Origin of the sequence: Nonomuraea terrae (genome assembly GCF_044465245.1) — a bacterium.
GTDB classification, from domain to species: domain Bacteria; phylum Actinomycetota; class Actinomycetes; order Streptosporangiales; family Streptosporangiaceae; genus Nonomuraea; species Nonomuraea terrae.
In genome coordinates this window covers 1-111,658 of record NZ_JBITLL010000008.1, presented here as the reverse complement: position 1 = coordinate 111,658, position 111,658 = coordinate 1, and the positions used below count along the sequence as shown (strand labels likewise).

109 protein-coding genes, 2 tRNA genes and 3 pseudogenes are annotated in these 111,658 nt (G+C 69.6%); 71 read left to right on the top strand and 43 right to left on the bottom strand.

The annotated features are described in order from the left end of the window. Positions 1–847: 847 nt before the first annotated feature. The 3 genes and pseudogenes from ACIBP6_RS38750 to ACIBP6_RS38740 all read left to right on the top strand — a co-directional run. Positions 848–7,189, top strand: coding sequence for a LamG-like jellyroll fold domain-containing protein (locus ACIBP6_RS38750; RefSeq protein ID WP_397059143.1), 6,342 nt, complete (start codon positions 848–850; stop codon positions 7,187–7,189). A 74-nt stretch (positions 7,190–7,263) separates the two neighbouring features. After that, entirely contained in the window at positions 7,264–7,821 is a 558-nt protein-coding gene (locus ACIBP6_RS38745; RefSeq protein ID WP_397059141.1) for a DUF6461 domain-containing protein, read from the top strand. A 259-nt stretch (positions 7,822–8,080) separates the two neighbouring features. Next, a pseudogene (locus ACIBP6_RS38740) lies at positions 8,081–8,162 on the top strand (transposase); the annotation flags it as partial. A gap of 176 nt (positions 8,163–8,338) precedes the next feature. Here the strand turns inward: ACIBP6_RS38740 and ACIBP6_RS38735 are convergent. Next, a pseudogene (locus ACIBP6_RS38735) lies at positions 8,339–8,561 on the bottom strand (IS5/IS1182 family transposase); the annotation flags it as partial. A 653-nt stretch (positions 8,562–9,214) separates the two neighbouring features. Here ACIBP6_RS38735 and ACIBP6_RS38730 point away from each other — a divergent pair. Next, the gene (locus ACIBP6_RS38730) at positions 9,215–9,562 is read left to right on the top strand and encodes a hypothetical protein (protein WP_397059139.1); all 348 of its coding nucleotides are present in this window, start codon (positions 9,215–9,217) and stop codon (positions 9,560–9,562) included. Here the strand turns inward: ACIBP6_RS38730 and cutA are convergent. After that, positions 9,528–9,860, bottom strand: coding sequence for a divalent-cation tolerance protein CutA (cutA, locus tag ACIBP6_RS38725; protein ID WP_397059137.1), 333 nt, complete (start codon positions 9,858–9,860; stop codon positions 9,528–9,530). The genes ACIBP6_RS38730 and cutA overlap by 35 nt on opposite strands. An 804-nt stretch (positions 9,861–10,664) precedes the next feature. Further along, on the bottom strand, positions 10,665–11,207 hold the full coding sequence (locus ACIBP6_RS38720; protein ID WP_397059135.1) for a DinB family protein: 543 nt from the start codon (positions 11,205–11,207) through the stop codon (positions 10,665–10,667). Between the two features lie 637 nt (positions 11,208–11,844). On the opposite strand from ACIBP6_RS38720, the gene ACIBP6_RS38715 reads away from it, so the two are divergent. Together ACIBP6_RS38715 and ACIBP6_RS38710 are read left to right on the top strand one after the other, a co-directional pair. Next, positions 11,845–11,909: transfer RNA gene (locus ACIBP6_RS38715), tRNA-OTHER, on the top strand. A 185-nt stretch (positions 11,910–12,094) separates the two neighbouring features. Continuing rightward, on the top strand, positions 12,095–12,652 hold the full coding sequence (locus ACIBP6_RS38710) for a DUF6461 domain-containing protein (RefSeq protein WP_397059133.1): 558 nt from the start codon (positions 12,095–12,097) through the stop codon (positions 12,650–12,652). Between the two features lie 707 nt (positions 12,653–13,359). On the opposite strand, the gene ACIBP6_RS38705 is transcribed toward ACIBP6_RS38710, so the two are convergent. Further along, positions 13,360–14,058 (bottom strand): SDR family oxidoreductase, encoded by a 699-nt coding sequence (locus tag ACIBP6_RS38705; protein ID WP_397059131.1) that lies wholly within the window; start codon positions 14,056–14,058, stop codon positions 13,360–13,362. A 238-nt stretch (positions 14,059–14,296) separates the two neighbouring features. On the opposite strand from ACIBP6_RS38705, the gene ACIBP6_RS38700 reads away from it, so the two are divergent. Then, positions 14,297–15,193, top strand: a complete 897-nt coding sequence (locus ACIBP6_RS38700) for a helix-turn-helix transcriptional regulator (RefSeq protein WP_397059129.1) — start codon at positions 14,297–14,299, stop codon at positions 15,191–15,193. A 752-nt stretch (positions 15,194–15,945) separates the two neighbouring features. Here ACIBP6_RS38700 and ACIBP6_RS38695 read toward each other — a convergent pair. From ACIBP6_RS38695 to ACIBP6_RS38675, 5 genes are all read right to left on the bottom strand, one after another. Further along, complete coding sequence (locus ACIBP6_RS38695; protein ID WP_397059128.1) at positions 15,946–17,247, bottom strand: MFS transporter; 1,302 nt, start codon at positions 17,245–17,247, stop codon at positions 15,946–15,948. Between the two features lie 300 nt (positions 17,248–17,547). Next, positions 17,548–17,697, bottom strand: coding sequence for a hypothetical protein (locus ACIBP6_RS38690; RefSeq protein WP_397059126.1), 150 nt, complete (start codon positions 17,695–17,697; stop codon positions 17,548–17,550). 491 nt (positions 17,698–18,188) lie between these two features. Continuing rightward, positions 18,189–19,586, bottom strand: a complete 1,398-nt coding sequence (locus ACIBP6_RS38685; protein WP_397059124.1) for a PhoX family protein — start codon at positions 19,584–19,586, stop codon at positions 18,189–18,191. A gap of 568 nt (positions 19,587–20,154) precedes the next feature. Continuing rightward, a complete protein-coding gene (locus ACIBP6_RS38680; RefSeq protein WP_397059123.1) occupies positions 20,155–20,520 on the bottom strand; it encodes a VOC family protein in 366 nt (121 codons plus the stop codon). 700 nt (positions 20,521–21,220) lie between these two features. Then, positions 21,221–22,009 carry an LLM class flavin-dependent oxidoreductase gene (locus tag ACIBP6_RS38675; protein WP_397059121.1) on the bottom strand — a complete coding sequence of 263 codons (789 nt, stop codon included), beginning with the start codon at positions 22,007–22,009 and terminating at the stop codon, positions 21,221–21,223. A 280-nt stretch (positions 22,010–22,289) separates the two neighbouring features. On the opposite strand from ACIBP6_RS38675, the pseudogene ACIBP6_RS38670 reads away from it, so the two are divergent. Together ACIBP6_RS38670 and ACIBP6_RS38665 are read left to right on the top strand one after the other, a co-directional pair. Then, positions 22,290–22,421 (top strand): annotated as a pseudogene (locus tag ACIBP6_RS38670) (Ig-like domain-containing protein); the annotation flags it as partial. After that, positions 22,422–22,616, top strand: coding sequence for a hypothetical protein (locus ACIBP6_RS38665; RefSeq protein WP_397059119.1), 195 nt, complete (start codon positions 22,422–22,424; stop codon positions 22,614–22,616). Between the two features lie 90 nt (positions 22,617–22,706). Here the strand turns inward: ACIBP6_RS38665 and ACIBP6_RS38660 are convergent, their stop codons facing one another. Then, positions 22,707–23,210, bottom strand: coding sequence for a pyridoxamine 5'-phosphate oxidase family protein (locus tag ACIBP6_RS38660; protein WP_397059117.1), 504 nt, complete (start codon positions 23,208–23,210; stop codon positions 22,707–22,709). A gap of 108 nt (positions 23,211–23,318) precedes the next feature. Next, entirely contained in the window at positions 23,319–23,441 is a 123-nt protein-coding gene (locus ACIBP6_RS38655) for a hypothetical protein (RefSeq protein ID WP_397059115.1), read from the bottom strand. On the opposite strand from ACIBP6_RS38655, the gene ACIBP6_RS38650 reads away from it, so the two are divergent. Further along, a complete protein-coding gene (locus ACIBP6_RS38650) occupies positions 23,441–23,725 on the top strand; it encodes a hypothetical protein (RefSeq protein ID WP_397059114.1) in 285 nt (94 codons plus the stop codon). The genes ACIBP6_RS38655 and ACIBP6_RS38650 overlap by 1 nt on opposite strands. 424 nt (positions 23,726–24,149) lie before the next feature. Here the strand turns inward: ACIBP6_RS38650 and ACIBP6_RS38645 are convergent, their stop codons facing one another. Next, the gene (locus tag ACIBP6_RS38645) at positions 24,150–25,169 is read right to left on the bottom strand and encodes an SDR family NAD(P)-dependent oxidoreductase (RefSeq protein WP_397059112.1); all 1,020 of its coding nucleotides are present in this window, start codon (positions 25,167–25,169) and stop codon (positions 24,150–24,152) included. A gap of 73 nt (positions 25,170–25,242) precedes the next feature. Between ACIBP6_RS38645 and ACIBP6_RS38640 the strand changes: the two genes are divergently transcribed. The 3 genes from ACIBP6_RS38640 (at position 25,243) to ACIBP6_RS38630 (ending at position 28,698) form a co-directional block, all read left to right on the top strand. Next, a complete protein-coding gene (locus tag ACIBP6_RS38640) occupies positions 25,243–26,208 on the top strand; it encodes an AraC family transcriptional regulator (protein ID WP_397059110.1) in 966 nt (321 codons plus the stop codon). 157 nt (positions 26,209–26,365) lie between these two features. Further along, the gene (locus ACIBP6_RS38635) at positions 26,366–28,255 is read left to right on the top strand and encodes a S9 family peptidase (protein WP_397059108.1); all 1,890 of its coding nucleotides are present in this window, start codon (positions 26,366–26,368) and stop codon (positions 28,253–28,255) included. A gap of 146 nt (positions 28,256–28,401) precedes the next feature. Continuing rightward, complete coding sequence (locus ACIBP6_RS38630) at positions 28,402–28,698, top strand: DUF3817 domain-containing protein (protein WP_397059106.1); 297 nt, start codon at positions 28,402–28,404, stop codon at positions 28,696–28,698. A 78-nt stretch (positions 28,699–28,776) separates the two neighbouring features. Here the strand turns inward: ACIBP6_RS38630 and ACIBP6_RS38625 are convergent, their stop codons facing one another. Then, a complete protein-coding gene (locus tag ACIBP6_RS38625; protein WP_397059104.1) occupies positions 28,777–29,670 on the bottom strand; it encodes a hypothetical protein in 894 nt (297 codons plus the stop codon). 471 nt (positions 29,671–30,141) lie between these two features. Here ACIBP6_RS38625 and ACIBP6_RS38620 point away from each other — a divergent pair, with 471 nt between their 5' ends. Further along, positions 30,142–31,344: an erythromycin esterase family protein gene (locus ACIBP6_RS38620; protein WP_397059103.1), complete on the top strand. Its 1,203-nt coding sequence runs from the start codon at positions 30,142–30,144 to the stop codon at positions 31,342–31,344. 146 nt (positions 31,345–31,490) lie between these two features. After that, positions 31,491–32,021 (top strand): 2'-5' RNA ligase family protein, encoded by a 531-nt coding sequence (locus ACIBP6_RS38615; protein ID WP_397059101.1) that lies wholly within the window; start codon positions 31,491–31,493, stop codon positions 32,019–32,021. Positions 32,022–32,025: 4 nt separating this feature from the next. Here ACIBP6_RS38615 and ACIBP6_RS38610 read toward each other — a convergent pair whose 3' ends face one another. Both ACIBP6_RS38610 and ACIBP6_RS38605 read right to left on the bottom strand, forming a co-directional pair. Further along, positions 32,026–32,871, bottom strand: coding sequence for a response regulator (locus tag ACIBP6_RS38610; protein WP_397059099.1), 846 nt, complete (start codon positions 32,869–32,871; stop codon positions 32,026–32,028). Further along, the gene (locus ACIBP6_RS38605; protein WP_397059098.1) at positions 32,868–33,971 is read right to left on the bottom strand and encodes a sensor histidine kinase; all 1,104 of its coding nucleotides are present in this window, start codon (positions 33,969–33,971) and stop codon (positions 32,868–32,870) included. Before ACIBP6_RS38605 ends, ACIBP6_RS38610 begins: the two co-directional genes overlap by 4 nt. A gap of 141 nt (positions 33,972–34,112) precedes the next feature. Between ACIBP6_RS38605 and ACIBP6_RS38600 the strand changes: the two genes are divergently transcribed. Together ACIBP6_RS38600 and ACIBP6_RS38595 are read left to right on the top strand one after the other, a co-directional pair. After that, positions 34,113–35,060 (top strand): ABC transporter ATP-binding protein, encoded by a 948-nt coding sequence (locus ACIBP6_RS38600; RefSeq protein ID WP_397059096.1) that lies wholly within the window; start codon positions 34,113–34,115, stop codon positions 35,058–35,060. Continuing rightward, positions 35,057–35,836, top strand: coding sequence for an ABC transporter permease (locus ACIBP6_RS38595; RefSeq protein WP_397059094.1), 780 nt, complete (start codon positions 35,057–35,059; stop codon positions 35,834–35,836). Before ACIBP6_RS38600 ends, ACIBP6_RS38595 begins: the two co-directional genes overlap by 4 nt. Positions 35,837–35,840: 4 nt before the next feature. Here the strand turns inward: ACIBP6_RS38595 and ACIBP6_RS38590 are convergent, their stop codons facing one another. Further along, complete coding sequence (locus ACIBP6_RS38590) at positions 35,841–36,053, bottom strand: hypothetical protein (protein ID WP_397059092.1); 213 nt, start codon at positions 36,051–36,053, stop codon at positions 35,841–35,843. Between the two features lie 63 nt (positions 36,054–36,116). Here ACIBP6_RS38590 and ACIBP6_RS38585 point away from each other — a divergent pair, with 63 nt between their 5' ends. From ACIBP6_RS38585 to ACIBP6_RS38570, 4 genes are all read left to right on the top strand, one after another. Then, positions 36,117–36,560 carry a MarR family winged helix-turn-helix transcriptional regulator gene (locus ACIBP6_RS38585; protein ID WP_397059090.1) on the top strand — a complete coding sequence of 148 codons (444 nt, stop codon included), beginning with the start codon at positions 36,117–36,119 and terminating at the stop codon, positions 36,558–36,560. 11 nt (positions 36,561–36,571) lie between these two features. Then, entirely contained in the window at positions 36,572–37,219 is a 648-nt protein-coding gene (locus tag ACIBP6_RS38580) for a class I SAM-dependent methyltransferase (protein ID WP_397059088.1), read from the top strand. 40 nt (positions 37,220–37,259) lie between these two features. Beyond that, on the top strand, positions 37,260–39,758 hold the full coding sequence (locus ACIBP6_RS38575; protein WP_397059086.1) for a polysaccharide lyase family 8 super-sandwich domain-containing protein: 2,499 nt from the start codon (positions 37,260–37,262) through the stop codon (positions 39,756–39,758). 125 nt (positions 39,759–39,883) lie between these two features. Beyond that, the gene (locus ACIBP6_RS38570; RefSeq protein WP_397059084.1) at positions 39,884–41,068 is read left to right on the top strand and encodes a calcium:proton antiporter; all 1,185 of its coding nucleotides are present in this window, start codon (positions 39,884–39,886) and stop codon (positions 41,066–41,068) included. A 13-nt stretch (positions 41,069–41,081) separates the two neighbouring features. Here the strand turns inward: ACIBP6_RS38570 and ACIBP6_RS38565 are convergent, their stop codons facing one another. From ACIBP6_RS38565 to ACIBP6_RS38550, 4 genes are read right to left on the bottom strand one after another with little or no spacing between them, the layout of a single operon-like run. After that, positions 41,082–44,384 (bottom strand): ATP-binding protein, encoded by a 3,303-nt coding sequence (locus ACIBP6_RS38565; protein WP_397059082.1) that lies wholly within the window; start codon positions 44,382–44,384, stop codon positions 41,082–41,084. Next, the gene (locus ACIBP6_RS38560) at positions 44,381–45,013 is read right to left on the bottom strand and encodes a hypothetical protein (RefSeq protein ID WP_397059080.1); all 633 of its coding nucleotides are present in this window, start codon (positions 45,011–45,013) and stop codon (positions 44,381–44,383) included. The genes ACIBP6_RS38565 and ACIBP6_RS38560 overlap by 4 nt, the downstream gene beginning before the upstream one ends. A gap of 2 nt (positions 45,014–45,015) precedes the next feature. After that, the gene (locus tag ACIBP6_RS38555; RefSeq protein WP_397059078.1) at positions 45,016–46,116 is read right to left on the bottom strand and encodes a hypothetical protein; all 1,101 of its coding nucleotides are present in this window, start codon (positions 46,114–46,116) and stop codon (positions 45,016–45,018) included. Beyond that, positions 46,113–46,622, bottom strand: a complete 510-nt coding sequence (locus ACIBP6_RS38550) for a DUF4365 domain-containing protein (protein WP_132622659.1) — start codon at positions 46,620–46,622, stop codon at positions 46,113–46,115. The genes ACIBP6_RS38555 and ACIBP6_RS38550 overlap by 4 nt, the downstream gene beginning before the upstream one ends. Before the next feature lie 105 nt (positions 46,623–46,727). Here ACIBP6_RS38550 and ACIBP6_RS38545 point away from each other — a divergent pair, with 105 nt between their 5' ends. Beyond that, positions 46,728–47,069: a YciI family protein gene (locus ACIBP6_RS38545; protein WP_397059076.1), complete on the top strand. Its 342-nt coding sequence runs from the start codon at positions 46,728–46,730 to the stop codon at positions 47,067–47,069. 7 nt (positions 47,070–47,076) lie between these two features. On the opposite strand, the gene ACIBP6_RS38540 is transcribed toward ACIBP6_RS38545, so the two are convergent. Further along, complete coding sequence (locus tag ACIBP6_RS38540; RefSeq protein WP_397059074.1) at positions 47,077–47,991, bottom strand: SDR family oxidoreductase; 915 nt, start codon at positions 47,989–47,991, stop codon at positions 47,077–47,079. 134 nt (positions 47,992–48,125) lie between these two features. Between ACIBP6_RS38540 and ACIBP6_RS38535 the strand changes: the two genes are divergently transcribed. Together ACIBP6_RS38535 and ACIBP6_RS38530 are read left to right on the top strand one after the other, a co-directional pair. After that, positions 48,126–48,635, top strand: a complete 510-nt coding sequence (locus tag ACIBP6_RS38535) for a hypothetical protein (RefSeq protein WP_397059072.1) — start codon at positions 48,126–48,128, stop codon at positions 48,633–48,635. Positions 48,636–48,717: 82 nt separating this feature from the next. Further along, on the top strand, positions 48,718–49,734 hold the full coding sequence (locus ACIBP6_RS38530) for a DUF418 domain-containing protein (protein WP_397059071.1): 1,017 nt from the start codon (positions 48,718–48,720) through the stop codon (positions 49,732–49,734). Here ACIBP6_RS38530 and ACIBP6_RS38525 read toward each other — a convergent pair. Further along, positions 49,731–50,495, bottom strand: a complete 765-nt coding sequence (locus ACIBP6_RS38525; protein ID WP_397059069.1) for a class I SAM-dependent methyltransferase — start codon at positions 50,493–50,495, stop codon at positions 49,731–49,733. The two genes, ACIBP6_RS38530 and ACIBP6_RS38525, sit on opposite strands and share 4 nt — an antisense overlap. Before the next feature lie 74 nt (positions 50,496–50,569). Here ACIBP6_RS38525 and ACIBP6_RS38520 point away from each other — a divergent pair, with 74 nt between their 5' ends. Further along, on the top strand, positions 50,570–51,139 hold the full coding sequence (locus tag ACIBP6_RS38520) for a CGNR zinc finger domain-containing protein (RefSeq protein ID WP_132622649.1): 570 nt from the start codon (positions 50,570–50,572) through the stop codon (positions 51,137–51,139). A gap of 1 nt (position 51,140) precedes the next feature. Here ACIBP6_RS38520 and ACIBP6_RS38515 read toward each other — a convergent pair whose 3' ends face one another. From ACIBP6_RS38515 to ACIBP6_RS38505, 3 genes are all read right to left on the bottom strand, one after another. Beyond that, positions 51,141–52,082, bottom strand: coding sequence for a D-2-hydroxyacid dehydrogenase family protein (locus tag ACIBP6_RS38515; protein WP_397059067.1), 942 nt, complete (start codon positions 52,080–52,082; stop codon positions 51,141–51,143). A 229-nt stretch (positions 52,083–52,311) separates the two neighbouring features. Next, positions 52,312–52,686, bottom strand: coding sequence for a ClpX C4-type zinc finger protein (locus ACIBP6_RS38510; protein ID WP_397059065.1), 375 nt, complete (start codon positions 52,684–52,686; stop codon positions 52,312–52,314). Between the two features lie 18 nt (positions 52,687–52,704). Next, positions 52,705–53,064, bottom strand: coding sequence for a hypothetical protein (locus ACIBP6_RS38505; protein ID WP_397059063.1), 360 nt, complete (start codon positions 53,062–53,064; stop codon positions 52,705–52,707). Positions 53,065–53,368: 304 nt separating this feature from the next. Here ACIBP6_RS38505 and ACIBP6_RS38500 point away from each other — a divergent pair, with 304 nt between their 5' ends. From ACIBP6_RS38500 to ACIBP6_RS38465, 8 genes are all read left to right on the top strand, one after another. After that, a complete protein-coding gene (locus tag ACIBP6_RS38500; protein ID WP_397059061.1) occupies positions 53,369–55,216 on the top strand; it encodes a glycosyltransferase family 2 protein in 1,848 nt (615 codons plus the stop codon). 77 nt (positions 55,217–55,293) lie between these two features. Beyond that, on the top strand, positions 55,294–56,295 hold the full coding sequence (locus ACIBP6_RS38495; protein ID WP_397059059.1) for an energy-coupling factor ABC transporter permease: 1,002 nt from the start codon (positions 55,294–55,296) through the stop codon (positions 56,293–56,295). A gap of 3 nt (positions 56,296–56,298) precedes the next feature. Continuing rightward, positions 56,299–57,054 (top strand): cobalt ECF transporter T component CbiQ, encoded by a 756-nt coding sequence (gene cbiQ, locus ACIBP6_RS38490; protein WP_397059057.1) that lies wholly within the window; start codon positions 56,299–56,301, stop codon positions 57,052–57,054. Continuing rightward, a complete protein-coding gene (locus ACIBP6_RS38485) occupies positions 57,048–57,785 on the top strand; it encodes an energy-coupling factor ABC transporter ATP-binding protein (RefSeq protein WP_397059055.1) in 738 nt (245 codons plus the stop codon). Before cbiQ ends, ACIBP6_RS38485 begins: the two co-directional genes overlap by 7 nt. A 126-nt stretch (positions 57,786–57,911) precedes the next feature. Continuing rightward, the gene (locus tag ACIBP6_RS38480; protein ID WP_132613562.1) at positions 57,912–58,250 is read left to right on the top strand and encodes an STAS domain-containing protein; all 339 of its coding nucleotides are present in this window, start codon (positions 57,912–57,914) and stop codon (positions 58,248–58,250) included. Between the two features lie 48 nt (positions 58,251–58,298). Further along, a complete protein-coding gene (locus ACIBP6_RS38475; RefSeq protein ID WP_397059053.1) occupies positions 58,299–59,072 on the top strand; it encodes an SDR family NAD(P)-dependent oxidoreductase in 774 nt (257 codons plus the stop codon). Positions 59,073–59,078: 6 nt separating this feature from the next. Continuing rightward, positions 59,079–59,843 (top strand): crotonase/enoyl-CoA hydratase family protein, encoded by a 765-nt coding sequence (locus ACIBP6_RS38470; RefSeq protein ID WP_397059051.1) that lies wholly within the window; start codon positions 59,079–59,081, stop codon positions 59,841–59,843. Between the two features lie 110 nt (positions 59,844–59,953). Continuing rightward, a complete protein-coding gene (locus ACIBP6_RS38465; RefSeq protein WP_397059049.1) occupies positions 59,954–60,598 on the top strand; it encodes a rhomboid family intramembrane serine protease in 645 nt (214 codons plus the stop codon). Here the strand turns inward: ACIBP6_RS38465 and ACIBP6_RS38460 are convergent. The 4 genes from ACIBP6_RS38460 to ACIBP6_RS38445 form a co-directional block, all read right to left on the bottom strand. Continuing rightward, complete coding sequence (locus ACIBP6_RS38460) at positions 60,576–61,220, bottom strand: TetR/AcrR family transcriptional regulator (protein ID WP_397059047.1); 645 nt, start codon at positions 61,218–61,220, stop codon at positions 60,576–60,578. The two genes, ACIBP6_RS38465 and ACIBP6_RS38460, sit on opposite strands and share 23 nt — an antisense overlap. Positions 61,221–61,252: 32 nt before the next feature. After that, entirely contained in the window at positions 61,253–62,677 is a 1,425-nt protein-coding gene (locus ACIBP6_RS38455) for an aldehyde dehydrogenase family protein (RefSeq protein WP_397059045.1), read from the bottom strand. A gap of 160 nt (positions 62,678–62,837) precedes the next feature. After that, the gene (gene serC, locus ACIBP6_RS38450; protein WP_132613572.1) at positions 62,838–63,947 is read right to left on the bottom strand and encodes a phosphoserine transaminase; all 1,110 of its coding nucleotides are present in this window, start codon (positions 63,945–63,947) and stop codon (positions 62,838–62,840) included. Between the two features lie 130 nt (positions 63,948–64,077). Next, positions 64,078–65,184, bottom strand: a complete 1,107-nt coding sequence (locus ACIBP6_RS38445) for a citrate synthase 2 (RefSeq protein ID WP_397059043.1) — start codon at positions 65,182–65,184, stop codon at positions 64,078–64,080. Between the two features lie 231 nt (positions 65,185–65,415). Between ACIBP6_RS38445 and pdxH the strand changes: the two genes are divergently transcribed. Then, complete coding sequence (gene pdxH / locus ACIBP6_RS38440) at positions 65,416–66,069, top strand: pyridoxamine 5'-phosphate oxidase (RefSeq protein WP_132613576.1); 654 nt, start codon at positions 65,416–65,418, stop codon at positions 66,067–66,069. Between the two features lie 10 nt (positions 66,070–66,079). After that, the gene (locus ACIBP6_RS38435) at positions 66,080–67,333 is read left to right on the top strand and encodes an MFS transporter (protein WP_397059041.1); all 1,254 of its coding nucleotides are present in this window, start codon (positions 66,080–66,082) and stop codon (positions 67,331–67,333) included. Between the two features lie 80 nt (positions 67,334–67,413). On the opposite strand, the gene ACIBP6_RS38430 is transcribed toward ACIBP6_RS38435, so the two are convergent. Next, positions 67,414–68,031 (bottom strand): UdgX family uracil-DNA binding protein, encoded by a 618-nt coding sequence (locus tag ACIBP6_RS38430; protein WP_397059039.1) that lies wholly within the window; start codon positions 68,029–68,031, stop codon positions 67,414–67,416. A 102-nt stretch (positions 68,032–68,133) separates the two neighbouring features. On the opposite strand from ACIBP6_RS38430, the gene ACIBP6_RS38425 reads away from it, so the two are divergent. The 3 genes from ACIBP6_RS38425 to ACIBP6_RS38415 all read left to right on the top strand — a co-directional run bounded on the left by ACIBP6_RS38425 (position 68,134) and on the right by ACIBP6_RS38415 (position 71,950). Beyond that, positions 68,134–68,841 (top strand): metal-dependent transcriptional regulator, encoded by a 708-nt coding sequence (locus ACIBP6_RS38425; RefSeq protein ID WP_397059037.1) that lies wholly within the window; start codon positions 68,134–68,136, stop codon positions 68,839–68,841. A 123-nt stretch (positions 68,842–68,964) separates the two neighbouring features. Continuing rightward, on the top strand, positions 68,965–71,187 hold the full coding sequence (locus ACIBP6_RS38420) for an ATP-binding SpoIIE family protein phosphatase (RefSeq protein WP_132613582.1): 2,223 nt from the start codon (positions 68,965–68,967) through the stop codon (positions 71,185–71,187). Positions 71,188–71,203: 16 nt separating this feature from the next. After that, the gene (locus ACIBP6_RS38415) at positions 71,204–71,950 is read left to right on the top strand and encodes an alpha/beta fold hydrolase (protein ID WP_397059034.1); all 747 of its coding nucleotides are present in this window, start codon (positions 71,204–71,206) and stop codon (positions 71,948–71,950) included. 3 nt (positions 71,951–71,953) lie between these two features. Here ACIBP6_RS38415 and ACIBP6_RS38410 read toward each other — a convergent pair whose 3' ends face one another. Further along, positions 71,954–72,115: a hypothetical protein gene (locus ACIBP6_RS38410; RefSeq protein ID WP_165969767.1), complete on the bottom strand. Its 162-nt coding sequence runs from the start codon at positions 72,113–72,115 to the stop codon at positions 71,954–71,956. A gap of 10 nt (positions 72,116–72,125) precedes the next feature. Between ACIBP6_RS38410 and ACIBP6_RS38405 the strand changes: the two genes are divergently transcribed. The 3 genes from ACIBP6_RS38405 to ACIBP6_RS38395 all read left to right on the top strand — a co-directional run bounded on the left by ACIBP6_RS38405 (position 72,126) and on the right by ACIBP6_RS38395 (position 73,580). After that, a complete protein-coding gene (locus ACIBP6_RS38405) occupies positions 72,126–72,362 on the top strand; it encodes a hypothetical protein (RefSeq protein ID WP_397059032.1) in 237 nt (78 codons plus the stop codon). Positions 72,363–72,454: 92 nt separating this feature from the next. After that, entirely contained in the window at positions 72,455–72,691 is a 237-nt protein-coding gene (locus ACIBP6_RS38400) for a hypothetical protein (RefSeq protein WP_397059030.1), read from the top strand. 10 nt (positions 72,692–72,701) lie between these two features. After that, a complete protein-coding gene (locus tag ACIBP6_RS38395; RefSeq protein ID WP_397059028.1) occupies positions 72,702–73,580 on the top strand; it encodes a GNAT family N-acetyltransferase in 879 nt (292 codons plus the stop codon). Between the two features lie 315 nt (positions 73,581–73,895). Here ACIBP6_RS38395 and ACIBP6_RS38390 read toward each other — a convergent pair whose 3' ends face one another. Further along, positions 73,896–74,234 carry a winged helix-turn-helix transcriptional regulator gene (locus tag ACIBP6_RS38390; protein ID WP_397059026.1) on the bottom strand — a complete coding sequence of 113 codons (339 nt, stop codon included), beginning with the start codon at positions 74,232–74,234 and terminating at the stop codon, positions 73,896–73,898. 57 nt (positions 74,235–74,291) lie between these two features. Between ACIBP6_RS38390 and ACIBP6_RS38385 the strand changes: the two genes are divergently transcribed. Then, positions 74,292–75,155: an NAD(P)-dependent oxidoreductase gene (locus ACIBP6_RS38385; RefSeq protein WP_397059024.1), complete on the top strand. Its 864-nt coding sequence runs from the start codon at positions 74,292–74,294 to the stop codon at positions 75,153–75,155. Positions 75,156–75,379: 224 nt separating this feature from the next. Here ACIBP6_RS38385 and ACIBP6_RS38380 read toward each other — a convergent pair whose 3' ends face one another. Further along, positions 75,380–75,562 (bottom strand): hypothetical protein, encoded by a 183-nt coding sequence (locus ACIBP6_RS38380; protein ID WP_397059022.1) that lies wholly within the window; start codon positions 75,560–75,562, stop codon positions 75,380–75,382. A gap of 160 nt (positions 75,563–75,722) precedes the next feature. Between ACIBP6_RS38380 and ACIBP6_RS38375 the strand changes: the two genes are divergently transcribed. Next, on the top strand, positions 75,723–75,878 hold the full coding sequence (locus ACIBP6_RS38375) for a hypothetical protein (RefSeq protein WP_397059020.1): 156 nt from the start codon (positions 75,723–75,725) through the stop codon (positions 75,876–75,878). A 246-nt stretch (positions 75,879–76,124) separates the two neighbouring features. On the opposite strand, the gene ACIBP6_RS38370 is transcribed toward ACIBP6_RS38375, so the two are convergent. Next, on the bottom strand, positions 76,125–77,270 hold the full coding sequence (locus tag ACIBP6_RS38370) for an acyl-CoA dehydrogenase family protein (RefSeq protein WP_397059018.1): 1,146 nt from the start codon (positions 77,268–77,270) through the stop codon (positions 76,125–76,127). 241 nt (positions 77,271–77,511) lie between these two features. Between ACIBP6_RS38370 and ACIBP6_RS38365 the strand changes: the two genes are divergently transcribed. From ACIBP6_RS38365 to ACIBP6_RS38340, 6 genes are all read left to right on the top strand, one after another. Continuing rightward, positions 77,512–78,873 (top strand): hypothetical protein, encoded by a 1,362-nt coding sequence (locus ACIBP6_RS38365; protein WP_397059016.1) that lies wholly within the window; start codon positions 77,512–77,514, stop codon positions 78,871–78,873. After that, on the top strand, positions 78,873–79,670 hold the full coding sequence (locus tag ACIBP6_RS38360; RefSeq protein WP_397059014.1) for a class F sortase: 798 nt from the start codon (positions 78,873–78,875) through the stop codon (positions 79,668–79,670). Before ACIBP6_RS38365 ends, ACIBP6_RS38360 begins: the two co-directional genes overlap by 1 nt. A 133-nt stretch (positions 79,671–79,803) precedes the next feature. After that, the gene (locus ACIBP6_RS38355) at positions 79,804–81,126 is read left to right on the top strand and encodes a hypothetical protein (protein WP_397059012.1); all 1,323 of its coding nucleotides are present in this window, start codon (positions 79,804–79,806) and stop codon (positions 81,124–81,126) included. 6 nt (positions 81,127–81,132) lie between these two features. Next, positions 81,133–81,894 carry a class F sortase gene (locus tag ACIBP6_RS38350; protein ID WP_397059010.1) on the top strand — a complete coding sequence of 254 codons (762 nt, stop codon included), beginning with the start codon at positions 81,133–81,135 and terminating at the stop codon, positions 81,892–81,894. Between the two features lie 24 nt (positions 81,895–81,918). Next, positions 81,919–82,623, top strand: coding sequence for a hypothetical protein (locus ACIBP6_RS38345; RefSeq protein ID WP_397059008.1), 705 nt, complete (start codon positions 81,919–81,921; stop codon positions 82,621–82,623). 79 nt (positions 82,624–82,702) lie between these two features. Beyond that, positions 82,703–83,848 (top strand): acetyl-CoA C-acetyltransferase, encoded by a 1,146-nt coding sequence (locus ACIBP6_RS38340; protein ID WP_397059006.1) that lies wholly within the window; start codon positions 82,703–82,705, stop codon positions 83,846–83,848. A 384-nt stretch (positions 83,849–84,232) separates the two neighbouring features. Here ACIBP6_RS38340 and ACIBP6_RS38335 read toward each other — a convergent pair whose 3' ends face one another. Beyond that, a complete protein-coding gene (locus ACIBP6_RS38335) occupies positions 84,233–84,589 on the bottom strand; it encodes a MerR family transcriptional regulator (protein WP_397059004.1) in 357 nt (118 codons plus the stop codon). Positions 84,590–84,639: 50 nt separating this feature from the next. Between ACIBP6_RS38335 and ACIBP6_RS38330 the strand changes: the two genes are divergently transcribed. Beyond that, on the top strand, positions 84,640–85,794 hold the full coding sequence (locus tag ACIBP6_RS38330; RefSeq protein WP_397059002.1) for an MFS transporter: 1,155 nt from the start codon (positions 84,640–84,642) through the stop codon (positions 85,792–85,794). On the opposite strand, the gene ACIBP6_RS38325 is transcribed toward ACIBP6_RS38330, so the two are convergent. Both ACIBP6_RS38325 and ACIBP6_RS38320 read right to left on the bottom strand, forming a co-directional pair. After that, the gene (locus ACIBP6_RS38325) at positions 85,755–87,161 is read right to left on the bottom strand and encodes a serine hydrolase domain-containing protein (protein WP_397059000.1); all 1,407 of its coding nucleotides are present in this window, start codon (positions 87,159–87,161) and stop codon (positions 85,755–85,757) included. The two genes, ACIBP6_RS38330 and ACIBP6_RS38325, sit on opposite strands and share 40 nt — an antisense overlap. Positions 87,162–87,254: 93 nt before the next feature. Then, positions 87,255–87,716, bottom strand: a complete 462-nt coding sequence (locus ACIBP6_RS38320; RefSeq protein WP_397058998.1) for an Lrp/AsnC family transcriptional regulator — start codon at positions 87,714–87,716, stop codon at positions 87,255–87,257. A 47-nt stretch (positions 87,717–87,763) separates the two neighbouring features. Between ACIBP6_RS38320 and ACIBP6_RS38315 the strand changes: the two genes are divergently transcribed. From ACIBP6_RS38315 to ACIBP6_RS38295, 5 genes are all read left to right on the top strand, one after another. Next, complete coding sequence (locus ACIBP6_RS38315; protein WP_397060259.1) at positions 87,764–89,023, top strand: APC family permease; 1,260 nt, start codon at positions 87,764–87,766, stop codon at positions 89,021–89,023. A 67-nt stretch (positions 89,024–89,090) separates the two neighbouring features. After that, positions 89,091–91,001, top strand: coding sequence for an acyl-CoA dehydrogenase family protein (locus ACIBP6_RS38310; RefSeq protein WP_132613610.1), 1,911 nt, complete (start codon positions 89,091–89,093; stop codon positions 90,999–91,001). A gap of 210 nt (positions 91,002–91,211) precedes the next feature. Further along, positions 91,212–92,477: an extracellular solute-binding protein gene (locus ACIBP6_RS38305; RefSeq protein WP_397058996.1), complete on the top strand. Its 1,266-nt coding sequence runs from the start codon at positions 91,212–91,214 to the stop codon at positions 92,475–92,477. Between the two features lie 70 nt (positions 92,478–92,547). Next, positions 92,548–93,432 carry a carbohydrate ABC transporter permease gene (locus ACIBP6_RS38300; RefSeq protein ID WP_397058994.1) on the top strand — a complete coding sequence of 295 codons (885 nt, stop codon included), beginning with the start codon at positions 92,548–92,550 and terminating at the stop codon, positions 93,430–93,432. Beyond that, positions 93,432–94,319, top strand: coding sequence for a carbohydrate ABC transporter permease (locus tag ACIBP6_RS38295; protein WP_246074923.1), 888 nt, complete (start codon positions 93,432–93,434; stop codon positions 94,317–94,319). Before ACIBP6_RS38300 ends, ACIBP6_RS38295 begins: the two co-directional genes overlap by 1 nt. Positions 94,320–94,345: 26 nt before the next feature. Here ACIBP6_RS38295 and ACIBP6_RS38290 read toward each other — a convergent pair whose 3' ends face one another. After that, positions 94,346–95,086, bottom strand: coding sequence for a class I SAM-dependent methyltransferase (locus ACIBP6_RS38290; RefSeq protein ID WP_397058992.1), 741 nt, complete (start codon positions 95,084–95,086; stop codon positions 94,346–94,348). Between the two features lie 125 nt (positions 95,087–95,211). Here ACIBP6_RS38290 and ACIBP6_RS38285 point away from each other — a divergent pair, with 125 nt between their 5' ends. Both ACIBP6_RS38285 and ACIBP6_RS38280 read left to right on the top strand, forming a co-directional pair. Then, complete coding sequence (locus ACIBP6_RS38285; RefSeq protein ID WP_397058990.1) at positions 95,212–95,751, top strand: RNA polymerase sigma factor; 540 nt, start codon at positions 95,212–95,214, stop codon at positions 95,749–95,751. Beyond that, positions 95,738–96,628 carry a hypothetical protein gene (locus ACIBP6_RS38280; RefSeq protein ID WP_397058988.1) on the top strand — a complete coding sequence of 297 codons (891 nt, stop codon included), beginning with the start codon at positions 95,738–95,740 and terminating at the stop codon, positions 96,626–96,628. The genes ACIBP6_RS38285 and ACIBP6_RS38280 overlap by 14 nt, the downstream gene beginning before the upstream one ends. Here ACIBP6_RS38280 and ACIBP6_RS38275 read toward each other — a convergent pair. Beyond that, complete coding sequence (locus ACIBP6_RS38275; protein ID WP_132613616.1) at positions 96,617–97,636, bottom strand: adenosine deaminase; 1,020 nt, start codon at positions 97,634–97,636, stop codon at positions 96,617–96,619. The genes ACIBP6_RS38280 and ACIBP6_RS38275 overlap by 12 nt on opposite strands. 107 nt (positions 97,637–97,743) lie before the next feature. Between ACIBP6_RS38275 and ACIBP6_RS38270 the strand changes: the two genes are divergently transcribed. Both ACIBP6_RS38270 and ACIBP6_RS38265 read left to right on the top strand, forming a co-directional pair. Continuing rightward, positions 97,744–98,349, top strand: coding sequence for a hypothetical protein (locus ACIBP6_RS38270; protein WP_397058986.1), 606 nt, complete (start codon positions 97,744–97,746; stop codon positions 98,347–98,349). A gap of 65 nt (positions 98,350–98,414) precedes the next feature. Then, entirely contained in the window at positions 98,415–98,888 is a 474-nt protein-coding gene (locus ACIBP6_RS38265; RefSeq protein ID WP_397058984.1) for a hypothetical protein, read from the top strand. A 2-nt stretch (positions 98,889–98,890) separates the two neighbouring features. Here the strand turns inward: ACIBP6_RS38265 and ACIBP6_RS38260 are convergent, their stop codons facing one another. Continuing rightward, the gene (locus tag ACIBP6_RS38260) at positions 98,891–100,099 is read right to left on the bottom strand and encodes a pyridoxal phosphate-dependent aminotransferase (RefSeq protein WP_132613622.1); all 1,209 of its coding nucleotides are present in this window, start codon (positions 100,097–100,099) and stop codon (positions 98,891–98,893) included. A 168-nt stretch (positions 100,100–100,267) separates the two neighbouring features. On the opposite strand from ACIBP6_RS38260, the gene ACIBP6_RS38255 reads away from it, so the two are divergent. The 5 genes from ACIBP6_RS38255 (at position 100,268) to rplA (ending at position 102,826) form a co-directional block, all read left to right on the top strand. Further along, a tRNA-Trp gene (locus tag ACIBP6_RS38255) sits at positions 100,268–100,340 on the top strand. Positions 100,341–100,417: 77 nt separating this feature from the next. After that, positions 100,418–100,657: a preprotein translocase subunit SecE gene (secE, locus tag ACIBP6_RS38250; protein ID WP_165969768.1), complete on the top strand. Its 240-nt coding sequence runs from the start codon at positions 100,418–100,420 to the stop codon at positions 100,655–100,657. A 74-nt stretch (positions 100,658–100,731) separates the two neighbouring features. Then, a complete protein-coding gene (gene nusG, locus ACIBP6_RS38245) occupies positions 100,732–101,496 on the top strand; it encodes a transcription termination/antitermination protein NusG (protein ID WP_132613626.1) in 765 nt (254 codons plus the stop codon). 117 nt (positions 101,497–101,613) lie between these two features. Continuing rightward, positions 101,614–102,045 (top strand): 50S ribosomal protein L11, encoded by a 432-nt coding sequence (gene rplK / locus ACIBP6_RS38240; RefSeq protein ID WP_138719455.1) that lies wholly within the window; start codon positions 101,614–101,616, stop codon positions 102,043–102,045. A 61-nt stretch (positions 102,046–102,106) separates the two neighbouring features. Then, complete coding sequence (rplA, locus tag ACIBP6_RS38235) at positions 102,107–102,826, top strand: 50S ribosomal protein L1 (RefSeq protein WP_397058981.1); 720 nt, start codon at positions 102,107–102,109, stop codon at positions 102,824–102,826. Between the two features lie 1,205 nt (positions 102,827–104,031). On the opposite strand, the gene ACIBP6_RS38230 is transcribed toward rplA, so the two are convergent. Further along, positions 104,032–104,574, bottom strand: a complete 543-nt coding sequence (locus ACIBP6_RS38230) for a hypothetical protein (RefSeq protein ID WP_397058979.1) — start codon at positions 104,572–104,574, stop codon at positions 104,032–104,034. Positions 104,575–104,636: 62 nt separating this feature from the next. Beyond that, entirely contained in the window at positions 104,637–105,179 is a 543-nt protein-coding gene (locus ACIBP6_RS38225) for an RNA polymerase sigma factor (RefSeq protein WP_397058977.1), read from the bottom strand. 313 nt (positions 105,180–105,492) lie between these two features. Between ACIBP6_RS38225 and ACIBP6_RS38220 the strand changes: the two genes are divergently transcribed. The 4 genes from ACIBP6_RS38220 to rplL all read left to right on the top strand — a co-directional run bounded on the left by ACIBP6_RS38220 (position 105,493) and on the right by rplL (position 108,785). Next, entirely contained in the window at positions 105,493–106,287 is a 795-nt protein-coding gene (locus tag ACIBP6_RS38220; protein WP_397058975.1) for a hypothetical protein, read from the top strand. A 437-nt stretch (positions 106,288–106,724) separates the two neighbouring features. Further along, a complete protein-coding gene (locus ACIBP6_RS38215; RefSeq protein WP_397058973.1) occupies positions 106,725–107,546 on the top strand; it encodes an LppX_LprAFG lipoprotein in 822 nt (273 codons plus the stop codon). A 251-nt stretch (positions 107,547–107,797) separates the two neighbouring features. Further along, a complete protein-coding gene (gene rplJ / locus ACIBP6_RS38210; protein ID WP_132623506.1) occupies positions 107,798–108,322 on the top strand; it encodes a 50S ribosomal protein L10 in 525 nt (174 codons plus the stop codon). A 70-nt stretch (positions 108,323–108,392) separates the two neighbouring features. Next, positions 108,393–108,785 (top strand): 50S ribosomal protein L7/L12, encoded by a 393-nt coding sequence (gene rplL / locus ACIBP6_RS38205; protein WP_132623504.1) that lies wholly within the window; start codon positions 108,393–108,395, stop codon positions 108,783–108,785. Positions 108,786–108,879: 94 nt separating this feature from the next. Here rplL and ACIBP6_RS38200 read toward each other — a convergent pair whose 3' ends face one another. Beyond that, the gene (locus tag ACIBP6_RS38200) at positions 108,880–109,272 is read right to left on the bottom strand and encodes a nuclear transport factor 2 family protein (RefSeq protein ID WP_397058971.1); all 393 of its coding nucleotides are present in this window, start codon (positions 109,270–109,272) and stop codon (positions 108,880–108,882) included. Positions 109,273–109,357: 85 nt separating this feature from the next. Between ACIBP6_RS38200 and ACIBP6_RS38195 the strand changes: the two genes are divergently transcribed. The 3 genes from ACIBP6_RS38195 (at position 109,358) to ACIBP6_RS38185 (ending at position 111,131) form a co-directional block, all read left to right on the top strand. Next, a complete protein-coding gene (locus ACIBP6_RS38195) occupies positions 109,358–109,921 on the top strand; it encodes a TetR/AcrR family transcriptional regulator (RefSeq protein ID WP_397058969.1) in 564 nt (187 codons plus the stop codon). A gap of 215 nt (positions 109,922–110,136) precedes the next feature. After that, positions 110,137–110,637 carry a hypothetical protein gene (locus ACIBP6_RS38190; RefSeq protein ID WP_397058967.1) on the top strand — a complete coding sequence of 167 codons (501 nt, stop codon included), beginning with the start codon at positions 110,137–110,139 and terminating at the stop codon, positions 110,635–110,637. Between the two features lie 2 nt (positions 110,638–110,639). After that, positions 110,640–111,131 carry a hypothetical protein gene (locus tag ACIBP6_RS38185; protein WP_397058965.1) on the top strand — a complete coding sequence of 164 codons (492 nt, stop codon included), beginning with the start codon at positions 110,640–110,642 and terminating at the stop codon, positions 111,129–111,131. Positions 111,132–111,658: the final 527 nt, after the last annotated feature.

The following is a 111,658-nucleotide window of genomic DNA, read 5'->3' as shown; positions in this document are numbered from 1 at the left end:
AAGGAGATGACAGAGGTTCGCTGACCTGCGAGATCTCCGTTAATGCCGGATTCCGTTCCAAATCTCTCTGCCCTTCGACACGCGAGAGCCCGGAACCGCCTTGGCCCCGGGCTCTTCCATACTCGCGTCTACTGCAAGCGGTATAGCGTCCACTCGCCGTCGTCCGCATGGCCGCTTCCACGCGAGATCCGATCACCGTTTCGCGGATCTCGGCCTCGGCCGCGCCACCGGTGCGCATCGCGTCGATCAGTTCCTCGACCTGTTCCTCGATGTCGATTCCGTGTGGGTGAAGGCGTTGTCGGGCTCGCTCATGATCTCGTCTTCTCTTCGCGGGGTGTCTGCTGGGGCGGGTGTCAGGGCCTCCCGTATTCCCTCCGGGTGTTCGGCCTGGTCAGCTCTCGCCGTGCTCGGCGTTGTACCTGCGCAGCCAGTCACCGACCATCGCTCAGATGGCGTCTGGAGCCGGCGCGCTCCGGCGGGCCCGCCCTCGGCGTTCCTGGTGCGCAGCGCCGTCCGCGCTGGCACTCGTTGGGCTTCCATCTGCGACGAAGTATGAGGCGCCTACTTCATCTCTCCTGCGGTGGTCCTACTTGAGTGCTGGCAAGAAACATGTCATGAGCAACATCGCATATCCGACAATCAGGGATTAATCAAGCCTATTCGCCGCGATTTCCTGTCGTTATGATCACTGCGGCCGCCGAAGAGATTTTCGGTTAGGTCCTTGCGGGTTTGCTTTCCTGTCCGTGCTACCTGCACGGATATTTGGCATGCGCACAGAAGGAGCCGCGTGGCATACATAGTCACGGGAACAGATAGCTCGCCCCCACCGCCCGGTCTTAAATATCGGATGCGTGACACCGCGGCAGCCGGAGCTGCCGCACTGATGGTCCTGAGCCTGGTCGCAGTCCCTTCCCGGGCCGAAGGTTCCGTCGCTACACCGGCGCCTGTGCCGGCGGCCGCCACGCAAAAGGGCGGTAAGCCGGTAATTGATAAGGCGCTGGAGGCGGCCAGAAAGAAGGCCAAGGATACCGGCAAGCGCGTCGAACTGCCCTCGCACTACAGCGAAAACATCAAGGTCTGGGCCAACCCGGACGGCAAGACGCTGCAGGCCGAGGTGCACACCGGCCCCATTCACCTAAAGTCGCCCGGCGACAACGGCGCGTGGAAGCCGATCGACACGACGATCGTCCAGAAGGACGGCAAGATAACCGCTACACGAGTCAAGACGCCGCTGGAGTTCGGTCGGGCTGGCTCCAAGACCTTGGTCACGGCCACCGGTGAGGACGGCAAGGCGGGACTGCGCACGACCGGACAGCTGCCGGTCCCGCGGATCTCAGGCGACGCGGCCGTGTACACCGACGCCGTCACCAAGGGCGTCGACCTGGTCGTCCACGCTGAACCGAACGGCTTTACCCAGGATGTCGTGCTGCGCGAGCGACCCAAGGGCGCTCTGTCGATCAAGCTTGGTATGACCCTGCCCAAGGGAATGTCGTACGGCGCCACTTCCGACGGCAGGCCCCAGCTGAAGGCGGCGGACGGGAAGGCGGCAGCCACACCGCTCGCGGTTCAGGCCATGGACGCGCGAGCAGAGGAGTCGCCGGACACCGGCCGCGTCGGCACGGTGGAGGCGACCGTCGAGAACGACGCAGACGGGCCCACACTGACCCTGCGGCCCGACTCAGCCTTCCTGACCGACCCAACGGTCACGTACCCCGTGACCGTGACGCTCGCCAGCGAATGGATAGGCGCCGGGCTGGCTGACGACGCGTGGGTGAACAAAAACAATCCCACGCTGAACCACCTCACCGATGGCTGGCTGCGCGCAGGGACAACGGCGACCAGCGCCGATATCGCACGCATCTACATGCGGTTTGTCATCGGCGGCCCGCTGGCAGGGGCCCAGATCAACAATGCCGACCTGATGCTGTGGAATTACCGCTCCGGAGCACCAGCGGGGAGCGCCACGAACTGTGGACTTGAAGTCGGATCGGGGATCGTCGCCCGCAAGCTCAGCTCCTCGTGGAATCCTGCGCTGCTGTCGTGGAACAACCAGCCGGACTACACGACGGAAGGGCAGGTGGGCAACAAGGCCGCCTACAGCGACACGGCCGGGTGCAGCGGCGGCGGCGAGTTGGTGCACTCCATAGAGCAGATCGTCCAGTCGTGGGCAGACGGTTACCCAGACCACGGCCTCGTGCTGATGGCCGCCAGCGAGACCACCGTCATCAACTGGCGGCAGTACCGCTCGCAGGAGGGTGGCACGCACGACAGGGAGATGCCCGACCACGAACCGATCCTGTTTATCAACTACGAACCCGCGCAGCGCATCATGGTTGTGTCCGCCTACCAGGGCGATCCATGGACGACGGCGCCCTCGTACGAGCAGGCGATGCAGAACCAGGCGACAGCCTTTCGTGGTTTCCCCACGGTGACAGGGCTTACTCAGGCCCAGATCGCCGACCTCAAGCGCGACGAGACGGCCATCCCCTACGGGGTGGACTCCAGCCAGTTACAACCCTATCCAGGTGAGGAGTGGGACCCGACCGAGAACCCGTACGAGTTCCCCGAGCCGCCCATCCCGCCCACGGTGATCGAGACAAGTCCAGTGGACGGCGCCGCGGACGTTCCCGTTGATGCCCTTGTCAGCGCGACCTTCGGAGAGCCGGTGACCGGGGCGCAGATCACGGTCAAGGACACGGCGGGTGCCGCCGTGGCGGGCACACCCACAATGGATGCGGCGGGAACACTGCTGACCTTCGACCCGGCGCAGAATCTGGCGCAGGGCACCCGCTACACGGTCGAGGTGAGCGGAGCCCAGGATCCGGCAGGCAACACCATGCTTTCGCACACGTGGTCGTTCACCACGGGCGGCCCCGACGCCACCGCACCTTCAGTGACCGCGACGACCCCGGGGGACGGTGCCACCGGCGTGGCCGTCGGCACCACGGTGCAGGCCACGTTCAGCGAGCCAGTGACCGGGGCACAGATCACCCTCAAGGACCGTGACGGCGCGGCCGTCACTGGCACGGCCGCTCTAGACGTGGCGGGGCGCGTCCTCACCTATATCCCTGGCGTGGCGCTGGCCGCGAGCACACAGTACACAGCCACGGTGAGCGATGCGAAGGACGTGGCGGGCAACACCATGACTCCGCACACGTGGTCGTTCACAACGGCCGCGCCTGACACCACGCCACCGGCGGTCACCTCCAGCAGCCCGGCGAACGATGCCACGGATGTCCCTGCCGACACCCTTGTCAGCGCGACCTTCGGGGAGCCGGTGACCGGGGCGCAGATCGTCGTCAAGGACGCGGCGGGCGGCGCCGTAGCGGGCACACAGGCAATGGACACGGCCGGGACTGTGCTTACCTTCGACCCAGCACAGCCCCTCACGGCTGGCGCCCGGTACACCGTTGAGGTGTCCGGCGCCAAGGACTCCACGGGCAATCTCATGGCAGCGCCGTACACCTGGTCGTTCACCACTGGTGCGAAACCTCCGACGGGGCTCGTGGCGGCCTACGGCATGAACGAGGGATCGGGCACCGGTGTGGCCGACTCCTCCGGCAACAACAACGCCGGGTTGGCCACCGCCACCTCGTGGCAGAACGGCAAGTACGGCAAGGCCCTGTCGTTCAACGGCACCTCCAGCTGGGTCACCGTCCAAGATGCGGTATCGCTGCGCCTGACGACCGGGATGACGCTCTCGGCCTGGGTCAACCCTGCCTCAGTGGCCGGCTGGAGCCCAGTGGTCAGCAAGGAGCTGAGCGCCGACGGCGTCTCCTACACCATGTACGCCGCCAACGGCGGTTCGGCCCCATCCGGCTGGGTGCAAACCTCTCCCGAGGACTTCTCCACCGTCGATAGCTTCGAGCCCTTGCCGGTGAACACCTGGAGCCACCTCGCGCTCACCTACGACGGCACTGCGTTGCGGTTGTTCGCCAACGGCCAGCAGGTGGCCGAGATCGATCAAAGTGGCAGCCTCTACGACGACGGCAGCCCTCTGCGAATCGGCGGAAACGCCATCTGGGAGGGTGAGTTCTTCAACGGGCTGATCGACGAGGTGCGCATCTACAACCGCGCCCAAACAGCCGCCGAAATCCAGACCGACATGACCACCCCGATCGGCGTGACTGCGTCGCCGGACACCCAGGCTCCGACCGTGCCCGGCTCGCTTGCCGCGACGGGCGCCCCCGGCAACGCGCAACTCACCTGGACGGCCTCGACAGACAACGTGAGCGTGGACGGCTACACGATTCACCGCTCCACGACACCGGGATTCACCCCGTCGGCCGCGAACCAGGTCGGCTTGTCACCAACCACCACGTTCACCGACGCCGGCCTCGCTGCGGGGACGTACTACTACCGGGTCCGCGCCTTCGACGCGGCCGGTAACCTCAGCCCGCCCTCGAACGAGGTCTCGGCCACCGTCGTCACGGCCCCGCCGGCGACCCCAGGCCTGGTGGCCGCGTACGGCATGGAAGAAGGCACCGGCACCAGCGTCGGGGACTCCTCCGGGCAGAACAGCACTGGAGCCGCCACCGACACCGAGTGGGCCACTGGCAAGTACGGCAAGGCCCTGTCGTTCAACGGCACCTCCAGCTGGGTCACCGTCCAGCACGCCGCATCACTGCGTTTGACGAACGCGCTGACGCTCTCGGCATGGGTACGGCCCACAACATCTGACGACTGGCATACGGTGCTGATGAAGGAACACGCCGACACCTGGAGCGGTTCCTACAGCCTGTACTCCTCCGACGGCGATGTCGCGTTTGGCTGGTTAGAAACCACCAACGGTCCTCGGGCAGTGCCGGCTGACGGGCCGCTTCCGCCCAATCAGTGGAGTCACATGGCGGTCACCTATGACGGCAGCATGGGCACCCTGTACGTCAACGGTACTCAGGTCGATCAAACGCCGATCAGCGGCAACCTTATCGACGACGGCAGCCCGCTACGCCTTGGCGGCAACAGCCTCTGGGGTGAGTACTTCAGCGGCCTGATCGACGAGGTGCGCATCTACAACCGCGCCCAGACCGCAGCTCAGATCCAGGCCGACATGAACACTCCCGTCGGCGCCGCCGCAACAAGCGCGACAGCGCAGCAACAGCGCATGAACGCCGCCGCGGATCCTGCTCCCGCGATCGACAAACTGACGGTCGATGGCAGCCGCACCGTGGACGGCGTCACTGTCTCCCCCAGCCTCACCCCCCGCCTCACCGCCTGGTTGTCTGCCGGGCGGGACGGCGAGGCGAAGGTGGAAGTGGAAATCGCCGACAAGCCCACCAAGTCCGTCAAGACGGACAAGCTAAGTGTGGATAAGCAGCTGATCTGGTCAGGCCAGGCCAACGCCGAACCCGGCGATTCCCGGGTGACGCTGCAGGTCCCCAAGGGTCACCTGCGGGATGGCGAGAACATCAGATGGCGAGCCCGGGTCGTCACTGGCCAGCAGACCGGCCCCTGGTTGTCCTGGCGGCCGTTCAGCGTCGACCTTTCCACCAAATCTGTGACGACGGAGCCTGACAAGCCCGCGACGACCACGGCGGTTCAGCCCCTAGCCAGCGATCCCGGCGAGATCCGCGACATGTTGCCGGAGCAGAAGGCGAACGCCTCCCGGCTGACGGTCGGCGCAGCCGACACCGTCACGCCCTGGTTCGGTGCGGTCCTCACCGATCCCGCCGGGCGTGCGGCGAAGCTGACCGTGGAGGTTGAGCACGATCCCGCTGCCTCTGAGCAGGGCACCGGTGTGATCTGGACCAGGACTGCGGCAACGGCCACGGCATCTGGCTCGAAGGCGGCGATGGCGGTTCCGTCCGGCCATCTGCTCGACGGCTGGAAGATCCGCTGGCGCGTTCGCGCGGACGTCGAAGGCACCCCCGGGCCTTGGTCGGACTGGCAGACGTTCACAGTGGACGAGTCGGCCGAGCAGGAGCGGCTCCGGCTCGGCACAAAGCCCGCCGTGAAGTCGCCCAAGGTGGCGAAACCGTCCACCTCGCAGGCGACGGCCGACGACGACCCCACCACGGGGACTACGCCATTCCGGCGCCGCAACGTGGACTGGTGCAGAACCAACGCCATCCGGATCCACCCCGACGGCCAGTGGGGCGAACCCAACCCGTATGACTACTGCTACAGCACGTGGGTGGCGTACTCGCTCTACCGCGACAGCAAAGCGCCCAACATCCCGCTCCTGCACGAGGGCACGCTCAACTTCCAGCTCACGACCGTCGTGCAGGCCCACGTGGGCGACCGCGGCGGGCAGAGGTCGCTTGACAACGCTTACCGGCGCCCGCGCGACATCGACATGTGGGTCAGCATCGACATGATCGTAGCGCTCGACTGGGCGCTGGGAGTCGACCTGCTAGACGACATCACCTTGGAGCTCAACGCCCAGACCGCGTCTGAGTCGGGGCACGCGGCATCGACCTGCCAGCTCATTGAGGGCTCGCGGCACCGGCTCAAGAGCAGTCTCGACTATTGGGAGGACAACCCCACCGCCTACTTCCGCTTCTACTCCGACCCAGCGTCACTGTCCTCGGAGAACACCGACAAAGCGACCAGTTGCACATTGAAGCCGCATTTGAACGTCGTGGCACCGGACGCAGAACTCGGCGTCTTCCTGGAACACAACGACACCGTCCCCGCGTACGCCCCGTATGCGCGGCACGAAGGGCCGCTCAAGGGGATCGTGGCTGCTTGCGACACCTCGCCGTCGATCACCAAGTACCTGGGCGGCTGCCGGTTCCTCCTTCACCGTCCGATCTACATCGCCCGCCGGACAACGAACAACGTCGAGCATGGGATCGCTTCGCATATCTACACCGCCTTCAACACGCCCGGCGTCACTTGGCCGCTCAAAGCAGGCAAATGGGTGCCAGGCAACAGTGAGAAACCGATGAACTCCAACGAGGGAAGGGAACTGACACGTGAGCAGTTCGGGATCAACGACCGGAGCTTCATCCAGACCCCTTGCCATCAGCTACGCGTACGTGAGGGCAAGGTCGGCAATGACGACTTCGAGTGCGACGAATACCCCTTCAACTCCACCAAAGAGCGAGCCAGGTACGCTAGCGGCAACTACTCACTGAAACTGCTGCCAGCCGAGCAGAATTCCAGCACGGCGAGCAACCACCTGTGGGCGTTCTACGAGCGCTACCGTCTGCTGGAGCAGGACCCCTTCTGGGTAAAGATCGAATAGAATAGCGACTTGCGGACACGGGTGCCCGACTTCGGGCATCCGTGTCCGTCTCCCGGCATCGGAGGATCAGGCGGATGGACTCGACGGAGTTCGAGGAGAAGGTGCTGGAGCCGTACGGCCTGCTGCCTCGCTTTTGCGGAACCTGGTCCGACGAGCCCGACGTGGTAGAGGTGGCCCGCCGACTGGGTGCTGACCCAGCGTCGGCCGACACCACCACCTGGCCGATGGTGGAGGACGACACCGTCCTCATCGGCCGCTTTGGCGACTGGACGCTCGCCCTGGAGGAGTCGACCAGAAGAGGCAGCGACAAGCCTACCCTGGCGGCCCTGTCCAGCGGCGGCGGTCAAGCGGCCAATTACTGGTGGAACGTCAACGGCGTCAGCTCCCTGAAATACGCCGCCGACGGCCGGCTGCTGACCAGCTTCGAGCCGACTATGGACCGGCGCCCGCACTGGGCAGGCGAAGAACCCCAAGCCCTCGACCTTTTCCTAGACGGCCTTCCCCTAGGCAAAGGCACCGCGGCCGACAGCGAATGTCGGCTTGCCGCCTTTGTCCTCATCCGGCGCTTGACCGGCCGCCTCCTCGACGCAGCCTGGCTGGGCTCGGAACACCAGAGCTTCCGACTCACCTGACCACATGGCGGCGCCGTCATTCTGCCAGTCCACCACCGGCATCGCCACGGGGGCAGCCAACTCAGCCCGCCGCCCGAGCTGGCACTCGTGGGCTTCGACCTGCGACGAAGCATGAGGCGCCTACTTCATCTCTCCTGCGATTGATTTCTCGCGTGAGAGTGCGGTTCGCGAGTCTATGTCCGTGATGTCGTAGTGTAATCGGATGGATTTGTAGCAGTTACTACTGCTTGGCGGGCTCGGCTGTGCTTGGGATAACCGAGTGGCCGAGCGCAAGCCGTACCCAAGCGACTTAACCGACCCGCAATGGGCCTTGATCGAGCCGGTGCTCACGGCATGGAAGGCCTGCCCACCCATCCGTCAGTGGCCACCAGGGCGACTACGAACTGCGCGAAATCGTCAAGCCATCCGCTATCAGGGACGCACCGGCGTTTAATGGGGCTATCTCCCGCACGACCTGCCACCCAAGAGCGCGACGTACTACTACTTCAGCCGATGGCGCGATGACGGCACAGCAGCCTGGCAGACAGTTCCGATCGGCTATGAGGTGGATCTTCATCCCCTTCTTGTCGTGATCGACAAGAAGGGTTGCGAGCTCCCCTTTGGTCGCCTGCAAGCGACGGAGTCAGTTGCGGACCGTGACCAGTCCACTTCGCCGCGGGCGCCGAGCTTGTCCAGCACGATCCGATGCAGCTTGGCCCACACTCCGCAGCGCTGCACTCGGTGAAGCGGCGGTGCGCCGTCTTCCGAGGAGGCGCCGAAGACTGATTCGTGTCTGCAGTGCAGAGCGCTGAGCGACCGGCTCAGTGAAGCCGAGGTACGTGGTCGTCCCCGCAGGGTTCTATCAGATCTTGCTAACAGCGTCGCTAACAACGTCCCTGGACGCCCGTGTACGTCCTTGGAGGCCGATCAAGCTAAGAAAGCCCCTGAGCAGGCATTCATGACAGTCGTGGATGCACGTGGACAATCTCACAGTCCCTTGTAAACAGAAGGTCAGGGGTTCGATTCCCCTCGTCGGCTCTGCAGTAAAAGGCCCCTGAACAGGCGTTACGCCGTCAGGGGCCTTCCTCTTTTCGATCTTCAACGGGTGTCTTCGGCGTCTTTGGGAGCCACTGGGTTTCCCTCCCTAGAAGAGCGCTGGAGATGGCTTCGGTCGCGGTGCGGGGGTCACCCTCCAGGAGGCCCTGGACGCTGTGCGGCAAGCGCAGCAGTTCCTCCCCGACCAGGGCGACGACGCGACCCGCGCATGGCTGCTCTGTTTGGAAGCTGAGCAGCTCGCGAAACTGGGGGACCGGCAGGCGGTCGAGCGGTTGCGCCAGGCCGAGGAGGCATTCCACCGAGCCCGCCCGCACCGGGAACGCGCCACGCCTGGACCCGCTTCCTCGACGAGGGCCGTATGGCCGCCTTCCAGCTCTCCACCCACGTACGCCTCGGCGACGAGGCCCATGTGGTGAGCGCCACCCAACGCGCATTGGGCTCCATCGATCAGCACACCGACCAGAAGCGCACCGCCATCATCTACACCGACGTGGAACAGGCGCAGTTCCAGATCGGCGACAGCACAGCAGGCGTCATCTACGCACGCCGAGCCCTGGAATCAGCCCAGCGCACGGAATCGACGTGGGGCCTTCAGCACCTCGGCACCATCGAAAAGACCTTGGCCAGCCAGCTCAACCACGTCGCTCGCGAACTGCTCGGTGACCTGATCTCTAAGCGTCGCGCTCTGGGCTCGTCTCCCGCCTGATCCACTCCAGGTAGTCAGCGGTGCCGATCACCAGAGGTACGGCCACAATCTGCGGTACCTCGTAGGAGTGAAGCTCCCGAACGCACGCCGCCAACTCGTCGAACCGCTGGGCTGTGGTGATCATGTACAGCAGCCACTCATCAGCCCGGTTGATCTCCCCACGCCACCAGTACACAGACGTGATCGGAGCGACCACTTGCACCGCGGCTGCCAGGCGCCGAGCTATGACAGCCGAGCAGATCCGCTCAGCCTCGTCGCGAGCAGGCACGGTCACACGGACTTCAAGGAAGTCGGCCACGTCGCTTACATTGCCGAATTGTTCTCATGAGGATCAAGGGCGGCGCGCCGCGCCGCCGTACGCCCCGCGCCAGCGTCCCCCGGCCGCGCTGCGGCCCTGGGGGCCGGTCACGGCCAGGGCGCCGCGCGGGGCGTCGCCGTAGACGCGGCCCCGCCGTGTTAACCGCCCCACCGACCTGGCCGGCCCGCCGCCGCAGACTTCAGAATGATCGTCAGCTCAGGTCAGGAGGGGCGAGCCCGCCACGACACTCGTACCGACCGCCCATGCTGTCTCAATCCCAGCAACGACAACCAGTGAACCTCTCATGCGTCCTCCTCTCGCCTCACACGCAGCCGATACCTGTCGGGTCCTTCTCTCCAGGAGCGCCAAACAGACGAACCTCGCGAATACGAGCGCAAGAACGATCAGAGCGAGTGCCCCAATCTGAGTCGAACAGATACCTCCCCACCCTGACCTCAACTGACGATCATCATCATGATGATGATGCCACCTGCCCGACGCGGACGCGAGAACCCAGCCTGTGAGTTTCAGAGGTAAATGGCCGAGAATCTTGGGCACAATCTGACCCGGGATGGTCGCCCGAGGTGACCGCGTTTCGGCTGTGGATGAGCGCTCGGCGCATTGGCCCGGGTTTGACCGGCAGTCCTTTCTACGCCGCCGACCTGGGGCCACCATGAGGAAGACCGGACAGAATCTGCGCTCTCTGTCTGGTCAGACCCCCCGCCTGAAGATCATGGAGGAGCGCCAGGAAACGCCGAAGAATCGCGGCCATCTATCGCCGAAAGTCACACCGATGATGCCCTGTCAGACGCCTTGGCGTATGTACAGGTCGCGCAGCAGGCCGATCTCGCCGCCGTGATGCGAGACCTCGACCAGGGCGTGCAGCGCGAGCTTCAGGTAGGTGTAGGTCCTGTCGTTCTCGACGGGGCCCATGCCGATCGGGGCCAGCAGGCGCTCGTCGCCGAGGGCGGCGAGGCGGGAGATGAAGTGCTCCCAGTCCTCGGCGAGCGCCTCGATGCCCTCTTTCGCGGTGCCCGGCCACTCGTCGCGCTCGCCGAACTCGGGGGCGTCGTCAAAGAAGTAGATCACATAGCCGCGCAGGCACAGGTTGCCGATGTGCCAGATGCGCCAGGCGATCGTCGTGACGGGGCCCGGCACCCCTGGGCTCGTCTCCGGAAAGACCGCGTCGACGCGGAAGACGCCGTCGTCGCCGGGGCGGAGGCTGATGCAGTCGCCGACCGGCTCCCAGAGGTACTCGGCGTCGGTCAGGCCCTCAAGGCGCCCGAACAGCCGGGATCGCGCGTGCTCGAAGGTCAGAAGGATGTCCCGGCTGGCGGGGCTGGTCATATCAACTCCAAAGTGGAGGTTCATTCCGATGCAACCCTATAGTCCGGATCATGGAGCGCTATGCCGCAGATGTCGCATCGGTGATGTCGGGAGCGGGTGCCTTCCGGCCGAATAGCTCCGAAAATTCTCGGCCATTTACCTCTGAAACTCACAACCCAGCCTCCGGCGGGGGCGCTCCAACTCCGGGATGATCACCGCTCCGGGCATGGGGTCCATCGGTGGCTGAGGTGGAAGCCTGATCATCCCGCCCACCATCGACCCGGGACAAGCCGAGCAAGCCAGGGCCATGGGGTCAAGGTCGTTCGTCCAGTGGGGCGCTCCACCTTGACCCCATGGCCCTGGCCCGCTTCCCCTTCGGGCGGGTCGATGGCAGGCGGGATGATCAGGCAGGGCGAGGTGCGCGCGACGCGCGGTTTCGAAGATCCGGAACATGCGCGGAATGGTTCTGCGGTGACCCGAAGCCGAGGTGGCGAACACTGAGGTCAACGAGTCCGAGGGAACCAAAGGCAAGATCCACTTTTAATCCGCAGGCTGCGGGAGCCACCTTGGGAGCCACCGGGGGGAACGATCTCGAATCGAGGCGAACGCATGCGGACGACGAGAGCGCCGCCGAACTGCACGGCGAACGGGTCCGAACGCTGACGAAGATCGTTTGGGGACCTTGTAAACAGAAGGTCAGGGGTTCGATTCCCCTCGTCGGCTCTGCACTTCAAGGCCCTTCAGGATGATCCTGGAGGGCCTTGTTGATCTCTGTACAGCAGCTCCGTACAACAACCTCTCCGGCTTCTGTCGGCCCTTCCTGCGATGATCTTTCCCTCGCCATGGTCGATGGAGGGCAAACGTGGTTGATGATGACGTGGCGCGTGAGGCGTACCTGCACTCGGCAGTTGCTCGACGACAGCTGGATGGGGGTAGCCATCTGCTGGACGGTGCTCGTGCCCCGCAAGGCGTCTGCGTTGAGTCTCGCGGAGATCGGTCAACGGGTGAGCGGGGCGAGCCAGTACGAGGTCTACGAGACGAACGCCTTCGAGCATGAGGAGGTGTTCGCCGATCTGTCGGATGATGCGCCCTGGGCGATGCTCGTCGATCGTTCGGATCGGCACGTAGCACTCTTCGAGTACAACGGGTTTCAGTGCGTTGATTCGCCGGTGCTTCCTCGCCTGAGTGTGGGTGGGCGAGCCTACAGCGCCTACTGGAATGTCAACGCCACCAATCGCGTCAGCTTTGCCGTCGATGGCGAGATGGTGCTGTCCTTCAACGCCATGTACGCCGAAGAGGCGGTGGGGCTGCCAGGTTGGGGCCGGTGGCCGAATGTGCAGGCCGTCCTTCCCTATTTCGATTGGAGGAAGGGGGAGGACTGCTGGGCCGCCGCTCTGACCGCCATTGAGCTCGCCACAGGAGTGAGGCTGAGCGAGGAGTGGGTCAACGAAGCGCCGTCTTCCTGATGGGCTGCTAAAACGGGCAGGACCCTTCTACATACGGGAAGATCCTGCATCAAGCCGCCGCCCGCGGGCGGCCTCATGGCCGATGGGCGGGCAGTCCGGCCAATGCAACCGCCACTGGGCCGACAGCGAGGGTAGAGCCGGATCTGGCAGTTCACGCGCGGGCATGCGTCCAGGGTAGGCCCAGCAGACATACTCCATGATCTTGCTACGTGAGAGCCCAGGAAGATGTGGGCCTGACGGGCTCTGGAAACCTTCAAGGTTTGATGCTCGTTGGCCTGCGTAGATCCGTCCGTTGGTCGGTCGGGCAGGCTGTCGGTTCCATTCCGGCCGGATTGCAGCATGGGTCATCCTGTCACGCGGGCTCGACGTGACCGGAGGGATGCGTGCATCTCGGAACTGCGCCGCTGCCGCGCCTCTGTGGAGAACCGGGAATGCCCATCAGGTCGTGCTATGTCGCGATTAACAGACCTCGTCGGTACGGCGGCGTCGTAGATTTCCCTGCCAGGCTTGGTCACGGTCCCCCTCCGTGAGATGTGCTCGGTGTTCGCACAAGCCCGAAGCTCATTCCTCACGAGGGGGACCCCGCGTGTCTCACCGGCGGACTTGACCAGGAGATCTCTGGCCACCTGCCGGGGTGGCTGTCTCGCTTCCGAGAGGAACACCACGGCTCACGACCGGCTGCGACGCCACAGGGTGTCAGATCTGCCTCAGACGGGCTGGCCGACCGGCCGGATGGTCAGGGTGTTGAGGTCGACGTCGGCCGGTTGGCCGAGGGCGAAGCAGATGGCCTCGGCGACGGGCTCGGGGGACAGGGCGAAGGGCGGGGCGTCGCCTTGCCAGAAGGCGGTGTCGGTCATGCCGGGGTTGACGAGGGTGACGCCGATGCCGCGGCTGGTGGCGTACATCCGCAGGTTCTCGGCCATGCCGGTGACGGCCCACTTGGTGGCGGAGTAGAGGTTGGCGGGGCTGTTCTTCAGGCCGGCGACGCTGCCGATGAGCACCAGCCGCCCGCCCGTGGTCTCGAGGTGGGGCAGGGCGGCGTTGGCCAGCAGTGCGGGGCCGAGGACGTTGGTGAGGACCATGGGGGCCCACAGCTCCGGGTCGCCGTCGGCGATGGTGCGCGGGTGGTCGGCGGGGATGAAGCCGGCGTTGGCCACCGCGGCGTGCAGGGCGCCGAAGTGTGCCACGGTGCGGGTCACGGCGGCTTGGGTGGCCGGCCAGTCGGCGGCGTCGGCGATGATGCCGAGCAGCCGGTCGGGGTGGCCGGTCTCGTCGAGGAAGGACTTGAGTTTGGTCTCGTCGCGGCCGGTGACGGCCACGCGGTGGCCTCGGTCGAGGAGCAACCGTGCGGTGTGGGCGCCGATGCCGCTGGTCGCGCCGGTGATCAGTACGGTCTTGCCGGTCATGGTCATACTCCCGGGTGTTGGAGGTCCTGTTGGTGCATCACAGGAGGGCTTCGACGGTGACGGGCGGGCCGGTCACCACGACAAGAGCTGGTCCGTCTCCGTAGCGCAGGTCGCGTTCAACCTGCTGATCCCAGGAAATCCGCCTGGCCGCGCACGAGGCAGAGCGCGTTTATAGGGGGGACAAGCTCAACCCCTCAACCACCGCACCTGCGCGAACCCTGCGGTTACCGTGGAAGGCATGGAGCAGCGACCCGACCACCGCGACCAGATCCGGGATTTCCTCACCACCCGGCGCGCGAAGCTGACCCCGGAGCAGGTCGGGCTGCCCACCAGCGGCCGGCGCCGGGTCCCCGGGCTGCGCCGCGAGGAGGTCGCGGTGCTGGCCGGTGTGAGTACCGAGTGGTACACGCGGCTGGAGAAGGGCCACATCAGTGGCGTATCGGAAGAGGTACTCGACGCGGTGGCCCAGGCCCTGCGCCTGAACCAGGACGAACGCACCTATCTGTTCGATCTGGCCCACGCCGCCCGCCGGGCACCTTCGCGCCGCAAGGACGTCCAGGTCCCGCCGCCGGTCCAGTGGTTGCTGGACTCCATGACGATGTCGGCGGCGTTCGTGCGCAACGGCCGTACGGACCTCGTCGCCGTCAACGCGCTGGCCCGGAGCGTGCTCGCCCCGGTCTTCGACAGTCCCACCACCGCCCAGCACGGCCGTGCCAACCTCGCCCGCTATGTCTTCCTCGACCCGGGCTCCCGGCAGTTCTTCGTCGACTGGGACGCGGCCGCCGTCGTCGCCGCCGCGCTGCTGCGCGCCGAAGCCGGACGTGAGGCCCACGACCGCGCCCTGCGCGAACTCATCGGCGAACTGTCCACCCTCAGCACCGAGTTCCGCAGCCGGTGGGCCGCCCACGACGTCCGCATCCGCCACGACGGCACCAAGCGGCTATGGCACCCCCAGGTCGGCGACCTGGAGCTGACCTTCCAGTCCCTCGACCTGCCCATGTCCAACCGGACGCTGTACGAGCTCACCGTCTACACCGCCGAACCAGGCAGCACCTTCGAAGACCGGCTCAAGCTCCTGGCCAGCCTGGACGCCACCCACCCCCAGGCAACAGAGCCCACCAACCAGCCGAGCTGACGCGCGCCGCCCTCCAACCGATGCTCTCCGGGATCACGGCCAGGCTTCAGCGCGATACGGCCGCGAGGCCGATTCCCCTTGTCGGCTCGCAGCTCAAAGGCCCTTCGGGAAGATCTCGGAGGGCCTTTGTGATCTATGTTCAGCAGTATGGTCTTCGATGGAGGAGCCCCTGCGGCGGCGACTCGGATGCTCACGTTCGCCATGTGGCGTGACGGCCATTGCTTGGGCCTCGAAGAGTTGCTCAGGTCTCTCGGGTCCCTGATCGACGGTTACGAGTGGCGATTGACGATCGACTGGCTGATTCCCCAGATCGAGATACCCGGGGATGTGTGGCTGTCGACGTGCCAGGTTCTCCAGTTGTTCCAGCCTCACCCACAGCTTGTGGATGGAGAGGCGGAGGGGCGCGGGTCCGGTTCATCGACACCTGATGTTCGTCTTCGAGCTTTCGACAGCACTTCGTGGGATGTTCAGACGGCGAGGCCGGACGTTGCGGGGAGGATCAGCGGGCTCTTCCCTGATGCGGTTGAATTCGAGAAATGGTGAAGGCGCCGGCCCGGTGATCGCCGGAGAGGCGCGCAGACGTCAGGTGCTCGGTTCTCCGGTCTTTCCCATGCGAAGCAAGAGGTTTCGTGCCTCGTTACGTACACCGATATCGTCATCGGACGTCAGCTCCCGCAATTGCTCAATAAGCTGATCTCAGGCTCCTGCGCCGCCTCCGCCAGGCGCCGTCCAGCGGAGCCGTCAGCGCCTGTTCAGGCACCAGTCGGGGTTGCCCCCGGCTGTACGGCGTCGCCTCCGGCCGGGGAGACGTCCCCGGTGAAGCGGCGCAACTCTCGGCTCAGCGCAGCTGCAGCAGCGGTCACGACAAGTAGCCCACCCAGTACGACCAGCGCCACCGCGCCGCCCAGTGCGGCAGCCAGCGCTCCGCCGAGGACCGGGCCGAAGGGTCTGAGCGCCATGCTGCCCATGCTCAGGACCGCGCCCATCCGGCCAAGCAGCTCTTCTGGCACCATCCGGGCGATCACCACGCTCAGCACCACGTTCAGCGAGGGGGTCGACAGGGTGATGAACACCAAGGGAACCATCGGCCACCACGCCCCCCACGGCAGCGCCGTGGCCGCCAGCGCGGCACCGAAGACCGTCAAGACGGTCAACAGCAGCCTGCCGGGCGGCAGGAGCTTGCTGATGCGGCCCGACAGCAGCGCCCCGGCCAGCCCGCCGATGCCGAGGCCGGCCAGGACTGTGCCGGTGGTGAGGGCACCACCGCCGCGTTCGCCGACGAGCACGATCAGAGGTATCAGGAATGCCCCGCCCAGCAGGTTGAGGACCATCATCGCCGCAGTGACCCCCCGCAGGCCCCGCTGGCGCCACAGCCAGGTGATGGCCTCGGCTGCTTCCCTGCGCATGCCACGCCGGATCGGGTGCTGCTCCTCGCCGTCCTCTCGTGTGGAGGGCTGCGAGTGGTTCGCCGGGCGGCGCGGCACCTTCGCCAGAGCGTAGAAGAGCGTGGCGGCAAGGAAGGTGATGGTGTCGACGACGAAGGGCACGGCACGCCCCAGGCTGTACAGCAGGCCACCGAGCGGAGGGCCGATCAGCCCGGCGGCATGTGTGCGGGACTCCTCTTGGGAGTAGGCGCTGTGCAGTTGGCTCGTGGGGACGATCCCGCGAATGGCCGTGTCCAGGACAGGCTCGATGAACGCGGCGCACAGCGCGTCGAGTACCGCCAGCGTGACGAAGTGCCATATCTGTACCTGGTCGGTGAGGATCAGTGCTGCCAGCAGCGCTGAGACAACCGCCTGGAGGCCCTGGGCGGTGATCAGCGTACGGCGGCGGTCCCACCGATCCACCCAGACGCCGGCCGGTATCTGGATCAGAAGGAAAGCGACGGTGCGGGCCCCGGCGACGATGCCCGCCAGCCCGGGGGAGCCGGTAAGCGCGAGCACCAGCAGCGGCATGGCCAGTCTGGTGAACTCCGACCCCAACCGAGACACCGCGCTGCCGATCCACAACAAGTGAAAACGCACGTTCCTGCGCAGCGGGACGATGTCGGTCACGGACCATTTCCTTGCGTTGGCGGGTGCGACTCCTGGCTGAGATGCCGCTTCCGGCAGAGGCAGGGCCGCCGCCGTGGTTCAGGCTTCGGACGGGCGCGAGGCGGGACCCGGCGAAGATACTGATCAGGCATGACGCTGTCTACCGAATATCGCTCCCCGCAGGCTTCCGCTCCCGGACACGCCGTCCTCGCCGGGCGGCGCCTGCCCCAGCTGCTTGTCGATGCGATCCTCGGCCATCCCCGTGGCGCGTCCAGAAGTCGTGCCGCGTATCGGTGGCGAGGCCGTCGCTCTGGAGTACGCCTACGTGCCTGCCGCGACCTCTGCGGCGAACGCCGCCACGTCCACCCGGGTTCCGTCCAGGCCGATCAGCACGCGGCGCGCGAGGGGGTGCGCGTAGGTGTGGCCGCCCTCGCGCAGCTCGCGATGGAGCACCGGGAACAACGCGCACACGGCGGGACCGCCGTGGGGGCAGTACCACGCGCGGTGATCCCAGTCCAGTTCGCCTGCTGGGCGCCGGCGCGCGGCGCCAGCGTGGCGCGCACGCTGGGAGGGCGGTGATGAGCAGGCGCAGGTAGATCGACGTGGTGAGGGCCTTCAACAGCGCGGCGGGATCGCGGCGTGCTGCACACGGGAGGCGGCCAGGGCGCGTACCTCAGCGCTGGTCGGTGCCCAGCTCGCTCAGGCGCTGATGGTCGCAGGGCGCGACCGTTCTGTTCTCCTGAGCGGGCTGGGCTCGACGGCGGCCCTGGCCGCGGTCGTGCAGACGCACGGCGTCAGCCACTTCTTCGGGTCGACGCCGCTCGGGCCGTGGCTGCCGCACTGGTGCCGTGGCTGCCGCGCTGGTCGTCGACAGGCTGTTCAGGGCCCGATGGAGCGGGTCCCTGGGCGTACCGGTGCCGCCGCACGCGCGCGAAATGCCCGTCCCGGTGTGAGCTCCAGGGTTACAGGGAGCCGTTCTTCCACGGGCCGGTGATCGCGATGGTGATGCCGGGCACCTGGATGTTGGCGAACAGCCACCCGCCGTCTCTGGTGTCGAACACCGATCCGCACCACTCGGAGTGGGTGTAGTCGCCGGGCGCGACGCTCTTGCCCGGCACGCCGCCGGCGGGGAGAACGACGGCGTTCTCCGCGAACGGGAAGATCTCCCCGTCGGTGGTGAGGCCGTGCAGGCCGTTCACGCCCGACCCGTCCTCGCACAGCACGATGCCGCCGCGCGGGCTGACGCAGATGTTGTCGGGGTTGCTCAGCACGGACGCGTTCGGCGAGGCGAACAGCACCCGCATGGTGTTGTCGGCGATGTCGTACTCGAACACCTGGCCCTGGTTGATCGGCCCTCCGTAGGTGCTGACGATGTAGATCTTGCCGTCGTGGTACCAGGCGCCCTCCAGCCGGGTGAACGACGCGCCGCCCTTGGCGATGCCCTGCTGTGCGACGCTGGTCTCGCCGGGGCCGGGGTCGGGCTCGTCGATGACGACCCATCCGATCTCGGGATAGGTGACGCCCGTGCCGTCGGCGTAGGTGGTGTACGCGGACGAGCCGATCGACATCATCTCCAGCACACCGCCCTGCGACAGGTCGCCCCTCACCTTCGGCCGGAAGCGGTAGAAACCGCCTGGCGTGTTGTCCTCGGTCTCGTAGACCCAGCCGGTGCGCGGGTCCACGGCCACGGCCTCGTGGGTGAAACGGCCCATCTCCTTGTACGGCTCGGCGGTGCTGACGCCGTCGTGTGGCACCTCGAAGATGTAGCCGTGCCGGATGTCGCCGTTGACCATCTCCGTCTCCTCGCAGGACAGCCAGCTGCCCCAGGGGGTGGGCCCGCCGGCGCAGTTGCCGTACGTGCCGCCGAGGCTGGCCCAGCTGTCCAGGAACTCGCCCTGGCGCGTGTCGAAGATCAGCGAGGTGGTGCCGGCGCCTGCGGCCGGGTCGTAGGCCGGGTCGACGAAGGCGCCGTTCATGTCGCCGAGCTCGTGGTTGCGGACCAGCACGGTCCAGTGGCCCTTGCCCTCGCCGGGAGTCCGCCTCTTGAGCTTTTCGCTGGGCCGGAACGCGGCCATCCCGTCGTGAGCGGCGGGCGTCGGGCGACCGTCGGTCATGAGGTCTCCGGTCCAGCCGTGCGTGACGTACTCGAAGCCGCGGGGCAGCTTGATCAGTTCCAGCCCGGTGGTGTGGTCCTTCACGGGTGCGAGCGGTCCGTAGTCGGGGCTGAAGGGCCGCTTCACCATCGTGGAGGCGTCCGCCGTACGTGCGGATAGGGCGGCGAGCGGTCCGCCGGTCACCACGCCCAGGGTGGTCGCGGCCAGGCCGTTCCGGAGGAATCCCCGGCGATCTAATTCGGTCATGTGCTCGACTCCCTCGTCCATCGCGACGCTTGACTTTGTGGTACTTTGCAACGCTTTGTGACTTGCGCCACAGGCTACGCTTCGTGTGCTCCATGTCGCTGAGGTGAAGCGAAGATGGCGCCGTACCGAACGCCCCCTGTGAGTCGTCGGTCCCGTGCGCCTCTACCGGAGCATCGCGCCAAGGAGGGAAACCCCCGCACCCACGCCGACGGCCACCACTGGGTGGAAGTCGTCAGACCCTGAGCAGCCGGCGACTTGTCCCGTCCGGTGGCACGGCGAAGGCGATCCGGGGTGGCGGACGGCGTCGGCGCAGACGCGTGCCTGGCGGCGTGAACAGAACGACTGTTCTGCCTGAACCCGCCGGCTCTCCGGTCGGGAGAACGCGGCGATCATGCATGGGCCTGACACGGACTCGCGCAGGTAGGCGGCTCCGGCGGAATCGGGCGGCACAAGGCGCCTCATCGCTGATGCGTCCGCCGGGCGGGTACGTATGGCGCTCATATATGCCCAGCTCGGCTGACGAATGGCGGCCGCCGTACTGGATGGGACGGACTATTTCCCGGTGTGGTTACTTGTGTGCCAAGCCGAGTTGCATGACCTGCACCTGGTTGCCGTCCGGGTCTGTCGTGGTGGCGAACAGGCTGCCTTCGAGATAGTGCGGTTCCTTCTGCCAGGTGGCACCCAGTTCCTGCATGCGCGATATGACGGCCGACGCGTCGGCGACCTCGAAGTTCAACGTCGTCCGGGCGGTCTCCGGGCTCTTGTCGGCCACCGGAAGCTCCTCGATGAGCAGGTGGAACGTTCCGAAGCGGAGGCTGATCAGGCAGCCCGCCATCGCCGTCTCGTCCGGCTCCAGCGTGGAGACGTACCAGTCGCGCAGGCGCTCGGGGGCGCTGCTGCCAAGAGTGACGCTGCCCAGGGTCGAACCCGCCATTGGCTCTCCTTCATGACATTCCACGTGATTGCGCTCTGAAAGTTATCAATTCATCCGCTATTCGTAAATGTCGTTCTCGTATTCCCCGCGTACTTTCGACACTAAGGTGAGTGGGGCTCGCGATCTTCGCGGTTCGTTTAAGTGCAACAACGACCCTTATCGGCCTAAATGCCACAAGTTTGCATCATTGCTGAACGGGCCCTCAGCAGTGCCCGTGCCTGGCTCGGGTCCACTCCGGCGGGGGTCTTGGAACGTTCGGCTTCAGGCCGGGCCGCCGCGCTCATCCGACCACCGCACAGGGGTCGCACCGCCCCGAACACTCATCGCCTTTCACCCAGGGCGCGGCCAGCCGGGCCGTTCTCGGCTGCGAGCCATTCCTCGTCCGGCATGTCAGCCAAGGCGGACGCCAAAGGGCCGAGCGATTCCCGCGGCCTTCTCCGCCACCGCCATCCGTCCATGAGGACAACCGGTGGTACCGAGAGATCGCCTCGTCGCCGTCATCAACGGTCGCCGCACGAAAGCGCTCGTGGAGCGGCTGGACTCCTCGAACGTGGATACGACGACGTGGTGGGCGAGTACTCCGATGTTGACGCACCCGGTGCGGGCAGCCCGGCACGCGCTTGGTGACGAGCCATGCCCCCGTGTCGGACATCTCAGCCACGATGAAAACCTTGCGCCACAGGCCGCGGCCTGGGCACGCTCACCCGCGAGGTGGGCCCGCCTTGATACGTCGCACAAGCTCTTCCATGGGCCCGCGACGGCCGTGGAGATGCTCGAACCACCAGGTGGCCCCCGCGTCGGCATAAGGCCTGATCGAAGAGCCCGGGTCGCTGACGCCGATGAGGGCCACGTCCGAGAGGTGCAGGCCACTGATCTGGGCGGCAAGGGCGTCAGGAGTGAGAGCCATGTTTCCCTCCTGATCGTCGCCGCCGATGATCCAGCCGTCCCAGCGGGCGGCGCGGCGGAGCGCGGCCGGGGCCGTGCCGCCGACCCAGATCGGGACGCGGGGACGCTGCACCGGGAGAGGCGCAAGGCGTACGCCGTCGACCGTGTAATGCTCGCCATGGTGGCGGACCTCGTCGCCGGACCACAGGGAGGTGATGACCTCCAGGGCCTCGTCGAGGACGGCGCCGCCGGGGCGCGCTCGGCCGAAAGCGGTGAACTCGCCGGCATCCCCGCCGAGGCCGGCGCCCAGGATGGCGCGGCCGTCGCACAACCTGTCGAAGGTGGCGACCGTCTGGGCCAGAGCTTCCGGGCGGTGGCGGGCTACGGGGGTCACGGCCGTGCCGAGCTTGATGCGGGAGGTCGCTTGCGCGGCCGCGGCGAGGGCCACCCAGGGGTCGGCCGATGGGGCGCCCCAGACGAAGGCGAGGTGGTCCCAGACCAGGACTGCCTCCCACCCGGCGGCCTCGGCCTCCTGCGCGAGCGTGACCAGGCGAGACGGCTCGGCGAGATCTCCAAGGATCGCGATGTCGATGCCGTAGCGCATGTGACCACTCAAGCATCCCGCACTGACATTCCTGACCGGCTGGTGGCAGGCCCGCGATCAGCCCTACGGCGTACATCGGATCACCGCCCGCTTCACGGCGGCTTCACCTGCCTGGGGTCCATGTCCGAGCCGGTGACCGTCACCACTGAGCAGGCAGACAGCGGTACGTCGCAGGGCTCAGGCCGTCCCGGTGAGCAGGTCGTGTCGACCGCGACGGTGACCTGCACCAGCGGCACCCCGACCGGGACGGTGACCTTCCTGGACGGCAACCACCGAGCTCGGCATCACCACCCTCGACGACGACGGCACCGCCACGCTGCCCACGTCCGCCCTGGCCGAAGGCGAACACCGGATCACCGCCCGCTACGAAGGGGACCAGGTCTGTGCGGCCTCCACTTCCGAGCCGGTCACCGTGACGATCACCGCCGACCCGGAGCCGGGAGAGTTGTCGGTCGACAAGACCGTTGACCGGGCCACGGCCCGCGTCGGTACGACGGTGACCTACCGGATTCAGGTCACCAACGACGACGATCACCGACGCCGTCACCTGGGACGGCGGCACGGACACCACCACGACCGCGATCACCGGCAAGCACCGTTGCCATAAGAAACACGGCGAGACAACCAGCCGTAAGTGCGCTTGACGCTCGGCCGGGAGGCGGTCATCCCGCTTCCCGGCCGCGGACGTCCGTGCGGCTCAGGCGCGCCGGCGCTCGTCCCGCTGCCGGATCAGCTCCTCGACCGCGCTCGGCAGAGTCGTCTCGAAGTCGATCAGCTTCGCCCACGTCGGGGTCACGACGATCCGGACCATGCCGTCGTAGAGCGAGCGCACCTCCGCCTCCCACTCGACCCGTTGCTCGGGCGTCATCCTGTAGGTGCCGCTGGCCTGGAGATACTCGTCCGGGATGCCGTCGACGACGTCCAGTTCGGCCCGACCGCGGATGAGCAAGATCTTGGGCGGGTGCACCTCGGTGTCGATCGTCAGGGCGACCGTCGGGTTCTCGCGCAGGGCCGGGAGCTTCGGGGCGTTCTTCGAGGTGCACATGACGATCTCCGAGCCGTTCCAGGTGAACCCGATCGGGACATTGCGCGGTGTGCCGTCCTTGGCGACGTAGGCCAGGCGGGTCAGGTCGCGGGCCAGCAGTTCCTGGCTGATCGGCCGGTTCAGAACCTCGGTGATCTCGTACGGTCGCACGGTCATCCCTTTCGTCGTCCTCTTGGTCCGCCCGGCGTTCCGCCGGTGTCCCTGGGACGGAGCCGGAGCCGCATTCTCGACACACACGGCAGTCGCGTACGGAGATCGGCACGATCACGCGCGGCTCGCCGCGTCTTCCCACCGGGGGATGTCGACCTCTTCGTCGATGTTCTCCTCCTCGTACCACCCCTGTCCACCGATCCAGGTGTCGAGCCGATCGGCCAGGCTGAGGCCCATTGGCCATCGTCGATGGGGTTCGGCTCGAACAACAGCACCGTTCCCGCTTCGCTCCGGCAATCGACGCATGCGCTCAGGCCGAGGATGCCGTTACCGTTCCTCTGGTAGAGCTGCGCGAGCAGAGGGTGAAGCGGGAATCCCAGCGCGGACTCTGCCTCCGCGAGGTCTTCCGGGGAGACAATGGGTGGGAGTTCCGGGCTGCCGGCGGCGGCTCGCGTCGCGACTCTGGCCAGAAGATCACGAAATCGTTCACATCGTGGACCATGCGGGTCACCTTGTCGTGAGCGCCCGATCGCGATGCCGGTGTGGAACCGTTCAGCGAGAAGGGAGGGCGCGTGGCAGTGGCACGAGTACTCGTGATCGGTCTCGATCCCGCCATGATCCAGGGCTGGGACCCGGCGCCGGTGCAGGCGGCGATGGCACGCGGTCAGGCCCGTTTCGACGATCACGGCATCGAGGCGGACTGGTGCCTGGTGGCGCCCGATGAGAACCCTGAGGGAGTGATCGCTGAGGCGTTGGCCCGCGGAGACACGAGTGCGTGGTCATCGGGGGCGGCATCCGGAAGGGGGAGTCGTTGTGCGAACTCTTCGAGAAGGTGGTCAACCTGGTCCGGCGGCACGCGCCCGACGCGGCCATCGCCTTCAACAGCAGCCCGCAGGACTGCGTCGACGCGGCCCTGCGGTGGCTACGGTAGACGGCTTCGTGTTGTCACACCTTGAGCAGCTCTTCGCTCAGTTCCCAGAGGCGCCGCGCCGACTCGGGGTCGAGGGCGTGCGGCACGACGTCGGTCGAGGGGAACTCGCCACCGGCCATGTCGAACGGCTTCGGGTCCTCATCGAGCGATGAGATGTCGTTGTCCTTCAGATAGACACCGCCGATCCCGTCGAGCAGCGGGCTGGTCGCCGCGAACACGCTGGTGCTCGCCCCATGCTGCGGTGTCTTCTTCTCGTTGTCGGGATCGATGACCGGCCGGCCGGACTCGTCGAGCAACCCCATGGCCCGCAGCGCGTCCACGGGGAACCCGAGTGTCGGTGCCGCGCCTTCGGGCCGCCACGGCCCCAGGTTCGTGGTGACGATGATCCCCGGGTGCACGGCGTAGCCGCGGATGCCGTCGTGGGCCCACCGGCGGTCCAGTTCGACGGCGAACAGGATGTTGGCCGTCTTGGACTGCGCGTACGCGAGGTGACCGTCGTAGTCGCCGGTGGTGAAGTTCGGGTCGTCCCAGCGGATGTCGCTGATTCGATGAGCGCCGGAGGTCAGGTTGACGACCCGGGCGCCGTGCGCGGCGCGCAGCGCGGGCAGCAGTCCGTTGGTCAGCTGGAAGTGGCCGAGGTGGTTGGTCGCGAAGTGCGACTCGTAGCCGCGGTCGTCCCGCACCAGCGGGCCGCCCTGGATGCCGGCGTTGTTCAGCAGGATGTGCAGCGGACGCCCGGAGTCGAGGTACCGGGCCACGAAGGCGTCGATCGACGCCGGGTCGAGCAGGTCCAGCTGACCGGCCTCGGCCCGTTCGATCCCTTCCAGGGCGGCAGCGGCCCGCTCCGGATTGCGTGCGGCCACGGTGACGGACGCTCCGGCCTTGCTGAGCGCGCGGGTCGCCTCGAGGCCGAGCCCTTGGTGGCCTCCGGTGACGACGACGTTCGTGCCCGACAGGTCGATGCCCGCCAGGACGTCGTCGGCGGTCGACGCCGCGGTGAACCCGGTCCCGATGAGGTGCTGTTTCTGTGTCATGACACCAGTCTGGCTCAGGGATTTCGAACTCTGAATGCTTGTGAGTGCGTATTTCTTGTGTGATAGTACGGATATGGTGAGCGATCAACTGTCGGCGGTGTTCGACCTCGTCGAGGTCCGCGGTCTGGTGTCGGGCGGTTTCGCGGCGCGGGGGCCCTGGGTCGCGCGCGCCCCCATCGTGGACCCGCTGAAGTTCTTCGCGATGGTGAGCGGCCGGGCCCGGCTGACCACCGACGGCATCGACGCGCCGATAGAGCTCGAGCCGGGCGACGTCGCGATCGTGAACAACCGGTCGTGGCTGCGGTTGGAGGGCGGCGCCGGCGACGGCCCGCCCCGCGAGGTCGCCCCTGAAGAAGGCGATCCCTTCACCAGCCTCGCGGGTGCCGACCGCGACACCGACGACGTCGTCATCGGGACCGCGATCGACTTCAACCCGGCCGGCCGGGCCCTGCTGCTGCAGGCGCTCCCGCCCGTGGGGCACGTGAGGGCGTCGGCCGCCGCCGCGACCAGCCTGCGCGGGTGCCTCGACCGGGTGTTCGCCGAGGTGTCCGGCAACAGGATCGGCTCGGCGTTCGCGATGCGGCAGCACGGCCAGCTGCTGCTGCTCGAGGTCCTGCGCGCCTACGCCGACCAGGAGCGACTGCCACCGGGATGGCTGCGGCTGCTGACCGACCAGCGTCTGCGGCCGGCCCTCAGCCTCATGCACGCCGAACCAGGAAAGCCTTGGGGGCTGCAAGAGCTGGCGAGCGCGGCGGCGATGTCCCGTACGACCTTCGCCGAACGTTTCCGCACGACGGCGGGCATGCCGCCGCTGACCTACCTCAACCGGTGGCGGATGCTGTTGGCGCAACGGGCTCTCCGCGACAGCGACGTCAGCATCGGATCGCTGGCCGCCGACCTGGGATACTCCTCGGAGAGCGCGTTCAGCACCGCTTTCAAACGCGGGGTCGGTGAGTCGCCGCTGCGCTACCGGCACCGGGCGCGCGCGGAGATGTCGGCTCGCGCGGCAGCCCCCGTGGAGTCGGCGGGCGGGCTGTAGACGCCGACCGCGCGTACGGCGCCGGCGGAGCCCGCTCGTCGGCGGGCCGAAGCGCCGCAGGCTGCGGAAAAGCGCCACCCTCACGCTGGAGGCGTACAGGAATTTGTGATCTCCGGGACGCTGTGGCGGTTGAGGCGGGGCAGCTAGGGTCTTGGGCATGAAACCTGCGGATATCTCCCTTTTGCATGCTCTCGGCGCTCCGACGATCTCGCCCGACGGGAAGCATGCGATCGTCGCCATGACCAGGCCCGACCTCGAGGCGGACGAGTACCGCGGCGGCCTCTGGCTGGTCCCGACGGACGGCTCCGCCGAGCCGCGCCAGTTGACGAGAGGCCCGCGCGACGGGGAGCCCGCATACTCGCCGGACGGGGCCTGGCTGGCCTTCGTACGCGGCGGCGACGGCGCCAAGCCGCAGCTCTACGTGATGCCCACGGGCGGCGGCGAGCCGCGGAAGGTGACCGACCAGCCGCTCGGTGTCAGCGAGCCGGTGTGGAGCCCCGACTCGCGGCGGCTGGCGTTCGTCGCGCGCGTGCCCGAGGAGGGCCGGTACGGCGAGACGAAGCCGGACAAGGAACGTCCGCGCCGCATCACCGGCTTCAAGTACCGCCTGGACAACCTGGGCTTCTTCATCGACCGGCGTGCTCACGTCTTCATCGTCGATCCGTTCGCCGAGGAGCCGTCGGCCACGCAGGTCACCGAGGGCGACTTCGACCATGGCGGGGTCACCTGGAGCCCGGACGGCGCGCTGCTGGCGTTCGTGGCCGCGCGCCACGAGGAGCGCGACAGCACGCTCACCGGCGACGTGTGGGTGAGCGCCCCCGACGGCTCGGGTCTGCGCCGGGTGACCGCCACCGAGCTGGCGGTGTCCGTGCCGCGCTTCACCCCGGACGGCGACGACTTGTGCTTCCTCGGCGCCGACGCCGGCGCCGACGGCCGCCACCTGATCGCCAAGAACGCCGGGCTCTGGCTGGTGCCGCTCGCCGGCGGCGCGGCCCGCCGTCTCACCGACGAGGAACGCTTCCACCTCCCCCTCGCCCCGTACGTTCCCACCGCCGACGGTGTGCTCGTCACCGTGGAGAACAGGGGCGCCAAGGACCTGCTGCTCGTGCCGTACACGGGCACGGAACCCACCGCTCTGATCAGCGGCCCCCGCGAGGTCAACGCCGTCGCCCACGCCGCGGACGTCATCGTCGCAACCGTCGCCGACGCCCGTACCCCCGGCGAGCTGGTCGCCCTCCGCGACGGCAAGGAGACCACCCTCACCTCGTACGGCGCCGGCCTCGACCTCCTTCCCATCGAGGAGGTCACCGGCACGGCCCCGGACGGCTACCCCGTACACGGCTGGATCGTCCGCCCGGCCGGCGAGGGGCCGCACCCCGTGCTCCTCATGATCCACGGCGGGCCCTTCGCGCAGTACGGCTGGCACGCCTTCGACGAGGCCCAGATCTACGCCTCGGCCGGTTACGCGGTCGTTTTCGGGAACCCGCGCGGCTCCTCCGGGTACGGCCAGGCGCACGGCCGGCACATCATCGGGGACGTCGGCCGACTGTCGGCGCTCGACCTGGTGGCGTTGTTCGACGCCGCCCTGGCCACCGGTGGGCTGGACGCCTCCCGTGCCGGGGTGCTCGGCGGTTCGCACGGCGGTTTCATGACCACGTGGCTGGCGGCTCACCATGGCGACCTGTTCAAGGCGGCGATCAGTGAGCGGGCGGTCAACGCGATCGACAGTTTCCACGGGAGCAGCGACATCGGGTGGTCGTTCGCGCGTGACCTGTACGGCGACGACCCGGCGCGCTGGGTGGAGCAGAGCCCGCTCACGCACGCTGACAAGATCGACATGCCGTTCATGATCATTCACTCCGAGCACGACTGGCGGTGCCCGGTGGAGCAGGCGCAGCGGCTGTTCGTCAAGCTGAAGGTGCGGGGGGTGGAGACGGAGCTGCTGCTGTTCCCGGGGGAGGGGCATGAGCTGTCCCGCTCGGGGCTTCCCAGTCACCGGGTGGCCCGCTTCGAGGCCATCCTCGACTGGTGGGGGCGGCACCTGTAGAGGGGGCCTTTCCGGCCGTTCGAGCGGCGGCGTGGCCGGGTGGGCTCTCTGTCGTGGGACGTGCGCCGGCCGAAGCGTGCCCGAATGGTCCGGCGCCGTCCTCTACAGGCTGTAGAGTAAGCGCGGCGCCGAGGAAAGGGTTGGGCATGCTGCGCTGGTTCCGGATCGTGGCGGTGGCTGAGGCGTGCTCTTGGGCGGGCCTCCTGGTCGGGATGTTCTTCAAGTACGTGACCGAGACCGGCGAGCTCGGCGTGAAGGTGTTCGGCCCGATCCACGGGGCGCTGTTCCTGCTGTACGCGGCCGGGGTGCTGCTGGCGGCGCGGGAAGCGGGGTGGAGCCGGGGCGCGGTGGTGCTCGGCCTGGCGTGCGCGGTGCCGCCGTTCACCTCGGTGTGGTTCGAACGCCGCATGGCCGCCCGCGGGGCGGCCGAGCAACCCGCCTGACCTCGGCCGGCCGGGCATGCCCGAGCCGGCCTGCTTTCCTTCCGGCCGTTCGAGCGGCGGGCCGTGGCGGTGGGCGCGTCAGCTGCGGGCGACCGGCTGATCTTGTGCCTTCGAGATGGAGGCTCGGCATACTCGTACGGCCAGCAGGATCAGGGCGACGGGGAGGAACGTGTAGAGCAGCCACCGGAGCGTGATCGGATTGGCGGCCTCTTCCTGGGAAGGTGCGCATCCGAGTGCGGGCATCCAGTTCATCATCATGTCCCGTGCCACCAGGGGCGCCACCGCCAGCCAGCCCACCACCCGGCCCAGCGGCCGGTGGCCGGTGCGGGCCAGCAGCGTCCACAGCCCGAAGCCCGACGCGACCACGAGCGGCTCGGGGATCAGGGCCAGGACGGCCAGTGCGAACACGATCTTGTCCATGCCGCCGAAACAGGCGCCGTCGAACATCATGATCCCGTGCTCGATCGACCCGTCGGCGAGAGCACCCAGGTGCATCGTCTGCGGAACGCTCACCAGCACCAAGGCGGTGCCCCACATGGTCAGCGGCCGGCTCCAGCGCAGCGGAAGAAGCTCACGCCGCCCCTCGCCGTGGACGGCCCGGCCGAGAGCGAGCAGCAGCGCCGCCGTGGCGACGCAGGCGACGGCGAGAAGCACCCGGTCCTCGGAGTCCCACGGCAGGAACCGCAGACTTCCGTAGGCTCGGATGCCGGAGTCGGCCGGCCTGCCGAGGGCGTACTCGATCGTGAGTTCACGCTGGAGCTCCTCCTCGCTCGGCGCGCCGAGCCCCGCGACCGGTGCGGCGGCGGCCACGGCGAGCAGGGCCAGCAGCGCGGCGCCCAGCCGCGGCGCCCACCGTCGGCGACGCAGCACCACGACGGGCACGATCAGGAATGCGGCGATGATCACACCGATGACGACGTTCGCGACTTTGGGCGTGATGACGGCGGGAGCCAGTGGCATCAGGATCGCCACAGCGCATAAGGCAGAGATTTTCGACGGCACCAGCGACGCGTCTATCGCTCGCGCCGCGATCATGTCAAGCGACGGGGCCTCCCCGGCGCCCGCGTCGGATGCCTGGGAGTGGCGGCCTTGGCGTTGGTTGTGGGTGACCGGCGAAACACGTCAAAGACCGGTGATCACTTCCAAGCAGGGGTTGGTGGGGTTGATCGTTGTTGCGGCGTTGAGGAAGGTCTGTGCGAAGGACCCGATGCGGCCGTAATGGGGGGTCGGCGATGTCACGGGTCGGGGTCGGTTCACGGGCGGCCGGGAGATCCGGCGTTATGAGGGTGTCGTCCGGCAGGCCCACTTGGGTGAGAGTCGCACGGTGGTTGCAGCCGGGCAGTCCGTACCCGTGCAGGTCAATCGCTTTGAAGCTTTTTACGCTGGCTTCTGGGTATATCGCGAGAAAGGTTCAACAGCCGGTTCAAAGATACCGTTGAAGGCATGGACATTGGCATCAAGGACGTCGCCCATGCCGTCGAGGCGGTGAATGTCATGAGGCTGTTCCCGGGCAGGCCGCGGGTGCTCGGCCTCGGAGAGCCCACACACGGTGAGGACACTCTGCTGGAGGTGCGGAACGAGCTTTTCCGGCACCTCGTCGAGCAGGAGGGCTGTCGGTCGATCGCGCTCGAGAGCGACTGCCTGCTGGGCACGGTCGTGGACGACTACGTCACCTCGGGCACGGGCACCCTCGACGAGGTCATGGAACGCGGGTTCAGCCACGGGTTCGGCACGTCGGCGGCCAACCGGGAGCTCGTGCGCTGGATGCGCGCGTACAACGACGGCCGCGACGCGGCCGAGCGGCTGCGGTTCGCCGGCGTGGACGGGCCGCTGGAGATCACCGGTCCCGAGAGCCCCCGTCGGGCCCTCATCGCCCTCCACGGCTACCTCGCGGCCCGGGTGGAGGCGGACCTGATGCCCTGCGACGCTGGAACGCTCGACCGCCTGCTCGGCGCCGACGACCGGTGGACCGATCCGGCCACCACGATGGACCCGTCCCGGTCGGTGGGGCAGACGGCCGAGGCGCGGGAGCTGCGGCTGCTCGCCGACGATCTGGTGTCGCTGCTCGACACGCAGACTCCGCACCTGATCGCGGCGACCTCGCGGGACGAGTGGGACCGGGCGCGCCTGTACGGGCGCACCGCCACCGGCCTGATGCGCTACCACTTCTGGATGGCCGACACGACACCGGGCCGCATGAGGCGGCTGCTGGGCGTGCGGAGTTCGATGATGGCCGCCAACATCCTCGCCGTCGCCGAATGGGGCCCGGTGATGGTCTACGCCCACAATCTCCTTCTTCAGCGGGGCACGAGCGAAATGCGGTTGGGTGGTCCGCCGGAGCAGTGGTGGAGCGCCGGCGCCCTCGTGAACGCCCACCTGGGCGAGCAGTACGCCTTCCTGGCCATGGCCATCGGCACGATCCGGCACCAGGGAGTGGGCACACCGCCCCCGGACACCGTCGAAGGCCTCCTGTACGCGCTCCCGGAGGACGGCTACGTCGTCGATGCCCGCCGGCTGGCCGCCGCCCTCGCCGCCGCGCCGCCCGCCCCTCGCGTGTCCCCGTGGTTCGGCTACTTCCCGCTGGATCCGGCTCACCTGGCCGAGTGCGACGGCATCGTGTTCCTCAAGAACCTCCCGCAGGGCTAGGCTCCCTCTGCCTTCAGCGCGGCGCGATGGCGCCCACCCGCAGCCCTCTTCGCGAGCAGCGCGGTACGGCCGCTGATGCCGAGTCTCTACAGCAGCGGCATGCGGCCGGGTGGCGGATGCGGCTTGGCGATTGAGATCATTCGGTCATGGCGGGTGCGGCTTATCGGGTGGGTGAGACGGCCTTGTTGGCTGTGGTGGAGGAAGCCGAGCCGGTGGTGGGGCGGTGGCGGCGGCGTTTTGACGCTTCCGCTTCTGCCGGGGTGCCGGCGCATGTGACCGTGCTCGTGCCGTTCCTGGACAGTGGTCGCATCGATGCTGGGGTGGTCGGTGAGTTGAGCGCGGTGATCGGTGCGCACCGTCCGTTCAGCGTTCGCTTTGACGGGTGTGGGCGGTTTCCTGATGCGCTTTATCTGGCGCCGACGCCTGAGCAGCCGTTTCGGGCGTTGACCGAGGCTGTGGTGGCGCGGTGGCCTGAGGCGCCGCCCTACGGTGGGCAGTTCGCGGAGATCGTTCCGCACCTGACTGTGGCGCATGGGCAGCAGGAGCAGGTGTTCGACGAGGTCGAAGGGGAGCTGGCCGGAGGGTTGCCGGTCACGGCGGAGGTCGCGGCCGTCGGGCTCTTCGTCAGCGATGGGGAGCGGTGGCATCAGCGCGGGGAGTTTCCGCTGCTCGGATGAGGCGTCAGCTCAGCAGGCCGTGGTGGAGGGCGCGGAGGACGGCTCGGGTGCGGTCTCTGGTGCCGAGTTTCAGCAGGACGCTGGAGACGTGGTTCTTGACCGTGCCTTCCGCCAGGAAGAGGGCGTCGGCGATCTCGCGGTTGGAGTAGCCGCCGGCTAGCAGGCGGAGGACTTCCAGCTCGCGTTCGGTGAGGTCCTGGATCTGGGTTTCGCCGTCCGGGGCGGGTGGGGAGGCGTCACCGTCGCGGATAGCGCGCAGGAGGCGGTCGGTGATCGCCGGTTGGACCAGCGTCCCGCCGGCCGCGAGCGTGCGTACGGCGCCGACGAGCTGGTCGAGGGTCACGTCCTTGAGCAGGTAGCCCCTGGCTCCGGCGCGCAGGGCCTGCAGGGCCAGTTCGTCGTCGTCGAAGGTGGTCAGGACCAGCACCGGCACGACGATGCCGCTGTCGCGTAGGGCGCGCAGGGTCCAGATGCCGTCGTGACGCGGCATGCGAAGGTCGAGCAGGACGACGTCCGGCGGGTGTTCGCTGATCGCGGTGAGGGCGGAAAGGCCGTCGTCGGCCTCGGCGACGACCTCGATGCCTGTCGCCAGGTCGAGGAGACTGCGGATCCCCTGCCGGACGAGGGTCTGGTCGTCCACGACGCAGACGCGGATCAGGTCGGGGACGCCTCCACCCGTGGACGGCTCACCGCGGGTCTCGCCGTTCACCGCGAAGTCGCGGACCCCGGGGTCGCCGGTCGCGGTGATGTCGTGGGGTGCTGCGGGGTCGCTGGTGGCGGTGATGTCGTGGGGTGCTGCGGGGTCGCTGGTGGCGGTGATGTCGTGGGTCGTGCTGGGCCGGCCGTTCATGGGGAGGGCATTTCTGCTACGACGTGGAAGCCGCGTTCCGCCCAGAAGCGGGCTCGGCCGCCGAGGGCCTCGGCTCGTTCGGTGATTCCGCGCAGGCCGTTGCCCGGCACGATGCGGTCGGCGCCGCGTCCGTCGTCGCGGGCGGTGAACGTCAGGCCGCCCTTCTCGTCGGCGGTGATCTCGATCCACAGGCGGCCGGCGGCGGCGTGGCGGATCGTGTTGGTGACCACCTCCTGGACGCAGCGGACCAGGGCCGCCGTGCGTTCCTCGTCGGCCTCGACCGCGTCGTCGATGGTCAGGTGCACGACGGGCTCGGGCAGCTCGGCGACGATGCGTTCGAGGGTGTCGCGCAGGTCGGGGGCGCGGCGGCGCAGCTCCCCGACGGTGGTGCGTACGTCCGCGAGCAGGTCGCCGGCCAGGCGGCGGGCGCGGGCGACGTGTTCGCTCGCGGGCGGGGTGGCCTGGTGGGAGGCCACCTCCAGTTCGAGGGCGAGCACGGTGAGCTGGTGTCCGAGGAGGTCGTGCAGCTCGCGGGCGATCCGCAGCCGCTCGTCGGCGCGGGTCGACTCGGCCAGCAGCGCGCCGGCCGTGCGCAGTTCGGTGTGCGCCTCCGCCAGCTTCTGGCGCATCCTGGCCTCGCGGGCCTGGGCGACGACCCCCAGCGCGCTGCCCAGTTGCAGCAGCAGGTAGAGCAGCGCGGCCAGCAGCGCCTCGCCGCTGCCGCCCTGCATCTGCGGGACGGCCGCGACGACCAGGGTGTTGAAGGCGATGACGGCGGCGGTCGTCCGCAAGGGGAGCAGGTAGGCGCTGATCGCCGCGGTGAACACCAGCAGGATCGGCGTCCAGCCGGCCCGCGGAGCCATGAGGACCAGAGCGGGCCCCAGCAGCACCTGCGCGGCGAAGGCGGTGAGGACCACCCGCCGCGGCAGCAGGCCCACGAAATACATGCAGATCAGCAGCGCGCAGCAGAAGGCGGCGAAGCAGATCCACCACCCCGGCAGCCGGGCGATCTCGGCGTTCCCCAGCTGCACCACGCCGACGAAGACGCACACGAGCGTGACGAAGACGGACGACCAGGCTTCCGGATCCCAACGCCTCACCGCCCCAGCGTATGCGGCGGGATCGCGCCGGTGATCTGCCAGAAGTCATGGGTGCCGACCATGACCGCCGGCACGCGCCGCCGGGAGTGCCCGAACCGTACCGTCGGGGCACCGCAACCCAACGAGGAGCAAGGAGCCGCCGTGCTCGCGATCGAGGTCCGCGACCTGCACAAGAGATACGGGGACACCGTCGCCGTGGACGATGTCAGCCTGTCGGTGAACGAAGGGGAGATCTTCGGGGTGCTCGGGCGCAACGGCGCCGGCAAGACCACCACCGTGGAGACCATCGCCGGGCTGCGCCTCCCCGACCGCGGCACGGCCCGCGTGCTCGGGCTCGATCCGCGCCGCGACCGCGCCAGGCTGCGTCCGGTGCTCGGGGTGCAGCTGCAGGACACCGCGCTGCACACGGCGCTGACGGTCCGCGAGCTGGTACGCCTCTACCGCTCGTTCTACCCGGAGGGCGCCGACCCGGACGAGCTGATCGACTCGCTCGGCCTCGGTCCGCGCAGGAACGTGCGGTTCGAGCAGTTGTCCGGAGGCCAGCAGCAGCGCCTGTCGATCGCGCTCGCGCTGGTCGGCAACCCCCGGGTGGCCCTGCTCGACGAGCTCACCACCGGCCTGGACCCGGAGGCCCGCCGCGCCATCTGGTCGCTGGTCGAAGGGCTGCGCGACACGGGCGTCACCGTGTTGCTGGTGAGCCACCTCATGGAGGAGGTCGAACGGCTGTGTGACCGGGTGGCGCTGATCGACCACGGGCGGGTGGTGGCGACGGACAGCCCGGCCGGGCTGATCGAGCGGGCGGGGCTGGACCAGCGGGTGCGGTTCCGCGCGAGCGACGACGCGTTCGGCGCCGCCGTGCTGGACGGGGTGCCCGAGGTGATCTCGGTGGAGGCGCGTGGTGACCAGGTGACCGTCACCGGGACGGGGAATCTGCTGCAGGCAGTGAGCGCCGCGCTGGTGCACGGCGGCGTCGTCGTCACCGAGACCCGACTCGAACGCGCCACCCTCGACGACGCCTTCCTGGCCCTGACGGGGCGTTCACTGACCGACGAGAGCACCGACGAGACCGACACGGAGGACGACCGATGACCACCGCCGTAGGCAGCGAGCTCGCACCGTACCGGCCCGGCCCCCGCGCATGGGGGATGCTGGTCGGCGCGGAGGCGAAGATGGTGCTCCGCGACACCGCGGGGCTGCTGACCCCGATCATGCTGCCGATGCTGATCCTGGTGATGGCGGGGTTCTCGGCGGAGGGGGAGACCCTGCCCAACGGCGTGCAGGTGATCGACTTCTTCGTCATCCCGCTCGTGCTCACGATCGTGTTGTCCACCATCGGGGTGCTGAACATGCCGAGCTTCCTCGCGTTGTACCGGCGTGCCGGGATCCTGCGCCGCCTGGCCGTGACTCCGGCCCGTCCGGCGATGGTGCTGGTCGCGCACGTCGTGGTGAGCATCGCGCACACCGTCGTGGGGATCGGCCTCGCGCTCGCGGTCGCCGTGCTGGCCTTCGGCGCGAATCTGCCCGCGAAGCCCGGCCTCGCGCTGGCCGTGGTCGCCCTCGCCGCCCTGACGATGTACTCCGTGGGGCTACTCGTCGCGGCGGTCGCGCACAGCCCCAACGCGGCGGTCGCGATCGGGCTGGTGCTCTTCTTCGGGATGGGCGCGGGCGGCGGTTTGTTCGGGTCTCCGGGGAGCATGCCCGAGGTCGTCGCCCGGATCGGTGAGACGCTGCCGTTCGGCGCGTCCGTGCATGCGGTCGGCGCGGCATGGGTCGGTACGGCCCCGGAGCCGCGGCACCTGCTGTGCATGGCCGCCGCCATCGTGGTGAGCGCCCTGGTCTCCACGCGCTTCTTCCGCTGGCAGTAGCCCGTCAGCGCCGCCGGCGCAGCACACCCGACAGTGCGAGCCCGGCCACCACGGCGACCACGCCGATGGCCAGCCAGGCGGGTGATCCGCCGGTCAGGGGCCGGCACTCGGCGACGCACAGGATCGGGCGGATCCGTACGAGGTCGGCTCCCTGGAGGATCCACAACAGGCCCAGCAGGACCAGGACGGCCCCACCGGCGATCTTCACGATTCTCACGGCTGTATCCGTTCGAGGAGGGGGATAAGATGTTCAGGCAACCTTAGAAGGTGAGGTTATAAGGTGCCCGAAGAACCTACAAGTGCGTTCCTGCCGCAGCTCGTCGGTCAGGCGTTCAACCTGATGCTCGACGGCCTCTACCAGCGCCTGGTCGAGGCCGGATACGACGACCTGCGGCCCACCCACTGCCTGAACGTCTTCCGGTTCATGGACTGCGACGGCACCCGGCCCACCACCCTGGCCCGCCGGGCCGGCATGACCCCCCAGGCGATGAGCGAGCTCGTGGGCTACCTCGAACAACGCGACTACGTGCGGCGGGTCCCCGACCCGAACGACGGCCGGGGGCGGGTCGTCGTCTACTCCGACCGCGGGGTGCGCGCAGCCGACGTCAGCTCCGCCTACTTCGCCGACATGGAGGCCCGCTGGGGCGCCGTCGTCGGGCCCGACCGGCTTCTGGACGTCAAGTCGGCCCTCGCCGAGATCCTCCGGACGGACGTTCGGGGTTAGCATCGGCGGCTATGGCCGAACCTTCCTACCTCAGTGTCACCGCGCACGCGTACGACGCCGTGGCCGTCCGATATGCCGATCTCGCCAGGGACGAGCTGGTTCAGCTGCCGTTGGACCGGGCGGTCCTGGCCGCGTTCGCCGAATACGCGCGAGGTCCCGTGGCCGAGCTCGGATGCGGGCCGGGGCGCGTCACCGCGCATCTGCGGGACCTGGGGCTGGACGCGTTCGGCATCGACCTGTCGCCGGTGATGATCGACCTCGCCCGCCAGGAGCACCCCGACCTGCGTTTCGAAGTGGGGTCGATGGACGCGTTGGAGCTGGGCGACGGTGAGCTGGGCGGCATCGTGTCGTGGTATTCCGTCATCCACACGCCGCCGGAGGAGTTGCCGCCGTACTTCGCGGAGTTCCGCCGGGTGCTGGCCCCGGGCGGCTGCCTGCTGCTGGGCTTCTTCGAGGCCGAAGGCGGGCCGGTGACGGTGTTCGACCACGCCGTGGCGCCGGCCTACCGGTGGCCGATCGACAAGCTCGCCGGGCTGGCGTACGAGGCGGGCTTCGCCGAGATCGGGCGGATGTCGCGGGAGCCCCGGGAGGGCGAGCGGTTCCGCCGGGGCCACCTGCTGATGCACAGGGTTTCTGAGGGGACGGAAGTGGCTATGTAGCGGAAAGCCTGGCATACCCCCCAACTGCCTGGAGATCGCCGTGCCGCACCTGTCCCGTCGTCATGTTCTCTCCCTGCTCCCCGCCGCCGGGCTGCTGGCGATGATCCCGCCCGTGCGGGCCGCGGCGGGCGTCGACCACGGCCGGTTGGTGGCCAACGCCGTGGCGATCTACGCGGGGACGCCCGAGGTCAACGCCCGGCCCGAGGTCGCCGGGAAGCTGGCTGCCGTGCTCCGTACGGCTCGGCAGCGGCTGGACGCCCTGGACGGCGCCGGCGCGAACGAGCTGTTCGCCGGGGTGAGCCTGGGCGGCGACGACGTCAACCTGCGGCTGTCCTTCCAGTACCTGTACGAGATCGCGCTCGCCACCCGGACCCCCGGTGGCGAGCTCGACGGCGACGCGGCCGTTCAGCGGCGGGTGATCGACGGCCTGCGGTGGCTGCACGAGCACCACTTCGGCGACCAGGCGAAGGGCTACTACGGCAACTGGCACAGCTGGGAGATCGGCATCCCGACCCACGTCGGCAGGACGCTGGCGCTGCTGGCCGAGCGGGTACGCGACGAACGGCCCGACCTGACGGCCGCGTACGTCGCCTCGATGGACGCCTATCTGCGCAACGGCAAGGACGGCGACGTCGACCTCGACTCACGCTTCCACACGGGCGCGAACCTGGCCGACATCACCGGCAACCGGATCCTGCAGGGCGCGCTCACCGGCGACGACGCCCGTGTCGACAAGGCCATCTCCGACCAGGCCACGGTCTTCGCCACCATCGACCCGTACGCCCTGCAGCACGGCGTGGCTGACGGCTACTACGCCGACGGCTCCTTCATCCAGCACCACTCGGTGGCCTACACCGGCTCGTACGGGCGCGCCCTGCTCACGCGGGTCGTGCAGACGCTCAAGACGCTCGACGGCGCCACGAGCACCGGGCCCGACCTGGCCGGGGTGGTGTACCGGTGGGTCGCGGACGGGTTCGCGCCGCTGATCTTCGAGGGCTGGATGATGGAGATCGTCAAGGGACGGGCGGTCTCCCGGACCACCACCGGCTACACCGACGTCGGGGTCATCGTGGAGGCCGTCGCCGACCTGGCCGACCACGTCACCGGGGACCAGGCCTTGGCGCTGCGGAAGTACGCCAAGTTCCTGCCGGCCGCCGACACGGCCGCCTTCGTCTCGCCGGTCAGCATCGCCCGCTACCAGGCCATCCGCGACTCCGGCGTGCCGGCCGAGGACCTGAACCCGGCCAGGCGGTCGGTGGCGTTCAACGCCATGGACCGGACGGTGCACCGGCGTCCCGGCTACGCCTTCGCCCTCGCCCGCAGCTCCGACCGGATCAGCAAATACGAGTACATGAGCGGCGAGAACCTCATGCCGTGGTTCCAGGGCGACGGGGCGTACTACCTCTACCTGTCGGGGGAGGACCAGCGGGAGGTCTTCGGCGTCGACTACTACACGGCCGTCTCGCCGTACCGGCTGGCCGGGGTGACCGCGCCGGTGGAGGAGCGGCGGACGGTCCCCGAGCTGTACGGCCGGATGTGGTACGAGAACCCGGGGCATCCGCTCACCTTCACCTCGTCCTCGGAGTCCCAGAACGCCTACGTGTACTTCCCGCTGGCGGAGAACGCCTTCTCCGGCGGCGCCACGCTCGGCGAGTACGGCGTGGCCGGGATGGTGCAGTCGGACGACGCCGCCTACGCCGCCAAGCAGGCGGGCCTCCTGCCGGACGACTTCGTCGCCTACCAGAACGCCCGCGCGACCAAGTCGTGGTTCCTGCTGGACGACGAGATCGTCGTGCTGGTCGCGGACATCTCTGGACAGAGTGGACGCGCCGCGACGACGACCGTGGACAGCCGCATCGCCGCCCCGGCCGACGCGATCACGGTCACCGGCGAGCGCCGGGACGGCGCGGCCTGGCAGGCCGGCGACACCGCGCCGCCGCGCTGGATCCGGTACGCCAACGGCACCCGCGGCACCGCGATCGGCTACGCGTTCCTCACCGGCCAACCGGTCGAGGCCGGGGTGGAGACGGTGACCCGCAGCCGCAGGGTCGTCCGCGCCACCAACCCCGACACCCGGATCACCAAGCAGGTCTTCACCGCGGCGATCCACCATCCCGCCGCCGGGGACGTGCCCGCCCTCGCCTACGCGCTGGTCCCGAACGCCACCGAGGCCGCCCTGCGCCGTTACACGGACGGGCCGCTGAGCGTCCTGGCGAACGACGGGCGCGTGCAGGCGATCAAGCACGCCCGGCTCGGGATCGTCGCCGCCAACGTCTTCGCCGCCGGCCGGCACCACGCCGAACGGGTGCAGATCGACGGCCCGGCCTCGGTCATCGTGCGCTCCGGCGAGCGTACGGTGGTCGCGGTGTCCGACCCGACGATGGACCGCGACCATGTCACCGTCGTCCTGCGCGGCGCCTCTCTGCGCCTCGACTCCGCCGACGAAGGGGTGACGGCACGCCGGGTCCCGGGCGGCACCGAGATCCGGGTGAACACCCACCACGCCCACGGGCGGACGTTCACCGCGACGCTGCGCTGACCTTCTACAGGATCTCCCCTCTGCAAAATGGGCATCAGCCCCAATAGCGGACATGGGTCTCCGCGGTGAGACTGGGCTCCGGGGCGGCCTGCGCCAGGTGCCCGCGAGATCGATGGAGGTCCTTGTTGAACGCCCCGCCGGCAGACGCGGCCACCGGCTCGCCGCTGGAGATGGCCGCCAAAATCGTGCCCGTCGCGGCTGTCCTGGCGTTCCTCGGGGCGTGGGAGCGCAGCCTGCCGGTGATCGGCGAGATCGTGGTCGTGGGGTTGCTGGGGGCGTCCGTGCTGGCGGCGGTGCACCACGCCGAGGTCGTCGCCCACCGTGTCGGCGAGCCCTTCGGCTCGCTCATCCTGGCCGTCGCCGTCACCGTCATCGAGGTCGGCCTCATCGTCACCCTGATGGTCTCCGGCGGGCCGGGCGCCGCCACGCTGGCCCGCGACACGGTCTTCGCCGCCGTGATGATCACCTGTAACGGCATTTTCGGCCTGTCGTTGTTGATCACGGCGTTGCGCGAGGGCACCGCGTCGTTCAACGCCAAAGGCACCGGCGCCGCGCTGGCGACCGTGATCACGCTCGCGACCCTGAGTCTCGTGTTGCCCACGTTCACGACCAGCGTGCCCGGTCCCGAGTTCTCCGGGGTGCAGCTGGCCTTCGCCGCCGTGGTCTCCCTCGCGCTGTACGTGCTGTTCGTGTTCGTGCAGAACGTCCGCCACCGTGACTACTTCCTGCCCGCCCCGGGGCCCACGGTCCGCCCGCTGCGGCCCGCCACCGCCAGACTCGGCGGCGTTCTCGTCGCCGAAAGAATCGAGGAGGACGAGGAGGCCGACACCGAGGTCCACGCGGCCACGCCGACGCTGCGGACCACCCTGACCAGCCTCGCGCTGCTCATCACCGCTCTCGTCGCGGTCGTCGGACTGGCCAAGGTGGAGTCGAAGACCATCGAGGCGGCCGTCTCCGGGGCGGGGCTGCCGCACGCCGTGGTCGGCGTGGTCATCGCCCTGCTGGTGCTGCTGCCGGAGACCCTCGCCGCGGCCCGCAACGCCCAGCGCCGGCGCATCCAGATCAGCCTCAACCTCGCGCTCGGCTCCGCCATGGCGAGCATCGGCCTGACCATCCCGACCATCGCCGTGGCGTCGATCTGGCTGGACGGCCCGCTGCTGCTCGGGCTCGGGGCCGTCCACATCGTGCTGCTCGGCCTGACCGCGCTCGTCGGCACGCTCACCGTGATCCCCGGCCGCGCCACGCTTCTCCAGGCCGGGGTCCACCTCACCCTGTGCGCGAGTTACCTCTTCCTCGCCGCCGTCCCATGAGCCGGGACGCCGGTCAGCGGGACGCCCGCTGCAGGATCTCCTCCTCCGTCAGCGGGGCGGGCGGGTGGTGGGTCAGGCACTGCGGGGTGCGGATCAGCACCTCGGGAACGCCCTCGCTCACGGCGTAGAACTGCCCGGTCTCCAGCCGTCCGACCCGGTCGGCCCGGCCGCCACGGGAGCGCGCCAGCGTCTGGACCACGGAGATCTGCGTGGGGCTGTTCATCCGGCCGATGAACTGGGTGGTGGCGTTGCCGGCGATCTGGTTGTGCAGCCCGCGCGGCGCCTGGGTGGCGAAGACCAGGCCGAGGCCGTACTTGCGGGCCTGCGAGGCCAGAGTCAGCGTGCTGGCCAGGGCCTCGGTCTTGGGGGTCGCCGGTACGAGGGCCTGGGCCTCGTCCATCACGTACAGACCGGTCAGGGGGCGGTCGCCGGCCGGGTTGCGCTTGATCCAGGAGAACAGGGCCATCTGGAGCCGGCTGACGAAGCCCGGCCGCGCGTCCTCGTTGAGACCGACGAGGCTGATGACCGACACGCGGGCCCGCCTGCCCGCCGACGGGGTGAGCAGCCGGGCCGGGTCCACCGGCTCGCCGTCGCCCGCGAAGAGCGGGTCGTTGATCGTCGCCGCCGTCAGCAGCTGCCCCAGCTCGGCGGCGATGGTGTCGGCCCGGTCGATCCTGCCGGCCTCGAACGGCAGCGCGGCCAGCATGCCGAGGAACTCGGCGAAACCGCCGCCGCCCGAGCGGGCGAAGTGTTCCAGCGCCTGGCGGAGCACGGCCTTGCCCTTGCGGGCCTTGGCGGTGTCGCCGTCGACGTTCGCCCGGGGGGCGAGGGCGGCGACGGCCAGGCCGAGCGCGGAGTCCAGCTCGTCGCGGTCGTCGAGGACGGCGGCGAAGTCGGGGAGCGGCTGGAAGCTCAGCGGGCGGCCGCGGGAGCGCCCTGGCGTCCAGATCACGACCTCGGCCTCGGCGAAGTAGCGGGTCGCCTTGCCGGGGTCGTCGGCGTTCCACCCTGGGGGCGGGGCGGGCCAGGGGTCGCCCAGGCGGGCGAGGTCGTTGTTGGAGTCGAGCACGATCGACGACACGCCGTGCAGGGCGCATTCCTCCACCAGCCGCCGGAGGAACACGGTCTTGCCGGACCCGGAGCCGGCGAAGACGGCGGTGTGGCGGGCCAGCATGCCGAGTTTCAGCTCCAGCGCGGCGCCGGTGTCCAGCCGTCGGCCGACGGGGATGACGGCGTCCCGCCCGCCCACCGGAGACATGTGGGCGGGCGGGGCAGGGCGCTCCGGGGAAGCCTGCTCCTGGCGGGGCGGGGCCGGGCGATCCGAAGCGGGCCGGGGTGGGGTCGCCGCGTCGTGCGGGGTCGCCCGGTCGGAAGCGGGCGGGGGTGGCGCCGGGTGGTCGGGAGCGGGCTGGGCCGCGGCCGGGCGGTCGGGCGCAGCCGGTTCCGCGCCTGCCAAGTGGTCGAGGGGCCGGGGCCGGTGGTGGGGTGCGGCGAAGACGGTGGTGAAGAGTTCGGTGCTGCCCGCCGGGCGGCGGGCGCGCAGCCACGCCTCGAACGCCGGGTCCTGCTCCGCCGCCATCCGGCGGAGCGCCTCGAAGACGCGCAGGTCGTCATCGCGTACGGTCAGCGCCAGCCCGCCGTGGTCCTTGAGCTCCGCCACGCGCGCCCGGGTCGCCGGACCGTCCGACCACGCGTGGTTGCGCAGCACGATGAACCGCCGGTCAGCGGTCTGCGGCCCCAGCCCCGACGCCTGCATGCCGTCCGTCAGCCGCTTGAGCGCGGCGATGTGATGCCGCGCGCCGATCATCCGGAACGTCCAGTGCCGCTGGTCCTCGGAGTCGGGGCTCAGCGCCTGGCGCAGCCGCGCGTGCAGGCTCGGCCGGCGGCCGGGAGGCGGGTCGACGGAGAAGGCGCGGCCCTGCTCGCCCTGTTCCGTGATCCAGGCCCGGAGCCCGGCGGCCAGCAGGGCAGGGACGAGCTCGTCCTCGTGCTCGGGATCGAACGCGGCCGAGGTGTCCGCCTGTGCGCGCAGCTCGGCGAAGCGGGCGTCGAGCCGGACAAAGTCGTCCTCGGCGGGGGTCGGCTCCGCGACGACCTGGGTCGCGTGGCCGGGGCCGTCGTCGAAACGTTCCAGCAGCCGCTCGCGGCCGTCCGCGAGGCACGTCTCGACGTGGGCGCTGATGAGCCGCAGCAGGGTCCGCGGCGTGTGGCCCGGCGCCGTCTCGAACGCGGCGGGGGTGATCGGCCAGACGGGGCCGGGCGGCGCGAACCCCGCTTTCGCGTACGCCACGGCGAAGCGCCGCTCGACCAGCGTACGGGCGATGTCCGCGGTCGCTATCGTGCCGAGGATCAGCGCCGGCCGGAACCGGTCGCGCACCGTCCCGATGGCGCGGTCCCTGAGCAGGCTCCACGACGAGGGCAGGCAGGCCACCAGGCAGAGGGACCGCTGGGTCGCGTGGACCAGCGCCATGAGCCCGCCCGCGAGCTCGTCGATCACGTCCTTGCGCTGCTCCGCGCCGGCCGGCCCGGCGGGGCCGGCCCCCGCGGCCGGGCGGGAGTGTTCGAGGATGGCGTCGATCTGGTCGACGGCGATCACACTGGGCCCGGTCATCGCGAGGATCATCGACAGGTCGACCGCGATCTCGTGGGGCTCCTTGATGCCCTTGCTCATGCCGCACGCCTGCCGATCGCCCTCCTCGGCCTCCTCCGTCGACATCAGATGGTCGTGGGCGACGTCGAGGGCCGGGCCGGAGGCCGCGGCGTAGAGGGCGAGCGCCCGGATGGTGTCGCGGCAGCGCAGCAGCCGGCGGTCCTTGGTGATCAGGCCGCTGACCAGCGCGTCGAGGTCGTCGCGGTCGAGGCCCTTGCCGCCGTCCACCGCGGCCTCGATCCGGTCCTCCACGCCGGCGAGGGCGGCCAGGCGGCGCAGCGCCACCATCGCCTGGATCGGCTCGTCCCGGCCGCCCGCGGAACGGCCCAGGTCCTCGACCATCGCGCTCGTCGTCCGCCGCCAGAAGTCGTCGCCCGCGCTGAAGTCCACCAGGAAGAAGTAGCCGCCCGCGCGGGCGATCTCGCCCCTGACCCAGCCGAGCAGGTGGGTCTTGCCTGCGCCGCCCTCGCCCTGGATCACGACGCCGAGCGGGCTGGTCCGGGTGGCGGCGGACGCCTCGTCGATGCCGTCGAGGATCAGCCGCTCGGCCCGCGGATGCATGCGGTCGACGTGGAACGGCGGCGGGTTCCAGGCGTGTTCGGCCGTCGTCGCCCAGTTGAGGACCCTGGAGACGGCGCGCAATGCGCGCTCCTCGGCCTCGTTCATCGCGCCTCGATCGCCAGCAGGTGCTTGCGGATGCCGCTCACCAGGACGGCCGCCTCCCGGTCGGCGCCGGTCAGGGTCTTCTGGTCGGCCTCCGGCGCCAGGTGGACGTCGGGCAGCCGCTCCATCCGGCGCAGCGCCTCGTCGACCTCCGCGCGGGGAGCGTCCCCGAGGCACGGGCGCAGCCGGGTGAGCAGCACCCAGTCCTGCGGTTCGCGGGCCAGCCGCCAGTAGGCGTCCCTGATCGCCTGGGTCAGGTCGTCCTGGGGCGTCTCGTCGCCGCGGGCCTTGACCACGAACTCCGCCAGGCTCAGGTCGCTCGCGTCAAGGTAGCCCCTGAGCAGGTCGAGGACCTGGTAGAGGGTGCGGCCGAGCGATCCCGTCTTCGCCGGGGCAGTGCCGGACAGCTCTTCGACGCACCAGGCCCAGCCGTCCTCGGTGAGAGTGTGGTGGTAGGCCCTGCCGGGTTTGTCGCTCGCGACGAGACCGAGCTTGTTCATGCGGGTCCTGGCCGCGCCGTCGAGCGCGTACCCGATGTGTGCTTTGAGATCCGGGTTGGACGCCGAGCCGCCGAGCGTCATCAGGCCGAGCAGCAGAGCCCGTTCTCGGGTCGCGAAGGCGGTGTTCTCCATGGTCAGGTCTCCTCGGATCGATCGTCGACGACTCGGGCGAAACGGTCGGCCATCAGTTCGAGACGGCCGTGCACTTCCATGAGCGTGCCGTGGGCGCGTACGGGCGTCCTGGTGCGGTGGGCCTCGACGGCCACGTCGTAAGCCGCCTCGCCGGGCAGCCGCACCCACAGGGAGCTGCGGGGTTCGCCGCCGGCGAGGGACACCTCGCCGCGGACGTGGACGCGGAACCGGTCCTCGCCGCCGTTGTCGAACAGCGTCCCGATGAGACCGGTGACCGAGGCGTGCTCGCGGTGCAGCCGCCGCAGCCGGTGGGCGACGCGGCGGAGCAGCCGTCCGGTCTCGGCCTCGAAGACGACCGTTCGCGCCGGTTCGGCGGAGGGCAGGCCCCGCGCCCAGCGGAAGCCAACCTCGAAACGGGCGCCGGGATCGGCGCCGGCGAACCGGGCGAGCGCCGCGCACAGGTCGGCGGACACGCCGTCGCCGACGACCCGGTCGAAGACGCTGATGTCGCCGGTCCTGCGGGCCTCGTCGCCGGCCTCGCGCAGGAGCGTGGTCGCCCGCTGGAGCACGATCAGCGTGCGGCGCGCGAGCGGAGGTTCTCCCTGGTCGGCACGGTCCAACGGCACGCGTACGGTCAGCAGGTCGCCGGAGGGCACGATCGGCCCGATGCGCACGCGGGCGAGCAGGTCGCGCACCGGTTTGGGCGCCGCGCCGTCGAACACCGACCGGGGCCCGGTCAGGGCGGCGCGGGCGGCCGCGCCGAGAGCGGCCTGGGCGCTGCTGAAGGCGGTGACCGCGTCGACGAGCCCGAACTGCCCGTCCTGCGGGACGATGGGGGCGCGATACCACTGGACGTCGGCCATGGGGGTGCCGATGTCGGAGGCGATGTCCTCTCGGGAACGTTCCTCCACCTTCGCCAGCACGGTGAGGATCTCCCTGAGTCGCCGGGGCGTGTCGGCGAGGTCGTCGGAGCCGGGCACGAGGATCTCGTGATCGCCGTCGTGCACCCAGACGGTCGCGCCGCGCCAGCCCTCGGGCCGGCGGACCCAGCCGGTGGCGGCCACATAGCTCGCCACGTCGGCGACCGACAGACTCCCGGTCACGCCGGCGACCCGGTGGGGGCGCCGACGAGCTCGCGTAACGCGCGAACGGTGAGCACGTTGCCCAGCGGCACCCGGACGGTCGCGTACCGCTTCGGGCTGGGATCGAGGATCGGCTCTTCGCCCTCGAAGCCGCGGTAGTAGCAGAGCCTGCTGAGCATCAGCCCGTCCGTCTCGACCCGCGCGTAGTGCTCGCTCTCCGCCGGCACCACGACGAGGAACAGGTAACGGGGGACGAGGAACGGGCCCGCGGCGAGCTTGTTGTACTGGACCTCGTTCAGACCGCGGAAGAGCAGGTCGGGCCCCTGGGTCGCGGGCGCGGACCAGGACTTGATCTGCGCCTCGATGGCCGGTGAGGCGATATATCCGGATCTGCCCGGATGACGGAAGCCGAGGTCGATCCCGTCATGATCGAGATCGTCCTTGTAGACGAGGAGCCCCGCCGCCGAAGCGAGTGCCCGGACATAGTCCTCAGCGAACTTGCCCTGATGGTTCCGCTGGTCGAGCACGCAGTCTCCTCGCCTCTCCCGCACAATCCGCAACGCAAGAGACTATCTCCCGACGAGCGGCCCTCGGCCGTCTTTTTCCGGCATGCTCGCGGGTGGAGGTCGACGATGAAATTCGCCCTGCTGTTGTTCGATCCAGAGGACTACTGGGACTCGGTCTCGGAGGAGGAGATGGGCGCGGCGGTGGCCGAGCATGCCGCGTTCGCCGCGTACCTGCGCGAACGCGGCATCCCGTTCTCCGGTGAGGCCCTGAAGCCGGCGGCGGAGGCCAGGTCGTTGCGGCCCTCCGGCGACGGACCGGTCGCCGCCGACGAGCCGTTCATGGCGCTGCGGCAGGATCTGGCCGGCTTCTACCTCATCGAATGCGCCGGCCTGGACGAGGCCGAGGAGATCGCCCGGCGCTGTCCCATCGGTGCGGGCATCGAGATCCGGCCCGTCTGGGAGGCGTGACCCCGGCTCAGCGGTAACCGGTGGCGTCCGCCGGTCTGCCGGGGTCCTGCACCTCGACCAGGTAGCGCCAGCAGTCCGGCTGGGAGCCGTCGAGGTCGGTGAAGCCGTACTCGCGGGCCAGCCGGCCACTGTCGAGCGACTCGCCGCTCCAGCGCATCACCTCGGGGTCGGCGGCCAGGGCGGCGACGGCGCGGCCGACGTAACGCGGGCTCTCCGAGATCACGAAGTGGGGCTCGCGGGCGGTGGCGTCCCGCCAGTTGTCCTCGCCCACCCCGAACAGCTCCAGCATCATCTCCGACCTGAGCCAGCCCGGGCTCAGCGCCACCGCCGCGCATCCGTACGGGCGCAGATCGTGCGCCTGCCCGAACGCGAGCCTGAGCACGGCGCTCTTGGCATGGTCGTAGAAGAACGAGACGCGGTAGTTGCGGTCGTTGTACTCCTTCGTCCCGTCGGTCATCTCCACCACCAGGCCGCCCGGCCGCTTGATGAGCAGCGGCAGCGCGTAGTGGCTGGTGATGACGTGCGTGTCGATGGCCAGCCGGAGCAGCCGCAGCCCGCCGGCGAGGTCGTGCTCCCACAGCGGCGTCTCCCACTGGGCGAGCAGCTCACCGCCCCAGATGTCGTTGACCAGGACGTCGAGGCGCCCGTGGTCGCGCTCGATGCGCTCGACGAGGGCGCGCACCTGCTCGGGCTCCAGGTGGTCGACCTGGACGGCGATGCCCTCGCCGCCGGCCTCCGTGACGAGCTCGGCGGTCTCCTCGATGGTCTCCGGGCGGCCGTACTCGGATCGGCTCTCGCGCGTGGTCCGGCCGGTCACGTACACGGTGGCGCCCGCCGCGCCCAGCTCCACGGCGATGCCGCGCCCGGCGCCGCGGGTGCCGCCGGCCACCAGCGCGATCTTGCCCTGCAGGGGTTTGTTCATGGTTCGAAGCTAGCCGTGATACCCGACAACGCCTGTCATCTTTTCCCGCCGTCGTCTGCCCGCGGGCGGATGGTCAGGCGGCCGGGCGCGGGTTACGGTGCAGGCGGACACCGGTCGATGATCGAGGAGCCGTCATGAAGCGTGCCGCCTTACCGGCGCTGGCCGTCTGCGCAATGCTCGTCACCGCCTCGCCCGCCCAGGCCCGGCCGCCGGAGCGATCCACTCTCACCCAGCATCGCGTCGTGTCCGACCAGGGAGAGGCCTGCGGCTTCCCCGTCGCCTGGACGATCGACCTCACCGCCGGCCTGACCCACTTCTTCGACGCCGACGGGCGGCTCCTGCGCGAGCAGGCCCACATCAAGGAGGACAACACCGTCCAGAACCTCGCCACCGGCAAGGTGGTGACCGAGGGGCCCGACTCCTTCACCCAGACCACGCACTTCGACGAGGCCGGCAACCCGACCCACTACGTGGTGACCGGGCTGGCCGTCAACGCGGGGGCCCTCAAGGACGTCGGCCGGGTGGTGCTCGTCCGCGACGCCGAGGGGCGGCTGGACATCGCGTTCGCGGCGGGGCCGCACCCGCTGCGGGAGGCCACGGCGCTGGGTGACGCGCTCTCGGCCTTCTGCGGCATCCTCGCCTAGCGCGGAAACCGGCCGAAAGTACCGCCGGGGGCCCTGCTTTCGACTCATGCGGGCCGCCGACGGGCTCCGCAGGATGATCCGCATGTCGCATGAATCTGCGGTCCATCCCGCCCGGAGCCGCATCACCGCCCTCGACGTCGTACGCGGGTTCGCGCTGTGCGGGATCCTGGTGGCCAACGTCCGGCCGATCGCGAACGTGGACCCCGCCGTGGTGGTCCAGCCCGGGGCCGGCGGCCACGACCCGCTGGCCTGGTTGGGCTTACTCGTCGACCAGCGGTTCTTCCCGATCTTCTCGTTCCTGTTCGGCGTGGGCTTCTCGCTCATGCTGGAATCGGCCGAGAGGCGGACGTCCCGGCCGAGGGTCGTGCTGCTGCGCCGCCTGCTGGCGCTGCTCGCCCTGGGGCTGGCGCACATGTTCCTGCTGTGGCAGGGCGACATCCTGACGATCTACGCCGTCGTGGGCCTGGCGGTGCTGCTGCCGTCCACGTGGCTGCCCCGCGGGGTCGTGGCGGCGCTGGCGGGGGTGCTGCTCGTGACGCCGCTGGCCCTCGGCTCGAACGGCGTCCCGCTGGTGCCGGGGCTGTTCCTGCTGGGCTCCGCCCTGACCCGGTACGGCGTGATCGCCCGGATCGAGCGCTCGGCCCGCGGCCCGGCCCTGCTGGGCACGGTCTTCGCGGTGACCGCCGCACCCGCCCTGTGGGTCCAGATCCGGTACGCGGACCAGCCGGACGACAGGTCGTTCGTCATCGCGCTCGCCGTGGCCGGGCTGCTCATGGCCGGTGTGTACGTGTGTGTCCTGCTCGTCCTGCTCCGTACCCGCCTGCGTCCCGTGCTGGTGGCCGTCTTCACGCCGCTCGGGCGGATGGCGCTGACCAACTACCTGAGCGCGACGGTCATCGTCCTGCTGGCCGGGCGGCTGATCGGCGGGCCGCCGGAGACGTGGGACACGCTCACCGTGCTCGCGATCGCCGCCGGGATCCTCACGGCGCAGTGCGTCCTGTCGGGCCTGTGGCTGCGCCGCCACCGCCAGGGTCCGCTGGAGTGGCTCTGGCGCTGGGTCACCTGGTGGCGTCGCCCGCCGCTGCGCCGCGACGCCTAGAGCTCGCCCACGCGCACGGCGCACAGGAGGCGGTTGTGGCCGCGCTGCCACAGGGTGCCGATCTCCGTGAAGCCGGCCTCACGCAGGGCGCCGACGTGCTGGGAGAGCAGACTGGACTCCGAGCCGCGGTGGTCGGCGCCCGCGGTGGTGCGCTCCTGGTCGAGCTCGGCGAAGGCCGGGTCGGCCTTGATCGCGTCCCACCAGGCCCGCCAGTCCTCGGGCGGGTTCGCGCCGAAGACCCGCTCGCTCTGGCGGTCGTGCACGGCGCGCTCCAGCCGCGCCAGCACCGGGGTGGCGTCGTCGGTCTCCATGTGGTCGCCGTTGAGCAGCAGGCCGCCGGGCCGGAGCACGGCCGCCAGTTCGGCGTACATGCTCTTGAGGTCCTGCTCGGAGACCCAGTGCAGCGCGGTCGTGCTGACGGCCGCGTCAACGGGGCGCTCCAGCTCCAGCAGCCGCGTCCACCCGCTCGTCCGCAGGTCCGCCGAGACGAACCTCACGTGCGGGTACGCCGCCCGCCCCAGCCCGAGCAGCAACGGGTCGGCGTCCACGCCGATGACGGTGGCCTCGGGCAGCCGCTCCAGCAGCCGCGCCGACAACGAGCCGGGCCCGCACCCCAGGTCGACCACCACGGGGTCGGGCCGCCCCAGCGCCTCCACCGCGTCGATCATCACGGTGAACCGCTCCTCGCGGTCGGGCAGGTAGCCCTCCTGCTGGCGGTCCCAGCGCGCCATCCACTTCGTTGCGGCATCGTGAGTGAGCACAGCACATCTCCTTGTGACTGTCGTTTAAGCTTTGGACAGTCACGAACATAGAACACAAAGGTGTAACTGGTCAATTGGACTTCAACGGTCACATGGACACCGTGGTCCGCGTCGCGGTGACCCTGGTCAACGAGCTCACCCCGGGCGAGCGGCGCGGGCGACCCTTCCGGCTTCCCGAGGACGGCGGCGCCGCCGCGACCGCGGCGCTGCGCACGGCCTATCCGGCCTACCGCGAGCTCGGCACCGAGGAGGGCGCGCAGCTGGCCGCGGTCGCCGCGCGGCTGCGCGCGGTCTTCACCGCGGTCGCGGACGGCGACGTCGACAGCGCGGCCACGCAGGTGAACACACTGCTGCGGGAAACGCAGGCCAGGCCCATGCTGGAACGGCACGACGGCGAGCCCTGGCACCTGCACTTCCACGGCAGCGACGACACCACGGCGGGAAGCTGGGCCGCGAGCTGCGCCACCGGCCTGGCGATCGTGCTGGGCAGCGAGTTCCACGACCGCCTCGGCGTCTGCACGGCCCCCCACTGCGACCGCGTCTACGTGGACGTCTCCCGCAACGGCACCCGCAGATTCTGCTCGACCGCCTGCCAGAACCGCGTCAAGACCGCGGCCTTCCGGGCCAGGGCCAAAGGAGACTGACTCACAACACCCGGATCGGCGCCCCGTCGAGGAACGCGCCGATGTCCTCCACGGCCTCCCGGAAGTACGTCGCGTAGTTCAGCTCGCTGACGTAGCCGAGATGCGGCGTGGCCAGCACGTTCGGCAACGTGCGGAACTCGTGCCCGGCGGGCAGCGGCTCCTCCTCGAACACGTCGAGCCCCGCTCCGGCGATCCGGCCCTCACGCAGCGCCCACAGCAGCGCGGCCTGGTCGACGATCGCCGCCCGCGAGGTGTTGACCAGGTACGCGGTGGGCTTCATCAGGCCCAGCTCCCGCGCGCCGACGAGCCCCCGCGTCCGGTCGCCGAGCACCACGTGGACGGAGACGACGTCGGAGCCGGCCATCAGGGCGTCCTTGTCGGGGGCGAGCCGCGCCCCGCACTCCTCGGCCCGCTCGCGCGTCAGGTTCTGGCTCCAGGCCAGCACGTCCATGCCGAACGCCCGCCCCACCGCGGCCACCCCCGCCCCGATCCGGCCCAGGCCGATCAGCCCGAGGGTGCGGCCGTGCAGGTCGGCGCCGACGGTGCTCTGCCACCGCCCGCCCGCGCGCAGGGCGGTCGCCTCGGGCACCAGGTGGCGGGCCAGGCCGAGGATCAGCGCCCAGGTCAGCTCCACCGTGGAGGTCGAACCGCCGGACGTGCCGCAGACCGTGACGCCGTGCGCCCGGGCGGCCTCAAGATCGATGGAGGCGTTGCGCATGCCGGTGGTGACGAGCAGGCGCAGGTTGGGCAGCCGGTCGAACACCTCGGCGGGGAACGGCGTGCGCTCCCGCATGGCGACCACGATCTCGCAGTCGTGCACGGCGGCCACGAGATCGTCGCGGCTCGTGAAGTGCTCGCGCAAGCTCGTCGCCCGCACCCGGGACCAGTCGGCGAGGCCCAGGGCCACGCCCTGGTAGTCGTCCAGCACGGCGCATCGCAGCATGACCCCACATGCTACGGAAGACCCCCCTGCTCCAGCTCCCCGGGGCGGCCGGGGAGCTGGAGCCCGTTCAGCCGGAGGCCAGGCGTTCCGCCTCTTCGTGCAGCGCGAGGACGAGAAGCAGCTCCAGGTCGAGCAGCTCCAGGTCGGGCGCCGCGAGACCGTCCAGAACGCGCATTTCAGGCCTCCTTATCGGTTGGACGTGTCAGAGGCCACAAAGGTTCACGAATCGTCAGATCTCGCTCCGGAACCTCTCCCACGCGCTCTGCCGGGTCATGCCGAGCGCCGCGCCGATGCGTTCCCAGCTGACGTCGCGGGTGCGCAGATACAACACCCAGTCGTGCAGGTTGTCGTCCACCTGGGCCTGCACGGCGGCGATTTTCGGCAGGTGCTCGAGAATTTGCTCGTCGGTCATCGACTCCCACGCGGGAAGCCGGGGCTCGCCGGAATGTTGCTCGGCGGATTGTCGCTCTGCCTCCAGGATTTCGTGGCACAGGCCGACGCACTCATCGCAAATGTGCACCCCGGGACCGGCGATCAGCTTGTTCACGTCCGTGCTCTTCTTGTGGCAGAACGAACAGCGGAGCTTGTCCTTCCAGTCAGGCATGTCCTGACACTACGTCCGTCAGGCGGCACCTGACAAGCCTTCGATCCGGTCCCGTTCCATCTGGACCCGGAGGATCTCCTGCCGCTCCTCGTTGATCCGGCGCAGGATCGTCATGTAAGCGTTCAGGACCTGGCAGTACTTCGTCCGGGCGGTCTCCAGCTGGTCGCGCAGCTCCACGGCGCGGGCGGCGTCACCGCGCCGCTCCGCCTCCTCCAGCAGCGCGCGCGCCTCGTCCACGATCTCCTCGGCCCGCAGCCTCGTACGGCGCAGCAGCGCAGAGCATTCGTACAGCTCTCCCAGTCGTGCCGAGGAGACGATGAACTCGGCCGTGTGCACGACCGATCCGCCGGTCACTTCCCCGCGGAGCTCCGATCCCATTTCCCGCCACCTCCCGCCTCAAGGTTGCCTAACTGTAGACGCGTATGTGCCGTCAGAGGATCACGCAGCGTACGCGGTGGTGTCGTAGTGATCCGCGCGGTGAGGATTCTTCTCCCAGGAGGGAAAACCTCATCCCTGAAACGCATTCGGAGCTGGCTGAATGCGGTAATTGGCGGGTGTGACTCCCTTTATTGGCCGATTGCCGCGATTCTCCGGTGTTAGCAAAAGGGGGGGATGAAGACCTCGGAACCGCCCCCGCGGGACCCATCGCTCGTCACATACTGAAACGGAATGGCAGCGCAACGTGACTCTGGAAGTGGCGGCGATGGTGGCGATGTCGGCGACAGGGAGCGGAGACGACGCGGTCGACGTCAGCGTCGTCATCCCCGTGCACAACTGCCGGGCCTACCTCGACCGGTGCCTCACGTCCGCGCTGGTGCAGCGGGTGAAGAAGGAGATCGTCGTCGTGGACGACGGCTCCACCGACGGCAGCGCCGAACTCCTCGACCTGTACGCCGAATACCACGGCGACACCGTCAAGGTCGTCCGCATTCCCGGCGGGAGCACCGGAGCCGGGCGGCCGCGCAACCTCGGCATCGAGCACGCCACCGGCCGTTACGTCTTCTTCTGCGACGCCGACGACTACCTCGGCCCCGAGGCCCTGGAACGCATGGTCGCCATGGCCGACAGGAACGGCTCCGACATCGTCCTCGGCAAGGTCGTCGGCCACGGCCGGCGGGCGCCGCAGTCGATGTTCCAGCGCAGCGCCGACCGGGCCGACCTGGGCGACAGCACGGTCTACAACAGCCTGAGCTGCTTCAAGCTGTTCCGCCGCGAGCTCATCGAACGCCACCGCCTCCGTTTCGGCGAGGGCATGCTCATCGGCGAGGACATCCTGTTCACCGTGCACGCCTACTGCCACGCCAGGGTGATCTCGGTGGTGGCCGACTACGACTGCTACCACCTGGTGTCGCGCCCCGACGGCAGCAGCATCATGCAGCAGCCCGGCAGCCGCGACCCGCTCGGCTGGCTGACCATGATCAGGGAGCCGATCCGGCTCATGGCCCGGCACGTCGGGCCCGGCCCGCTGCGTGACCACCTGCTGCGCCGGCACTTCAGGCTCGACGTGTTCGCCCAGCTCGGGCCGGTGTTCCTGGAGAGCGACGACGTGCGCCGCAAGGACATCGCGCGGGAGGTGGCCGCGCTGTGCGACGAGTGGTACACCCCCGGCGTCCACGAGCGGCTCGGCACCATCGACCGGCAGCGCGCCACCGCGCTCGACGACGTCGACCGGCTGGTGCGCCTGGCCCGCATCGAGAGCGCCACCATCCGCCGGCGCCTGACCGGGCTGCGCTGGGAGGGCGACTGCCTGGTGGTCTCCGGCGCCGCCCGGCTCGCCGGCCATCCCAGGGACGACGGCCTGGCCGTGGTGCTGCGCGCCCGCCACGACCCGGCCCGCGAGCTGGTCCTGCCGGCCGAGCGCAAGGGCGGCGAGTTCACCGCCAGGATCGACGTCGGCGCGCTCGACTCCGGCGTCTGGGACCTGAAGGTGGCGGTCGAGATCGAGGGCGTCGTCCGGCTCGGCCGGCTCGGCGCCGAGCGCGACAGCGGCGTCGGACGTCCCCAGCCCCGGCTGGTCGGCGGCGTGGTGGCGGTGCCGTACTTCACCCGCGACAACGGCAACCTGAGCATCGACATGGGCGGCCACGTGGCGGCGGTGCCGGGCGCGGCGCGGCTCGTCCGCACCCGGTGGTCGCTCGGGCAGCGGCTGCTCGTCGACGGCGAGGTCAGCGTGGCCGGCACCGCCCCGGCGGCCTCGGCGATCCGGCGGATCGTCTGGCGCGAGCGGGCCACCGGCCACGAGCGCACCGACCGGGTGGTGGCCCTGCCCGGAGGCGGGTTCGTGGCCAGGCCCGCGGTGGGGCGGCTGGCGCCCGGCACCTGGGACGCCTACCTGGAGCTGGAATTGGGCGGGCCCCCCGCGCGGTTCAGGATCGAGACGGACGAGGACACCGTCGCGGCGCCGCGCGGCTGGTGGGCGGTGGCGCTGCTGCGCACGGTGCGGCCGTACGCGACGCCGGGCAAGGGGCGGCTGAGCGCGGTGGTGCGGCGGCTGACCGCCCAGCGGCTGATTAAGAGGATAATTCGGTAATTGCCACCTATGTGCAGTTGCAACACGATGTCCTACAGTGGGAGCGCTTGTCCGTTCTCTCGGCATGGAGGCCTGCCGTGCACGTACCCGATGGCTTCTTCAACGCGGTCACATCCCTGTCGGCCGGTGTGGTGGCCGCCGCCGGTGTCGCGGTCTGCCTGCGCGGGGCGCGCAGAGAGCTCGACGACCGCACCGCCCCGATGGCCGGGCTCGTGGCCGCGTTCATCTTCGCCGTGCAGATGCTGAACTTCCCCGTCGCGGCCGGCACCAGCGGCCACCTGCTGGGGGGAGCGCTGGCCGCGATACTCGTCGGGCCCTCCACAGGAGTGTTGTGCATGGCCGTCGTCCTGCTGGTGCAGGGCGTGTTCTTCGCCGACGGCGGCCTGACGGCGCTCGGCGTCAACATCACCATCATGGGCATCGTCACCGTGCTCGTCGGCTGGGGAGTCTTCCGGCTGGTCACCGGTCTGGCGCGGGGGAGAGTGGTGGTGGCCGCGTTCCTGGCCGCGCTGGTCTCCGTGCCCGCCTCGGCGCTGGTGTTCACGCTGCTGTTCTGGATCGGCGGCACGGCGCCGATCGAGGTCGGCGCGGTCGCGGCCGCGATGGGCGGCGTGCACGTCCTGATCGGCATCGGCGAGGCCGTCATCACGGCCCTGACCGTCAGCGCCGTGCTGGCCGTCCGCCCCGACCTCGTGTACGGCGCCCGCGGCCTGACCAAGCCGCTGGTCCTGCGCAGCGCCGAAGGCACGACCACGACCGCGGGCGAGGAGCGGCCGGTGGCCCCCAGGGGCACGCTCAAGCCGTTCCTGCTCGGCGGCGTCGGCCTGACGCTGGTGCTGGCCGGCGCGGTGTCGTTCTTCGCCTCGCCCGAGCCCGACGGGCTGGAGGCGGTGGCCCAGAACCACGGCTTCATCGACCAGGAGAGCGACCACCTGTTCGGTCATTGGGCACTGGCGGACTACGGTGACGTGGGTGGAATCCCGGTCGGCGTGGCGGGGATCATCGGCGTCGGGCTCGTGCTGCTGATCGGCGGTGTCGTGGCCTACGCCGCCAGGAGTCGTGACAAGACCAAGGTGTGACACGTGGGCGCGGGCCATCATCACCAGCTCTACCTGCCGGGCGTTTCGGTCGTGCACCGGCTGCCGCCGCAGTGCAAGCTGCTCGCGGTGCTCGCCTTCGCCATCGTGGTGGTGGCCACGCCGCGCGAGCGGTTCTCGGCCTTCGCGGCGTACGCGCTGCTGCTCGCGGCCGTCGCGGTGGCCGCCCGGGTGCCGGCGGCGCACATCGTGCGGCGGATGGCGATCGAGATCCCGTTCGTGTTGTTCGCGTTCCTCATCCCGGTGATCGGGCTGGGGGAGCGCACGACCGTGCTGGGGCTCTCGCTGAGCGTTCCGGGCCTGTGGGCGGCTTGGAACATCCTGGCCAAGGCCACGCTCGGAGTGGTCGCCTCGATCCTGCTGGCGGCCACGACGGAGCCGCGGGTGATCCTCGTCGGGGCGCAGCGGCTGCGGCTGCCGAGCCTGCTGGTGCAGATCGCCATGTTCATGCTCCGCTACATGGACGTGATCGTGGACGAGATGCGGCGCATGCGGGTGGCCAGGGAGTCGCGCGGCTTCGAGGCGCGCGACATCCGGCACATCCCGGTGCTCGCGCGCTCGGCCGGGGCGCTGTTCATCCGCTCGTACGAGCGGGGCGAGCGGGTGCACCTCGCGATGCTGAGCCGCGGCTACACGGGCGAAATGCCGATCATCCACGATATTTCGGCATCGGTAGGCCAATGGGGCACTGCCCTCGCCCTGCCCGCCGCGGCCCTGGCAATATGGGGTCTACCGTGGTGAACTCACTCGAAGTCCGGCAGCTCGCCTACGCCTACCCCGACGGCACCCAGGCGTTGTTCGGCGTCGACCTGTCGATCGCCCGCGGCGAGCGCGTGGCCCTGCTCGGCCCCAACGGCGCCGGCAAGACGACCCTCGTCATGCACCTCAACGGCATTCTCACCGCCGGGCACGGCACCGTCACCGTGGCGGGCACCCCGGTCGCGAAAGACACCCTGAAGGAGGTCAGGCAGCGCGTCGGCCTGGTCTTCCAGGACCCCGACGACCAGCTCTTCATGCCCACCGTCCGCGACGACGTCGCCTTCGGCCCGGCCAACGCGGGCGTGCGCGGCGACGAGCTCGACCGGGTGGTGAAGGACGCGCTGGAGCGGGTGGGCATGCTGGAGTTCGCCGACCGGCCCCCGCACCACCTGTCGTTCGGCCAGCGGCGCAGGGTCGCGGTGGCCACGGTGCTCGCGATGGCACCGGAGATCCTGGTGCTCGACGAGCCGTCGTCCAACCTCGACCCGGCCGCGCGCCGGGAGCTGGCCGAGATCCTGCGCTCGCTCGACGTGACGGTGCTCATGGTCACCCACGACCTGCCGTACGCGCTGGAGCTGTGCGAGCGCGCGCTCATCCTGTCCGGTGGCGTGATCGCCGCCGACGGGCCCACCCGCGAGCTGCTGGCCGACACCGACCTGCTGGCCCGCCACCGCCTGGAACTTCCGTACGGGTTCGCCATTCCGGCCGGATGACCGTGCTTGACGGGGGTTTGGCGCCCATTTAGGGGGTCTTGCCGTGCTGCATCGGACTCTTCGTAGTTTGTGCATGCCCGCTATCCGGGGATGTCGAAGTACAGTGGCTCATCGAGGAGGGGCCAAATGAAGCTGCGGCTTGCACGACACGCCCTGGGCGATGCCGTGGTGGTGGCCGTTGAAGGAGAGCTTGACCTGTTCACCGCCCCGTTCCTGCGCGACGAGGTGCGTGACGCCATCAAGCAGGACGGCGCCAAGCTCGTGCTCGACCTGCAGCAACTGTCGTTCATGGATTCCAGCGGCCTGTCGGTGCTGATCGAGGCATGGCGGCTGGCGACCGGAGAGGGTGGCGGCGTGTCCCTGGCCGCGCCGCAGGCGCCGGTGGCGCGCATCCTCCGCACCACCGGGCTCGACCGGCGCATCAAGGTCTACGCCGACGTCGACACCGCCGTGGGAGAGATTTAGCCGCCCCCGAGTAGAACTTCATTCGGTTGGCGGGTTAGGGTCCGGGATATGGACGTGAACGGATCTGCAGCAATCATCTCCGGCGGTGCCAGCGGCCTCGGTGAGGCCACCGCCCGCGAGCTGGCCCGCGCCGGCGCCGCGGTGGTCGTGGCCGACCTCAACGAGCAGCGCGGCAAGGCCATCGCCGACGAGCTCGGCGGAGTCTTCGTCAAGACGGACGTCTCCGACGAGGAGCAGGTGCAGGCGGCCGTCGACGCTGCCGTGGCCACCGGCAAGCCGCTGCGCGTGGTGGTCAACAGCGCCGGCATCGGGTGGGCCGAGCGCACGGTCAACCGCGACGGCAACCCGCACAACCCGGCCTCGTACCGCAAGGTCATCGAGGTCAACCTGATCGGCACGTTCAACCTCATGCGCATCGGCGCGGCGGCCATCGCCAAGACCGCGCCGGCCGACGAGGACGGGCAGCGCGGCGTCGTGATCAACACGGCGTCCGTGGCGGCGCTGGAGGGCCAGACCGGGCAGGTGGCCTACTCCGCCTCCAAGGGCGGCATCGTGGGCATGACCGTCCCGGCCGCGCGCGACCTGGCCGCCGTCGGCGTGCGGGTCAACACGATCTGCCCCGGCATCATCGACACCCCGATCTACGGCTTCTCGCCCAACTCCGACGAGTTCAAGGCCAAGCTGGTGGCTCCGGTGGTCTTCCCCAAGCGCATGGGGCGGGCCGACGAGTTCGCCCACCTGGTCAGGTCGCTCATCGAGAACGACTACATGAACGCCGAGGTCGTCCGCTTCGACGGCGGCATCCGCTTCCAGCCCAAGTGAGGTCTCGTGTCTGACGAAGTGCTCGTCGAAGAGTCCGGCAATGTGGCGATTCTTACCCTCAACCGGCCCAAGGCTCGCAACGCCGTCAACGGGGCCGTGGCGAGAGGTGTCGCCGAGGCGCTGGACGCGCTGGACGCCCGTCCCGACATCTCCGCGTACGTCCTGACCGGGGCCGGCGGCACGTTCTGCGCCGGGATGGACCTGAAGGGGTTCCTGACCGGGGACATGCCGGTCGTGCAGGGCCGGGGGTTCGGCGGGCTGACGGAGTCGCCGCCGAAGAAGCCCCTCGTCGCCGCCGTCGAGGGGTACGCCCTGGCGGGCGGCTTCGAGCTGGCCATGGCCTGCGACGTGATCGTGGCGTCGTCCGACGCGACGTTCGGGCTGCCGGAACCCAAGCGCGGGCTGGTGGCCGGCGCGGGCGGCGTCATGCGGCTGCCGCGGCGGATCCCGTACCACGTGGCCATGGAGATCGCCCTGACCGGCGACCACTACCCGGCCTCCCGCCTGTACGAGCTGGGCCTGGTCAACCGGGTCACCGAGCCGGGCAAGGCGCTGGAGGGCGCGCTGGAGCTGGCCCGCAAGATCGCGGCCAACGCCCCGCTCGCGCTCGCCGCGACCAAGAGAGTGATCATCGAGTCGCAGGACTGGTCGCTGGAGGAGATGTTCAAGAAGCAGGGCGAGATCATCAACCCGGTCTTCGGTTCCAAGGACGCCATGGAGGGCGCGGCGGCCTTCGCCGAGAAGCGCGCCCCTCAGTGGAAGGGCGAATGACCTGATCCCCTCCCGTCCCCACTTCGGGCGGGAGGGGCTTCTCCCTTTACACGCGCTTACGTCTTCCTGGTTACGGTAAAGAAAGAGAAGACGACCTACCGGGAGAGCGCATGGGCGACTATTCGGGTTCGAGGTTCAGGCGTGGCGCCGGAGCCCTCCTGTCCGGCGCGGTCAGCGCGTTCATCATCGTGGTCGCCATGCTGGCGGTGATGTGGATCGTCGAGATCGTCGACTTCCTCATCACCCCCTACGACACCAGCTTCGGCCTGCTCGACCGGCAGTTCGGCATCGTGGGGTGGGACGGCGACGGCCTCATCGGCATCATCTTCGCGCCGTTCCTGCACGGCGGCTTTGGCCACCTCATGGCCAACTCCGTGCCGCTGCTGATCCTGGGCTTCCTCGCGGGGTTGCGCGACGTCGGCAAGTTCCTCTGGGCCACCGTGCTGATCATCTTCATCGGCGGCCTCGGCACATGGCTGACCACGCCGATCAACGTCGTGACGGTCGGGGCCAGCGGGCTGGTGTTCGGCTACTTCGGCTTCATCCTGGCCCGCGGGGTCTTCGACCGCCGGCTGCTCGACATCGCGATCGCCGTCGGCGTCGGCGTCGCCTACTGGGGCATCCTGGCGGGCCTGCTGCCCAACCAGCAGGGCATCTCGTGGCAGGGCCACCTGTTCGGCCTCATCGGCGGCGTGGTGGCCGGCTGGGTGCTGCGCCGCAGGCGCCCCGCCGTCACCGCCCCGTACCCGTACTAGGGCTGGGGCGCCGGAACGTGCCGTGCCAGTGCGCCAGCGCGGTCTCCCTGGCGATCGCCGCGTCCTCGGCGCTGTCGCCGTCCGCGATGTGCTGCGACAGCACGGCGAAGCCGCCGAAGACGACGACCCTGGCGGCGACCTCGGGGTCGACGTCCGGCCCCAGCAGGCCGTCGCGCTGCTCCGCGCGTAGTCGTCCGGCCATCGCCGAGCGGAAGCGGCCGAGCTGGGCGTTCCAGTAGGCGCGGACGGCCGGGTCGTACGCGGCCGCCTCGTTGATCGCCCCGAGCAGCGCGCGGTTCTCCCGGTACAGGGCGATCACCTCCTCGTAGGCGCGCGCGAGGCCCTCCCAGTCCGCGTCCGGCCCCGCCTGCCAGCGGGAGACGATGTCGAAGGACTTCTGCTTGAAGGAGGCGGCGAGCTGTAGCAACAGCTCGCTCTTGTCCTTGAAGTGCACGTAGAACGAGGACCTGGCGACTTTCGCCTCGGCGGCGATGCGCTGCACGCCCAGCTCGGTGAAGCCGACGCCCTCGGTCAGCAGACGCTGAGTGGTGGCCAGCAGTCTGGCTCGTACCGCGGTGCGGTCTTCCTCACTCTTGGGGGGACGCCGGGTGATCGAGGGCATCTCATGCTCCTTCGCTCGTCCGCTCTGGGGGATCAGCGGGCCTGGTGAATGAGGTGGAACTCGGTGAAGCCCTTCAGGCCCCACCGGCCGCTCTCCACGCCGATGCCGCTCCACTTCACGCCGGCGAACGGCTCGTCGAGGCTCCGCGCGGTGTGGGTGTTCACCCACGTCGTGCCCGCCTCCAGCCGCTCGGCCACCGCCGCAGCCCGCTCGAGGTCCTCGCCCCAGACGGAGCTGCCGAGGCCGAAGTGGGTCGCGTTGGCCCGGGCCACCGCGTCGTCCAGGTCACGGTAGCCGATGACGGGCAGGGCCGGACCGAACTGCTCTTCGTCGACGATCCGCACGCCGTCGCCGAGGTCGGTCAGGATCGTGGGCTGGTAGAAGTAGCCCTTGCCGTCGATCACGCCTCCGCCCGCGGCCACGGTGGCCCCGTGGCGGACGGCGTCGTCGACCAGCTCGGCGACCCGCTCCAGCTGGGGGCGGTTGTTGACCGGGCCGAGCTCGGTGCCGGCGAGCGAGCCGTCGCCGACCTTCGCGTCACGCGCCAGCTCGGCGAGCGCCTCGACGAGCGCGGGCCGCAGTGACTCGTGGGCGTACACCCGCTTGGGCGCCACGCACACCTGGCCGCTGTTGGAGAAGGCGCGGGGGAAGACGCCCTCGGCGACCCGGACGGGGTCGGCGCCCTCCAGCACGATCACCGGGTCGTTGCCGCCGAGTTCGAGGGTGGTGCGCTTCAGGTCGGCGGCCGCGGCGGCGGCGATGGCCTTGCCCGTCGCGATGGAGCCGGTGAAGCTGATCTTGCGGATGAGGGGGTGCGTCGTCATGGCCGCTCCCGCCTCGTTGCCGCCGCTGATGACGTTGAGTACGCCGGCGGGCAGCACCTCCCGCAGGACCTCGCCGACCTTCAGCGAGGACAACGGCGTGAAGGGGGAGGGTTTGAGCACCACGGTGTTCCCCGCCGACAGCGCCGGCGCGATCTTCGCCCCCGCGAGGGTGAGGGGGAAGTTCCACGGGGCGATGACCGCGACGGGGCCGAGCGGGCGGCGTACGAGCTGGACGAAGGCGCTCTCGTCGTCGCGCAGCACCTCCCGCGGGAGCTCCATGTCCGCGTAGTAGCGGAAGAACATGGCCGCCGTCTGCACCTCCCGCGCCGACTCGGCGAGAGGCTTGCCCTGCTCGGCGGTCAGGATGGGCACGATCTCGTCCAAGGCGGCCAGCAGGGCGTCGGCGGCGGCGTTCAGCACCTCCCGGCGCGTCTTCGCGTCGGAACGCCACGAAGGGTACGCCTGGGCGGCGGCCCGCACGGCCGCGTCCACGTCGGCCGCCGACGCGTCGGGCGCGGTGGCGAAGACCTCACCGGTGGCGGGGTTCACCACGTCGAACGTCGCCGCCGTCGGATGGGCCTTCCCCCCGATGGTCGACGAGACAGAGACGGCAGCACTTTCGGAAACAGACAAGGGTCACTCCACAAAGGGGTCGAGCCCGGCCGTGCTGACCAGGCATTCACCAGCGTAACCCCGATCGAGGACATTTCGGACATGGTGTCCGACACACTGTCCGAACGGCGGCGCGAAAAAAGGGCGACCAGAGGCCGCCCTGGGGATGGATGGAAGGTGTCTAGAGGCGCTCGACCACGTAGTCGACGCAGGTCGTCAGGGCCTCGATGTCGGCCGGGTCGATCGCCGGGAACATCGCGATGCGCAGCTGGTTGCGGCCCAGCTTGCGGTACGGCTCGGTGTCGACGATGCCGTTGGCGCGCAGCACCTTGGCCACGGCGGCGGCGTCGACGGAGTCGGCGAAGTCGATCGTGCCGACCACCTGCGAGCGGAACTCCGGCGCGGCGAACGGCGTCGCGTAGGACGACTTCTCGGCCCAGGTGTACAGGCGCTGGCTGGAGTCGGCCGTGCGGGCGGTCGTCCAGGCCAGGCCGCCGTTGCCGTTCATCCAGTCGAGCTGGTCGGCCAGCAGGAACAGCGTGGCCACGGCCGGCGTGTTGTACGTCTGGTCCTTCGAGGAGTTGTCGATGGCGACCGGCAGGCTGAAGAACTCCGGCACGAAGCGGCCGCTCGCGGTGATCTCCTCGACCCTGGCCAGGGCGCGCGGCGACATGATCGCGATCCACAGGCCGCCGTCGGAGGCGAAGCTCTTCTGCGGCGCGAAGTAGTAGACGTCGGTCTCGGCGATGTCGACGGGCAGGCCGCCCGCGCCGGAGGTGGCGTCGACGAGCACCAGCGCGTCGTCGCCGCCCACGCGGGTGATCGGCATGGCGACGCCGGTCGAGGTCTCGTTGTGGGTGAGCGCGTAGGCGTCCACGCCGTCCTCGGCGACCGCCTTCGGGTACGTGCCGACCTCGGAGCCGATGACGCTCGGCTCGGCGAGCCACGGGGCCTTCTTGGTCACCGCGGCGAACTTCGAGGAGAACTCGCCGAACGACAGGTGCTGGGACTTCTCGCGGATGAGCCCGAAGGCGGCGATGTCCCAGAACGCGGTGGTGCCGCCGTTGCCGAGGACGACCTGGTAGCCCTCCGGCAGCGAGAACAGGTCGGCCAGGCCGGAACGGACGCGGCCGACCAGGCTCTTGACCGGCTTCTGGCGGTGCGAGGTGCCCATGACGCTCGCGCCGGAGGCGGCGAGCGCGGCCAGCTGCTCGGTGCGAACCTTCGAGGGCCCGCAGCCGAAGCGGCCGTCGGCGGGCTTGATGTCAGCGGGAATCACGATGTCAGCCACGTAACGGAGCCTACCGACCTGCGCGGATGGGCCGGTAAGCGGTCCGGATCCTGAGACCTGCGCGCACAGCGAAACGGCTACCGCGGCGTGGGGAAACGCGCGCGGTAGCCGTCGTGACGGAGGCCGCCGGTCAGTACTTGCCGATGACCTCGTCGGCGCCCGGGACCTCGCTCAGGGGACGCGAGGTCGGGCCGATGTAGTCGGCGCTCGGGCGGACCAACCGGCCCGTGCGCTTCTGCTCCAGGATGTGCGCGGCCCAGCCGGCCGTACGCGCGCAGGTGAACATCGAGGTGAACATGTGGGAGGGGACCTCGGCGAAGTCGAGCACCACGGCCGCCCAGTACTCCACGTTGGTGGCGAGCACGCGATCGGGCTTGCGGGCGTGCAGCTCCTCCAGCGCCGCCTGCTCCAGCGCCGCCGCGACCTCGAAGCGGGGCGCGTCGAGCTCCTTGGCGGTGCGGCGCAGCACGCGGGCGCGCGGGTCCTCCGCGCGGTAGACGCGGTGACCGAAGCCCATGAGGCGGTTGCCCTTGTCGAGCTCGCCCTGGACGTACTTCTTGGCGTCGCCGAGCTGCTCGACGCCCTCGATCATGTGCAGCACGCGGGCCGGGGCGCCGCCGTGCAGCGGGCCCGACATGGCGCCGACGGCGCCGGAGAGCGCGGCGGCCACGTCGGCGCCGGTGGAGGCGATGACGCGGGCGGTGAACGTGGAGGCGTTCATGCCGTGCTCGGCCGCGGAGGTCCAGTAGGCGTCGATGGCCTTGACGTGCTTGGGATCGGGCTCACCGCGCCAGCGGATCATGAAACGCTCGACGATCGTCTTGGCCTCGTCCACGCGGCTCTCGGGGACCATCGGCAGGCCGAGCCCGCGCGCGGACTGAGCCACGAAGGAGAGCGCCATCACCGAGGCGCGCGCGAGCTGGTCGCGGGCCTCGTCGTCGCTGATGTCGAGCAGGGGCTTGAAGCCATAGGCCGGAGCGAGCATGGCGAGCGCGCTCTGGACGTCTACGCGGATGTCACCGGAGTGGACAGGAATGGGGTACGGCTCCGCCGGGGGGAGACCCGGCTGGAACTGGTTGTCGACCAGCAGGCCCCAAACGTGCCCGAACGGGACACGGCCGACCAGCTCTTCGATGTCGACGCCCCGGTATCGAAGGGCGCCCCCTTCTTTGTCCGGTTCCGCGATCTCGGTCTCGAAAGCTACGACGCCTTCAAGTCCGGGTTTGAAGTCGGACATACTCGGCCGCCTCCCTTTCCTGCCATGTTTCGGCAATGCGATGCCTTGATGTCGAGATACCGGCGGGTCAATTTAACCCCGTACCAGGTGGTGCTCGGTCTCCGGACCCGCCGTTGAGCGGAAACCGCTGGTAGGCGAGATGCGCCGGGCGCCGGATCACGGCTGCCCTGGCGACCCGCTGGAGGCGGCCCGCATGAGATCCGCCACACGAGCGCGCAAGAATACCGTTTTGTGGATGCCACCCCGCGCCCGCCCTTGCTGGCGGCGCTTCGCCGTACGTACGAGGGCGAGCCGCTGCTCGAAGCCGACCTCGCGCCCGATCCGATCACGCAGTTCGCCGTCTGGTTCCAGGAGGCGCTCGACGCCGGCCTGCCGGAGCCCAACGCCATGATCCTGGCCACCGCCTCGGCCGGAGGCCGTCCGAGCGCGCGCACGGTGCTGCTGAAGGGCTACGACGAACGCGGCTTCGTCTTCTACACCAACTACGAGTCCCGCAAGGGCCGCGACCTGGCCGAGAACCCCCGGGCGTCGCTGCTGTTCCCCTGGCACCCGCTACGCCGCCAGGTGCGCGTGGAAGGCACCGTGGCGCGCGTCTCGCACGAGGAGTCCGCCGCGTACTTCGAGTCCCGTCCGTACGGCTCCCGCATCGGGGCCTGGGCCTCGCGGCAGTCGGCCGTCGTGCGCTCACGCGAGGAGCTGGACGCCCGTTACGCGGAGCTGGCGGCCCGGTGGCCGGAGAATCCGCCGGTGCCCGACTTCTGGGGCGGTTTCCGGGTGACGCCGATCGAGATGGAGTTCTGGCAGGGGCAGCTCGACCGGATGCACGACAGGCTCCGCTACCGGCGTACCCGACCCGGATGGGTTTTGGAAAGGCTTGCCCCTTAATCTGCTGCGAGTGGCATTTGGCGAGCTGGTCAAGCGGCATCTGGTGGACACGCGTCCACTCGGCGTTGCCGCGTTCCGGCGCATCTGGCTCGGGCAGACCGTTTCGAACATCGGCGTCGGCGTCACCGTCGTCGCCGTCGGGCAGCAGGTCTGGGAGCTGACCCACTCCTCCTTCTACGTCGGCCTGCTCGGCATGGCCAGCTTCATCCCGCTGATCGTCTTCGGCCTGTGGGGCGGGGCCGTCGCCGACGCCGTGGACCGGCGCAAGCTGCTGCTCGTCGGCTCGCTGATCGCCTGGGGCTCCACCGTGTTCATCCTCGTCCAGGCACTGGTCGGGCTGGACAACGTCTGGCTGATCTTCGCCGCGGTCGCGCTCAACTCCACCGGCTTCGCCATCACGGGCCCGACCAGGGGCGCGATCATCCCGAGGATCCTCACGCCGGAGCTGGTGCCCGCCGCCAACGCGCTCAACTCGCTGGTCTACAGCATCGGCGCGGTCGCGGGGCCGATGATCGGCGCGGTCGCCCTGGCGAACGGCGGCTTCGCGGCCGCGTACGGAGTGGACGCCCTGCTGTTCAGCGCGAGCCTCTACGCGGCCCTCAGGCTGCCCTCACTGCCCCCGCTGGGCGAGGTGAGACGTCCGGGCGCCAGGGCCGTGGCGGAGGGCCTCAGATTCATCGCAGGGAGCCCGGTGCTGATGATGTCGTTCGTGGTGGACATCATCGCGATGGTGTTCGCCATGCCGCGGGCGCTCTTCCCCGAGCTGACCGAGGTCAGCTTCGGCGGCTCCCCGGTCGCCCTCGGCTGGCTGAACGCCGCCATGGCCATCGGCTCCGTCGTCGGCGCGCTCTTCTCCGGCTGGGTCAGCCGGGTCTCCCGCCAAGGGGTCGCCCTGGTCATCGTCATCACCGTCTGGGGCCTGGCCGTGGCCGCCGCGGGCCTGGCCGACAGCCTGTGGCTCGTGGTCACGTTCCTGGCCGTCGGCGGCGTCGCCGACGTGATCTCCTCGGTGTGGCGGCAGTCGATCCTGCAGCTGTACGCGCCCGACGAGATGCGCGGGCGGCTCCAGGGCGTCTTCACGGTGGTCGTGGCCGGCGGGCCGCGCCTCGGCGAGCTGCGCGCCGGGGCCACCGCGACGATGTTCGGGCTGAGCGGCGCGTGGGTGGGCGGCGGCATCGCCTGCGCCGTCACGGTGATCGCGGTCGGACTGTCGGTGAGCGGCTTCCGCAACTTCCGCGCCCACCAGTCCACCGCGCCGCGCTAGCCGCCGCCTCACGCGGCTCGCGCTTCATGCGGCTCGCGCTTCATGCGGCCCGCGCCTCACGCGGCTTCGCGGCTCGCGCTTCATGCGGCCCGCGCCGCCGCTTGAAGGTCGGCGAGGAAGCCCTCGTACGCGTCCTCCCTGTCGGGCGCGCGCAGCACCGCGGACGGATGCACGGTCGCCACCGCCAGCGCCTCACCGAGCGGCACCGGCTCACCCCGGTGCCGCGTCACCCGGAACTCGGGCCCGAGCAGCGACCTGGCCGCCGTCGCGCCGAGCACCACGACGACCTCGGGCTGCACGACGGCCAGCTCCGCGTTGAGCCACGGGCGGCAGGCGGTGATCTCGGCGGCCGTCGGCTTCTGGTGGATGCGCCGCTTGCCCCGGGGCGTGAAGGAGAAGTGTTTGACCGCGTTCGTCACGTAGACGTCCTCGCGCGCGATGCCGGCCTCCTCCAGCCCGCGGTCGAGCACGCGTCCCGCGGGCCCGACGAACGGATGCCCCTCGATGTCCTCCCGGTCGCCGGGCTGCTCTCCCACGAGCATGAACGTGGCATGCCCGGGACCTTCGCCGAAGACCGTCTGAGTGGCGTTGCGATACAGGTCACAGCCTTCGCAGCCGGCCGCCGCCGAGCGCAGCGCGTCCAGGTCGAGCCGGTCGGGAAGGAACTTCGCGGCTCCGTTGTTGCCCTTGTCAGCCATCGTCGGTCGTTTCTCCCACTAGGGTTCGTGTGACTTCTGTGCCCGCAGCGGACGGGCCCAGTCCCCGCTACGACCGCGTAACATTCAGTTGGGAGGACTGCCTTGACCGCACACGGCCTGATCGACACCACGGAGATGTATCTCCGCACGATTTACGAGCTCGAAGAGGAGGGCATCGTCCCCCTTCGTGCCCGCATCGCCGAGCGCCTCCAGCAGAGCGGCCCCACTGTCAGTCAGACCGTCGCCCGCATGGAGCGCGACGGCCTCGTCCGTGTCGAGGGCGACCGGCACCTGTCGATGACCGACCTCGGGCGCACGCTGGCCACCCGCGTGATGCGCAAGCACCGTCTCGCCGAATGCCTGCTCATCCAGGTCATCGGGCTGCCCTGGGAAGAGGTGCACATCGAGGCGTGCCGCTGGGAGCACGTCATGTCCGACTCCGTCGAGGCGCGGCTGGTGACGCTGCTCGACAACCCCACCGCCTGCCCCCACGGCAATCCCATCCCCGGGCTCGGCGAGCTGGGGGGCCAGGAGCCGGCCGAGGGCGGCGCCGAAGACGCGCTGGAGACCATGTCCGACCTGGCGGGCCCGCGTGACACCGCTGTGGTCGTGCGGCGAATTAGCGAACAAGTGCAAAGCGATCCCGCTGTGATGCTTAAACTCAAGCAAGTTGGGATACAACCCGGACGCGAGGTGACGCTCGCGGCGAGCGACGACGGTGTGCGGGTGACAGGTGACGGTGACGCAAGAGACAATCCCGCGGAGCTTCCGCGTGATGTCGCGGCGCACGTTTTTGTCTCCAAGCGCTGACGCGCGCGCAGCTGCTTGGTTGAATCCCCCTTGGGAGCCCCTCCACTCTCCCCTGGCCAAGACTGTTGCAGGAGCGCCCGTGGTCCGCTGTGCACACATGCCACCTCGAGGAGTGGTCTCCGGATGAAGCGTTGGGGGGAGCTTTCCCAGGAGGCGGCCGATCATCTCGCTGCCGGGTCGGTGCTCGACTACGCCGAGATGGCGGTGGTCGTCACCGACCGCTTCAGCAACCTCCTCTACTGGAATCCGTTCGCCGAGAAGCTGTTCGGCCGGCAGGGCGCGTCAGCCGCGCGTGAGACGTCCACCCTGTCCCTCGGGATCATGGAGAAGGACCACCCGCTCGCCATCGAGCTGGCCAAACACGTGCTCAAGGGCGGCGTGTGGGAGGGCACGTTCGACGTCCGCCGCGACGACGGCACCATCGTCTACGTCCGCGCCCAGGCCGTGCCGCTGCGTCACACGTCGGGGTCGGTCACCGGCATCGTGATCATGGCGCGCGAGGCGCTGCGCAGCAACGAACGCGAGAAAGACCGCTTCGGCCTGCTGGAGCGCATCGGCGAGCGGCTGGCCGGCTCCCTCTACGTCGAGGAGACGCTCAAGCGGGTCGCCGAGATGCTCGTCCCCCAGTTCGCCGACCACTGCTTCATCGAGCTGATGGAGGGTGACCGGCTCGTCCGCCGGGTCTCGCAGCACGTACAGGGGTGGACGCCGCCGTCGGGAACATGGAAGCCGGTGGGGGCGGAGATCCGCTACCCCTCCGGCCACTACGCCGACACCGCCCTGCGCCGCCAGGAGACCATCCTCGTCGAAGACTTCGCGGGCAGCCGCTACCCCCAGCCCCACGAGGGCAGCGCCCGGCTGTGCGGCGAGATCGGCATGACCTCGGCCATCGTGGCCCCGCTGCTCGTCCGCGGTGAGACGCTCGGCCTGATGTACCTCGGCCTGTCCAACCTCACCGACCGGCGCAGCCCCCACTACGACGCCTTCGACCGCGACTTCGTCGGCGCCATCGCCACCCGCGTCGCGCTCGCCATCGACAACGCGCTGCTGTTCGAAGAGGAGCGCCACACCGCCGAGTCGTTCCAGAAACACCTGCTGCCGCGTGCGCTGCCCCAGCTCGACGGCCTGCAGATCGCCGTGCGCTACTACCCGGCGGCCCCGCTCGCCTCCCACGGCCAGGGCATCCAGACCCAGGTCGGCGGCGACTGGTACGACGTGATCCCGCTGTCCGCCGGCCGCGTCGGCATCGTCATCGGCGACGTCGAGGGCCGGGGCGCCAAGGCCGCCGCCATCATGGGCCAGCTCAGGGCGGCCCTGCGGGCCTTCGCGCAGGACGACAAGTCCCCGGCCGACATCCTGGCCAGGCTCGACGAGTGGACCCGCATCATCGCCACCCCCGAGCAGGACGACAACGGCACAGAAGTCAGCATCCCGCCCATCGTGACCTGCCAGTACCTCGTCTACGACGCCTGGTCACGGCAGCTGTCGTTCGCCAACGCCGGGCACGCCCCGCCGCTGCTGCTGGTCGACGGCCAGTGCGTCGAGCTCGACATCGAGGAGGTCGGCCAGCCGCTCGGGGTGCGCGCCAAGGGCCTGCACGCCGACCTGGTCTACAAGGAGGAGACGCGCACGCTGCCGCCGGGCGCCGCGCTGCTGCTCTACACCGACGGCCTGGTCGACCGGCGCCCCAGCCGCGACGGGCAGATGCCGAGCGAGGCCGAGACGCTCGGCGTGCTCTGCGAGAAGTTGGCCAAGATGTCCGACGCCGAGGTCGAGCGCATCGCCGACGCCGCCACCGTGGCCGTGCCCGGCGAGATCGACGACGACATGGCGATCCTCGTCGTCCGCTCCAGCGACGTCGACCTCGACGTGGAGGAGCGGACGTTCCCGGCCCAGCCGATCATGGTGGGGGAGGCGCGGCGCATGGCCGCGGAGGCGTTCACGGGCTGGAACGTGCCTGAAGAACGCGCCGAGCTGGCCTGCCTGCTGGTCTCGGAGGTCGTGACCAACGTGGTGCTGCACGCGGCGAGCGCGGGGGTGCCGCGCCGGGAGCTGGTGATCGACGGACCGCCGCTGCCGTTCGAGGACTCGTGGGACATGCCGGGCCTCGAAGACGACGTGGTCGGCGACAAGGAGTTCACCCTGCGGCTGCGCAGAGGCGAGGAGGCGGTCTGGGTCGAGGTGTTCGACCAGGACCTCCGGCTGCCCCGCATCCGCAGCGCGGGCGAGAACGACGAGGGCGGGCGCGGCCTCTACCTGGTCGACCAGCTGGCCCGGCGCTGGGGATCGCGTCCCACCAGGGAAGGCAAAGCCGTCTGGTTCGAGATTCCCACCCGCGGCAGATGAGTGGTTCACTGGCCGCATGGAGCTGGCCTTCGAACGACGGGGCAGCGGCGAGACCCTGATCCTCGTCCACGGCATCGGCCACCACTGGCAGACGTGGCAGCCGGTGCTTGACCGGCTGGCCGCCGTGCGCACAGTGATCGCGGTCGACCTGCCCGGCTTCGGGGCCTCCGCCGGGCTGCCCGAGCCGATCCCGTACACCGCCGAGTCGCTGGCGGACGCGGTGGAGTCGTTCTGCGCGCGGTTCGGGGTGCGGGAGCCGCACGTGGCGGGCAACTCGCTGGGCGGCTACATCGCGCTCGAACTCGCCTCGCGCGGTGTCGTCCGCACGGCGACCGCGCTGGCGCCGGTCGGTTTCTGGACCCGTCCCGAGCTGCTCTACTGCCAGACGGTGCTGCGTGGCCTGCGTGCGGCCGCGGCGGCGGGAGATCCGCTGCTGCGCGGGCTGTCGGCCGGGCTCCTGGTGGCGCATCCGTCGCGGCTTGAGCCTGACGCGCTGGCCGCCGCGTCGCGGGCGCTCGCCGAGTCCACCGGGTTCGAGCCGACGCTGGAGTCGTTCGGCGGGGTGATGCCGCCCGCGCCGCCCAAGTCGCCCATCACGATCGCGTGGGGCGAGCACGACCGGCTGCTGCCGCGCCGTCAGGCCGTACGCGCGGCGCGGTGGTCGGGGCAGCGGGTCAAGCTGCTCAAGGGCTGCGGGCACGTGCCGATGAGCGACGACCCCGAGCTCGTGGCCCGGGTCATCCTGGAGGCGTCCGGCGGGTGAGGGTCAGCGGATGGTCTGACCCCACAGCAGCAGCATGACGATGACGAACACGATCACCACGCCGGCGTAGCCGACAGGGCCGAGGCGGAACGCCCGGCGTAACCGGTTGAGGCCCCAGGCGAACAGCAACGCCAGGAAGACCAGGAGGATCAGGCCGCTGTCCATGCTGTCCAGTATGAGGCGGAAGGCGGGCCGCCGCGCGGGTGACGGTTCAGACGCTGCCAACGGCTTTCTGCGGCCTTCGGGAGCCTTCGACATCCGCGACCAGTCCGAGCGCACGATCCGCGCCTCCCTGCTGCCGTGCCAGTGGGAACAGGACTGGACCGCCGACGTCACCCTCATCCCCTCCGGCATCGAACTCGAGGAGCGCATCAGCGAAGCCGGCGTGCGCAGCGCCTCGCCGCCTGCCTGACGCCGCTCATCGGCGAGCAGGACGACATCCTGATCCACACTTCGCCGACCATTGGCTACCTTCTGCACCTCGCACTGGTGGCCAGTGGGCACGTGGTCGGCGTCACGACGCCGACCTACGACGCGGTGCGCGGCATCTACCGGCTGAAGGCGTTCATCGAGAACGAGAAAGCGGCGCGCCGCGGGCTGCGCTGCCGGTCTACCAGCGCCCTCCGTCTTCGGGGTGGACAGGCAGCCGGACGGCTCGGAGGTCATCGTCACCGGGAGTGCGTCCGACCCGCCCGCAAGGCCACCGCGTTCGAGACCGCACTGATCATCTTGGATCGGTAGGATTTGCCGGATGAAACGGCGCGACTACGAAGGGCCCGGCGACCTGCGCACGATGCAGGACCTGATCCGGCGGCTCTGGTCGCCCGAGAGCCGTTGGCACATCGGAGACCTGGCCTGGTCCCGCTTCCAGCACGTCGGCAGAGAGCCGGAGTGGCCTACGTCGTTGTGGGAGCATGACGGTCAGGTCGTCGCGTGGGCGTGGGCGCAGCGCCCCGGCACTCTCGACCTGCGGCTCGACCCGGCCTATCCCGAGCTGGCGGAGGAGATCCTGCGCTGGTTCGACGGCGCCGTCGAAGGTCTGGAGCGCGACGTCACGCTGCTGGAGTCCGAGACGGACCTGGCAGAGGTCCTGTGCCGGCACGGATACCGTGCGCAGGAGTCCGGCGTGTTCTTCACCCACATGCGCCGCGGCCTCGACGCCCTGCCGGAGCCGAAGGTCCCTGCCGGCCATACCTTGCGTGCCGTGCGCGGCGAGCAGGATGCCGAGGCCAGGGCGGCGGTGCACCGGGCCGCGTTCTCGCTGCCGGGCCTGCCGCCCTCGCGGGTCACCGGTGCGAGCTATCGCCAGGTCATGCGGGCCTGGCCCTACCGCGCCGAGCTCGATTGGCTGGTCGAGGCGCCGGACGGCACCCCGGTGGCGTTCTGCCTGGTCTGGCTGGATGAGGAGCACCGGGCGGCGCTGCTGGAGCCCGTGGGTACCGATCCGGCGCACCGCCGGCTGGGCCTGGCGAGCGCCGCTACGCTCGCCGCCCTGCACGCCGCGCGGCGGCTGGGCGCGCGGACGGCCTTCGTGGCGCCCCGGGGCGACGACGGCCATCCGATGGCGCGCAAGACCTACGAGTCGCTGGGTTTCCGCGGCTTCGCGCGCACGACGACCTTCGTCCGCTGAGATCGTCTTCTCAACCTGGGATCTTCGTGTTCTCGGCGACGGCGTCCGTCAAGGTCGCACAGCGCGCGCCCGGTCAGGCAGGCGAACCACGTTATGCGGGTTTTATCGCCGTTGGCTGCTGCCAGGGCAATGGTGAAGATCAGAGGTCAGAAGTCAAGCTGAGTGCCTGCTCCCGGACTTCCGACCATGGTCCGCGGCCATGGTCATCGCGGACCTGGTTCTCATCTGTGGTGACCTGGGAGACTGCGATCGAGTTCATCGTGGGCAGTGGCGCGGTCGGGGCAACGAGCTTGAGATGAACGGGTCCGCGACCTGTCAGTCCCGTGGGATGGCTTCGATCGTCGCCATGTGCTCCTCGCCCCACTGCCCGAGCGGGATGAGTGCGGTGGCGAGCGAGTTTCCGAAGGTGGTCAACGAATACTCGACCTTGGGCGGGACCTGGTGATGCATCTCGCGATGCACCAGGCCGGCCTTCTCCAAGTCGCGCAGTTGGATGGCCAGAATCCGCTCGCTGATGCCGGGGACCTCGCGCCGCAGTTGCCCGAAACGCAGGGTGCCGTCGGCGTGCAGGGCCCAGAGGATCAGCACCTTCCACTTGCCGCCCATGACGTCGATGGCGGCGTCGAGGCCGCAGGTGTAACTGGTCTTCTTCACACTAACAAAATAGTAGGTACTTGTTGATTTGTCGGCAATGACACCAGCATGGTCGGCATGACACCAGTAACCATCATCGGCCTGGGCGCGATCGGCACTGCCGTGGCCAAGGCGTTCATCGCAGCGGGGCACCCGACGACCGTGTGGAACCGGACCGGGGCCAAGGCCGTCCCCCTGGAGGAACCGGGTGCGGTGCGCGCCACGACCATCCAGGAAGCAGTCTCCGCGAACTCGCTGATCATCGCCGTCTTGACCGGCTTCGAGGCGACCCGTGAGGCGCTCCAGCCGGCCACGGCCGAGCTGGCCGGCCGCACACTGATCACCTTGAACACCGGAACCCCGGTCGGCGCCCGCGAGACCGCAGCCTGGGCGGACGAACACGGTGCCGAGTTCCTGGCCGGCGCAGTCAAGAACGTGCCCGCAGCCGTCGGCCTGCCGGATACCTTGCTGTACTACAGCGGCGACAGAGCCATCTTCGACCGCCATGAGCAGACGCTGAAAGTGCTGGGCGGCGACACCGTCCACCTCGGCGGCGATCCCGATTTGGCCGCGCTCTACGAGCTCGCCGTCGGCGGCATGCTGTTGCCCGCTCTGCTCGGCTTCTTCCAGGGCGCGGCGCTGGTCACCTCGCGCGGGCTGGAGGCGAGCACGATGGTGCGCTACAGCCAGAAATGGCTGGAGATGATCGTTCAACTCCTGCCTTCGCTGGCCCACACCATCGACACCCGCGACTACAGTGACCCGCCGTCCGCTCTCGGCCTGTTCTACGAGGGCATCGCGCACGACCACGAGATCGGGCGTGAGGGCAACATCGACGTCTCCTGGCACGAGCCGATGCATGACCTGCTCAGGAGGGCGGTCGCGGAAGGGCGAGGCGACCAGAGCGTCGCCTCTCTGACGGAGCTCCTCAGGAAGCCCTGAGGAGGATGCCGGTTGATCACCGCGTTGCCTTGCGACCATCGCTTCGGAACGGGCACCAAGCCGACCCGGGAGCCTGCCACAGAGTGCGGCCGACCCGCTCCGCGTCCCGGTCACCGCGTGGCCGGGACACGCAGTTCCACGGGCCGCGCGGCCGCCTCACCGCGACGGCCTTCCACCCGGCGGCCTTCAGCGACGCCCGTCCTCGTCGGTCCGCGTGCAGACGATCACCGCGTGAACCCCGTCGTGCGCGCCGCCGAGTAGAGGTGCGAGCAGGCGTTCGGGTGCCGTTCCTGCAACGTCCGCCCGTTGTCGAACGGCCTCGCGACCGGAGGCCGACGACCACGACCCTTTACCAGGCTTTCGCCCTCGACCAGCGCCTCAGTCCGTGAGTCGATCTCGTCCACCATGGCGCCGATGAGAACTTGTGCCCGCGCGGCGCCTTCAGGTGCCGGTGCTCGCCGTCCACGAACGCGGACGCCTGGGCGAACGTCACCGGCACCGACCGGAGCTCTCACCCCGCGGCCGCCAACCACGCGAGGATCGCCGTGCCCGCACGCGGCTGCGCCGATGGTGCACGACAGCGGCCCCCGCCTCGGCCGCCACCTTCCCCACCACCAGCGCGGCATCGTCCAGGCCCTCACCGAGGTAGGCGAGCGTCACGTGCGGCTCGGCCACCGGCAGCCGGCCGGGGCCGCGATCTGGTCGGCGGCATCGACGTGGTGAGCGACACCATGGGCCGCAGCTCGTCCACACTCTGCGGCTCGGCATCTGCCCGGGTGGTTCGTCGTAGCCGCCGAGCAGGTCATCCCAATCCGCGCCCAGGGCGTCGGCCTTGACCGTCCCGCGCGGCATGCCGCACTTCAACCCGAGCGTCATGTGCGACGCGGCGCCGAACAGGACCGGGCTGAATTCGTATCCATGGATGCGGCGGACCTCCGCCTTGGTGTCCTTCCCCGGCAGGCGAGCCCTTCAGAAGCCGAAGGAGCGGCCGATGATCTCCTTCATGATCTCCGTGGTGCCGCCGTAGATCGTCTGGACGCGGCTGTCCAGCCACGCCTTCGCGACCGGGTACTCGGTCATGTAGCCGTACCCGCCGTGCAGTTGCAGGCAGCGGTCGATGACCTTGGTCTGCAGCTCGGTGGTCCACCACTTGGCCTTGGCGGCGTCGACGGCGGTGAGCTCGCCGCCGTTGAGCGCGCGGACGCACTTGTCGACGTAGTGACGGGCGATCTCCGTCTCGGTCGCCAGCTCGGCCAGGACGAACCGGGTGTTCTGGAACGACCCGATGGTGCGCCCGAAGGCCTGGCGGCTCCGGCAGTACGCGATGGTCTGCTCCAGCACGGTCTCGGCTGCCGCCACCGCCGCCACGGCGATCGACAGGCGCTCCTGGGGCAGGTTGTTCATGAGCTGGACGAAGCCCTCGCCCTCGGCAGGACCGAGCCGGTTGGCGACCGGCACCCGTACGTTGTCGAAGAACAGCTCGGCCGTGTCCTGCGCCTTCATGCCGATCTTGTCGAGGTTGCGCCCGCGGCCGAACCCCTCCATGCCCCGCTCCACGACGATGAGCGTGATGCCCCGCGCGCCCGCGGCGGGGTCGGTCTTCGCCACGACGACGACCAGGTCCGCGTTGACGCCGTTCGTGATGAAAGTCTTCTGGCCGTTGAGCACGTAGTGGTCGCCCTCGCGCACGGCGGTGGTCCTGATGCCCTGCAGGTCGCTGCCGGCGCCCGGCTCGGTCATGGCGATCGCCGTGATCAGCTCGCCGCTGACGAACCCGGGCAGCCACCGCTGCTTCTGCCCGTCGTCGGTCAGATCCACCAGGTACGGCGCCATGACGTCGTTGTGCAGCGAGAACCCGAGCCCGCTGGCGCCGTGCCGGATGATCTCCTCGACGACGACGGCGTTGCAGCGGAAGTCCGAGACCCCCGAGCCGCCGTGCTCCTCGGGCACCGAGAAGCCGAACATCCCCAGCTCGCCGGCCTTCTTCCAGACCTCGCGCGGGACGATGCCGTCCTTCTCCCACTGCGGGTGGTGGGGCACGACCTCGCGGGCCATGAACTCGCGCACGGACTCCCGGAAAAGGTCGTGCTCCTCGTCGAAGAGGTCTCGCTGCATCGGGCTCCTCCACCGCAGAATTCTATTCTGTTACCGACAGGTATACCCCTTTCGGCTCTGCCGCTACAGCTGCGGACACGGCTTCATCACAAGTGCCAGACGAAGTGCGTTTTCGCATACGTTGCAGGGGTTTTCGACCCTAAGATCTCCATCGGTCTGTCGTGGTTGATCGGAGTCTCCCGTGAATCGCTTGGGCAAGGCGTTGATCGCCGCATCGGTCGGGGCTGTGGCGACGTTAGGCATGGTGGTTCTTCCTCAGGTGCCCGCGTCGGCCGCGCCGGCCGACCTCATCATCCAGTACCAATGCAACGCGGTCGGCGATAACAGCATCGCCCGGAACGGCCCGGTCATGCTGACGACCAACCTCACCTTCGCCACGGACCTGTCGGTCGGCGGCCCGCTCAACCTCGAGTGGACGATGAACTACACCGGTGACCCCAGGCGACTCCTGTCGCCGGGCTACTTCCGGAGAGGCGGCCAGGTGCACGCCACCGGCCACGTCGACATCCGCGGGGACTGGACGGGCGTCCTCATGCCTCGGGGCGTCTCCGAGCCCGAGCGCAGGCTCCGCCCCGACTCCCCGCTCGGACTGCCGGAGATGATGAGCGACCCCGCTCTCACCAGCACGGCGGGGACCATCAGGCTCACGCCGAGGGACATCGACCTCGACTTCTTCCCGCCGGACGGTGAGGTGGTCTACAACGACGGTCCCGACGCGGACAATCCGAGCGGCATGGGGATCGTCTACAGCAACGACTGGACGTCGAAGGACGACCTGCCCACCTCTGAGAGGCACGTGCACAACGACCTGCACGAGACCACTGTGGAAGGTGCCTTCGCCGAGCTGACCTTCGTCGGCACCGGCGTGAAGTACATCGGGCCGACCGACAAAGACGCCAGCCCGGTGAACATCCACATCGACGACAGACTCGTCGCCACCGTCAACCCCTCGCGCAACGGCAACGACGTTCCGGTCAACCACGACATGGCCGGCGGCAAGACCCTGTGGGAGATTTCCGGGCTGGACTACGGCGAGCACAAGATCAAGATCGAGAAGGTCGGCGGTCCGGGCTACATGTGGCTGGACGCCTTCGAGGTGTCGACCACCACCCCCGAGGCCCCGACCGGCTTCCACGGTGCGAAGTGCAGCCCGGTCGGCGCCCCGCCGACGGTCCAGGTGACCATCGGGGAAGGCGCCGACCCGACGGACGACCCGACAGGCGACCCCACTGATCAGCCGACCGATCCCGACGACCCCGACGACCCGACGGATCCGGATGACCCGACGGACCCTGACGACGACCCGCCGGTCGACGACGGGAACTCGGATAACGGAGTGGACCACGTGGTGGTCATTCCGCAGACGTCCGGCACGGCCACCGCCACGGCCACGCCGACGACCGCCTCGCCGACCGCGACCAAGTACTACCGGGCGCAGGTGGCCAAGACGCCCAGTGGTGGTGTGGACACCGGTGTGGCGCCGGCCGAGCCGGAGCGGCCGTACGCGCTCATGGCCGGTGGGATGGCGCTGGTGATGGGGAGCGCGGGCGGCGGGCTGCTGCTACGGCGGCGCAGGGCCGAGCACGCGGGAGGAACGCTCTGATGACCGAGCAGAAGACCCCCATGCAGCGCGCGCTGCCCGGCCTGCTGATCGCGGGCTCGCTCGGCGGCGTCGGCATCGTCATGGTGAGCCTGCTGACGCTGGCACCCAAGGTGGACGACGGCTCGGCGCCGATCGCGGCGACGGCCCAGCCCGCGCCGACCACGGTCGGTGTGCAGAACGCGGGCGCGTTCGTCCTCGCGCCGACTGTCGGGCCGGGCGGCAAGGGCGCGCCGCTGACCCCGGCCCGCCTGGACGCGCCGCCTCCGCTCCCGGCGGTGCCGGTCGTCGCGCCGATCCCGCCGTCCAAGACCAAGGCGGCCAAGACGAGCAAGGCGGCCAAGGTCCGGCCGATCCGCATCAAGATCCCCAAGATCAAGGTGAACGCCCCCATCGGCGCGGTCACCATGGGCAAGGACGGCAAGCTCGGCACCCCGCCGCTGACCAAGCGCAACCAGGCCGGCTGGTACAACCTCTCACCGTTGCCCGGCGAGGCCGGCCCGGCGATCGTCAACGGCCACGTGAGCACCCGCCAGGGTCCCGCCGTCTTCGACCGCCTGCGCGAGCTGGCCAAGGGCGACCAGATCTACGTGTACCGGTCGGACGGCAAGGTCACCCGGTTCACGGTCAGCGGCATCGAGCAGGCCAGCAAGAACGCGTTCCCGACCAAGCGCGTGTACGGCGACGTCGACAGCGCCCAGCTCAGGGTGATCACGTGCGGCGGTGTCTTCAACCAGAAGGCGCACAGTTACACGGACAACATCGTTGTGTACGCAACGTTGTCAAAGAAGGCCGGCTGACGAGGAACTTGTGGCCGATTTGGACGTTTAGGTGAAGTTGACAGAGACAGTTCGTAAGATCTCAACCTAGCTGTGACCAACGGCTGGAAGTCTGGCACGACTGTTGACGATGCTTGGAAACGGAGTAGGACCCGTGCTTAAGTCCCAGGCGTGGCGCCGCCGCGCCCGCAAGACGTCCGCATTGGGATTGATGAGTACGCTCGTCGTCTTCGTTTGCTCCGTCTTCTTAACCGCCACCCCGGCGCAGGCCGCGACGTTGCGAGTGACCTACAACTGCACAGGCGGGGCTCTCGCCGACTCATCGGTGGCGGTGACCGTCAGCACGCCGACTTCGGTGGAGCCCAACGAGGCTGCGGAGATCAAGTGGACATTCGAGCCCATCACTACGAGCGCGGCTCTGACGGCCTCGACGCAGGTAACAGTCACCGGCGGTGACCTCGAAGTCGAAGGTGGGACGCCGGCGACGGTCGAAGGCAGAGGCACTGGCTCGGTGAACACGGCAGTCCAGTCCGGGCTGCCGTATACGCCGCCGGAGATGACAGAAACGGTCACCGTGACCGCCACCACAGGCGGCAACCTCGAACTCGCTCCGGTGACGACCGCGAGCACCACGCTGCTGACCATCGTGGTGGGCACCCAGACGACGAACTGCACCTATGTGTCTGCGAGTCCCACCAGCGTCTCAGTTCCCGTTCAGACGGGCAACGGAAACGGGAACGGCACCGGCACCGATCTCGTCCAGTACGAATGCGTCGGCCCTGGTGCGAGCGAGACCCAGGACGTCGAGATCAAGGTCACGCTGACCATGCCGACCTCCGCGAGGGTTGGCCAGCAGATGAGCATCAAGTGGAGGGGCACCTACACGCCGGGTAAGGAGCTGAAGGCGCCGACGACCACGGGCACGACGATCAGCCCGAGGATCTTTGCCTACGCGTCGTTGAGCGGGATCACGGGTCTGACCTCCGCCACTGGTGAGGGCGCAACGGGCACGATCACCGCGGGCGCGGCGATCCCGCTGCCGACGCAGGACATCGACCTCAAGACGACGGCCAACACGGCCGGCACGGCGACGGTTAAGCCCGCGGATGTGAATTTCGGCGCGAACAGCAGCACGGGGAACACGGGGACTACCCAGTCGGCGATCGAGTGCACCGTCCAGAACGACACCGAGCTCAAGACGTACACGCTGACGGTGGGCAACGGGACCGCTTCGCCGAGTCCTTCGCCGACGACGACGAGTCCGCGGCCGACGCGGACCGCTACCGCGACGGTGACCATCACGCCTTCGTCCACGACGACCACGCGCAGGTCGCAGACCCCCGTGGCCGGGGCGGACACCGGGGCCGGTGGGATGATGGGGCCGGACGGGCGGATGTTCATCCTGACCGGCACCGCGCTGATCACGGCCGCGGCCGTGGGCGGGCTGGTCATGCGACGACGTTCCATCAGGAGCTGATCGAGCGTGGCGGGCTACTATCCGTACGGCGGCGGCCCTCCTGTGCCGCCGCCGCCCGAGGAGCGGGCGAGCACGGCGCTGCGCACCGTGCTCATCGTGGCGGCCATCGCCGGCGTGGCCACGGTCGTGGCGGGCCTGTTGATCGTCCTCAGGTCGCCCGAGGAGTACGGCCTGGCCGCCAACCGCGACAGCCTGCAGGTGCAGGCGCAGCCGAAGCCGAGCGGCCAGCCGGAGCAGGCGTTGTTCCAGGCGGCCCCCGACGTGCCGCCGCCGCTGCCCGAGATCAAGCCGGCACCCGCGATGCTGCCCTCGACGCCCGTACGGCTCGTGGTCAAGCGGCTGGGCATCAACGCGCCGATCAAGTCGGTCGGGCTGGCCAAGAACGGCACGATCGAGGTGCCCCCGATCGACAACCACAACCTGGTCGGGTGGTACCGCAACATGTCGACCCCCGGAGAGGCGGGGCCGGCGGTGCTGCTCGGGCACAAGGACACGCGGACGCGCACCGCCGTGTTCGCCCGCCTGCCCGAGCTCAAGAACGGCGACATCATCGAGGTCAAGCGCCAGGACAAGACGACCGCGGTGTTCACGGTCGGCGGCGTGGAGCAGGCGAACAAGCAGACGTTCCCGACCCAGCGGGTGTACGGGCCGCAGGAGAACGCCCAGCTCCACCTCATCACCTGCGGCGGCACGTACAACCGGAACACCGGGCATTACACCGACAACGTCATCGTGTACGCGACGATGACGAGCTCCTATCGAAGTTGATCTGCGGAGGCGGGCATGGGCTGGATGGCGAAGCGGAGACTGCGTACTGGCCCCACGGCGGCGCTGCCCGCCAAACCGGCGCTCGACGAGCTGCTGAGCGTCATCCAGCTCGCCGATCCGAACGCCAGGCGTGAGGGCGACGACATCGTGGCCACCGACGTACGGGTGTGCGCGCCGGTCGAGGCCGACTCCGACCTGACGGGTGGCGTGCTGGAGAAGGTGTGGGCGGTGCGGGTGGCCGCCGAGGGGCCGCTGCCGCTCGACTACTTCGACCGGTATCTGGCGGAGGGGCTGGCGTTCCGGCTCGGCGGGCTCGCGGTGTGCCGGGGAGAGGTGAGCGACCCCGCCGACGAGGGTGAGGGCACCGGCCCGGCGGTGATCCTCCCGGTCCGCCCGTCCGCCGAGGAGCTGGCGCCCCTGCTGGAGCAGGACGAGGAGTTCACGTTCACGGCGGGTGACGTCCGGGCCGCGCTGGTGCCGCAGAAGGGGCAGCCGCCGGCCGTACAGGAGCTGCTGCCCTTCGCCACCGAGCTGACCGCGATCGAGCTGCGCGGTGAGGAGCCGGTGAAGCTGGGGGCGCTGGCGCTGGAGCTGGCCGAGTCGCTGAACGGCATCGCCGTCGACCGCTGGCGCTTCCGTATCGACGCCCCTGAGGACCTGGCGGCTCCGGCGAAGGAGAGCGCGGAAGAAGAGTCCGCGGAGGAAGAGACCGCGGAGGAAGCCGAATAAAGCCCAGGAAGCCCCAGAACGTCGTTCTGTTGTACTCTGCCCTTAGTAACCGAATAATGCTCGGTTTCCAGGAGGCACTGTGGCAGAGGCGTACATCGTCGGGGCGGTCCGCACGCCCGTCGGCAAGAAGAAGGGCGGCCTTTCCACCGTCCACCCCACTGACCTGGCCGCGCACACGCTGAAGGCGCTGATCGACCGCACCGGCGTCGACCCTGGCGCGGTCGAGGACGTCATCATGGGGTGCGTCATGCAGTTCGGCCCCCAGAGCATGGACATCGCCCGCAACGCCTGGTTGTCGGCGGGTCTGCCCGAGACCACGGCCGGGGTCACGATCGACCGGCAGTGCGGCTCCTCCCAGCAGTCGATCCACTTCGCCGCGCAGGGCGTCATGTCCGGCACGCAGGACCTCGTCGTGGCGGCGGGCGTCGAGTCGATGAGCATCGTGCCCATGGGCTCCTCCATCAAAGCGGCCCTCGACATGGGCATGCCGTTCCCGTTCGGTGAGAAGTGGGGCGAGCGGTACGGCAGGCAGGAGATCTCGCAGTTCCGCGGCGCGGAGCTGATGTGCGAGAAGTGGGGCTTCAAGCGCGACGTGCTGGAGCAGTTCGCGTTCGAGTCGCACCAGCGGGCGGCCAAGGCCATCGCCAACGGCTACTTCAAGGACCAGATCGCGCCGGTCAACGGCGTCGAGGACGACGAGGGCCCGCGGCCCGACTCGACGCTGGAGAAGATGGCCTCGCTGAAGACGCTGAAGGAGGGCGGGCAGATCACCGCCGCCACCTCCTCGCAGATCTCCGACGGCTCGGGCGCGCTGCTGATCGCCTCCGAGCAGGCCGTCAAGGACCACGGGCTCACGCCGCGCGCCCGCATCCGCCAGCTCGCGCTCATGGGCGACGACCCGGTCTACATGCTGACCGCGCCGATCCCCGCGACGCAGCTCGCGCTGAAGAAGGCCGGCATGTCGATCGACCAGATCGACGTGGTCGAGATCAACGAGGCGTTCGCGCCGGTGCCGCTGGCCTGGATGAAGGAGCTCGACGCCGACCCGGCCCGAATCAACCCGAACGGCGGCGCCATCGCCCTCGGCCACCCGCTGGGCGGCACGGGCGCGATCCTCATGACCAAGCTGCTGCACGAGCTGGAGCGCACGGGCGGCCGCTACGGCCTGCAGACGATGTGCGAGGGCGGCGGGCAGGCCAACGTCACCATCATCGAACGGCTGTGAGTGATGCGGGCGCCGCCTCCAGGCGTAAGGGGAGGCGGCGCCCGCGTTGACTACCCATCCAGGTAGTTGATCTAGCGCCCCTTGGGCGGGATGCGACGGGGCGGCGCGATGGGCCGCTGTGGCATCTTGGGCATCGGCCGGACCACCGGAAGCTGGGGCCGGGCCTTCTTGGATGAACGGGCTCGCATGAGGAAGCTCCTTTACGTAACTCACGACGCGGCTCGGCTCGGAGAAGCGCGAAGGCCGGTCGACAAGCTCAGTTGCCGCGTCTGGACTGGACGGACTGGACAGAGCTGAAGCCGAGGGCTGTGCAAGCCCCGCGAATTACAGGTAAAGGCGCATGTCCATGAGGCTACGCAGCCGTACCGGACCCGTGCAACCGAATTAACGGCGGTCCGCGGCGGCGATCACGGTGTCGAGGGCCGCGCGGGACTCGCTCAGGGCCGCCATCGCGCGGTCGATCCGCTCCCGCTCGGCACGCAGCTGCCCCAGCACGTCGGGGCAGGTCGGGGCCAGACGTTCGCCGTCGGTCTCCAGGCAGGGCAGCACGGTCGCGATGGTCGAGGTGCCGAGCCCGGCGGCGAGCAGGGTGCGGATGCGGCGGACGGCGTCGACGTGGGCCTCGGTGTAGACGCGATAACCGCTGGGCAGCCGCTCGGGCCGCAACAGCCCCTGCTCCTCGTAGTAGCGCAACAGCCGCTCGCTCACGCCGGTGCGCCGGACGAGCTCTCCGATCCGCATGTCACCACGCCCTTGACTCTCACATAGATGTGAGACTTTAGCGTACCCGCATGAAGAAAGGCATGGTGGTGCCGGCCGCGCTGATGGTGAGCGTGTTCGTGGTCGGCACGTCGGAATACCTGGTCGCGGGGCTGCTCCCGCAGTTGGCCGCAGACCTCGGGGTCTCGGTGGCGACGGCGGGTCAGGCCGTGACGGCGTACGCGCTGGGCGTGGTGGTCGGCGGGCCGCTGGTGACGATCGCGACCGTGCGGCTGCCGCGCAAGGGGCTCGCGCTGAGCCTGCTGGGGCTGTTCGCGGCGGGGAACGCGGTGTGCGCGGCGGCCGGGTCGTACGAGGTGCTGATCGTCGGGCGGGTGGTCGCCTCGCTCAGCCACGCGGCCTTCCTGACCCTGGCGCTGATGGTCACCGCGCGGGTGGTCCGGCCGGAGCGGGTGGGCACGGCCATCGCCGCCGTCGGCGCCGGTTTCTCCGTGGCGACGCTGCTCGGCGTGCCCGTGGGCGTGCTGCTGGGGGAGGACGCGGGCTGGCGGACGCCGTTCGCGGTGCTGGCCGGGCTCGCGGTGGCGGCGCTGGGGCTGCTCGCGGTGGTGCTCCCGCGCCAGGACGCGCCCGCCACGAGCGTCAGGGCCGAGGTGGCGACGGTGGTGCGGCGGCGGGTCCTCATCGTGATCGCCACCACGGCGGTCGGGCTGGCGGCCACCTCGACCGTGTTCACCTATCTCGCGCCCGCGCTCACGAGGATCACCGGATTCGGCCCCGCCGCGGTCTCCACGCTGCTGCTCGTCTACGGCGCGGGCAGCCTGGCCGGCGGTCTGGCGGCGGGGCGGCTGGCCGACCGCTCGCTCGCCGCCACCGTGCGCGGCACGTTCGCCGGCCTGGCCGTGGTGCTGGCGCTCTTCCCGTTCGCGGTGCCGTGGAAGGCGCCGGCCGTGCTCGTCGTGCTGGCGTTCGGGCTGCTGGCCTCGGCCACCACGCCGGTGTTGCAGAGCCTGCTGCTGCGGCAGGCCGGGCAGGCGCCCACGCTGGCGGTGTCGGTGAACGTGTGCGCGTTCAACATCGGCATCGCGTCCGGCTCGGCGCTCGGCGGCGGCCTGGTCGCCGCGGACGGCCTGCGCTGGCTCGGCCTCGCCGCCGCCGTCCTCAGCCTGGCCGCCCTCGCGATCAGCTACGCCGCGATCCCTCGCCGCGCGGTGCTCGCGGGCTGACCGGCCCGGCGCAGGGCGATCACGCGGGCCGCCGCCACCGCGACTCCCGCGAGCGCCGCGACGAGCAGCGTGATGGACAGCGGCGCGGGGAAGTACGTCATCTGCGCCCACGTGACCGTCCGGCCGTTCGTCAGGAATGACACCCAGTCGGGATACGTGGCCAGCACCACCGCGGGGATCAGCACCGGCACCAGCCGCACCGCCGCGCGCCAGCCCGGCCGCCCGGCCCGGCGGGCGGCCCAGCGCCGCGCCCGTGCCACGCCCAGGGCCCCCAGGCCGGCCGAGAGCAGCGCGATCCCGCCCAGCGCCGCCTCGAACAGCTGCCGGTCACCCCCCACCGGCTCGGGCGTCCGCCCCTCGCTGAGCGCCGTCAGCCCGAGCATGATGGCGTACGCGTCGTCGTACAGGGCGGCGCTGTTCGTCATGACGGCGAAGCCGTAGCCGGTCTCGGGGGAGATGGCCTGCGCTGCGGTGTAGGTGAACAGGTTGCCCGAATGCGTGAGCAGCCCGGTGTCCTCGTCCGTCCCCCACCCCATGCCGTACGGGCGCAGCGCGGTGGAGCGGTGCATGGTCTCCAGGCTCTCCCGCTTGACCAGCGGCCGGCCGCCGTCCGTCTGCGCGATCAGCCATTTGCCCATGTCGGCCGCGGTCGTGACGACGCCGCCCGAACCGGTGCCGTCGAGGAAGGCGGGCAGCTCGGCACGCGGCAGCCAGGCACCGTAGACAGAGTTGTACCCGTCGGCGACGGCGTCGGCGGAGACCGAGCTGGACGTCATGCCGAGCGGGCCGAACACCTTGTCGCGCAGATAATCCTCGAACGGCCGCCCGCTCGCCACCTCCACCAGGCGCGCGGCCAGGTCGTAGTTGACGTTGCAGTACTCCCAGCGGGTGCCGGGGTCGGCGGCGAGCCGGGAGTCCGCCAGACGGGCGGTGTAGTCGGCGAGCGAGGTGGCGCTCTCCGTGGCGCGGATGTCCACGGTGCGGTCCGACAGGCCGGAGGTCTGGTTGAGCAGCTGGCGCACGGTGATCCGGGCCGCCCGCGGGTCCGCCATCGCGAAGCCGGGAAGCTTCTCGGCCACCGGCTCGTCCAGCGCGATACGGCCGCGTTCGACGAGCGTCATGACGGCCATCGCGGTGAACGACTTGCTCACCGACGCCACCCGCATGGGGGTGTCGGCGGTGACCGGCCGCCCGTCGGAGTCGTGGCCGTACCCGGCGGCGTGCACGACCTCGCCGCCGTGCGTGACGACCACGGACAACCCCGGCAGCCCCGCGGCCTCCGCCGCCTCGCGCACGTAGGAGTCGAAGGTGGCGGACGCGGGCTGCAGCGTCAGCGCGGCGGACAAACCGAGCGCGAGGGACTTCAAGGATTTCTCCGTTCAAAGGGTGATAGGAGAAACCTAGGGATCCGTGGTGCCGCCGCGGATGAGCCGTCCGTAAGGTCACGACCCTGACGAAAGTCAGGCTTCGGGCAGCAGGCTCGGGAACGGCTTCTGCACCTGCTGGTAGATCACCGACGTGCGGAACCCGACGATCTCCTTGCGCTTGCTCAGCCGGTCGAGCAGGAACGCGTGCAGGTGGTCGAGGTCCTGCACGGCGACGTGCAGCAGGAAGTCGTCCCCGCCCGCCAGCACGAACACGCTGAGCACCTCCGGCATCTCGGCGGCCGACGCCTTGAACGCGTTGATCACCTCCCGGCTCAGCGGCCGCACCTGCACCGCGACCATGGCCTGCACGCCGCGGTTGAGCGCGGCCGGATCGATGTCGGCGTGGTAGCCGCGGATCACGCCGCGCCGGGTGAGCGCCCTGACCCGTTCGAGACACGTGGAGGGGGCGACGCCGAGCTGCCGGGCGAGCTCCCGGTTGGACTGCCGCGCATCTGTCTGGAGCAACCGCACGATCGCCGAATCAAGTTCGTCCATGACGCCAGCATGGCAGGCGATTCCGGTCAGATGTTCGGCGATCCACCATTCGATCGAACAGATGGACTAACTTCGCCGTCATGAGCGGACGTATGGGAACAGCGCACGGCGCGGCGCTGCTGGTGGGCGCGGTGCTGGGGCCGGGGATGCTGGTGCTGCCGCACCTCGCCGCCGACGCGGCGGGGCCGGCGTCCGTGCTGGCGTGGGCGGGCATGCTGGCACTGAGCGTCCCCGTCGCGCTGACGTTCGCCGCGCTCGGCGCGCGCTACCCGGGCGGCGGGGGAGTGGCCGCCGTGGTCGGGCTCGCGTTCGGCCGGCACGCCGCCGCCGTGGCCGGGTGGTGGTTCTTCGGCGCGGTGCCGATCGGCACTGTCGCCGGGGTGCTCGTGGGCGGCGCGTACGTCGAGGCCAGCCTCGGCGTGGACGCCACCCTGGCCGCCTGCCTGATCCTGGCGGCCGCGTTCGCCGCCAACACCGCCGGCCTGCGCACGTCCGGACGGCTGCAGATCGGCCTGGTCGCCCTGCTCGTCGCGCTGCTGGCCACCGCCGTCCTCACCGCCGCCCCGCACGCCGACGCCGCCCGCTTCACCCCCTTCGCCCCGTACGGCGCCGCGGGCGTGGCCGGGGCGGCCGGGGTGCTCATGTTCGCGTTCGTGGGCTGGGAGGCGGCCAGCCACCTTTCGGGCGAGTTCGCCGACCGGCGCAGGGGCCCGCTCCGCGCCACCGTGGTGACCCTCGTCGTGATCGGCCTGCTGTACGCGGGCGTCTCGGTCACCTCCGTCGGCGTGCTCGGCGCCGACATGCCGGACGTGCCGCTCACCGCCCTGCTGGAGATCGGCGTCGGTCCGGTGGCGCGGCCGGTGACCGGGGTGGTGGCGGTGCTGCTGACGTTCGGGGCGGTCAACACCTACCTGGCCGGGGCCGGGCGGCTCGGCGCGGCGCTGGCCCGCGACCGGGCCCTGCCGGGCTGGTTCGCGAAGGGCGGGGCGCCGGGGGAGACGCCGTACCGGAGCCTCGGGCTGCTCGCCGTGCTCTCCGTGCCCGTGCTGGTGGGGGGCGATGACCTCGACCTGCTCATGCGGGCGACCTCGGCGTGCCTGGCCGCGGTCACGACGGCGGGCGTGGCGGCGGCGACGCGGATGCTGCCCGCGGGCCGCCACCGGGTCACCGCCGTGGTGGGCACCGTGATGTCGCTCGTCGGGCTGGCGTTCTGCGGGTGCTACCTGGCGGTGCCCGCGGCACTGGCGGTCGTCGCGCTGCTTGTCCTCAAGGCCAACGCTCGCCGTTCCTACAAAATCGGGTTATAAACGGCGCAGGACGTCGTGACGCGGGCAGTACTCCTACCACAAGACGGCGCAACGTCGGGAGAGTGCCATGACCGAGCAGAAGACCGCGCAGGCCAGGACCGAGCTCAAGGCGGAGCAGGCCGGGTACGCGGAGTCCAGGGAAGTCGGCGAGCAGGCGCGCGAGAAGGAGTGGACACGCCCCAGTTTCGGCAGGCAACTGTTCCTCGGTGACTTCCGGCTCGACCTCGTGCACCCCGTCCCCGTCCTGTCCGCCGAGGCGGCGCAGCGGGGCGAGGAGTTCGTCCGGGCGCTACGCCGCTTCCTCGACGCGCACGTCGATCCCGTGCTCATCGAGCGCACCGCGCAGATCCCCGACGAGGTGGTGAAGGGCCTGGCGCAGCTGGGCGCGTTCGGGATCACCATCAAGGAGGAGTACGGCGGGCTCGGCCTGCCCTACCTGTACTACTGCCGCGCTCTCATGCTCGTCGGCTCCTACAGCCCCGCGCTGGCCACGCTGCTGTCGGCGCATCAGTCGATCGGCGTGCCGCAGCCGCTCAAGCTGTTCGGCTCCGAGGAGCAGAAGCGGGAGTTCCTGCCGAGGTGCGCGCGGGGCGAGATCTCGGCGTTCCTGCTGACCGAGCCCGACGTCGGCTCCGACCCTGCGCGGCTGGCCACCACCGCCGTCCGCGACGGCGACGACTACGTGCTCGACGGCGTCAAACTGTGGACGACGAACGGCGTCGTCGCCGACCTGCTGGTGGTCATGGCCAGGACCGGCAAGAAGATCAGCGCGTTCGTCGTCGAGGCCGACTCTCCCGGCATCACGGTCAGGCGGCGTAACGCGTTCATGGGCCTGCGCGGCATCGAGAACGGCGTCACCGAGTTCCACCAGGTCAGGGTCCCGGCCAGGAACCTCATCGGCAAGGAGGGCCAGGGCCTGAAGATCGCGCTGACCACGCTCAACACCGGCCGCCTGTCCCTGCCGGCCACGTGCGCGGGCAACGCCAAGTGGGCGCTGAAGATCGCCCGCGAGTGGGGCAACGAACGTGTCCAGTGGGGGCGCAAGGTCGGCCGGCACGAGGCCGTGGCCACGAAGATCGCGTTCATCGCGGCCACCGCGTACGCGCTGGAGGCCGTCATGGAGCTCACCGCCCGGCTGGCCGACGACCGGCGCAACGACATCAGGATCGAGGCCGCCCTGGCCAAGCTGTACGCCTCCGAGATGTCGTACCAGGCGCTGGACGAGCTGGTCCAGATGCGCGGCGGGCGCGGCTACGAGACCGCCGAGTCGCTCGCGGCGCGCGGCGAGCGCGGGGTGCCGGCCGAGCAGATGTTGCGCGACTCCCGCATCAACCGCATCTTCGAGGGCTCCTCGGAGATCATGCACCTGATGATCACCCGGGAGGCCGTGGACGCCCACCTGTCGGCCGCCGGCGAGCTGATCAACCCCGACGCCTCCCGCGCCGAACGCGCCCAGGCCCTGCGCCAGGCGAGCGCCTTCTACGCGAAGTGGCTGCCCACGCTCGTGGCCGGCACCGGGAACCTGCCCACCTCGTACGCCGACTTCGGCCCCCTCGCCGGTCACCTGCGGTTCGTGGAACGTACCAGCAGGAAGCTCGCCCGATCCACCTTCTACGGCATGTCCCGCTGGCAGGGCGCGCTGGAGCACAAGCAGTCGTTCCTCGGCCGGATCGTCGACATCGGGGCCGAGCTGTTCGCCATGACGGCCGTCTGCGTCAAGGCCGCGGAAGACTCCAAGGACCTCGGGCGCAGGCCGTACGAGCTGGCCGACACCTTCTGCCACCAGGCCAGACGGCGCGTGGACGGCCTGTTCGAGCGGCTCTGGGACAACAGCGACAGCCAGGACGTCCGCCTGGCCGGTTACGTGCTCGACGGCCGTTACACGTTCGTGGAGGAGGGCATCCTGGACCCGTCGATCGACGGCCCGTGGATCGGCGCGCCGGAGGGCGGGGAGAACGTCCGCCGTCAGATCATCTGACGCGCGGTCTAGACCGGTCGTGAGGATTCTTCACCCTTAGTGTTGCCAAACCGAGACGAGCCGGTATAGACCGCCTGCTGAATCCGGGCTTACGCTGACGCAAACGCGAGCGAGCCGTGTGTTCGCGCGCCCCCATCCCCCAGGGCGGGGCAGCCGGCTGGTACGGACCAGCGTCGCCCGCCCGACGAGAAGGCGGTATCTCCAGTGAACATGAAGCTTGTGGGCGGCGCCGCTCTCGGCCTTGCCACGATGCTGGTCCTGTCCAGCTGCGGCGGCTCGGGCGGCTCGGGAGGCGACACCCCGGCGGCAGGCGACGGCGCGGTCACGCTGAAGATGGTCGCCGCCGACTACGGCGACGGCCCCGGCAAGCCCAACTCGGGCGAGACGTTCTGGAAGGGCGTCGTCGACGAGTTCCAGGCCGCCAACCCCACCATCAAGGTCGACGTCCAGGTCATCAACTGGAACGACATCGACAAGCAGGTCGCCACCATGATCCAGAACGGTCAGGCGCCCGACATCCTGCAGACCGGCGACTACTCCGGCTTCGTCCAGGACGGCCTGCTCCACAAGGTCGACGAGGTCCTGTCGCCGAACGTCTCCGGCGACCTGCTGCAGAAGTTCGCCGACTTCGGCAAGGTCGACGGCACCGCGTACGGCATCCCGTTCGTCTCCTCGGCCCGCGCCCTGTTCTACAACAAGGACCTGTTCAGCAAGGCCGGCATCGCCGAGCCGCCGAAGACCTGGGACGAGCTCAAGGCCGCCGCGCAGAAGCTCAAGGACGCCGGCGTGACGCAGCCGTTCGGCCTGCCGCTGGGCCAGGAGGAGGCCCAGGCCGAGTCGTTCCTGTGGATGCTCGGCAACGGCGGCGGTTACCAGGACGCCTCCGGCAAGTGGGCGATCAACTCGCCGCAGAACGTCGAGACCTTCACGTACCTGAAGGGCCTGGTCGACGCCGGCCTGACCACCCCCAACCCGGGCACGAAGGACCGCAAGACGGTCTGGGAGGACTTCGGCGCGGGCAAGGTCGGCATGGTCAACGGCGGCCCCATGTCGATCCCGATCTTCGACGCGGCCGGCCTGAAGAACTACGGCATCGTGCCGATCCCCGGCAAGACCGGCCCGCTCGACACCACGCTCGGCGTCATGGACTGGATCATGGCGTTCAACCAGAACGGCCACGCCGCCGAGATCAAGAAGTTCTTCGACTTCTTCTACACCGGCGACGCCGCGCAGAAGATCTCCGACACCTACAAGCTCCTGCCCGTCACCAACGGCGGCATCGAGAAGCTGTCCGGCGACGAGAAGCTCAAGCCGTTCCTCGACGCGCTGCCCAACGCCAGCTTCTACCCGTTCCAGGACCCGGCGTGGCCCGCGGTGAGCCAGGCGGTCAAGCAGACCGTCGGCGGGGCCGTCGAGGACGACCCGGCCGCGGTCCTCGGTGAGCTGCAGAAGACCGCCGAATCGTCGGCGAGCTGATCCATCGGGACCCCGGTACGGCCGGCGCCATTCGTGGGCCGGCCGTACCGTCCCTCGAAAGGTGTCTGATGTGAGAAGGTTGCGCGCCCTCGAACCCCTCGCCTGGGTCGGGCCCGCCATCGTGCTGATCGCCGTGGTCGTGATCTGGCCCGTGATCGAGATGGTCAGGTCCTCGTTCCTGGAGATCAGCCGGTTCGGCGTGGTACGCGGGTGGGCCGGCTTCGCCAACTACGACGAGCTCTTCGCCCAGAAGGACTTCGCGGACATCATGCTCCGCAGCGTCATCTGGGTGGTCGCGGTCGTCGTGCTCACCGTGGTGATCTCGCTGGCCCTCGCCCAGCTGTTCAACCAGCGCTTCCCGCTGCGCAAGGTGGCCCGGTGGGCGCTCATCGCGCCGTGGGCCGCGTCCGTGCTGATGACGGCGATCATCTTCAAGTGGATGCTCGACCCCGAGGTCGGCGTGATCAACCAGATCCGGCTGAAGCTCGGGCTGATCGACGCGATGGGCGGAGCCGCGGCCGACCAGCTCGGCAACGCCTCCACCGCCATGCCGTGGCTGGTGTTCGTGGCCGTCTTCGTGTCGGTGCCCTTCACCACGTACGCGCTGCTGGCCGGTCTCGCGACGATCCCCGGCGACGTGTACGAGGCCGCCAGGATGGACGGCGCGGGCCGCTTCCGTACGTACTGGTCGATCACGCTGCCGCTGCTGCGCCCCGCGCTCACCGTGGCCGCCCTGATCAACATCATGAACGTCTTCAACAGCTTCCCGATCATCTGGGCGATGACCCACGGGCAGCCGGGCTACTCCACGGCCACGTCCACCATCTTCATGTACATCCTCAAAGGCTCCGACATCGGCGAATCGGCCGCCATGTCCGTCATCAACTTCGGCATGGTCATCGTGCTGACCGTGATCTTCCTCAGGGTGTCGCGGTGGAACAAGGAGGTCGCGTGATGGCCGTCGACACGATGCCGGCGAAGGCCCGGCCGCGACCCCAGGCCCGCCCCGACCGGGGGGCGCCGCGCCGGATGCCGAAGTTGAAGACCGTCGTCATCGCGGCCTCCGCGTACGTCATCGCGTTCCTCTTCCTGTTCCCGTACCTGGTCATGCTGCTGACCTCGCTGCGGTCGCAGGGGTCGCTGCGCGACGTGTCGTTCTGGCCCGACGAGTGGGTGTGGTCGAACTTCACCGGCTTCTGGACCAGCGGCCTGGCAGGCAACCTGTGGGTGACGATCAAGGTGGCCGCGGGCTCGACGGCGCTCGTGCTGCTCGTGGCGCTGCCGGCGGCGTACTACTCGGCCCGGCACCGCTTCCGCGGCCGCACGGCGTTCCTCATCCTCGTGCTGATCACCCAGATGTTCCAGCCCACCGCCATGGTGGTCGGCATCTACCGCGAGTTCTTCCAGTTCGGGCTGGTCGACTCGATCTGGTCGCTGATCCTCGTCAACGGCGGGTTCAACCTGGCGTTCGCGGTGTGGATCCTGAACGCGTACTTCTCCTCGATCCCGCGCGAGCTGGAGGAGGCCGCCTTCATCGACGGCAACGGCCGCTTCGGCGCGTTGTTCCGGATCACCCTGCCGCTGGCCATGCCGGGCGTCATCACCGCGCTCATCTTCACGTTCATCGCGGCGTGGAACGAGTTCGTGGTCGCCCTGACGCTCACCACGTCGACCGAGAACCAGCCGCTCCCGGTCGCGCTCAACTCGTTCATCGGGCAGTACCAGGTGGACTGGCAGAACCTGTTCGCCGGCTCGGTGATCGCCACCATCCCGGTGATCATCCTGTTCGCGCTGATCGAGCGGAAGGTCGTCAGCGGTCTGACCGCCGGCTCCATCAAGTAGGCCCGCCCCTTCCCGGGGCGGGCGGCTCAGCGCTGCTTGGGCACGCGCGCCACGCAGAACACCGTCTGCCCGAACGGCACCCGGAAGAAGCGCTCGATGAGCCGCGTCAGCGGCACCACCGTACGGTCGTAGATCTTGACCAGCCGCGGGTCGGGGTAGCCCACGCCGCCCCGGCGCACCGCCACCCACCAGGCCAGGCCGCCCAGGAAGTTGATCGGCTTGAGCACCTCGACGTCGAGCCCGGCCCTGGCCACCGTGGCGCGCAGCGTCTTCGGCGTGTAGCGCTGGACGTGGCCCACCTTGCGGTCGAAGTCGCCGTAGAGCTGCATGTAGCCGGGCACCCAGATGATGATGCGGCCGCCCGGCAGCGTGACCTTGGCCAGCGAGCGCAGCGCCTCGGCGTCGTCCTCGATGTGCTCCAGGACGTTCATCATGACGACCGTGTCGACCTTGTCCTTCAGCGGGATGTCGGTCGGCAGGCCGAACTGCAGCACGCTGATGTCGTCACGGTCGGCGAAGCGCTTCTCCAGCTGCTCGACGCAGTAGGGGTCGAAGTCGCTGACGACGAGCCGGTCGAGCCGCGGCAGGAACTGCTCGGCGAAGTGGCCGAGCCCCGAGCCGATCTCCAGCAACGAACGGCCGACGTGCGGGGCGACCATGTCGAACTCGTACTGCCGGTAGTTCCTGGCCTCATCCCCACCCAGGTGGTTCTCCAGGGCCTCGTCACCGGCCGCCGGTTGCACTACACGGTCATACCCAGAAGACATAATCCCGTTCCTTCGAAGGCCTGGCGGATTGCCCGAGTCTAATGCCCCGGGCAGGGGCCAGGCTCACACGATCGGTCAAACACCCTTCCCTGTACGGCCTCTTTTGCGGTGGAATCTGACTCGCCATGGACGACGACGAGGCCATCGCCCGTTCGCTCGACGGCGACTTGGCCGCCTACGAGGCGCTGGTCGCCCGCTACAGCGCGCTCGCTCACCGGACCGCCGCCATGCTGGGCGCCGGCGACGAGGCCGAGGACGTCGTCCAGGAGGCGTTCGTCAAGGCGTACCGCCATCTGGCCACGTTCCGGAGGGACGCGCCGTTCCGGCCCTGGCTGCTGCGCATCGTGGCCAACGAGACGCACAATCTGACCCGTGCACGTGGCCGCCGCTCGGACCTGACGCTCCGGCTCGGCGCCACCGCCGCCCCGGCCGCTCCCGACGACCCGGAGAGCGCGGCCCTGAGCACCGACCGCCGCACCCGCCTGCTGGCCGCCGTACGCGCCCTGCCCGATCGGGAACGTCAGGCGGTCGTCTGCCGGTACTTCTTGCAACTGTCGGAGGCGGAGACCGCCCAGGTGCTCGACCGGCCCGTCGGCAGCGTCAAGTCCAGCACCCATCGCGGACTGGCCCGACTGAGGGAGGAGGTGGGCAATGAACTCACATGATCCGCACAACGATCTCGAGGCCGAGCTGACTGCCCTCGGCGACCTGATCGACGTACCGGCCCCGCCCCCCGCCGACGTCGCCGCCGCCGTCCGCGCCCGCCTGACCCCCGCCGACTCCACCGACTCGACGGGCTCCACAGACTCCACGGACTCCACGGACACCGACGACAATCCCGCCGCCTCCACAGCCACCCCCGCCCGGCAGCACCCGGAGGATCCCGCCGGCGCGGACGCCCCGCTTCGCGGGAGCTCCCGGGCTCCGGGTCGGCGAGTCGATGGGCGGCGGCCTTCGGCACGGCGTGGCCGGCGGAAGAGGTGGACGATCGTGGCTGCGGTGGTCGCCGCCGTCATCGCCGTCACGGCGGCCACCCCCCAAGGCCGGGAAGCCGTGGCGCGGATCCTGCGGTTCGCGGGCGTCGAACTGCGGATCAGCGAAACTCCGGCTCCGGCCGTCACCGCCACCGCCCCGCTGCCCGGCGAACGCACCGTGCCCCCGTCCGAGCTCCCCAGAACGTTCCAGGTCAGGACCCCCTCCGCGCTGGGCGAGCCAGAACGCGTCACGGAGGCCGACGGCGGCAGGGTCGTGTCGATGTTCTGGCCGGACGGCATCCGGCTCGACCAGTTCGACGGCGGCCTCGACCCGATCTTCTTCAAGAAACTGACCCCGCTGCCCGCCTACACCGAGGTCTCCGGCCGTACCGCATGGTGGATCCCCGGCGAGCACCCGCTCGGCTACCTCAGCCGCGCGGACGGCACAGAGATCCCCCTGCGCCAGGCCGCCCCCACTCTCATCTGGCAGGACGGCACGCTCGACTACCGCCTGGAGGGCGTACGCACGATGGCGCAGGCCGTCAGGATCGCCGAGTCACTCAGGTGAGGCCTGCCAGTCGTCGATGCCCTTGAGCAGCTCCTTGCGCACCGACTCGGGCGCCGCCGACGACCGTACGGACTGGCGGGCCAGCTCGGCCACCTCCCGGTCGTCGAACCCGTAAACGTCGCGAGCCAGCTCGTACTGCCGCAGAAGCCGCGTCCCGAACAACAACGGGTCGTCGGCCCCCAGCGCGATCGGCACCCCGGCGTCGAACAGCCGCCGCACCGGAACCAGCTCGGCGCTCTCGGCCACCCCCAGCCCCACGTTGGACGTCGGGCACACCTCGCAGCAGATCTGCCGGTCGGCCAGCCGATGCATGAGCCGCTCGTCCTCCGCCGCCCGCACGCCATGCCCGACGCGGTCGGCGCCGAGGTCGTCGACGCACTGCGCCACGCTGCGCGGCCCCATCAGCTCGCCGCCGTGCGGCAGCGCCAGCAGCCCGCCGCGCTTGGCGATCCTGAACGCCCGCTCGAAGTCCCTGGCCTGCCCGCGTCGCTCGTCGTTGGACAGGCCGAAGCCCACGACGCCCTTGCCGGCGTACTGGGTGGCCAGCCGGGCAAGGGTGTTCGCGTCGAGCGGATGCCGGGTGCGGTTGGCCGCCACGACCACCGCGATGCCGATCCCCGCATGCCGGGCGGCCTGATCCACCGCGTCCAGCACGAGCTCCAGCGTGGCCGTCAGGCCGCCGAACCGCTGGGCGTACCCCGACGGGTCGACCTGGATCTCCAGCCACCGCGAGCCGGCCGCCACCTCGTCCTCGGCGGTCTCGCGCAGCAGCCGGTAGACGTACTCGGGGCGGGTCAGCACGGACCTGGCGATGTCGTACAGCCGCTGGAACCTGAACCAGCCGCGCTCGTCGGTGGCCCGCAACTTGGGTGGCCAGTCCTCCTCCAGCGCGTCGGGAAGGTGCAGCCTCTGCTCCCTGGCCAGCTCGATCAGCGTCGAGTGCCGCATCGAGCCGGTGAAGTGCAGGTGAAGGTGTGCCTTGGGAAGCGCGTGCAACGGCCTTGCCATCCGCATATCTTGCCACCTGGCCCTCGCCGGGTCGGCCGGTTCGCAGGTCACCGGCAACCAAGCGAACGCATGGTATGGACGCGCCCAAGATTGGGGATCAAGCAGGAATGATCGCCGAGGGGCAGAACATCGGGCAGGGACGTCGCGCGGCGCTCGCGGCGCTCGCGTTCGTGGTGACGGCACTCATCATCTACGCGCTGTTCTCCTCCGGCTTCGGGCGCCCGCCGCGCGCCCCGATGGAGACACCCCCGCCGGCTGCGGTCCCGGCGCCGTCCACCACTCCGTCACCGGACCGGCCGGCCGCCGCCGGAGCGGCGCAACCGAGCCCGATCGCGGTCGTCTCCGACCGCTTATGGCTGACGTACCTGCCCCGCGGCCTCGAACGCAGCGGCGGCGGCACGATCGAGCCCACCCCAGGTGCGGAGGGCGCCCGCGCCCGGTACGGCTCCGCGACCAGATTTGTCGAAGTCCAGGTCGAACACGGTACGGTGGCCGCCGACTGGGACGGCTTCCGCGAGCGGATCACCGTGCTCGACCCCCGCGCCACCACCGTGCGGGGCAAACCGGCCGTGGTCGGCAGGCACCCCGACGGCGGGCGCGTGCTCGCCTGGCTCGAACGTCCGGGCACGGGCGCGTGGATCAGGGTCAGCGACTCGCTCAGCGGCGAACTCGTCCGGATCGCCGCCTCCGTCAGGGCTCCTGTAGGAGACTAGGGAGCCTTTCCCGGGAACCACTCGCGTACGGGGGGACGATGCGGCGGCCGGCGGTGATGCTCGTCATGTGCGTGTTGGCCCTGCTCACGGCGTGCGGCGGCGGCCACGCGACGCCGGGCCCTGAGGTCACCTGGGCGGCGCACACCCCCGACGTCACCCGTGAGGGCGTCACCCTGTCGTGCGACGGCTCCGAGGTGCGGCTGCCCGCCATCTCCGGTCTGGAGGAGGCGGGCTCGTTCGCCCGCCTCGACTCACTCAGACGGCCGCTCGAGGTCGAGGGCAGGATCTGGAAGGACAACGACGAGCGTGTCTACGTCGGCGTCGTGTGCGGCGTGCGCAGGGCCGAGGAGTTCGCCACGCTGGTCGCCAGGTCGCGGCTGACGGTCTACGAGGGCAAGCCCGCGCTGCGCTGGGTCACGCGCACGGGCGTGCGCAACTTCATGTGGCTGGAACGGCCGGGCACCGCCGTCTACATCGGCGCGACGCCCGGCCTCGCCACCGAGGTGAGGCCGATCGCGAACGACATCACCTCGGGCTGAGCTCAGCGCGCCTCGGCGAGCAGCTTGCCCAGCCGGCTGACGCCCTCGGCCAGGTCGTCGTCGCCCAGCGCGTACGACAGGCGGAAGTAGCCCGGGGTGCCGAAGGCCTCGCCCGGCACCACCGCGACCTCGGCCTCCTCCAGGATCAGCTCCGCCAGCTCCCCGGACGACTGGGGCCGCCGGCCGCGCAGCTCCTTGCCGATCAACTCCTTGACCGAGGGATATACGTAGAACGCCCCCTTCGGTTCCGGGCACAACACGCCCGGGATCTCGTTCAGCATCCGAACGATCGTCTGCCGGCGCCGGTCGAACGCCGTACGCATCTCCGCCACCGCCGACAGGTCACCGGAAACCGCCGCCAGCGCCGCCATCTGGGCGACGTTGGAGACGTTGGAGGTGGCGTGGGACTGGAGGTTGGTCGCCGCCTTGACCACGTCGGACGGGCCGATCAGCCAGCCCACGCGCCAGCCCGTCATCGCGTACGTCTTCGCCACGCCGTTGAGGATCACGACCCGGTCGCCCAGCTCGGGCACGGCCGTGGCGATGCTGGTGAACTCGGCGCCGCCGTACACGAGGTGCTCGTAGATCTCGTCGGTGACGACCCACAGGCCGTGCTCGGCGGCCCAGCGGCCGATCGCGACGGTCTGCTCGCGCGAGTAGACCGCGCCGGTCGGGTTGGACGGCGAGACGAACAGCAGCACCTTCGTCCGCTCGGTGCGCGCGGCCTCCAGCTGCTCGACGGTCGCGAGGTAGCCGGTGGTCTCGTCGGTCACGACGTCGACCTGCACGCCCCCGGCCAGCTTGATCGCCTCGGGGTAGGTCGTCCAGTAGGGCGCCACGACCATGACCTCGTCGCCCGGGTCGAGCAGCGTCGCGAACGCTTCGTACACGGCCTGCTTGCCACCGTTGGTGACGAGGACCTGCGCGGCCTCGGCCGCGTAGCCGGAGTCGCGCCGCGTCTTGGCGGCGATGGCCTGCTTGAGCTCGGGCAGCCCGCCGGCGGGTGTGTACTTGTGGAAGCGCGGGTTGCGGGCCGCCTCGACCGCTGCCTCGACGATGTAGCCGGGCGTCGGGAAGTCGGGCTCGCCCGCGCCGAAGCCGATCACCGGGCGCCCGGCGGCCTTCATCGCCTTGGCCTTGGCGTCCACGGCGAGCGTGGCGGACTCGGAAATCGCGGAGATTCTGGCGGAGATGCGAGGTCGGGTGGACATGTGTCCATGCTCCCACGAGGGGCTCGTACGCGCGTGACCTGGGCGATCGGATTCGAGTTCGACGTAACGGGGAATCACCCGTATGCTTTCGCCTGGTCCTTCCGCCTCAAGTCGCTGAGCGGTTCGGTCCGGGCAGTGAGTCGATCAGGGTAGTCTGGTCAACGACATAGGGCACTGGCGCAATTGGTAGCGCACCGGTCTCCAAAACCGGCGGTTGGGGGTTCGAGTCCCTCGTGCCCTGCGAGTGCGGTCCGCGCAATAATTGGCGTGTAAGCGCGCCGCAAAACTGCGTTGGATACGACAGATCAGGTGAGGACTGTGGCGATCGACACGCGCGGCGAGACCGCGGACAAGCCCAGTGGCGAAAAGAAGACGCGCACTTCTCCTGCCCTCTTCTATCGGCAGGTCGTCAACGAGCTTCGCAAGGTCATCTGGCCGACACGCAAGGATCTGATCACCTACACCACGGTCGTTCTGATATTCGTCCTGATCATGGTCGCGATCGTGTACGGGCTCGACGCCGCCCTGGGATGGGCGGTCCTCCGGATCTTCGGCTGACCGAGACGCCGCCGGTGCACGCCTGACGGAGTCGCCATTCGATTCGACGATACGACGAAAGAGGAAGAGTCACCGTGTCCGATTCTTCAGTTCCGGCGGAGGACCCCCGCGACGAGTGGGGCGACGAGCTGGAAGAGGCCACTGAGGAAGCCGCCGAGGCGGCTCTCGAGGAGGCCGGGGTCGCGGAGAGCGACGAGGCGCCCGATGCCGAGGCGCCCGCCGTCGAGGACGGTGCCGTTCTTCCCGACGTCGACCCCGTCGAGGAGTTCAAGACTTCGCTGCGCGGCCAGCCCGGCGAGTGGTACGTCATCCACTCCTACGCCGGCTACGAGAACCGCGTGAAGTCCAACATCGAGAGCCGCAACGTGTCGCTCAACATGGAGGACTACATCTACCAGGTCGAGGTGCCGACGCACACCGTCCAGGAGTTCAAGAGCGGCAAGAAGGTGCCGGTCAAGGAGCGCGTGCTGCCCGGCTATGTGCTGGTGCGCATGGAGCTGACCGACGAGTCCTGGGCCGCCGTGCGCAACACGCCCGGTGTGACCGGCTTCGTGGGTCTGTCCAACAAGCCGAGCCCGCTCAGCCTCGACGAGGTCGCCAAGCTCCTGGCGCCCGAGCCGAGCGAGGAGACCAAGAAGGCGGCGGCCAAGACGGCCACCGGCCCGACGGTCGAGTTCGAGATCGGCGAGTCCGTCACGGTCATGGACGGCCCGTTCGCCACGCTGCCGGCCTCGGTCAGCGAGATCAGCCCCGAGTCGCAGAAGCTCAAGGTGCTCGTCTCCATCTTCGGCCGCGAGACTCCCGTCGAGCTCTCGTTCAACCAGGTCTCGAAGATCTAAGACGATCACATACACTTAGACGTTCGGTCGGCCGCCTCTCGCGAAGGGCGGCCGCCGACATGTCCGGGCCGCGCCCGCGGGCCGGATGCATCGCTATCAGGACCCGGAGAAGGACTCATGCCTCCGAAGAAGAAAATCGCCGCACTGGTGAAGGTCCAGCTCCCCGCTGGCCAGGCCACCCCGGCGCCGCCGGTGGGTACCGCCCTCGGTCCCCACGGCGTCAACATCATGGACTTCGTCAAGCAGTACAACGCCGCGACGGAGTCGCAGCGGGGCAACATCATCCCCGTTGAGATCACCATCTTCGAAGACCGCAGCTTCACCTTCATCACGAAGACGCCGCCGGCGCCCGAGCTGATCAAGAAGGCCCTGGGTCTCGACAAGGGCAGCGCGGTCCCGCACCGCGACAAGGTGGGCAAGCTCAGCCGCGAGCAGCTGCGCAGCATCGCCGAGACGAAGATGCCCGACCTCAACGCCAACGACATCGAGGCAGCCGAGAAGATCATCGCCGGCACCGCCCGGTCGATGGGCATCACGGTCGCCGAGTAGGACCTTTCCCAGAAGTCGTGGGAGGGCCGCCAGCCGGCCCGCACACCACTAGGAGTCAAGAATGCAGCGCAGCAAGGGCTACAAGGACGCGGCCGTCAAAGTCGACCGCGACAAGCTCTACACGCCCGTAGAGGCCGCGAAACTGGCCAAGGAGACGTCGAGCACCAAGTTCGACGCCACCGTGGAGGTCGCGCTCCGCCTGGGCGTCGACCCTCGCAAGGCCGACCAGATCGTGCGCGGCACGGTCAACCTTCCGCACGGCACCGGTAAGACCGCCCGGGTCCTGGTCTTCGCGACCGGTGACCGTGCCGAGGCGGCCCGCGAGGCGGGCGCCGACATCGTCGGCGCCGACGAGCTGATCGACGAGATCGCCAAGGGCAACCGGCTCAACGAGTTCGACGCCGTGGTGGCCACGCCCGACCTGATGGGCAAGGTCGGCCGCCTCGGTCGTGTCCTCGGCCCGCGTGGTCTCATGCCCAACCCCAAGACCGGCACCGTGACGCCCGACGTCGCCAAGGCCGTGACGGAGATCAAGGGCGGCAAGATCGAGTTCCGTACCGACCGGCAGGCCAACCTGCACTTCATCATCGGCAAGACGTCGTTCGGCGAGCGCCAGCTCGTGGAGAACTACGCCGCCGCGCTCGACGAGGTGCTGCGTCTCAAGCCGTCGGCCGCCAAGGGCCGCTACCTGAAGAAGGTCACCTTCTCCACGACGATGGGCCCGGGCGTCCCGGTCGACCCCAACGTCACCCGCGGACTGACGTCCGAGCTGGAGAGCTGACCCTCCCACCAGCCCGAAAAGGCCCCCGCCCGGTTTCCCGGGCGGGGGCCTTTTCCATTCCCGACTTCCCTTCCCGACCCCTCCGCCCCGGCCGCCCGGCGAACGTCGTCTTGCCTGTCCCGCCGGGCCCTCGTCGGCCACCAGGCGGGCCCGGCAGACACCGCACTCGCTTCAGGGCCGCATCCGCTTCCCTGCGACCGCCGCCCCGCCCTCGTCTCGGACTCCTCGTCGCGGCTTTGCGCCGCCTTCTGGGCTCGGACTGCTCATGCGCCATCCTCCGCGTCTGGAGCATCCCTTCGCCGGGATCCTCGGGGAGCGCAGCAGCGCCCTTGCCCGGACAGGGTGCTCGGGCTGCTCGTGAGTGAGCTCTGCGCCGTCCCCTGGAGCCGGAGAGCCGGTCTGGGCGGCGCCGAAACTCCTTGGGAGCACCGTCCTTTCGGTGGCGGGGGCACAGTCGTGGGTCCGCGCCCTCCTCGATGAGTGCCGACCTCTTGTGGTTTCACCGGGCGTGGTGCCGTACAGGAGGGTTCTCACTGTTATCTGGGGCGGCTCCTCGTAGTCAGTTGGCGCCTACTTGCCAGACAGATATCCGGGGGCTTCCGGAATGTCAGCCATGTCAGGTGCACGGCCTCGGGGTCGACCACCACCCGTGGCCCCGGGGTACGACAAGTACACAGCGATCCGGCCCGCGCTCCGTGTGGAACGCTCGACCCGCCGCGCGCAGCCCCGCCAGATACGCGCACGCCTCGACATGGAGTCCCAGGTCCTCATCAACCACCACCCACGACACCGACTCGTCGGCGGCCACCGCCCGCTCAGGCCGGAAGCACGGAGGGGGCACGGCCGACGTCGATGTGCTGCCGCGGGAGACGTTCCGAGTGGTGGGGGGCGTGGTTCGACCGGTTCCGCAGCTCCGGCGAGTCGGCCGAGGCTGGGCCTGGCCGATCTGGGTGCCCGGGGGCAAGAGCGGCAAGCCCGGCGACCTGATCATCTCATTCGGACTGACCCAGGCCGTCCGCGGCGCCCAGCGTGCCCCCACACGATGGGCGCTCCGCATGCATGGCCCGTGGGGATTCTACGGGTGGTCATCGTGCTGCGGCGGTGGCGTCAACGTCGCCTTGACGCCGGATGCGCCGCGCGGAAGGCCACGGAAGGGAGCGTGCGCTGTGGCCTTACCGTGACCGGCGTGGTACTGGGTCCTGTGCTCATTCCTCGCCTTCGCCGAGCGGTGCGTTGCCGTCGACGAGTTCGCATGCCGCCACGGGGCCGTCGGAGACCCGCGCCCAGATCGCCGCGATGACACCACCCGGCTCGGCATTGTCGTTCACGCCGAACTCCAGCACGCCGGTCTGGCCTGGCTTGATCTGTGCCGGGTCGATCTGGAAGCCGGAGAAGTCCTCGGAGGTGGGCGGGAACACGGCGAGGGGGGCCTGTTCCTTCGACAGCCAGGTCGAGCCGCGCGGCCGGGTGGCGCACTTCTTGCCCGCCGGCAGGTAGTCGACGACGATGTTGTAGCCCATCCGCTGCAGTTCGGCCTCTAGTCCCTTGGGATCCTTGGCCTCGTTGATGGTGATGGACACGGTGCCGTCGGGGTTCTCGGCCACAGCGTAGGCGGGGGTGCCGCCGAACATCAGCGGGAGAGCCACCGCGGCTGCGGCGGCCAGGCCCAGGGCGGGAGCCAGTACCGCGGGGCGCAGCAGTCTGCGGCGTCGCGTGGCGGGGGTGGACTCGTTCTGGATCGCGGTCATCACGAACTCCTTGAGTAGTTGATGACGGCCCTCAGGAAAGTCCCGCTTTTCGGGGAAAATGTTCATGGGTGCTCCTTGGCGGACCGGACCGCGGTGCCGCGGTCACCATCTCCTGTCACGGGGGTCAGGGAGAGTTCCAACTTTTTGCGGGCCCGGGACAGCCGGGACCGCACGGTGCCGATCGGGATGCCGAGCGCCTCGGCCGCCTCGGCGTAGTCGAGCCCGGCTCCGGCGCACAGCAGCAGCACGTCCCGCTCCTGCTTACGCAACCGCCCGATCGCCGTACGCACCTCCTCCAGTCGCTGCGCGTCGGCGATTCGCCCGATCACCTCATCGGCGAAATCCGGTACGGGAGCGGCGCGGGGCATCTTGGCGAGGGCCTCCCGGTGCATCCATCTGGCTCGTTTCAGGTTGCGGCCCACATTGGTGGCCACTCCCAGCAGCCATGGGCGCAGCGAGCCGCCGTCCGGGTCGAGCCGTTCCCGTAACCGCCACACCTCCATGAACGTCAGCGACACCACGTCCTCAGCTGCCGACCAGTCGCCGACCACCCAGTAGGCGTGGTTGTAGACGCTTGTGGCGTACTCGTCGAAAAGCTCGCCCAAGGCCTGTTGATCGCCGCCCCGTAGGCGGGCACGCGTCTTCCTGTCCACAGGGACTACTGTCGCGGGGACGTGGCTGAGTTCCCGTCAGTCCCCTTCCCGTTGCGGGAAGCCCGGCACGGACCTCCTGGCGACCAACCCCGCCCGGCGGCTGGAGCGGCGCAAGCCCGCCTGTCGCGGCGAATGCGCCATCCCAGCCGCCCGCCTGGAAACGACCTCAAGCACGCCCTGCGAGAACGCTTCGTGCGGAGGTTCCTGTACGACACGGCCGCCCGCGCCGAGGAGATCCTCGACCCTCAACGTCGAGGACCTCGACTTGGAGTTTCGCCGCGCCCGTGTCGTCTCCAAGGGTGGCGCCATCGAATACGCGCACTGGGCCACCCCGGCGGTCCGGCTGCTGACCGGCCGCGCCCGCGGGCCGGCGTTCGTGGCCGACCGGCGCGGTCCCGCCTTCGACTGGCGCGCTTGCGCCTTCGACTGGCGCGCTTGCGCCTTCGACTGGCGCGCTTGCGCCTCCGACCGGTGCGGTCCCGCCTCTGGCCGCCGCGCTCGCGCCTCCGGCCGTCGCGCGCCCGCGTTGGGTGGCGTCTGTCCCATCACCGGGCGGGGCCGCCTGTCGTACCCGCGCGCCGAAGAGCTGTTCAAGACCGCCTCGGCCGAGCTCGTCCCGCACCGCCAAAGGTGGCCCCTGCATCAGCCGCGTCAGTCGGCGCTCCAGCACCTCGCGCAAGCCGGACGCGCCGCGCCCGAACTCCAGGCCAAGAGCCGCCACCAGCACCTGGCCGGCCTCGGCCGCTGCGGCCGCCTCGGCGAAGAGACTTCCGCCCGTAGCCCCGCCGACGCCGACCCCATTCAGCGGCGCCGCCCCCGCCGACCCCGTACCGCACCATGGCGGCCGACCGCTCATCAGGCCGGCCACATCCGCGGCGCCTGCTCGTCAAGGGATCCAAGCTCTGCACATCAAGATCCCGGCAACCCTCACGTGGCCGGGATCTTCGTGCTTCCGCCGGTCTTTCGGGACGAACCCGCCCGGCAGCGCGCGAACGCTTTCGCGCAGTCCGGCCCCCGAGACGCCCTCGCCGCGTCCCCCGCTTGCGACGTGCCCGCGTGACGCCGCCGCACCGACGTGGTCGGCATCGTCCCCGGCCGAGCAGCGATCATCCGGGCCGGGAGCATCGTCATGTCCGACCCTCTGCGGCTCGCAGTGGCCCCTTCTCACCTTTCGGGTGCTCAGATGGGCGCTGTTGCCGGGGTGGCGGCGGGCTCGTATCGGCGTGCCGCCGTGGCCGGCCGTGCTTTCGCCATCGGCGTATGGAGCGAGTAGGCGCCTCTGAGCGCGCGCTGCGCCTTCGGGCCGTTCGGTGGGTGGGCGTTGCCGTGCTTGGACGGCGTGTCTCCACCCGTCGTGGCCGTTGTGGTGGGGATGGTGGCGGCGGTCAGTTCCGGGGGAGTGGCGGGGGTGGGGGTGGGTAGGTGGGGACCCTGAGTTTTCCCTTATATGTCAGGGGAAAGCGCCACGGCGGTGGAACTTGAACGTAGGGTCAAACCATGCTGAAGCGCACGATAGTAATGACCGCGGCCGGGGCCGCACTCGTCATGGCCGCGGTCGCCGGTTGTGGATCGAACGCGCAGCCCATCCAGGTGAACCTGGCCGCCTCAGAGGTGCTGACGCAGGCCGCGCAGAAGACCGCGGAGGTCACCAGTTACACGGTCGACGCCGTGGTCGACGTCCAGCATCCGCAGGAGGGCGCCGGCAAGGTGCAGGGGCGGATGGTCTACCAGAGCAAGCCGCAGCTCGCCGCCGACCTCACCCTCGACACCGTCGACATGGGTGGCCGGGGCGTGCCGGGCGGCGTCCGGGCCGTGCTGCAGGGCGACACCGTCTACGTCAAGGTCCAGGCGCTCAACGAGATGCTCGGGGCCACCAAGCCGTGGATCAAGGTCCCGCTCGCCGAGACGGGCGACTCCGGTGAGGCGCGGCGCTACCTCGACCAGATCCAGCAGTTCGACCTCGGCAACATGACCAAGCTCGTCACCGCCTCGCAGGACGTGAAGGCGGTCGGCACCGAGAGCGTCAACGGCGAGGACACCACCCACTACAGCGGCACGTTCCCGGTGGACGTGGCCGTCCAGCAGCTGCCCGCCGACCGGCAGGAGCAGGCGCGTCAGGGCCTGGCCGAGCTGCAGAACGTGAAGTTCGACATCTGGGTGGCCTCCGACGGCCTGCCCCGCAAGCTCGCGCTGAACGGCTCCAAGGAAGGCGCCACGCTCGACGCCACCCTGCTGTTCAAGGGCTTCAACGAGACCGTCAGCATCGAGGCCCCGCCCGCCGACCAGGTCGGCGAGCTGCCGCAGCCGACGACCAACTGAGCACGACCGACTGAGAACGATTTGGAAACTCGGCGGCCAGCACGTACTCTGGTCGTTGCCGAAGACCGCCGGTCGTCGTCAGGTGCTCACATCCTGACGACCGAAGGATCCACGTGATGTGGACGGCCCGCGCAGGTGTGATGCGAGTTTCCCACACGGAGTGATCTGTGTGCGTGAGCCCCGTGCGCCCTGCGCCCGGGGCTGTTCTCATTTCTGGAGCCTTCGCCGGTGGCACATCTGGAAGGAGGCCCATGGCGAGGGCGGATAAGGCGACAGCCGTTGCCGAGCTCAAGAACGAGTTCGAGGGCAGCAGCGCCGCCGTTCTGACCGAGTACCGCGGTCTCACCGTCGCGCAGCTCAAGGAGCTGCGCACCTCTCTCGGTGAGAATGCGAAGTTCGCCGTGGCGAAGAACACCCTGACCAAGCTCGCCGCCACTGAGGCCGGCGTGAGGGGTCTGGACGACCTGCTGGTCGGCCCCACCGCCGTCGCCTTCGTCAAGGGCGACGTCGTCGAGGCTGCCAAGGGTCTGCGTGACTTCGCCAAGGCCAATCCCCTTCTGGTGATCAAGGGCGGTGTCCTCGAGGGCAAGACGCTCGACGCCACCGAGATCACCAAGCTCGCCGACCTTGAGTCCCGCGAGGTTCTCCTCGCGAAGCTCGCCGGTGCCATGAAGGCGAAGCAGAGCGCCGCTGCCGCGATGTTCGCCGCGCTGCCCACGCAGATGGCCCAGCTGGCCGAAGCCCTGCGTGCCAAGCGCGACGAGGCGGGCGAGTAACACGGGGGTTGCCGCAGAAACCGCGGTCCCGTTCCAAGTTTTCAGCAAGTCCTATACGTAAGGAATCATCATGGCGAAGCTCAGCAACGACGAGCTGCTCGACGCGTTCAAGGAGATGACCCTCCTCGAGCTGTCCGAGTTCGTGAAGCAGTTCGAAGAGATCTTCGACGTCAAGGCCGCCGCCCCCGTCGCGGTTGCCGCCGCCCCCGCCGCCGCTGGTGGCGGCGAGGCCGCCGCTGTCGAGGAGCAGGACGAGTTCGACGTCATCCTCGAGGCCGCCGGCGACAAGAAGATCCAGGTCATCAAGGAGATCCGCGCCCTGACGTCCCTGGGCCTCAAGGAGGCCAAGGACCTGGTCGACGGCGCTCCGAAGCCGGTCTTCGACGGCAAGGTCAACAAGGAGCAGGCGGAGAAGGCCAAGGCTGCCCTCGAGGGCGCCGGCGCCACCGTCACCGTGAAGTAACTTCCCCTTCGCTTCACGCAAGACGCTCTACGGAAAGAGGCGGACACACCCTGGTGCCGGGTGTGCCGCCTCTTTTCGCGTTTTCAGGACCGGTTCAGCCCGCGGCGGCGCGTACGCGGGCGATGGCGCTGGTGTCCATGTAGTCCCTGGTGTGGACGATCTGATCGTTCCTGATCCGCAGGACGAGCAGGCCGGGGACGGTGATCGGCTGCCCGCCGGCCGTGACGTGCGTGTCCTGTTCCACGACCACCACCTCCGGGTCGTGCGTCCGGTGCAGCGCCAGGAGGCGCACCTCCTGGGCCTCCATGCCGGCGGAGTCCCACATCGCGTGGTAGCCGGCGCGGATCCGCTCCCTGCCCACGTACGGCGGCAGCCCCCCGAAGGGGAACTCGTGCAGCCCGTCCTCGGCGTAGAGGTCGGCCAGGTCGTCGGCCGACCTGTGCAGCATGGCGGCGTGGTAGCCGCTGACGATGTCTTCGATGTCCATGGGCCGTCCCGTTCGCTCAACAGGCGTTGACTCAACGAGCGTAGAGCGAAAGGGTGGCGTGGGTCAACGCATGTAGAGTCTTCGCGTGGGCGAAGTGCTTCCGCGGGCCGAGAAGCGGCGCCGCACCGAGGGGCGGATCCTCGACGCGGCCAGGTCGCTCTTCGCCGAAGTGGGCTACGAACGCGCCACCATCAGGGCCGTCGCCGGGGCGGCCGGCGTCGATCCGGCCCTCGTGATGCAGTACTTCGGCAGCAAGCAGGAGCTCTTCCAGCAGGCCGTACGCGTGACGCCGGCCGACGGGGGAGAACCGGGCGCCGACGAGGTGGTCGAGCACGTCCTGGGCACCCTCGGCGTGAAGATGGGGGAGCTGCCGCAGAGCTCGCTGGCCATGCTGCGCTCGATGCTCACCCACCCCGAGGCGGCGGCGTCGGCGCGGCGGCTGCTCGGGGAGCAGATCGACCGGGTCGCCGGCGCGCTGTCCGGCGACGACGCGCGGTTGCGGGCGTCGCTCATGACCCTGGTGATGCTGGGCGTGACGGTGGGGCACCAGCTGCTGGAGCTGGACGAGCTGCGCGGGGTGCCGCCGGAGGAGCTCGCCCGGCTGCTGCGTCCCGGTCTGCGTGCCCTGGCCGGCCCCGAGACCCCCTGACGGTCGCAGCAGGTCTGGAGCTCCCGTTGGGCCCCATAGTCGCTCAGCGAGCCTCTCAGAGCCGTCTGGAGGCATTCGGGGGCCTGACCGATTGCCCCGCATTTGTCAGGTGTACCCGTCGTGCCCCTGTGGCAGACCGGCTCTGTTGTTTGCGGAGCTCCGGGAGTGAGTGTCGCGTTATGATCCGGCGACCGGGCGGGAAGGGGTGAGCGGACGTGGCGGGACTTTCCGTACGACCTGCTCGCATCCTCATCGCGGCGCTCAGCGGGGTGCTGGCGGTGTTGGTCGGCACGGGCGTGTGGATCGCCGCCCAGGCACGCGAGGAGCAGGGCAGAGCGGGCGACTGGCGGGCGGCGCTCGTGGCGGCGGGCGCGCACGCGAAGAACCTGATGTCACTCGACTACCGCACGGTCGACGGCGACATGCGGCGGATCCTCGACACCTCCACCGGCCCGGCCAGGGCCGAGTACGTCGCCAACGGTGACAAGCTCAAGTCCACGACCGTCGGGAACAAGGTCGTCCAGCACGGTGTGCTGCGCGCCACCGGTCTGGTGTCCATGACCGACGCGGTGGCCAGGGTGCTGGTGGTGGGCGACGTGGAGATCCGCTGGGACGGCTCCAAGAGCCCGCCCCAGGAGCGCTACTACCGCTGGCAGATGGACCTGGCCAAGGCCGGCGGCCGCTGGCTGGTGTCGAAGGTGGTGCAGGTGCCGTGAGAATGATCACGATCGTCCTGCTGGGCGTCCTCGTGGCGGCCGGAGCCGTGCTGGTGCCGACCATGTGGTTCAACCTGCGCGACCTGCGCGCGGCGGAGGTGGCCGCGGGGGAGGCCGTGGCCGTCGCGAAGAAGGTGGCGCCCGCCCTGCTCTCGTACAGCTACCGGACGGTGGAGCGGGATCTGGCGCGGGCGGACACGTACACGACGGGGGAGCTGAGCGGGTATTTCAAGGAGCTGACCGCGAATCTGGTGTCGAGGGCCAAGGAGCAGAAGATCGTGCAGACGGCCTCCGTGGCGGCCGCGGGGGTCGAGCGGGCGGAGCCGGATCGCGTCGAGGTTCTGCTCTTCGTGAACACTGGTACGGTCAGGGAGATCCCCGGCGAGGCAAGCCCTCAGCAGGAGTTCACCCAGAATCGGGCCAGGTTCGTCATGGTGCGGCAAGATTCCCGGTGGCTGGTGGCCGGCATGTCGACCTTGCTGGGGACCGCCTGATGCCCCGAGACCCCGCGGGCGCGCCGCTTCCTTCAATTGTTACCAAAAATCTGGTTTGGCGGAGGCCATGACGGGGGTACCCCAGTCACAGCTACATCGGTAGTCGGCATGGGTTCGACCCCCGGTGTGACGGAGCGTTAACCGCCCCCGTTCGCGGGTATCGTCTTGGGCCTGGCGGTAGGCGATCAGTCACGCAGGGAAGAAAACCCAGCGTCCGGGCCCTGAGTCGGCTAAAAGTCGGGCTTACGGGCTTGACGTTTCCGCCTGAACGGGCGATGCTGCGACCAACGTGGAGCATGCAGCGAAGGTGAAGTGGACAGGCGTGTGCCGTTCGGCTACACTGCCCCTTTGCGCTGCCCTTTGACGACCCGCGATGCTTGCTCACGTTGCGAGGTTGTCTGGCGTGCGTGTAGTCAGTCCGCCGCGAGCCCTCGGAAGGACATCTGTTGGCAGCCTCGCGCAACGCCTCCGCCGTACCCGCTGGTCCCCGTCGCGTCTCCTTTTCGCGCATCCAGGAGCCTCTCGAA

What these genes read in the sequence shown, in the direction of transcription:
- ACIBP6_RS38750 (WP_397059143.1), top strand. Translation starts at nt 848, where the DNA reads ATGCGTGACACCGCGGCAGCCGGAGCTGCCGCACTGATGGTCCTGAGC.
- ACIBP6_RS38745 (WP_397059141.1), top strand. Translation starts at nt 7,264, where the DNA reads ATGGACTCGACGGAGTTCGAGGAGAAGGTGCTGGAGCCGTACGGCCTG.
- ACIBP6_RS38730 (WP_397059139.1), top strand. Translation starts at nt 9,215, where the DNA reads ATGGCCGCCTTCCAGCTCTCCACCCACGTACGCCTCGGCGACGAGGCC.
- ACIBP6_RS38720 (WP_397059135.1), bottom strand. Translation starts at nt 11,207, where the DNA reads ATGACCAGCCCCGCCAGCCGGGACATCCTTCTGACCTTCGAGCACGCG.
- ACIBP6_RS38705 (WP_397059131.1), bottom strand. Translation starts at nt 14,058, where the DNA reads ATGACCGGCAAGACCGTACTGATCACCGGCGCGACCAGCGGCATCGGC.
- ACIBP6_RS38700 (WP_397059129.1), top strand. Translation starts at nt 14,297, where the DNA reads ATGGAGCAGCGACCCGACCACCGCGACCAGATCCGGGATTTCCTCACC.
- ACIBP6_RS38685 (WP_397059124.1), bottom strand. Translation starts at nt 19,586, where the DNA reads ATGACCGAATTAGATCGCCGGGGATTCCTCCGGAACGGCCTGGCCGCG.
- ACIBP6_RS38680 (WP_397059123.1), bottom strand. Translation starts at nt 20,520, where the DNA reads ATGGCGGGTTCGACCCTGGGCAGCGTCACTCTTGGCAGCAGCGCCCCC.
- ACIBP6_RS38675 (WP_397059121.1), bottom strand. Translation starts at nt 22,009, where the DNA reads ATGCGCTACGGCATCGACATCGCGATCCTTGGAGATCTCGCCGAGCCG.
- ACIBP6_RS38660 (WP_397059117.1), bottom strand. Translation starts at nt 23,210, where the DNA reads ATGACCGTGCGACCGTACGAGATCACCGAGGTTCTGAACCGGCCGATC.
- ACIBP6_RS38655 (WP_397059115.1), bottom strand. Translation starts at nt 23,441, where the DNA reads ATGGGCCTCAGCCTGGCCGATCGGCTCGACACCTGGATCGGTGGACAG.
- ACIBP6_RS38645 (WP_397059112.1), bottom strand. Translation starts at nt 25,169, where the DNA reads ATGACACAGAAACAGCACCTCATCGGGACCGGGTTCACCGCGGCGTCG.
- ACIBP6_RS38640 (WP_397059110.1), top strand. Translation starts at nt 25,243, where the DNA reads ATGGTGAGCGATCAACTGTCGGCGGTGTTCGACCTCGTCGAGGTCCGC.
- ACIBP6_RS38635 (WP_397059108.1), top strand. Translation starts at nt 26,366, where the DNA reads ATGAAACCTGCGGATATCTCCCTTTTGCATGCTCTCGGCGCTCCGACG.
- ACIBP6_RS38630 (WP_397059106.1), top strand. Translation starts at nt 28,402, where the DNA reads ATGCTGCGCTGGTTCCGGATCGTGGCGGTGGCTGAGGCGTGCTCTTGG.
- ACIBP6_RS38620 (WP_397059103.1), top strand. Translation starts at nt 30,142, where the DNA reads ATGGACATTGGCATCAAGGACGTCGCCCATGCCGTCGAGGCGGTGAAT.
- ACIBP6_RS38615 (WP_397059101.1), top strand. Translation starts at nt 31,491, where the DNA reads ATGGCGGGTGCGGCTTATCGGGTGGGTGAGACGGCCTTGTTGGCTGTG.
- ACIBP6_RS38610 (WP_397059099.1), bottom strand. Translation starts at nt 32,871, where the DNA reads ATGAACGGCCGGCCCAGCACGACCCACGACATCACCGCCACCAGCGAC.
- ACIBP6_RS38595 (WP_397059094.1), top strand. Translation starts at nt 35,057, where the DNA reads ATGACCACCGCCGTAGGCAGCGAGCTCGCACCGTACCGGCCCGGCCCC.
- ACIBP6_RS38580 (WP_397059088.1), top strand. Translation starts at nt 36,572, where the DNA reads ATGGCCGAACCTTCCTACCTCAGTGTCACCGCGCACGCGTACGACGCC.
- ACIBP6_RS38565 (WP_397059082.1), bottom strand. Translation starts at nt 44,384, where the DNA reads ATGAACGAGGCCGAGGAGCGCGCATTGCGCGCCGTCTCCAGGGTCCTC.
- ACIBP6_RS38560 (WP_397059080.1), bottom strand. Translation starts at nt 45,013, where the DNA reads ATGGAGAACACCGCCTTCGCGACCCGAGAACGGGCTCTGCTGCTCGGC.
- ACIBP6_RS38545 (WP_397059076.1), top strand. Translation starts at nt 46,728, where the DNA reads ATGAAATTCGCCCTGCTGTTGTTCGATCCAGAGGACTACTGGGACTCG.
- ACIBP6_RS38540 (WP_397059074.1), bottom strand. Translation starts at nt 47,991, where the DNA reads ATGAACAAACCCCTGCAGGGCAAGATCGCGCTGGTGGCCGGCGGCACC.
- ACIBP6_RS38535 (WP_397059072.1), top strand. Translation starts at nt 48,126, where the DNA reads ATGAAGCGTGCCGCCTTACCGGCGCTGGCCGTCTGCGCAATGCTCGTC.
- ACIBP6_RS38530 (WP_397059071.1), top strand. Translation starts at nt 48,718, where the DNA reads ATGTCGCATGAATCTGCGGTCCATCCCGCCCGGAGCCGCATCACCGCC.
- ACIBP6_RS38515 (WP_397059067.1), bottom strand. Translation starts at nt 52,082, where the DNA reads ATGCTGCGATGCGCCGTGCTGGACGACTACCAGGGCGTGGCCCTGGGC.
- ACIBP6_RS38510 (WP_397059065.1), bottom strand. Translation starts at nt 52,686, where the DNA reads ATGCCTGACTGGAAGGACAAGCTCCGCTGTTCGTTCTGCCACAAGAAG.
- ACIBP6_RS38505 (WP_397059063.1), bottom strand. Translation starts at nt 53,064, where the DNA reads ATGGGATCGGAGCTCCGCGGGGAAGTGACCGGCGGATCGGTCGTGCAC.
- ACIBP6_RS38480 (WP_132613562.1), top strand. Translation starts at nt 57,912, where the DNA reads ATGAAGCTGCGGCTTGCACGACACGCCCTGGGCGATGCCGTGGTGGTG.
- ACIBP6_RS38475 (WP_397059053.1), top strand. Translation starts at nt 58,299, where the DNA reads ATGGACGTGAACGGATCTGCAGCAATCATCTCCGGCGGTGCCAGCGGC.
- ACIBP6_RS38465 (WP_397059049.1), top strand. Translation starts at nt 59,954, where the DNA reads ATGGGCGACTATTCGGGTTCGAGGTTCAGGCGTGGCGCCGGAGCCCTC.
- ACIBP6_RS38460 (WP_397059047.1), bottom strand. Translation starts at nt 61,220, where the DNA reads ATGCCCTCGATCACCCGGCGTCCCCCCAAGAGTGAGGAAGACCGCACC.
- ACIBP6_RS38445 (WP_397059043.1), bottom strand. Translation starts at nt 65,184, where the DNA reads ATGTCCGACTTCAAACCCGGACTTGAAGGCGTCGTAGCTTTCGAGACC.
- ACIBP6_RS38430 (WP_397059039.1), bottom strand. Translation starts at nt 68,031, where the DNA reads ATGGCTGACAAGGGCAACAACGGAGCCGCGAAGTTCCTTCCCGACCGG.
- ACIBP6_RS38420 (WP_132613582.1), top strand. Translation starts at nt 68,965, where the DNA reads ATGAAGCGTTGGGGGGAGCTTTCCCAGGAGGCGGCCGATCATCTCGCT.
- ACIBP6_RS38415 (WP_397059034.1), top strand. Translation starts at nt 71,204, where the DNA reads ATGGAGCTGGCCTTCGAACGACGGGGCAGCGGCGAGACCCTGATCCTC.
- ACIBP6_RS38410 (WP_165969767.1), bottom strand. Translation starts at nt 72,115, where the DNA reads ATGGACAGCGGCCTGATCCTCCTGGTCTTCCTGGCGTTGCTGTTCGCC.
- ACIBP6_RS38405 (WP_397059032.1), top strand. Translation starts at nt 72,126, where the DNA reads ATGAGGCGGAAGGCGGGCCGCCGCGCGGGTGACGGTTCAGACGCTGCC.
- ACIBP6_RS38395 (WP_397059028.1), top strand. Translation starts at nt 72,702, where the DNA reads ATGAAACGGCGCGACTACGAAGGGCCCGGCGACCTGCGCACGATGCAG.
- ACIBP6_RS38385 (WP_397059024.1), top strand. Translation starts at nt 74,292, where the DNA reads ATGACACCAGTAACCATCATCGGCCTGGGCGCGATCGGCACTGCCGTG.
- ACIBP6_RS38380 (WP_397059022.1), bottom strand. Translation starts at nt 75,562, where the DNA reads ATGGTGGACGAGATCGACTCACGGACTGAGGCGCTGGTCGAGGGCGAA.
- ACIBP6_RS38375 (WP_397059020.1), top strand. Translation starts at nt 75,723, where the DNA reads ATGGTGCACGACAGCGGCCCCCGCCTCGGCCGCCACCTTCCCCACCAC.
- ACIBP6_RS38370 (WP_397059018.1), bottom strand. Translation starts at nt 77,270, where the DNA reads ATGCAGCGAGACCTCTTCGACGAGGAGCACGACCTTTTCCGGGAGTCC.
- ACIBP6_RS38365 (WP_397059016.1), top strand. Translation starts at nt 77,512, where the DNA reads ATGGTGGTTCTTCCTCAGGTGCCCGCGTCGGCCGCGCCGGCCGACCTC.
- ACIBP6_RS38360 (WP_397059014.1), top strand. Translation starts at nt 78,873, where the DNA reads ATGACCGAGCAGAAGACCCCCATGCAGCGCGCGCTGCCCGGCCTGCTG.
- ACIBP6_RS38345 (WP_397059008.1), top strand. Translation starts at nt 81,919, where the DNA reads ATGGCGAAGCGGAGACTGCGTACTGGCCCCACGGCGGCGCTGCCCGCC.
- ACIBP6_RS38335 (WP_397059004.1), bottom strand. Translation starts at nt 84,589, where the DNA reads ATGCGGATCGGAGAGCTCGTCCGGCGCACCGGCGTGAGCGAGCGGCTG.
- ACIBP6_RS38330 (WP_397059002.1), top strand. Translation starts at nt 84,640, where the DNA reads ATGAAGAAAGGCATGGTGGTGCCGGCCGCGCTGATGGTGAGCGTGTTC.
- ACIBP6_RS38320 (WP_397058998.1), bottom strand. Translation starts at nt 87,716, where the DNA reads ATGGACGAACTTGATTCGGCGATCGTGCGGTTGCTCCAGACAGATGCG.
- ACIBP6_RS38310 (WP_132613610.1), top strand. Translation starts at nt 89,091, where the DNA reads ATGACCGAGCAGAAGACCGCGCAGGCCAGGACCGAGCTCAAGGCGGAG.
- ACIBP6_RS38305 (WP_397058996.1), top strand. Translation starts at nt 91,212, where the DNA reads ATGAAGCTTGTGGGCGGCGCCGCTCTCGGCCTTGCCACGATGCTGGTC.
- ACIBP6_RS38295 (WP_246074923.1), top strand. Translation starts at nt 93,432, where the DNA reads ATGGCCGTCGACACGATGCCGGCGAAGGCCCGGCCGCGACCCCAGGCC.
- ACIBP6_RS38290 (WP_397058992.1), bottom strand. Translation starts at nt 95,086, where the DNA reads ATGTCTTCTGGGTATGACCGTGTAGTGCAACCGGCGGCCGGTGACGAG.
- ACIBP6_RS38285 (WP_397058990.1), top strand. Translation starts at nt 95,212, where the DNA reads ATGGACGACGACGAGGCCATCGCCCGTTCGCTCGACGGCGACTTGGCC.
- ACIBP6_RS38280 (WP_397058988.1), top strand. Translation starts at nt 95,738, where the DNA reads ATGAACTCACATGATCCGCACAACGATCTCGAGGCCGAGCTGACTGCC.
- ACIBP6_RS38275 (WP_132613616.1), bottom strand. Translation starts at nt 97,636, where the DNA reads ATGGCAAGGCCGTTGCACGCGCTTCCCAAGGCACACCTTCACCTGCAC.
- ACIBP6_RS38270 (WP_397058986.1), top strand. Translation starts at nt 97,744, where the DNA reads ATGATCGCCGAGGGGCAGAACATCGGGCAGGGACGTCGCGCGGCGCTC.
- ACIBP6_RS38265 (WP_397058984.1), top strand. Translation starts at nt 98,415, where the DNA reads ATGTGCGTGTTGGCCCTGCTCACGGCGTGCGGCGGCGGCCACGCGACG.
- ACIBP6_RS38260 (WP_132613622.1), bottom strand. Translation starts at nt 100,099, where the DNA reads ATGTCCACCCGACCTCGCATCTCCGCCAGAATCTCCGCGATTTCCGAG.
- rplK (WP_138719455.1), top strand. Translation starts at nt 101,614, where the DNA reads ATGCCTCCGAAGAAGAAAATCGCCGCACTGGTGAAGGTCCAGCTCCCC.
- rplA (WP_397058981.1), top strand. Translation starts at nt 102,107, where the DNA reads ATGCAGCGCAGCAAGGGCTACAAGGACGCGGCCGTCAAAGTCGACCGC.
- ACIBP6_RS38230 (WP_397058979.1), bottom strand. Translation starts at nt 104,574, where the DNA reads ATGACCGCGATCCAGAACGAGTCCACCCCCGCCACGCGACGCCGCAGA.
- ACIBP6_RS38215 (WP_397058973.1), top strand. Translation starts at nt 106,725, where the DNA reads ATGCTGAAGCGCACGATAGTAATGACCGCGGCCGGGGCCGCACTCGTC.
- rplJ (WP_132623506.1), top strand. Translation starts at nt 107,798, where the DNA reads ATGGCGAGGGCGGATAAGGCGACAGCCGTTGCCGAGCTCAAGAACGAG.
- rplL (WP_132623504.1), top strand. Translation starts at nt 108,393, where the DNA reads ATGGCGAAGCTCAGCAACGACGAGCTGCTCGACGCGTTCAAGGAGATG.
- ACIBP6_RS38200 (WP_397058971.1), bottom strand. Translation starts at nt 109,272, where the DNA reads ATGGACATCGAAGACATCGTCAGCGGCTACCACGCCGCCATGCTGCAC.
- ACIBP6_RS38185 (WP_397058965.1), top strand. Translation starts at nt 110,640, where the DNA reads ATGATCACGATCGTCCTGCTGGGCGTCCTCGTGGCGGCCGGAGCCGTG.